The sequence below is a fragment of the Thermus islandicus DSM 21543 genome, assembly GCF_000421625.1.
Classification (GTDB): Bacteria; Deinococcota; Deinococci; order Deinococcales; family Thermaceae; genus Thermus; species Thermus islandicus.
Map to the genome: position 1 here is coordinate 1 of NZ_ATXJ01000006.1, position 106,570 is coordinate 106,570.

At 69.2% G+C, this 106,570-nt stretch carries 101 protein-coding genes, 5 pseudogenes and 1 riboswitch; of the genes and pseudogenes, 39 read left to right on the top strand and 67 right to left on the bottom strand.

Annotation, left to right across the window (positions count from 1 at the left end; all coding sequences use genetic code 11):
* A pseudogene (locus tag H531_RS0107180) lies at window positions 1-397 on the bottom strand (diaminopimelate decarboxylase); the annotation flags it as partial.
* A 126-nt stretch (window positions 398-523) separates the two neighbouring features.
* On the opposite strand from H531_RS0107180, the gene H531_RS0107185 reads away from it, so the two are divergent.
* The 8 genes from H531_RS0107185 to H531_RS0107220 all read left to right on the top strand — a co-directional run bounded on the left by H531_RS0107185 (window position 524) and on the right by H531_RS0107220 (window position 7,227).
* Window positions 524-1,519, top strand: coding sequence for a tyrosine-type recombinase/integrase (locus H531_RS0107185; RefSeq protein ID WP_439332789.1), 996 nt, complete (start codon window positions 524-526; stop codon window positions 1,517-1,519).
* Between the two features lie 64 nt (window positions 1,520-1,583).
* A complete protein-coding gene (locus H531_RS0107190; RefSeq protein ID WP_022798681.1) occupies window positions 1,584-2,168 on the top strand; it encodes a TetR/AcrR family transcriptional regulator in 585 nt (194 codons plus the stop codon).
* Entirely contained in the window at window positions 2,155-3,126 is a 972-nt protein-coding gene (gene paaA, locus H531_RS0107195) for a 1,2-phenylacetyl-CoA epoxidase subunit PaaA (protein ID WP_022798682.1), read from the top strand. The genes H531_RS0107190 and paaA overlap by 14 nt, the downstream gene beginning before the upstream one ends.
* 9 nt (window positions 3,127-3,135) lie before the next feature.
* The gene (locus H531_RS0107200; RefSeq protein WP_022798683.1) at window positions 3,136-3,657 is read left to right on the top strand and encodes a phenylacetic acid degradation protein; all 522 of its coding nucleotides are present in this window, start codon (window positions 3,136-3,138) and stop codon (window positions 3,655-3,657) included.
* The gene (gene paaC / locus H531_RS0107205; protein ID WP_022798684.1) at window positions 3,650-4,429 is read left to right on the top strand and encodes a 1,2-phenylacetyl-CoA epoxidase subunit PaaC; all 780 of its coding nucleotides are present in this window, start codon (window positions 3,650-3,652) and stop codon (window positions 4,427-4,429) included. Before H531_RS0107200 ends, paaC begins: the two co-directional genes overlap by 8 nt.
* Entirely contained in the window at window positions 4,423-4,878 is a 456-nt protein-coding gene (gene paaD, locus H531_RS0107210; RefSeq protein ID WP_022798685.1) for a 1,2-phenylacetyl-CoA epoxidase subunit PaaD, read from the top strand. Before paaC ends, paaD begins: the two co-directional genes overlap by 7 nt.
* 13 nt (window positions 4,879-4,891) lie before the next feature.
* Complete coding sequence (gene paaZ, locus H531_RS0107215; protein ID WP_022798686.1) at window positions 4,892-6,883, top strand: phenylacetic acid degradation bifunctional protein PaaZ; 1,992 nt, start codon at window positions 4,892-4,894, stop codon at window positions 6,881-6,883.
* Between the two features lie 20 nt (window positions 6,884-6,903).
* Window positions 6,904-7,227, top strand: a complete 324-nt coding sequence (locus tag H531_RS0107220) for a winged helix-turn-helix transcriptional regulator (RefSeq protein WP_022798687.1) — start codon at window positions 6,904-6,906, stop codon at window positions 7,225-7,227.
* On the opposite strand, the pseudogene H531_RS13475 reads toward H531_RS0107220, so the two are convergent.
* The 4 genes and pseudogenes from H531_RS13475 to H531_RS13885 all read right to left on the bottom strand — a co-directional run.
* A pseudogene (locus H531_RS13475) lies at window positions 7,224-8,071 on the bottom strand (FAD-binding protein); the annotation flags it as partial. The gene H531_RS0107220 and the pseudogene H531_RS13475 overlap by 4 nt on opposite strands.
* A 23-nt stretch (window positions 8,072-8,094) precedes the next feature.
* On the bottom strand, window positions 8,095-8,511 hold the full coding sequence (locus tag H531_RS0107230) for a type II toxin-antitoxin system VapC family toxin (protein WP_022798688.1): 417 nt from the start codon (window positions 8,509-8,511) through the stop codon (window positions 8,095-8,097).
* Complete coding sequence (locus H531_RS0107235; protein WP_022798689.1) at window positions 8,495-8,746, bottom strand: ribbon-helix-helix domain-containing protein; 252 nt, start codon at window positions 8,744-8,746, stop codon at window positions 8,495-8,497. The genes H531_RS0107230 and H531_RS0107235 overlap by 17 nt, the downstream gene beginning before the upstream one ends.
* 25 nt (window positions 8,747-8,771) lie before the next feature.
* A pseudogene (locus H531_RS13885) lies at window positions 8,772-9,277 on the bottom strand (nicotinate-nucleotide diphosphorylase).
* A 58-nt stretch (window positions 9,278-9,335) separates the two neighbouring features.
* Between H531_RS13885 and H531_RS0107245 the strand changes: the two are divergent.
* The 3 genes from H531_RS0107245 (at window position 9,336) to H531_RS0107255 (ending at window position 13,813) form a co-directional block, all read left to right on the top strand.
* Complete coding sequence (locus tag H531_RS0107245) at window positions 9,336-11,297, top strand: thioredoxin domain-containing protein (RefSeq protein ID WP_022798691.1); 1,962 nt, start codon at window positions 9,336-9,338, stop codon at window positions 11,295-11,297.
* A 144-nt stretch (window positions 11,298-11,441) separates the two neighbouring features.
* Window positions 11,442-13,052 (top strand): long-chain fatty acid--CoA ligase, encoded by a 1,611-nt coding sequence (locus H531_RS0107250; protein ID WP_028490716.1) that lies wholly within the window; start codon window positions 11,442-11,444, stop codon window positions 13,050-13,052.
* The gene (locus H531_RS0107255; protein ID WP_022798693.1) at window positions 13,052-13,813 is read left to right on the top strand and encodes an SDR family oxidoreductase; all 762 of its coding nucleotides are present in this window, start codon (window positions 13,052-13,054) and stop codon (window positions 13,811-13,813) included. Before H531_RS0107250 ends, H531_RS0107255 begins: the two co-directional genes overlap by 1 nt.
* A 13-nt stretch (window positions 13,814-13,826) precedes the next feature.
* Here the strand turns inward: H531_RS0107255 and H531_RS0107260 are convergent, their stop codons facing one another.
* Window positions 13,827-14,285, bottom strand: a complete 459-nt coding sequence (locus tag H531_RS0107260; RefSeq protein ID WP_439332790.1) for an EamA family transporter — start codon at window positions 14,283-14,285, stop codon at window positions 13,827-13,829.
* 12 nt (window positions 14,286-14,297) lie between these two features.
* A complete protein-coding gene (locus H531_RS0107265; RefSeq protein WP_022798695.1) occupies window positions 14,298-15,344 on the bottom strand; it encodes a glycoside hydrolase family 130 protein in 1,047 nt (348 codons plus the stop codon).
* A gap of 102 nt (window positions 15,345-15,446) precedes the next feature.
* On the opposite strand from H531_RS0107265, the gene H531_RS0107270 reads away from it, so the two are divergent.
* The 5 genes from H531_RS0107270 to H531_RS0107290 are packed head-to-tail and all read left to right on the top strand — an operon-like array spanning window position 15,447 to window position 22,025.
* Window positions 15,447-16,439, top strand: coding sequence for a LacI family DNA-binding transcriptional regulator (locus tag H531_RS0107270; protein WP_022798696.1), 993 nt, complete (start codon window positions 15,447-15,449; stop codon window positions 16,437-16,439).
* 46 nt (window positions 16,440-16,485) lie between these two features.
* Window positions 16,486-17,721, top strand: a complete 1,236-nt coding sequence (locus H531_RS0107275) for an ABC transporter substrate-binding protein (RefSeq protein ID WP_022798697.1) — start codon at window positions 16,486-16,488, stop codon at window positions 17,719-17,721.
* Window positions 17,722-17,769: 48 nt separating this feature from the next.
* On the top strand, window positions 17,770-18,876 hold the full coding sequence (locus H531_RS0107280) for a carbohydrate ABC transporter permease (protein ID WP_022798698.1): 1,107 nt from the start codon (window positions 17,770-17,772) through the stop codon (window positions 18,874-18,876).
* A complete protein-coding gene (locus H531_RS0107285) occupies window positions 18,873-20,237 on the top strand; it encodes a carbohydrate ABC transporter permease (RefSeq protein WP_022798699.1) in 1,365 nt (454 codons plus the stop codon). The genes H531_RS0107280 and H531_RS0107285 overlap by 4 nt, the downstream gene beginning before the upstream one ends.
* A gap of 3 nt (window positions 20,238-20,240) precedes the next feature.
* Window positions 20,241-22,025 carry a glycogen debranching N-terminal domain-containing protein gene (locus tag H531_RS0107290; protein ID WP_028490717.1) on the top strand — a complete coding sequence of 595 codons (1,785 nt, stop codon included), beginning with the start codon at window positions 20,241-20,243 and terminating at the stop codon, window positions 22,023-22,025.
* Window positions 22,026-22,029: 4 nt separating this feature from the next.
* On the opposite strand, the gene thiD is transcribed toward H531_RS0107290, so the two are convergent.
* The 7 genes from thiD to thiE are packed head-to-tail and all read right to left on the bottom strand — an operon-like array spanning window position 22,030 to window position 27,987.
* Window positions 22,030-22,806, bottom strand: a complete 777-nt coding sequence (thiD, locus tag H531_RS0107295) for a bifunctional hydroxymethylpyrimidine kinase/phosphomethylpyrimidine kinase (RefSeq protein WP_022798700.1) — start codon at window positions 22,804-22,806, stop codon at window positions 22,030-22,032.
* Window positions 22,807-22,853: 47 nt separating this feature from the next.
* Window positions 22,854-24,155, bottom strand: a complete 1,302-nt coding sequence (locus H531_RS0107300; protein WP_022798701.1) for an MFS transporter — start codon at window positions 24,153-24,155, stop codon at window positions 22,854-22,856.
* Between the two features lie 4 nt (window positions 24,156-24,159).
* Window positions 24,160-25,467: a phosphomethylpyrimidine synthase ThiC gene (gene thiC / locus H531_RS0107305; protein ID WP_022798702.1), complete on the bottom strand. Its 1,308-nt coding sequence runs from the start codon at window positions 25,465-25,467 to the stop codon at window positions 24,160-24,162.
* Window positions 25,454-26,392, bottom strand: a complete 939-nt coding sequence (locus H531_RS0107310) for an FAD-dependent oxidoreductase (protein ID WP_022798703.1) — start codon at window positions 26,390-26,392, stop codon at window positions 25,454-25,456. Before H531_RS0107310 ends, thiC begins: the two co-directional genes overlap by 14 nt.
* A gap of 10 nt (window positions 26,393-26,402) precedes the next feature.
* Window positions 26,403-27,185 carry a thiazole synthase gene (locus H531_RS0107315; protein WP_022798704.1) on the bottom strand — a complete coding sequence of 261 codons (783 nt, stop codon included), beginning with the start codon at window positions 27,183-27,185 and terminating at the stop codon, window positions 26,403-26,405.
* Window positions 27,186-27,380 carry a sulfur carrier protein ThiS gene (thiS, locus tag H531_RS0107320; RefSeq protein ID WP_022798705.1) on the bottom strand — a complete coding sequence of 65 codons (195 nt, stop codon included), beginning with the start codon at window positions 27,378-27,380 and terminating at the stop codon, window positions 27,186-27,188.
* Window positions 27,367-27,987, bottom strand: a complete 621-nt coding sequence (thiE, locus tag H531_RS0107325; RefSeq protein ID WP_028490718.1) for a thiamine phosphate synthase — start codon at window positions 27,985-27,987, stop codon at window positions 27,367-27,369. The genes thiS and thiE overlap by 14 nt, the downstream gene beginning before the upstream one ends.
* A gap of 70 nt (window positions 27,988-28,057) precedes the next feature.
* Window positions 28,058-28,166, bottom strand: a riboswitch (TPP riboswitch).
* Window positions 28,167-28,216: 50 nt separating this feature from the next.
* Here thiE and H531_RS13890 point away from each other — a divergent pair.
* Window positions 28,217-28,501: pseudogene (locus tag H531_RS13890) on the top strand (TSUP family transporter); the annotation flags it as partial.
* An 8-nt stretch (window positions 28,502-28,509) separates the two neighbouring features.
* Window positions 28,510-29,538, top strand: a complete 1,029-nt coding sequence (locus H531_RS14785) for a sulfate adenylyltransferase (RefSeq protein WP_022798708.1) — start codon at window positions 28,510-28,512, stop codon at window positions 29,536-29,538.
* Here H531_RS14785 and H531_RS0107340 read toward each other — a convergent pair.
* From H531_RS0107340 to cobT, 4 genes are read right to left on the bottom strand one after another with little or no spacing between them, the layout of a single operon-like run.
* Window positions 29,519-30,844, bottom strand: a complete 1,326-nt coding sequence (locus H531_RS0107340; RefSeq protein WP_022798709.1) for a cobyrinic acid a,c-diamide synthase CobB — start codon at window positions 30,842-30,844, stop codon at window positions 29,519-29,521. The genes H531_RS14785 and H531_RS0107340 overlap by 20 nt on opposite strands.
* On the bottom strand, window positions 30,844-31,407 hold the full coding sequence (cobO, locus tag H531_RS0107345) for a cob(I)yrinic acid a,c-diamide adenosyltransferase (RefSeq protein ID WP_022798710.1): 564 nt from the start codon (window positions 31,405-31,407) through the stop codon (window positions 30,844-30,846). The genes H531_RS0107340 and cobO overlap by 1 nt, the downstream gene beginning before the upstream one ends.
* Complete coding sequence (locus H531_RS0107350) at window positions 31,386-32,075, bottom strand: adenosylcobinamide-GDP ribazoletransferase (RefSeq protein WP_022798711.1); 690 nt, start codon at window positions 32,073-32,075, stop codon at window positions 31,386-31,388. The genes cobO and H531_RS0107350 overlap by 22 nt, the downstream gene beginning before the upstream one ends.
* Window positions 32,072-33,106, bottom strand: a complete 1,035-nt coding sequence (gene cobT / locus H531_RS0107355; RefSeq protein WP_022798712.1) for a nicotinate-nucleotide--dimethylbenzimidazole phosphoribosyltransferase — start codon at window positions 33,104-33,106, stop codon at window positions 32,072-32,074. Before cobT ends, H531_RS0107350 begins: the two co-directional genes overlap by 4 nt.
* 62 nt (window positions 33,107-33,168) lie before the next feature.
* Between cobT and H531_RS0107360 the strand changes: the two genes are divergently transcribed.
* Both H531_RS0107360 and H531_RS0107365 read left to right on the top strand, forming a co-directional pair.
* A complete protein-coding gene (locus H531_RS0107360; protein ID WP_022798713.1) occupies window positions 33,169-34,077 on the top strand; it encodes an NADPH:quinone oxidoreductase family protein in 909 nt (302 codons plus the stop codon).
* Entirely contained in the window at window positions 34,077-34,613 is a 537-nt protein-coding gene (locus H531_RS0107365) for a histidine phosphatase family protein (RefSeq protein ID WP_022798714.1), read from the top strand. The genes H531_RS0107360 and H531_RS0107365 overlap by 1 nt, the downstream gene beginning before the upstream one ends.
* Here H531_RS0107365 and H531_RS0107370 read toward each other — a convergent pair.
* Window positions 34,585-35,559 carry a YpdA family putative bacillithiol disulfide reductase gene (locus H531_RS0107370; protein WP_022798715.1) on the bottom strand — a complete coding sequence of 325 codons (975 nt, stop codon included), beginning with the start codon at window positions 35,557-35,559 and terminating at the stop codon, window positions 34,585-34,587. The two genes, H531_RS0107365 and H531_RS0107370, sit on opposite strands and share 29 nt — an antisense overlap.
* A gap of 43 nt (window positions 35,560-35,602) precedes the next feature.
* On the opposite strand from H531_RS0107370, the gene H531_RS0107375 reads away from it, so the two are divergent.
* From H531_RS0107375 to H531_RS0107385, 3 genes are all read left to right on the top strand, one after another.
* Window positions 35,603-36,343 carry a TerC family protein gene (locus tag H531_RS0107375; protein ID WP_022798716.1) on the top strand — a complete coding sequence of 247 codons (741 nt, stop codon included), beginning with the start codon at window positions 35,603-35,605 and terminating at the stop codon, window positions 36,341-36,343.
* A 64-nt stretch (window positions 36,344-36,407) separates the two neighbouring features.
* Complete coding sequence (fumC, locus tag H531_RS0107380; protein ID WP_022798717.1) at window positions 36,408-37,802, top strand: class II fumarate hydratase; 1,395 nt, start codon at window positions 36,408-36,410, stop codon at window positions 37,800-37,802.
* A 73-nt stretch (window positions 37,803-37,875) separates the two neighbouring features.
* The gene (locus H531_RS0107385; protein ID WP_022798718.1) at window positions 37,876-38,490 is read left to right on the top strand and encodes a superoxide dismutase; all 615 of its coding nucleotides are present in this window, start codon (window positions 37,876-37,878) and stop codon (window positions 38,488-38,490) included.
* Here H531_RS0107385 and mqnB read toward each other — a convergent pair.
* The 5 genes from mqnB to infC all read right to left on the bottom strand — a co-directional run bounded on the left by mqnB (window position 38,477) and on the right by infC (window position 42,082).
* The gene (gene mqnB, locus H531_RS0107390; RefSeq protein ID WP_022798719.1) at window positions 38,477-39,154 is read right to left on the bottom strand and encodes a futalosine hydrolase; all 678 of its coding nucleotides are present in this window, start codon (window positions 39,152-39,154) and stop codon (window positions 38,477-38,479) included. The genes H531_RS0107385 and mqnB overlap by 14 nt on opposite strands.
* A complete protein-coding gene (locus H531_RS0107395) occupies window positions 39,154-40,815 on the bottom strand; it encodes a glycerol-3-phosphate acyltransferase (RefSeq protein WP_022798720.1) in 1,662 nt (553 codons plus the stop codon). Before H531_RS0107395 ends, mqnB begins: the two co-directional genes overlap by 1 nt.
* A 93-nt stretch (window positions 40,816-40,908) precedes the next feature.
* Window positions 40,909-41,265: a 50S ribosomal protein L20 gene (rplT, locus tag H531_RS0107400; RefSeq protein ID WP_022798721.1), complete on the bottom strand. Its 357-nt coding sequence runs from the start codon at window positions 41,263-41,265 to the stop codon at window positions 40,909-40,911.
* 13 nt (window positions 41,266-41,278) lie between these two features.
* Complete coding sequence (gene rpmI / locus H531_RS0107405; RefSeq protein ID WP_028490720.1) at window positions 41,279-41,476, bottom strand: 50S ribosomal protein L35; 198 nt, start codon at window positions 41,474-41,476, stop codon at window positions 41,279-41,281.
* A gap of 90 nt (window positions 41,477-41,566) precedes the next feature.
* A complete protein-coding gene (gene infC / locus H531_RS0107410; RefSeq protein ID WP_028490721.1) occupies window positions 41,567-42,082 on the bottom strand; it encodes a translation initiation factor IF-3 in 516 nt (171 codons plus the stop codon).
* A 91-nt stretch (window positions 42,083-42,173) separates the two neighbouring features.
* Between infC and H531_RS0107415 the strand changes: the two genes are divergently transcribed.
* Window positions 42,174-42,935, top strand: a complete 762-nt coding sequence (locus H531_RS0107415) for an enoyl-CoA hydratase/isomerase family protein (protein ID WP_022798724.1) — start codon at window positions 42,174-42,176, stop codon at window positions 42,933-42,935.
* 117 nt (window positions 42,936-43,052) lie between these two features.
* Here H531_RS0107415 and H531_RS0107420 read toward each other — a convergent pair whose 3' ends face one another.
* The 13 genes from H531_RS0107420 to hpaI form a co-directional block, all read right to left on the bottom strand.
* Window positions 43,053-43,478, bottom strand: a complete 426-nt coding sequence (locus tag H531_RS0107420; RefSeq protein ID WP_022798725.1) for a thioesterase family protein — start codon at window positions 43,476-43,478, stop codon at window positions 43,053-43,055.
* A gap of 1 nt (window position 43,479) precedes the next feature.
* Window positions 43,480-44,814 carry a phenylacetate--CoA ligase gene (locus H531_RS0107425; RefSeq protein WP_028490722.1) on the bottom strand — a complete coding sequence of 445 codons (1,335 nt, stop codon included), beginning with the start codon at window positions 44,812-44,814 and terminating at the stop codon, window positions 43,480-43,482.
* Window positions 44,777-45,181, bottom strand: coding sequence for a hydroxyphenylacetyl-CoA thioesterase PaaI (gene paaI / locus H531_RS0107430; RefSeq protein WP_022798727.1), 405 nt, complete (start codon window positions 45,179-45,181; stop codon window positions 44,777-44,779). The genes H531_RS0107425 and paaI overlap by 38 nt, the downstream gene beginning before the upstream one ends.
* Window positions 45,178-45,909, bottom strand: coding sequence for an ABC transporter ATP-binding protein (locus H531_RS0107435; RefSeq protein ID WP_022798728.1), 732 nt, complete (start codon window positions 45,907-45,909; stop codon window positions 45,178-45,180). Before H531_RS0107435 ends, paaI begins: the two co-directional genes overlap by 4 nt.
* Window positions 45,906-47,657 (bottom strand): branched-chain amino acid ABC transporter ATP-binding protein/permease, encoded by a 1,752-nt coding sequence (locus H531_RS12935; protein WP_022798729.1) that lies wholly within the window; start codon window positions 47,655-47,657, stop codon window positions 45,906-45,908. The genes H531_RS0107435 and H531_RS12935 overlap by 4 nt, the downstream gene beginning before the upstream one ends.
* Window positions 47,654-48,631: a branched-chain amino acid ABC transporter permease gene (locus H531_RS0107445; RefSeq protein WP_022798730.1), complete on the bottom strand. Its 978-nt coding sequence runs from the start codon at window positions 48,629-48,631 to the stop codon at window positions 47,654-47,656. Before H531_RS0107445 ends, H531_RS12935 begins: the two co-directional genes overlap by 4 nt.
* A 3-nt stretch (window positions 48,632-48,634) precedes the next feature.
* Window positions 48,635-49,807 carry an ABC transporter substrate-binding protein gene (locus tag H531_RS0107450; RefSeq protein WP_022798731.1) on the bottom strand — a complete coding sequence of 391 codons (1,173 nt, stop codon included), beginning with the start codon at window positions 49,805-49,807 and terminating at the stop codon, window positions 48,635-48,637.
* Between the two features lie 119 nt (window positions 49,808-49,926).
* Window positions 49,927-50,886, bottom strand: coding sequence for a 3,4-dihydroxyphenylacetate 2,3-dioxygenase (gene hpaD, locus H531_RS0107455; protein ID WP_022798732.1), 960 nt, complete (start codon window positions 50,884-50,886; stop codon window positions 49,927-49,929).
* Complete coding sequence (gene hpaC, locus H531_RS0107460) at window positions 50,874-51,323, bottom strand: 4-hydroxyphenylacetate 3-monooxygenase reductase subunit (protein WP_028490723.1); 450 nt, start codon at window positions 51,321-51,323, stop codon at window positions 50,874-50,876. The genes hpaD and hpaC overlap by 13 nt, the downstream gene beginning before the upstream one ends.
* An 11-nt stretch (window positions 51,324-51,334) precedes the next feature.
* Window positions 51,335-52,786 (bottom strand): 4-hydroxyphenylacetate 3-monooxygenase, oxygenase component, encoded by a 1,452-nt coding sequence (gene hpaB / locus H531_RS0107465; protein WP_022798734.1) that lies wholly within the window; start codon window positions 52,784-52,786, stop codon window positions 51,335-51,337.
* Window positions 52,787-52,798: 12 nt separating this feature from the next.
* Window positions 52,799-54,346: a 5-carboxymethyl-2-hydroxymuconate semialdehyde dehydrogenase gene (hpaE, locus tag H531_RS0107470; protein WP_022798735.1), complete on the bottom strand. Its 1,548-nt coding sequence runs from the start codon at window positions 54,344-54,346 to the stop codon at window positions 52,799-52,801.
* Complete coding sequence (locus tag H531_RS0107475; protein WP_022798736.1) at window positions 54,343-55,083, bottom strand: fumarylacetoacetate hydrolase family protein; 741 nt, start codon at window positions 55,081-55,083, stop codon at window positions 54,343-54,345. The genes hpaE and H531_RS0107475 overlap by 4 nt, the downstream gene beginning before the upstream one ends.
* A complete protein-coding gene (gene hpaI / locus H531_RS0107480) occupies window positions 55,080-55,970 on the bottom strand; it encodes a 2,4-dihydroxyhept-2-ene-1,7-dioic acid aldolase (protein ID WP_028490724.1) in 891 nt (296 codons plus the stop codon). The genes H531_RS0107475 and hpaI overlap by 4 nt, the downstream gene beginning before the upstream one ends.
* A gap of 147 nt (window positions 55,971-56,117) precedes the next feature.
* On the opposite strand from hpaI, the gene H531_RS0107485 reads away from it, so the two are divergent.
* Together H531_RS0107485 and H531_RS0107490 are read left to right on the top strand one after the other, a co-directional pair.
* On the top strand, window positions 56,118-57,491 hold the full coding sequence (locus H531_RS0107485; protein ID WP_022798738.1) for a PucR family transcriptional regulator: 1,374 nt from the start codon (window positions 56,118-56,120) through the stop codon (window positions 57,489-57,491).
* 10 nt (window positions 57,492-57,501) lie between these two features.
* The gene (locus tag H531_RS0107490) at window positions 57,502-57,936 is read left to right on the top strand and encodes a hypothetical protein (RefSeq protein WP_022798739.1); all 435 of its coding nucleotides are present in this window, start codon (window positions 57,502-57,504) and stop codon (window positions 57,934-57,936) included.
* Between the two features lie 39 nt (window positions 57,937-57,975).
* Here the strand turns inward: H531_RS0107490 and serA are convergent, their stop codons facing one another.
* Window positions 57,976-59,541: a phosphoglycerate dehydrogenase gene (gene serA, locus H531_RS0107495; protein ID WP_022798740.1), complete on the bottom strand. Its 1,566-nt coding sequence runs from the start codon at window positions 59,539-59,541 to the stop codon at window positions 57,976-57,978.
* A 90-nt stretch (window positions 59,542-59,631) separates the two neighbouring features.
* Between serA and H531_RS0107500 the strand changes: the two genes are divergently transcribed.
* The 3 genes from H531_RS0107500 to H531_RS12940 all read left to right on the top strand — a co-directional run bounded on the left by H531_RS0107500 (window position 59,632) and on the right by H531_RS12940 (window position 62,061).
* Window positions 59,632-60,474: a DegV family protein gene (locus H531_RS0107500; RefSeq protein ID WP_022798741.1), complete on the top strand. Its 843-nt coding sequence runs from the start codon at window positions 59,632-59,634 to the stop codon at window positions 60,472-60,474.
* Window positions 60,475-60,486: 12 nt separating this feature from the next.
* Window positions 60,487-60,945 carry a D-aminoacyl-tRNA deacylase gene (dtd, locus tag H531_RS0107505; RefSeq protein WP_022798742.1) on the top strand — a complete coding sequence of 153 codons (459 nt, stop codon included), beginning with the start codon at window positions 60,487-60,489 and terminating at the stop codon, window positions 60,943-60,945.
* Window positions 60,946-61,008: 63 nt separating this feature from the next.
* Window positions 61,009-62,061, top strand: a complete 1,053-nt coding sequence (locus H531_RS12940) for a fatty acid desaturase (RefSeq protein ID WP_033399299.1) — start codon at window positions 61,009-61,011, stop codon at window positions 62,059-62,061.
* On the opposite strand, the gene purH is transcribed toward H531_RS12940, so the two are convergent.
* Window positions 62,033-63,523: a bifunctional phosphoribosylaminoimidazolecarboxamide formyltransferase/IMP cyclohydrolase gene (purH, locus tag H531_RS0107515; protein WP_022798744.1), complete on the bottom strand. Its 1,491-nt coding sequence runs from the start codon at window positions 63,521-63,523 to the stop codon at window positions 62,033-62,035. The two genes, H531_RS12940 and purH, sit on opposite strands and share 29 nt — an antisense overlap.
* Window positions 63,524-63,554: 31 nt before the next feature.
* On the opposite strand from purH, the gene H531_RS0107520 reads away from it, so the two are divergent.
* The 3 genes from H531_RS0107520 (at window position 63,555) to H531_RS0107530 (ending at window position 65,864) form a co-directional block, all read left to right on the top strand.
* Entirely contained in the window at window positions 63,555-63,941 is a 387-nt protein-coding gene (locus tag H531_RS0107520) for a GatB/YqeY domain-containing protein (RefSeq protein WP_022798745.1), read from the top strand.
* Complete coding sequence (locus H531_RS0107525; protein ID WP_022798746.1) at window positions 63,938-64,492, top strand: NUDIX domain-containing protein; 555 nt, start codon at window positions 63,938-63,940, stop codon at window positions 64,490-64,492. The genes H531_RS0107520 and H531_RS0107525 overlap by 4 nt, the downstream gene beginning before the upstream one ends.
* 73 nt (window positions 64,493-64,565) lie before the next feature.
* The gene (locus H531_RS0107530; protein WP_022798747.1) at window positions 64,566-65,864 is read left to right on the top strand and encodes an acetyl ornithine aminotransferase family protein; all 1,299 of its coding nucleotides are present in this window, start codon (window positions 64,566-64,568) and stop codon (window positions 65,862-65,864) included.
* 62 nt (window positions 65,865-65,926) lie between these two features.
* Here the strand turns inward: H531_RS0107530 and H531_RS0107535 are convergent, their stop codons facing one another.
* The 13 genes from H531_RS0107535 to H531_RS0107595 all read right to left on the bottom strand — a co-directional run bounded on the left by H531_RS0107535 (window position 65,927) and on the right by H531_RS0107595 (window position 85,705).
* Window positions 65,927-67,066 (bottom strand): BMP family ABC transporter substrate-binding protein, encoded by a 1,140-nt coding sequence (locus tag H531_RS0107535; RefSeq protein WP_022798748.1) that lies wholly within the window; start codon window positions 67,064-67,066, stop codon window positions 65,927-65,929.
* A gap of 5 nt (window positions 67,067-67,071) precedes the next feature.
* Window positions 67,072-67,905: an ABC transporter permease subunit gene (locus tag H531_RS0107540; protein ID WP_022798749.1), complete on the bottom strand. Its 834-nt coding sequence runs from the start codon at window positions 67,903-67,905 to the stop codon at window positions 67,072-67,074.
* Window positions 67,905-68,954 carry an ABC transporter permease gene (locus H531_RS0107545; RefSeq protein ID WP_022798750.1) on the bottom strand — a complete coding sequence of 350 codons (1,050 nt, stop codon included), beginning with the start codon at window positions 68,952-68,954 and terminating at the stop codon, window positions 67,905-67,907. Before H531_RS0107545 ends, H531_RS0107540 begins: the two co-directional genes overlap by 1 nt.
* Complete coding sequence (locus H531_RS0107550) at window positions 68,951-70,420, bottom strand: ABC transporter ATP-binding protein (RefSeq protein ID WP_022798751.1); 1,470 nt, start codon at window positions 70,418-70,420, stop codon at window positions 68,951-68,953. The genes H531_RS0107545 and H531_RS0107550 overlap by 4 nt, the downstream gene beginning before the upstream one ends.
* A 48-nt stretch (window positions 70,421-70,468) precedes the next feature.
* Window positions 70,469-71,302, bottom strand: a complete 834-nt coding sequence (locus tag H531_RS0107555) for a CoA transferase (RefSeq protein WP_028490725.1) — start codon at window positions 71,300-71,302, stop codon at window positions 70,469-70,471.
* Window positions 71,274-72,005 (bottom strand): SDR family NAD(P)-dependent oxidoreductase, encoded by a 732-nt coding sequence (locus H531_RS0107560; RefSeq protein WP_022798753.1) that lies wholly within the window; start codon window positions 72,003-72,005, stop codon window positions 71,274-71,276. The genes H531_RS0107555 and H531_RS0107560 overlap by 29 nt, the downstream gene beginning before the upstream one ends.
* Window positions 72,002-73,159, bottom strand: a complete 1,158-nt coding sequence (locus H531_RS0107565) for a thiolase family protein (RefSeq protein ID WP_022798754.1) — start codon at window positions 73,157-73,159, stop codon at window positions 72,002-72,004. Before H531_RS0107565 ends, H531_RS0107560 begins: the two co-directional genes overlap by 4 nt.
* 52 nt (window positions 73,160-73,211) lie before the next feature.
* Window positions 73,212-73,826: a ComF family protein gene (locus tag H531_RS0107570; RefSeq protein ID WP_022798755.1), complete on the bottom strand. Its 615-nt coding sequence runs from the start codon at window positions 73,824-73,826 to the stop codon at window positions 73,212-73,214.
* Complete coding sequence (mtnA, locus tag H531_RS0107575; RefSeq protein WP_022798756.1) at window positions 73,807-74,799, bottom strand: S-methyl-5-thioribose-1-phosphate isomerase; 993 nt, start codon at window positions 74,797-74,799, stop codon at window positions 73,807-73,809. Before mtnA ends, H531_RS0107570 begins: the two co-directional genes overlap by 20 nt.
* Window positions 74,800-74,809: 10 nt before the next feature.
* A complete protein-coding gene (locus tag H531_RS0107580; protein ID WP_022798757.1) occupies window positions 74,810-75,871 on the bottom strand; it encodes a PQQ-dependent sugar dehydrogenase in 1,062 nt (353 codons plus the stop codon).
* An 84-nt stretch (window positions 75,872-75,955) separates the two neighbouring features.
* Window positions 75,956-76,528, bottom strand: coding sequence for a hypothetical protein (locus H531_RS0107585; protein ID WP_051130691.1), 573 nt, complete (start codon window positions 76,526-76,528; stop codon window positions 75,956-75,958).
* Between the two features lie 120 nt (window positions 76,529-76,648).
* On the bottom strand, window positions 76,649-77,680 hold the full coding sequence (gene tdh, locus H531_RS0107590) for an L-threonine 3-dehydrogenase (protein ID WP_022798759.1): 1,032 nt from the start codon (window positions 77,678-77,680) through the stop codon (window positions 76,649-76,651).
* A 12-nt stretch (window positions 77,681-77,692) separates the two neighbouring features.
* Window positions 77,693-85,705: a translocation/assembly module TamB domain-containing protein gene (locus tag H531_RS0107595; protein ID WP_022798760.1), complete on the bottom strand. Its 8,013-nt coding sequence runs from the start codon at window positions 85,703-85,705 to the stop codon at window positions 77,693-77,695.
* Window positions 85,706-85,764: 59 nt separating this feature from the next.
* Here H531_RS0107595 and H531_RS0107600 point away from each other — a divergent pair, with 59 nt between their 5' ends.
* Window positions 85,765-86,031, top strand: a complete 267-nt coding sequence (locus H531_RS0107600; RefSeq protein ID WP_022798761.1) for an acylphosphatase — start codon at window positions 85,765-85,767, stop codon at window positions 86,029-86,031.
* On the opposite strand, the gene hflX is transcribed toward H531_RS0107600, so the two are convergent.
* A complete protein-coding gene (hflX, locus tag H531_RS0107605) occupies window positions 86,019-87,665 on the bottom strand; it encodes a GTPase HflX (protein ID WP_022798762.1) in 1,647 nt (548 codons plus the stop codon). The genes H531_RS0107600 and hflX overlap by 13 nt on opposite strands.
* Before the next feature lie 46 nt (window positions 87,666-87,711).
* On the opposite strand from hflX, the gene H531_RS12945 reads away from it, so the two are divergent.
* On the top strand, window positions 87,712-88,251 hold the full coding sequence (locus tag H531_RS12945) for a YdcF family protein (RefSeq protein ID WP_033399296.1): 540 nt from the start codon (window positions 87,712-87,714) through the stop codon (window positions 88,249-88,251).
* Between the two features lie 68 nt (window positions 88,252-88,319).
* On the opposite strand, the gene H531_RS0107615 is transcribed toward H531_RS12945, so the two are convergent.
* Genes H531_RS0107615 through H531_RS0107625 form a run of 3 tightly spaced genes read right to left on the bottom strand, consistent with a single transcriptional unit; the run spans window position 88,320 to window position 90,225 of the window.
* Window positions 88,320-88,763, bottom strand: coding sequence for a DivIVA domain-containing protein (locus H531_RS0107615; protein ID WP_022798763.1), 444 nt, complete (start codon window positions 88,761-88,763; stop codon window positions 88,320-88,322).
* A gap of 7 nt (window positions 88,764-88,770) precedes the next feature.
* Window positions 88,771-89,406 (bottom strand): YggS family pyridoxal phosphate-dependent enzyme, encoded by a 636-nt coding sequence (locus H531_RS0107620; RefSeq protein ID WP_022798764.1) that lies wholly within the window; start codon window positions 89,404-89,406, stop codon window positions 88,771-88,773.
* Window positions 89,407-90,225 carry a purine-nucleoside phosphorylase gene (locus tag H531_RS0107625; protein WP_022798765.1) on the bottom strand — a complete coding sequence of 273 codons (819 nt, stop codon included), beginning with the start codon at window positions 90,223-90,225 and terminating at the stop codon, window positions 89,407-89,409.
* 54 nt (window positions 90,226-90,279) lie between these two features.
* On the opposite strand from H531_RS0107625, the gene H531_RS0107630 reads away from it, so the two are divergent.
* Entirely contained in the window at window positions 90,280-92,748 is a 2,469-nt protein-coding gene (locus H531_RS0107630; RefSeq protein WP_022798766.1) for a BamA/OMP85 family outer membrane protein, read from the top strand.
* Window positions 92,749-92,809: 61 nt separating this feature from the next.
* Here the strand turns inward: H531_RS0107630 and rpsP are convergent, their stop codons facing one another.
* Window positions 92,810-93,064: a 30S ribosomal protein S16 gene (gene rpsP, locus H531_RS0107635; RefSeq protein WP_022798767.1), complete on the bottom strand. Its 255-nt coding sequence runs from the start codon at window positions 93,062-93,064 to the stop codon at window positions 92,810-92,812.
* A 7-nt stretch (window positions 93,065-93,071) separates the two neighbouring features.
* Window positions 93,072-94,376, bottom strand: a complete 1,305-nt coding sequence (ffh, locus tag H531_RS0107640; RefSeq protein WP_022798768.1) for a signal recognition particle protein — start codon at window positions 94,374-94,376, stop codon at window positions 93,072-93,074.
* A gap of 219 nt (window positions 94,377-94,595) precedes the next feature.
* Between ffh and mgtE the strand changes: the two genes are divergently transcribed.
* Window positions 94,596-95,963 (top strand): magnesium transporter, encoded by a 1,368-nt coding sequence (gene mgtE / locus H531_RS0107645; RefSeq protein WP_022798769.1) that lies wholly within the window; start codon window positions 94,596-94,598, stop codon window positions 95,961-95,963.
* 32 nt (window positions 95,964-95,995) lie between these two features.
* Here the strand turns inward: mgtE and queA are convergent, their stop codons facing one another.
* The 6 genes from queA to H531_RS0107675 are packed head-to-tail and all read right to left on the bottom strand — an operon-like array spanning window position 95,996 to window position 101,776.
* Window positions 95,996-97,033: a tRNA preQ1(34) S-adenosylmethionine ribosyltransferase-isomerase QueA gene (gene queA / locus H531_RS0107650; RefSeq protein ID WP_022798770.1), complete on the bottom strand. Its 1,038-nt coding sequence runs from the start codon at window positions 97,031-97,033 to the stop codon at window positions 95,996-95,998.
* Between the two features lie 2 nt (window positions 97,034-97,035).
* Entirely contained in the window at window positions 97,036-97,575 is a 540-nt protein-coding gene (locus H531_RS0107655; RefSeq protein ID WP_022798771.1) for a LabA-like NYN domain-containing protein, read from the bottom strand.
* Between the two features lie 23 nt (window positions 97,576-97,598).
* On the bottom strand, window positions 97,599-100,184 hold the full coding sequence (locus H531_RS0107660; protein ID WP_028490727.1) for a phosphoenolpyruvate carboxylase: 2,586 nt from the start codon (window positions 100,182-100,184) through the stop codon (window positions 97,599-97,601).
* Window positions 100,181-100,939, bottom strand: a complete 759-nt coding sequence (locus H531_RS0107665) for a TIGR00282 family metallophosphoesterase (RefSeq protein WP_022798773.1) — start codon at window positions 100,937-100,939, stop codon at window positions 100,181-100,183. The genes H531_RS0107660 and H531_RS0107665 overlap by 4 nt, the downstream gene beginning before the upstream one ends.
* A 36-nt stretch (window positions 100,940-100,975) precedes the next feature.
* Window positions 100,976-101,479, bottom strand: a complete 504-nt coding sequence (locus H531_RS0107670) for a DsrE family protein (RefSeq protein ID WP_022798774.1) — start codon at window positions 101,477-101,479, stop codon at window positions 100,976-100,978.
* A 57-nt stretch (window positions 101,480-101,536) separates the two neighbouring features.
* The gene (locus H531_RS0107675; RefSeq protein WP_028490728.1) at window positions 101,537-101,776 is read right to left on the bottom strand and encodes a hypothetical protein; all 240 of its coding nucleotides are present in this window, start codon (window positions 101,774-101,776) and stop codon (window positions 101,537-101,539) included.
* A 23-nt stretch (window positions 101,777-101,799) separates the two neighbouring features.
* On the opposite strand from H531_RS0107675, the gene recO reads away from it, so the two are divergent.
* Window positions 101,800-102,465, top strand: coding sequence for a DNA repair protein RecO (recO, locus tag H531_RS0107680; protein WP_028490729.1), 666 nt, complete (start codon window positions 101,800-101,802; stop codon window positions 102,463-102,465).
* Here the strand turns inward: recO and greA are convergent.
* Window positions 102,452-102,922, bottom strand: coding sequence for a transcription elongation factor GreA (gene greA / locus H531_RS0107685; RefSeq protein ID WP_022798775.1), 471 nt, complete (start codon window positions 102,920-102,922; stop codon window positions 102,452-102,454). The two genes, recO and greA, sit on opposite strands and share 14 nt — an antisense overlap.
* A 56-nt stretch (window positions 102,923-102,978) precedes the next feature.
* Window positions 102,979-103,557 (bottom strand): annotated as a pseudogene (locus tag H531_RS12950) (aminotransferase class IV); the annotation flags it as partial.
* A gap of 118 nt (window positions 103,558-103,675) precedes the next feature.
* On the opposite strand from H531_RS12950, the gene H531_RS0107700 reads away from it, so the two are divergent.
* Window positions 103,676-103,888 carry an ABC transporter permease subunit gene (locus H531_RS0107700; protein WP_022798777.1) on the top strand — a complete coding sequence of 71 codons (213 nt, stop codon included), beginning with the start codon at window positions 103,676-103,678 and terminating at the stop codon, window positions 103,886-103,888.
* Between the two features lie 6 nt (window positions 103,889-103,894).
* Here the strand turns inward: H531_RS0107700 and hslO are convergent, their stop codons facing one another.
* Window positions 103,895-104,917 (bottom strand): Hsp33 family molecular chaperone HslO, encoded by a 1,023-nt coding sequence (gene hslO, locus H531_RS0107705; protein ID WP_022798778.1) that lies wholly within the window; start codon window positions 104,915-104,917, stop codon window positions 103,895-103,897.
* A 37-nt stretch (window positions 104,918-104,954) separates the two neighbouring features.
* On the opposite strand from hslO, the gene cysS reads away from it, so the two are divergent.
* Window positions 104,955-106,397: a cysteine--tRNA ligase gene (cysS, locus tag H531_RS0107710; RefSeq protein WP_022798779.1), complete on the top strand. Its 1,443-nt coding sequence runs from the start codon at window positions 104,955-104,957 to the stop codon at window positions 106,395-106,397.
* The last annotated feature ends 173 nt before the right edge of the window (window positions 106,398-106,570 follow it).

A 106,570-nucleotide genomic window follows, 5' to 3' on the forward strand; every position in this document is an offset into this window, starting at 1 on the left:
CCGGGTTCACCCGGAGGAGGACCCGGGCTACCCGCAGGAGGTCGCCCTCGGAATCCAACACCACCCAAGGGGCCTTCTCCCGAAGCGTTCCCAGGGCTTCTTCCGTCTTCACTGGGCCGTTCCAGAGCACCTCCTCGGGGCCAAACCCTGCCCGGTAGGCCCGGAGGATCTCCCCCAGGGAGACGGCCTCGGCTCCCAGGCCCAGGGCGCGCAGGCGGCGTAGGAGGCCCAGACGGGGGTTGGCCTTGAGGGCGTAAAAGAGCCTGGCCTCGGGGAAGGCTTGCCTGAGCCTCTTTACCTGGGCGGCGATGCGGGTCCAGTCGTAAGCGTAGAACGGGGTGGGAAAGCGCCCTAGGGCTTCCCGCACCGCTTGCAGAAAGGTAGGGCTCAGGGGCATGCTCAAGGTCCTCGAGGCGTTCCCCGTAAAGCCACGGGGGCCGCCCTAGGCCTCAGCCTACCGGCACGGGGTTCGCGGGGTGAGGTGCAGCGTGTCTTGTATCTTCGCGAAAGGTACATTTCGCGCATGTATAATGCCCCCATGCCCCCGGAGAAGCGCACGACCAAAACCCCGCCTCCAGAGCCAACCTGGGCCCTCTGGCAGGCCCTTGGGATCGGGAAGGCCTGGGCGAGGGCCTACCTCGGCCACGCGGAAGCGTACCGTGGGGCCCTTGCCCCCTACGCGGAGTACCTGCTTCTGGAGCGGGGCCACTCCCCAAGGGGGGTGCGACGCTACTTTCAGGACCTGGTCCTGTGGTTCCGCTTCCTCGAGGAGCGCGGCCTCCCGCCAGGCCCCGAAGCGGTGCGCGCCCTCCTCCTAGAAAAGCGCTGGGCGGCGAGGCGGGTCCAGGGCTTCCTCGCCGCCCTGAGGGGGTACTACCGCTACTTGGCCCAGGTGCGGGGGGAGGCCGCGGCGGACCCTACGGAGGGCATCGGCCGGCCCAAGGCGGGGAGGCGCCTTCCCCTGCACCCTGGCCCTGAAGAGCTGCGGCGCTTCCTCGAGGCCTTGTCCCAGGAGAAGGAGGCCCGGCTCCTCGTGGCCCTCGCCCGCTTCCTCTACGGCACGGGCCTCCGCATCTCCGAAGCCCTCTCCCTCAAGGGGCGGAACCTCCTCCTGGAGGCGGGCCGCCCCGTGGCGGTGCGGGTGGTGGGCAAGGGGAACAAGGAAAGGCTCGTGCCCCTTTCCAAGACGGCCCAGGAGGTTCTGGAGGCGCTGGGGCCGGCTCCCGGTAATGTGAGTATATTCACATTCTCGCAGGGCAGGCGCCGGGGCCACATTCCCTCTGCCCGCTGGGTGGAGGCCAAGTTTCGCGAAGCCGCCCTTAGGGCGGGCCTGGACCCCCGGCGGTTCACCCCCCACAAGCTCCGGCACGCCTACGCCACCCTCCTGGTGGAGATGGGGGCCGAACTGGACGCGGTAAAGGACCTCTTAGGCCACGAGTCCATCGCCACCACCCAGATCTACCTCCACGCCTCCCGGGAAAGGCTGAAGGAGGCGGCCTCGAGGCTCCCAGACCTCTAAAAGGTGAGCCGGGACACTTGTCCCGCTGCCCTGGGTATGCTAACCTAACAAGCGATTGTTAGCCATGGACCGGCGCAGCCAGATCCTCCAGATGGCCGGCCACCTTTTCAGCCAGCGGGGCTACCACGCCACCAGCATCCGCGACCTGGCCAAGGCCCTGAACCTCCAGGGGGGGAGCCTCTACGCCCACATCGCCTCCAAGGAGGAGCTCCTCCTGGAGGTGGTGCGCCAGGCCGCGGAAAGGTTCCAGAAGGTCTTGGAGGCTCTGCCCCCGGAAGACCCCGTGGCCCGGATGAAGGCCCTCGTCAAGGGGCATCTCCGGGTCATCGCCGAGGAGCTTCCCCGGGCCACGGTCTTCTTCCACGAGTGGAAGCACCTCTCCCCTCCCCTCCTCGAGGAGGCCAAGGCCCTGAGGCGCCGCTACGAGGAGGGGGTCCAGGGGGTGATTGCGGAAGGGGTGGAAAAGGGAGTGTTCCGGGTGGAGGACCTCCGCCTGGCCACCCTCTTCGTCCTCTCGGCCCTCAACTGGACCTACCAGTGGTACCGCAAGGACGGTCCCCTTTCCCTCGAGGCCCTGGCCGAGGCCTACGCCGGGATGCTCCTTAGAGCCCTGGGCGTGGAGGAAGGAGGCGAGGATGGTAAAGCTTAGGATCGGTTACCCCGAGGACCCGGACTACCAGGAGAGGCTTGCGGAGTTTGAGGCGAGGATCGCCCGGGGGGAGAAGATTGAGCCCGGGGACTGGATGCCTGCGGAGTACCGGCGCCAGCTCATCCGCATGATCTCCCAGCACGCCCACAGCGAGTGGGTGGGGATGCTCCCCGAGGGCGCCTGGATCCCCCGGGCCCCCTCCCTAAGGCGGAAGCTCATCCTCCTGGCCAAGGTCCAGGACGAGGCGGGGCACGGCCAGTACCTCTACCACGCCGCCGAAACCCTAGGGGTGAGCCGGGAGGAGATGGTGGCGGCGCTCCTTTCGGGCAAGGCCAAGTACTCCAACATCTTCAACTACCCCACCCTTACCTGGGCGGATGTAAGCATCATCGGCTGGCTGGTGGACGGCATGGCCATCAAGAACCAGACCATGCTGGCCCAGTGCTCCTACGGCCCCTACTCCCGGGCCATGGTGCGCATCTGCGCCGAGGAGACCTTCCACCACAAGCAGGGGAAGGAGGCCGTCCTCCTCTACGCGAAAGGCTCCCGCAAGCAGCGCCAGATGGTCCAAGACGCCCTGAACCGCTGGTGGTGGCCCACCCTGATGATGGCGGGGCCCCACGACACCGACTCCCCCCACACCCCCCTCCTCCTCCGCTGGGGCATCAAGACCAAGACCAACGACCAGATCCGGCAGGAGTTCCTGAACGAGCACGTGCCCGAGCTCTTGGAGGCGGGGCTCACTATCCCCGACCCCCACCTCCGTTACGACGAGAAGACGGGGAACTGGGTCCACGGCCCCATCCCCTGGGACGAGTTCTGGAAGGTGATCAACGGGGAAGGCCCCATGAACCGGCACCGCCTCGAGGCGAGGAGGAAGGCCCACGAGGAGGGGCGCTGGGTCCGGGAGGCCATGGAGGCCTACGCCAAGAGGCGGCTCGCCCAGGCCGCGGACTAGGGAGGCCTTATGTGGGGGACCGAGTGGCCCCGGTTTGAGGTGATCAAGCAGGACACCGAGAGGAGCCTGCCCCAGATGGTGGGCTCGGTGCACGCCGCAGACCCCGAGCACGCCCTCCTCCTGGCCCGGCACGTCTTCGTGAGGCGGCCTTCGGCCTACGCCCTCTTTGTGGCCCCAGCGGAGGCCTTCTTCCACGTGAGCCAGGAGGGCCTCAAGGACCCGAAGGCCCTGGAGGGGCCTCTAGGGGAGGAGGAGGCCTACTGGGTCTTCGCCAAACGGAGCCACCGCCGGAGCATGGTCTACGGGGATCTGGTGGGCCGCTTCCTGGCCCGAAGCCCCCAGGAGGCGGTGAAGGAGGCCCTGCTCCAAGGCGGGGGCGTGGCCTTTTGGGCGGTGCCGGAAAGGCTCCTCGTGGGCACCGAGCCCACGCCGGAGGTGGTGGAGAGCTGGTTCGCCCCGGCCAAGGACAAGACCTACCGCCTCCAGAGCTACTACGGGCTGATCACCGCCAAGGAGGTGGCGGATGCTTGACCCCCGCCTGAAGGAGGCCCTCATCGCCAAGCTCACCGCCTTGGCCGACGACGAGGTGGTCCTGGCCCAGCGCCTCTCCGAGTGGGTGGCCCACGCCCCCATCCTCGAGGAGGACATCGCCATCGCCAACCTGGCCCAGGACGAGCTGGGCCACGCCAAGCTCTACCTGGAGCTGAGGCGCGAGCTGGAGGGGTCCGACCCCGGTCACGCGGAAGCGTATCTTGATGAGCTCGTCTTCCTGCGGGACCCCTTGGAGTACCAAAACGCCGTCCTGGTGGAGCTTCCCAAGGGGGACTGGGCCTTCACCATGGTCCGGCAGTACCTTTTTGACCTCTATGAGAACCTCTGGCTTTCCGAGGCTGGGCGGAGCGCCTATAGGCCCCTCGCGGAGGTGGCGGAGAGGGCCCTCAAGGAGGAGCGCTTCCACCTTAGGCACTCTGCCCTCTGGGTGGAAAGGCTCGGCCAGGGGACGGAGGAAAGCCACGCCCGGGCAGAGAGGGCCCTGGAGGTCCTCTTCCCCTACGCCAAGCAGCTCTTCGTGCCCCTCCCCGGGGAGGAGGAGCTTTGGACGGCGGGGTACGTGCCGGACCTGAGGGCCCTCGAGGCCCGCTACCTGGAGGAGGCCGCCCGCCACCTCACCCGCTCCGGGCTCAGGCTGCCGGAAGGGGGGTACGTGCCCAAGAGCCGCAAGGAGCACACGGAGTACCTGTGGTCCCTCCTCGCGGAGATGCAGTCCGTGGCCCGCTGGGATAAGGAGGCGAAGGCGTGGTAGCGCGGTACTGGGAGGCCCTAAAGGGGGTGAAGGATCCGGAAATCCCCGTCCTCAACATCGTGGAGATGGGGATGGTCCTGGGGGTGGAGGCCGAGGGGGAAAGGGTCAGGGTGCGCTTCCGCCCCACCTTCTCCGGCTGCCCGGCCCTGCAGACCATCCGGGAAGAAATCGTGAGGGCCCTCAAGGAGGCGGGGGCAGGGGAGGTGGAGGTGGAGGAGGCCAGGGCCCCTTGGAGCACCGAGGCCATGACCGAGGAGGCCAAGGCCAAGCTCCGAGGCTACGGCATCGCCCCACCCCTCCCCCTCCCCATGGCGGGGGAAGACCCCGCCTGCCCCCGGTGCGGAAGCCGGGAGGTGGCCCTCAAGAACCCCTTCGGGACCACCCTGTGCAAGAGGCTCTACCAGTGCGCCGCTTGCGGCGAGGTCTTTGAGGCCTTCAAGACGGTCTGAGAAAGGAAAAGCGATGAAGCTCCAAAGCTACCTTATGGGGGAGTGGCGGGAGGGCCAGGGAGAGGGCACTCCCGTGCGGGACGCGAGCACAGGGGAGGTCCTGGCCTACGTCACGGCCCAGGGCCTGCCCCTGAAGGAAGCGGTGGCCTGGGGCCGCGAGGTGGGGGGGAAGGCCCTTTCCGCCCTGGGCTTCCAGGAGCGAGGCCGGAGGCTTAGGGCCCTCGCCCAGTACCTCTCGGAGAGGAAGGAGGCCCTTTACCGCCTCTACGCCACCACGGGGGGTACCAGGCGGGACGCCTGGTACGACGTGGACGGGGGAATCGGGGTCCTCTACACGTATAGCTCCTTGGCCCGCAGCCTCCCCGAGGGAAACCTCCTCCCCGAGGAGGACTTCCTCCCCCTCTCCCGGGACCTCTCCTTCCAGGGGCGGCACGTCCTTGCCCCCAAGGGGGGGATCACCGTCCAGATCAACGCCTTCAACTTCCCTGTCTGGGGGCTTCTGGAGAAGTTCGCCCCCGCCTTCCTTGCTGGGGTTCCCACCCTGGCGAAGCCCGCCACCCCCACGGCCCACGTGGCCGAGGCCCTGGCGCGGATGATGCTGGAGTCGGGCCTCCTCCCCGAAGGGAGCCTCCAGCTCCTTTCGGGAAGCGTGGGGGACCTCCTGGACGCCCTGGACTACCGGGACAGCGTCTTCTTCACCGGGTCCAAGGCCACCGCGGACCGGCTCCGCCGCCACCCGGCCTTCCTGGAGCGGGGGGCTCTCTTCAACGCCGAGGCCGACTCCCTAAACCCCGCCCTCCTGGGGGAGGAGGCTACGGAGGAGGAGCTTAAGCGCCTCGCCCAGGAGATCGCCCAGGAGCTCGCCATCAAGACGGGGCAGCGGTGCACCGCCATCCGCCGGGTCCTGGCGCCCAAGGACCGCCTCGAGGCCCTCCTTCAGGCCACCCGGGAGCGCCTGGAGACCTTAAGGCCCGGCGACCCCCGGGAGGAAGGGGTGGACCTTGGGCCCCTCGCCTCCCTGGAGCAGAAGGCCGAGGTGGAGCGGGCGGTGGAGGCCCTTTTGCAGGCCGGGGCCCGGGTTTACTGGGCCCACCCCGGGAGGCGGGACGGGGCCTTCTTCCCCCCCACCCTCCTCCTCGCCGAGGACCCCTGGCCCGAGGCCCTGCACCAGGTGGAGCCCTTCGGCCCCGTGGCCACCTTCTTTCCCTACCGAACCCGGGAGGAGGCGGCGAGGCTCGCCGCCCTGGGCGGGGGAAGCCTCGTGGCCACCGTGGCCACGAAGGATCCGGAGGAGGCCCGCTTCTACCTGGAGGCCCTCGCCCCCCACGTGGGGCGGCTTCACTTCCTGAACGCCCGCACCGCAGCCTCCTCCACGGGGCACGGCTCCCCCCTCCCCCGCCTCCTCCACGGGGGGCCGGGGCGGGCCGGGGGCGGGGAGGAGCTTGGGGGCCTTCTCTCGGTGAGGCGGCACCTCCAGCGCCTTGCCCTCCAGGCCGACCCTTGGCTCCTCTCCGCCCTCACGGGGGAGCACGCCAAGGGGGCGGAAAGGCCCGCAAGCGTCCACCCCTTCCGCAAGGCCTACGAGGACCTCGAGGTGGGCGAGACCCTCACCACCCACCGCCGCACCGTCACCGAGGCGGACATCACCCTTTTCTCCGCCCTCTCCTGGGACCACTTCTACGCCCACACCGACGAGCTCGCTGCCAAGGAGAGCCTCTTCGGCAAGCGGGTGGCCCACGGCTACTTCGTCCTCTCGGCGGCGGCGGGCCTTTTTGTGGATCCGGCCCCGGGCCCGGTGCTGGCCAACTACGGCCTCGAGGGCCTGCGCTTTCTGGAACCCGTGGCCGCGGGGGACACCCTCCAGGCCCGGCTCACCGTGAAGCGCAAGCGGCCCCGGGACGAGAAGGCGGGCGTGGTGGAGTGGGCCGTGGAGGTGGTGAACCAGGAGGGCAAGACCGTGGCCGCCTACACCGTCCTCACCCTGGTGGCCCGTAAGGGCGCTTAGGCCCGTGCTACCATAGGTGCATGGGCGAGCCCGGCGCCTTCTGCCCCGTCTACGCTGCCTTGAACCTCCTCCAGGAGAAGTGGACGCTCCACATCGTTCGCGCTCTCCTGGAGGGGCCTAAGGGCTTCAACGAGCTGGCCCGGGCCGTGGGCGGGGTAAACCCGGCCACCCTCTCCCAGCGCCTGGAGCACCTGGTGGCGGTGGGGGTGGTGGAGAAGCGGGTGGAGTCCCACATGCCTCCCCGCACCCGCTACCGGCTCACGGAGGCAGGCCGGGAACTGGAGGCGGTGATCGCCGCCATAGAGGGCTGGGCGCGGAGGCACCTCCGCGCCCCCGTGGCCTAGCCCTCGCCCCGGGGGACCCGGCGGAGCTGGAGGCCTTGGGCCTCGAGGGGGTAAGCCTCCTCCCAAGCCCCGGGGAAATCCTCGCGGACGTGGGCCCCGCGGCTTTCCTCCCGGGCCAGGAGTCTCGCCAAGAGGAGGAGGCTTCCCGCCTCCAGCTCGGCTCGGCTGGCCAGGCGGAGGAAGGCCCGGAGCTCCTCCCCCCGCCAAGGCCTCCATGGACCTCCGGAGGAGCGGCCAGGGCGGGAAGGGGTTCGGCCCGAGGGGGGAAGGCCAAGTCCCCTAGGGCCGCCTTCGCCGCCCGTTCCCCCATGACCAAGCCCTCGAGGAGGCTGTTGGAGGCCAGGCGGTTCGCCCCGTGGAAGCCGGTGGAGGCCACCTCCCCGGCGGCGTAGAGCCCGGGGACCCCGATGTAGCCCCGGGGGTCCACCTTCACCCCGCCCACGGCGTAGTGGGCCACGGGGAGGGGCTCCCTCAGGGGGTCAAGGCCGAGCGCCCGGGCCCGGGCCACCACCGTGGGGAAGCGCTCCTCCAGGTGGGGGATGGGCCGGAGGTCCAGGTACACCCCGCCCGTCTCCCTCCCCTCCCGGAAGACCGCCCGGGCCCCCACGTCCCGGGGGGCGAGCTCCCCCAGGGGGTCATAGCGGGGCATGAAGCGTTCCCCGCGGCGGTTCAGGAGCAGGGCCCCCTCCCCCCGGCAGGCCTCGGAGACCAGGGAGCCCTCCGGCAGGGCCGTGGGGTGAAACTGGACGAACTCCAGGTCGCGGAGCACCGCCCCCGCCCGCCAGGCCAGGGCCATCCCGTCCCCGGTGGCCCCTCGAGGGTTCGTGGTCACGGGGAAGAGCTTGCGCCAAGGCTTCCCCACGCATCCTATCCACTATGCAGGGCCTCCCCTACGGAGACGAAGCCCTGTTCCCAGAAGTGCTCGTCGTAGGCGAAGGCCTTTTCCAGCCGCCTTTCCCGCATGAAGAGGAAGCTCGTCCAGTCCACCAGGCTTACCTCCCGCCTGCCTGAGGCCAGGAGCGCGGTGAGGGCGGCGCGGTGCAGGGCCTCGCCCACGGGCGCCACCTCCACCACCCCCAGGAGGTCGTGGGCCAGGGCCTGGACCGCCTCCACGCCGAGCCGCCTTTGGACCAGGGCCACGCTCTCCACCACCACGTAGGCGTGGGTCGTGAGGGGCCAGCGGGCCTCCAGAAGCCCCCTGAAGGTTTGGGCGGCCTCCTGGTGATGGGCGTCGTCCCGGTCCAGAAGGGCGTAGAGGGCCGAGGTGTCAAGGAAGACGGCCAAAGGCCTCCTCCAGATAGCGGTCGTGGGCCTCGCTCACGTCCCTTTGGCCGGAGGCGAAGCGGCCCACGGCGAGGAGGGCCCGCCTGGCCTGGCCCTCATAGCCCTCACCCTCCTCTTCCAAAAACCGCTCCACCGCCCGGCGCACGAGCTCCGCCAAGGAAACCCCCTCCGCGTGGGCCTTGGCCTTGAGCCGCGCCCACTGGGCCTCAGTGAGCTGCACCTGGGTGCGCACCATGCCATCATGGTAGCATACTTTGCCATCATGGACGCACCACCAGGAGGGAGAGGTCCAAGGCCTGAGTGGGTGAGGGCCCCCACGGAGACGTAGTCCACCCCGGCCTCCGTTGCCGCCCGCGCCCGCTCCAAGGTCATGTTCCCGCTCGCCTCGAGGGGCACCCGCCCTCCCGCGCGGCGCACCGCCTCCCTTACCCCGCCCGCGGCCCGGATGTGGTTCTCCTTGAGGCGGGTGTCCAGCACCTGGGTCCCCGTCCCCTCGAGGGCCTCCACGTAGGCCCGGGTCAGGGTGGTGATCCCGGAAAGCCTCTGGAGGAGGTTAAGGGCGAGCCTCGCGGGGGTCGGCGAGGGCGAAGACCCGCTCCGCCACCCAAAGCCCTGCGAGGACGCCCCTTTCCTTGGCGAGGATCACGGCCTCGCCCCAAAGGTCCTCCGGGACCACGAGAAGGCTCGTGAGGTCCCCGTGTCCCAGGTCCTCCAGGAGCCAGGCCTTTAGGGCCTCCTCCAAGCCGCCTTTCCCGAGCGCCTCCACGCCCCCATTGTAAGGAGAGGGCCTTTCCCCTTCGGCTCCCCGCCCTAGCCTGGAGGGGATGGGAAACCGCCTCAAGGGCGCCCGAAGCCCCTACCTCCTCGCCCACGCCGAGGACCCCGTGGACTGGTACCCCTTTGGCGAGGAGGCCTTCCGGAAGGCGAGGGCCGAGGACAAGCCTGTCTTCCTCTCCGTGGGCTACGCTGCCTGCCACTGGTGCCACGTGATGCACCGGGAAAGCTTCCAGGACCCCGAGGTGGCGGCCCTGCTCAACGCCCACTTCGTGCCCGTGAAGGTGGACCGGGAGGAGCGGCCCGACGTGGACGCCGCCTACATGCGGGCCCTTGTGAGCCTCACGGGCCAGGGGGGCTGGCCCATGAGCCTCTTCCTCACCCCCGAGGGCAAGCCCTTCTTCGGGGGCACCTACTTTCCCAAAGAGGACCGGGGGAGCCTCCCCGGGTTCAAACGGGTCCTCCTGGCCGTGGCTCGGGCCTGGCAGGAGGGGCGGCGGGAAGTCCTGGAGGAGGCGGAGCGGCTGGCCAAGGCGCTTTGGCGCAGCCTGACCCCGCCTCCGGGGCCCCTGGCGGCGGACCTGGAGGAAAGGGCGCTGGGAACGCTTTCGCAGGCCTTTGACCCCGAGTGGGGCGGGTTCCTCCCCGCCCCCAAGTTCCCCCAGGGGCCCCTCCTTCTTTACCTCCTCTCCCGGGCCTGGGAGGGAGAGCCTACGGCACGAAGGCTCCTCCCTCCCACCCTCCGGGCCATGGCCCTTGGGGGGCTTTACGACCAGGTGGGGGGTGGGTTTCACCGGTACAGCGTGGACCGCTTCTGGCGGCTACCCCACTTTGAGAAGATGCTCTACGACAACGCCCTCCTGGCCCGGGTTTACCTCGAGGCCTACGCGCTTTGGGGGGAACCCCTCTACCTCCGGGTGGCCCAGGAGACCCTGGACTGGCTCCTTTCCATGCAGGACCGGGAGGGGGGGTTTTACACCGCTGTGGATGCGGAGAGCGAGGGGGAGGAGGGGCGGTACTACACCTGGACCGAGGCCGAGCTGAAGGAGGCCTTAGGGGAAGATTTTCCCCTGGCCCGCCGCTACTTTGCCCTAGGGGAGGACCTGGGGGAGCGCTCGGTCCTCACCGCCTGGGGGGAGGGGGAGGTGAGGGAGGCTTTGGGGGAGGGCTTGGCCGCCTGGCGGGCTGGGGTCAGGGCGAGGCTTCTCGCCGCGCGCGGGCGGCGGACCCCGCCTGCCTTGGACGACAAGGTCCTCGCCGACTGGTCCGCCCTGGCGGTGCGGGCTCTGGCCGAGGGGGGGAGGCTTTTGGGGGAGAGGCGCTACCTGGAGGCTGCCCGCAAGGGGGCCCGCTTCCTCCTCGCGAGGATGCGCCGGGGAGGCCTCCTGCGCCACGCCTGGCGCAGGGGGGACCTGGGCGAGGAGGCCTTCCTCTCGGACCAGAGCTTTGCCGCCCTGGCCCTGCTGGAGCTGTACACCGCCACGGGGGAGGGGCCCTACCTGGAGCAGGCCCGCCTTCTGGCGGAGGAGGCCCTTTTGGCCTTCGGCCCTTCCGAAGCTGAGAGTGGCCTGCCCCTTCCCGCCCAGGAGATGGACGAGACAGCCCTGCCGGCGGGGGCAAGCGCCCTGGCCGAGGCGTTTTGGCGCCTCGAGGCCCTCCTTGGCGAGGGCCAAGGCTACCGGGAGCGGGCGGAGAGGATCCTGGAAAGCCGGGCCCTTCTCCTTGGCCGCTATCCCCACGCCTTCCCCGGGTTCCTTTTGGCCAAGCGGCTCCTGGAGGCGGGCTCCGAGCTGGCCGTTCCCCTTCCCTCCCCCCTGGCGGAGGCCTCGAGGCGGCTCTACCTCCCCCTTACCCAGCTGGTTCTGGCCCCGGCGGGAGCCCTCCCCACCTTGGAGGGCAAAGAGCCGGGAAAGGCCTATCCCTGCCGCCGCGGGGTTTGCCGGAGGCCGGTAGTGGAGGTGGAGGCGCTTTTGGGGGAGGTTCAGGCTCTGTATGGGGGGGATAATGTGTAAAGTTTCACGATTATTACGGCTCGTGAGCAAAATCTCCATAAAACACATTGACACCCTCCCCCAACCGGGGTAAAGTGACCCTACCGACCGGTCGGTGTTCCGAGGCCTGACCCGCCGAGGCCAAGCCGCTGAGGGGAGGAAAAGATGCTTCCCAGCACCATGATGGAGGAGGAGCTCAACCTTTGGGACCTTCTGGAGCGGGCCGCAGCCCTTTTTGGCAGGAAAGAGGTGGTTTCCCGCCTCCACACCGGAGAGCTCCACCGCACCACCTACGCCGAGGTGTACCGCCGGGCCAGGAGGCTCATGGGCGGCCTAAAGTCCCTCGGGGTGGGCGTGGGGGACCGGGTGGCCACCCTCGGCTTCAACCACTTCCGCCACCTGGAGGCCTACTTCGCCGTCCCCGGCATGGGGGCCGTGCTGCACACCGCCAACCCCCGCCTCTCCCCCAAGGAGATCGCCTACATCCTGAACCACGCCGAGGACAAGGTCCTCCTCCTGGATCCCCAGCTCCTGCCCTTGGTAGAGGCCCTACGGGGCGAGCTCAAGACCGTGGCCCACTTCGTGGTCATGGACGCGAAGGCCCCCGAGGGCTACCTGGCCTACGAGGAGCTCCTGGGGGAAGAGGCGGACCCCGTGCGGGTGCCGGAAAGGGCCGCCTGCGGGATGGCCTACACCACCGGCACCACCGGCCTCCCCAAGGGGGTGGTGTACAGCCACCGCGCCCTGGTCCTCCACAGCCTCTCGGCCGGCCTACCCGACGGGACGGGGCTCTCGGAAAAGGACGTGGTCCTGCCCGTGGTCCCCATGTTCCACGTCAACGCCTGGTGCCTCCCCTACGGGGCCACCCTGGTGGGGGCCAAGCAGGTCCTGCCGGGGCCGAGGCTTGACCCCGCCTCCCTGGTGGAGCTCTTTGACGGGGAAGGGGTGACCTTTACCGCCGGCGTGCCTACGGTGTGGCTCGCCCTGGCCGACTACCTGGAGAGCACCGGCCACCGGCTGAAGACCCTAAAGCGCCTCACCGTAGGGGGCTCGGCGGCCCCACGGAGCCTGGTGGAGCGCTTTGAGCGCATGGGCATAGAGGTGCGCCAGGGCTACGGCCTCACCGAGACCTCCCCGGTGGTGGTGATGAACTTCATCAAGGGCTACCTGGAGGAGAGGCTTTCCCCGGAGGAGCGAATCACCTTCAAGGCCAAGACCGGCCTCCCCATCCCCCTGGTGCGCCTCCGGGTGGCCGACGAAGCGGGTAGGCCCGTGCCTCAGGACGGGAAAACCCTGGGGGAGGTCCAGCTCAAGGGACCCTGGATCACCGGGAGCTACTACCAAAACGAGGAGGCCACGCGCAGCGCCCTCACCCCGGACGGCTTCTTCCGCACCGGGGACATCGCCGTTTGGGACGAGGAGGGCTACCTGGAGATCAAGGACCGGCTCAAGGACCTCATCAAGTCGGGGGGGGAGTGGATCTCCAGCGTGGACCTGGAAAACGCCCTCATGGGCCACCCCAAGGTGAAGGAGGCGGCGGTGGTGGCCATCCCGCACCCCAAGTGGCAGGAGCGCCCCCTGGCGGTGGTGGTGCCCCGGGGGGAGAGGCCCAGCCCGGAGGAGCTGAACGAGCACCTCCTCCGGGCGGGCTTCGCCAAGTGGCAGCTTCCCGACGCCTACGTCTACGTGGAAGAGATCCCAAAGACTAGCGCAGGCAAGTTCCTGAAGCGTGCTATAAGGGAGCAGTACAGGGACATGTTCCAAGGGAGCGCATAGTGTTCCTGGAGAAGTTCCGCTTAGATGGCAAGGCGGCCCTGGTCACCGGGGGCTCCCGGGGGCTTGGCCTCGAGGCCGCCCTCGCTCTGAAGGAGGCCGGGGCCAGGGTGGCGGTGGTGGCGCGGCGGGCGAGCTTCTTTGCCGAGGCCCAAAAGGCCCTAGGGGAGGACGCCCTCTACCTGGAGGGGGACGTGCGGGACGAGGCCCGCCTGGAGGCCATCGCGGAGGAGGTGGAGGAGAAGCTTGGACCCCTGACCATCCTGGTGAACGCCGCCGGGATCAGCTGGGGGGCCCCTTCCCTGGAGATGCCGGCGGAGAAGGTGCGGGAGGTCTTGGAGGTGAACCTGGTGGGGGCCTTTCTGGCCAGCCGGGTGGCCGCACGGCGCATGAAGGAACAGGGCTACGGCAAGATCCTTCACATCGCCTCCGTGGCCGGGCTCAAGGGGGAGCCCCCCGAGGTTTTGGACGCCGTGGGCTACACCGCCTCCAAGGGAGGCCTCATCGCCCTCACCCGGGACCTGGCGGTGAAGTGGGGGAGGTGGGGCATCCGGGTGAACGCCCTCGCCCCGGGGTTTTTCCCCACCCGGATGACGGAGAGGGTCCTGCCCCGGGCCGAGCCCTTCCTCAGGGCCACCCTGCCCCTGGGCCGCCCGGGGGCCCCGGGGGAGCTGGGCGGGGCGGTCCTGTTCCTGGCCAGCCCCGCCTCCGACTACGTGACCGGGGCCGTCCTGCCCGTGGACGGCGGGGCCACCGCCCTCTAACCCGCCGGAGGGATCAGCGCCTCTGGGTCCAAAGGACCCCGAGGGCGAGGAGGAGGCTCGCGGCGGTGGCCTCCAGAGGAGAGCGGCGCCGCACGGCCAAGGCCACCCCCACGCTGTAGGCGCCCCAAAGCAGGGCGGCCAGGACCAGGAGAAGGTCCCCGAGGAGCCGGGAACCCTCCCCTCCCCCACCCGCTTGGCCCAAGGCCAGGAGGCCCACCCCCGTTCCCGAAAGGACAAGGCCCCCAAGGAGGCTTGGGCCCAAGGGCTTCCGGAAGTAGAGGCTGTAGGCGAAGGCGGTGGAAAGGGGGTACAGGGCGGCCACGGCGCTGGCGTCCGAGGCGGGAGCCAGGCGCACCCCCGTGAAGAAGACGAGGTTGAAGAGGGCCAGGAAGAGGGTTTCCCCCAGGGGGGCGAGCCTAGGCAGCCGCCCGAGGACCAGGAGGAAGAGGGGCATCGCCAGGGCAAAGCGCAGGAAGGACCCCCCCTAGACCGGGACGATGCGGGCAAGGACCTCCTCCAGGGGGGCGGTGAAGACGCCGAGGGCGTAATCCCCCACCCCGCCCACGAAGACGAGCTCCTCCCCGTAGAGGAAGAGGCCGTTGCCGTAAAGGGTCAGGGGGCGGTCCCCGTAGGACTCCACCAGGCCCTGGGGGGCCAGGAGGTAGTGGGAAAGGCCCACCATCTCCCCGTCCCCCTTAAGGCGGGCAAACCCGTGCCGGTAGGAGAGGTCCCCCCGGAAGATGCCGTGGAAGGCCACCAGGTAGGTGCCGTCCTCGAGGCGGAGGGCGTTGGTGGACCAGCCCACCTTGTACTCAAAGGGCTCCGGGGGAAGGACGGGCCTGAGGTCGGTCACCCTCAGGGTGTCCAAGGCGAGGCGCCCTCGCCAGCAGAGGTCCGGGACGCCGGAAAAGCTCGGCCTTAGGAGGAGGTTCCCCCCCTCCAGCAGGGTGGCGTTTTTCGTGGGGAGGTAGAGCCCCTCCCCCTCCTGGCCCACCTTGAGGAGCCCCTTCCGCCTCACGGAAAGGTCCTCCCCCAGCTCGGCCAGGGCGAGGGCGGCGGTGAAGACGTCCTTGTGGTCGGTGTTCCGGGCGTCCCCCAGCTTGCCCACCGCAGTGTAGAAGAGGAGGAACCCCGCGTCCGCCGCGTGGGCTCGGGCGTCCTCGCACCCCCGGACGGCCTCGTAGAGCTCCGTGGGGTAGAGGACGATCCGCACAGGCAAGGGCCTGGGGACCCGGCCCCGAAGGAGGTCCTCCACGGGCACCGCCGCGTGCCCGATGGCCGAGGCGTAGCTGTAGTAGTCAAAGATGAGGCGGGGAAAGAGGTGGACGACCCCGTCCTTCAGGACCGCCCCGGGGTTGAAGGCGGCCAAGGGGCGTTGCCTGGGGTAGTTCTCCACCCGGACCTCCTCCGGGGAGATGTAGAGGCGGCGGCGGAAAAGGTCCTCCGTGTGCGGGCTCCTGAGCCCCTGGGCGCGCGCCAGGAAGCGGCGGGCCTCCTCCTTTAAGGTCTCCTCCAGCTCGGCGATGGTCATGCCCAACCTCCCCCTCGGTTTTACCAGAAGCCCACCCTTGGGGAAAGGGTGGGGCTTGACAGGGCCGGGGGGAGTGGGCTAGGCTTTGCGTAAACGGTTACGATGGGCAAAAAAGAGCCTTTCACCATACGAGAAATCGCGCGCTTAGCAAACGTTTCCGTAGGTACGGTTAGCCGGGCCCTGAACGGCCGACCCGGCGTCAGCCCTAAGACTCGGGCGCGCATCCTGGAGCTGGTGCGCACCCTCGGGTTCACCCCCTCGGCCGCAGCCCGGGAGCTCGTGGGGCGCTCCGCCAGCGTGGGCCTCCTCCTGGCCCCGGGGGTGCGCCGGTACACCCCCTACTTTCTCCTCCTCCTCGAGGCCCTCTCGGAGGCCCTGGCCCAGGATGGCCTCCGGGTGAAGGAGGTGGCCACGGACCCGTATGGGCTTCCCCTGGAGGAGGCCATGGGCTACATCCTCCTGGGCGCCCACGACCACGACCCCCGCCTGGAGGAGCTTAGGCGCTCCGGGCGGCCCTTCGTCCTCCTGGGCGCCTACCCCGGCGTCTTCGCCGTGGCCCCGGACGACGTGGACGGGGGGTACCAGGCCACCCGCCACCTCCTCCAGCTCGGGCACGAGGCGGTGGCCCACCTCACGGGCCACCTCCACCACCAGGCGGGGCGGGAGCGCCTCCTCGGGTACCGCAAGGCCCTGGAGGAAAGGGGCCTCCCCTTTCGTCCCGAGCTCGTCCTGGACGGAGCCTTTGACCCTCTCGCCGCCTACCGGGCGGTGCGCCGGGCCTGGGAGGGGGGCCTGCGGTTCACCGCCCTCTTTGCCGCCTCGGACGAGATGGCCCTGGGGGCCAAGGCGGCCCTCGAGGACCTGGGCCTAAGGGTTCCCTGGGACGTGAGCCTGGTGGGCTACGACGACCTGCCGGAGATCGGGGAAGGCCTCACCACCGTGCACCAGGATATCCCCACCATCGCCCAAGAGGCGGTGGCCTTGCTCAAGGAGGCCCTTTCGGGCGGAGCGCCCGTAGGCAAGCGGGTGCCCGTGCGCCTGGTGGTGCGGGGCACCTCCATGCCAAGGGAGGTGGGAGCCAGGGAAACACGGTAGGTCCGCGGCACTTAGGCTAAGGTGGAGCGAAGCGAAAGGAGGTCGTATGCGTAAGGTAGTCTGGATTCTTCTCGCCCTTTCGGGCCTAGGGGCCCTGGCCCAGACCCAGGTGCGCATCTCGGGCTGGGGTGGAACCGACATCGCCATCGTCAACGGCCTATTGAAGGAAGTGGTTCAGCCTAAGCTGGACAAGGAAGGCATCCGGGTGGTTTACGAGCCCATTGAGGGCGACTACACCCAGTGGCTCTTCAACGCCCTCTCCGCGGGCACGGCTCCGGACCTCTTCTACGTGGACATCTTCTGGTCGGAAAGCCTCTTCGCCACGGGAAAGGTGGAGCCCCTGGACCGCTACTTCTCCAAGCAGGAGGTGGCCGCGTTCCTGCCCAACCTGGTCCAGGGCTTCACCTATGGGGGCAAGCTCTACGGCATCCCCAAGGACTTCAACACCCTGGCCCTGGAGTACAACAAGGACCTCTTTGACGAGGCGGGGGTGAAGTACCCCAACCAGCAGGACACCTGGGAGACCCTTGAGGCCAAGCTCCGCCAGGTGCAGTCCAAGCTGAAGGACGTGGCCGGGCTTTGCGTGGTGGCCGATTTTGCCCGGTTTGGACCCTTCGCCTTCGCCACCGGCTGGAAGCCCTTTGACGAGAAGGGGCAGACGGTGCTGGACCAGAACTTCCGCCGGGCCTTTGAGTGGTACACGGGCCTGGTCAAGCGGGGCGCGGCCCGCTTCGCCCAGGACCTGGGGGAGGGCTGGACGGGGGGATGCTTCGGCGGGGAGAAGGCGGCGGTAGCCCTGGAGGGGGCCTGGATCGCGGGCTTCCTGCGGGACAAGGCGCCCAACCTCAAGTACGGCACCACCTTCCTCCCCCTGGACCCCGTGACCCGGAAGCGGGGCAACTTCGTCTTCACGGTCTCCTGGAGCATGAACGCCGCCAGCAAGAACAAGGAGGCGGCGGCCAAGGTCCTGAAGGCCCTCACCTCGCCTGAGGCCCAGCAATGGGTTCTGGAGCGGGGCCTGGCCATCCCGAGCCGCAAGGCCCTCGCCAACAACCCCTACTTCCAGCGCCCTGGCAAGGAGCCGGAGCTGAACCGCATCGTCTTCCAGGGCTCCTCCGCCCAGGGAGGGGTGGTCTACCCCTTCAAGTTTAGGGGGTATGGCGGCGACTGGATGCGGCCCATCAACGACGCCCTGCTGGCGGTGATCACCGGGCAGAAGGGCGTGGACCAGGCGCTGAAAGACGCCCAGGCCGCCCTGGACCGGCTCACGGGCAGGAAGTAGGAGAAAAGGGGGGGCGGCCCAAGGCCGCCTCCCCTTTTGGGAGCGCCCATGCGCCTAAAAGCCCGTACCCTCGAGGCCCTCTACGCCCTCTTCCTGCTCCTGCCCTTTCTTTTCACCCTTCTCGTCTTCTTCCTTTACGCCTTCCTGCGGGCGGCCTACTTCAGCTTCACCGACTACGACCTCTTCTCCCCGCCCCGCTTCGTGGGGGTGGAAAACTACTTGAGGCTTTTCCGGGAACCCCTTTTCCTCACCGCTTTAAAGCACACCCTGGCCTACAGCCTCGTGGTCACCGCCCTGCAAACCCTTTTCGCCCTGCTCCTGGCCATCGCCCTGAACCGGCCCCTCAAGGGGATCACCGCCTTCCGCACCGTTTACTACCTTCCCTCGGTGATCTCCACGGCGGCGGCGAGCCTCCTCCTCCTCTGGCTCTTCCAGCGCACCGGGCTCGTGAACCAGGGGCTTTCCTTCCTCCTCGCCCACCTCCCCCACCTTCTGTCCCTAGGCCTCCTCTTCCTGGCCTTCCAGGGGGCCCAGGTGGCCTGGGCGCGGCGGAGGGGAGAAGGGGTGGCCTTCTTTGACCCCGCCCTGGCCCTCCTCTCCCTGCCCCTCGCCCTCCTCGCGACCTACGCCCTGGGGCTTTTCGGCGTGATCGGGGCCCAGGAGGTGCGGGTGGAGATCCCCTGGCTCCCCACCACCGCCACCTTTCTCGGCATCCCCTATCCCCTTTGGGCCATCATCCTGATGAACACCTACACCACCATCCCTACCTTCATGGTCCTCTTCCTCGCCGGGCTCAAGGGCATTCCCCAGAGCCTCTACGAGGCCGCGGCCCTGGACGGGGCGAGCCCTTGGGTCATCTTTAGCCGCATCACCGTGCCCCTCCTAAGGCCCGTGCTCTTCCTGGTGGTCACCATGGGCCTGATCGGCACGCTGCAGCTCTTTGACCAGGTGCTCTTCGTGGGGGGCTCGGGCGGGGCGCCCCTCGAGGCGACCATCACCCTGGCCTACTACGTCTACGGCAACGTCTTCCCCTCCGGGGCCGCTCCCCGGGTGGGGTTGGCCTCCGCGGCGGCCCTCTTCCTGGCGGGGCTCACCCTCCTTGTGGTCCTCCTGCAAAGGCGGTTCGGCGTGAGCGAGAGGGGGTGGGCGGGATGAATCCCAAGGAGGCGGCGCGGAGGCGCTGGGCGAGGCTGGCCTGGATCTACGGCCTGCTCCTCGCCTTCGGCGTCTTCTTCGTTGGCCCCTTCCTCATGGGCTTCCTGGCGAGCCTCAAGGCCAACCCCCTGGAGTGGCCCTTCACCCTGAGCTTTGCCCAGGTCCGCCCCAAGAACTGGGCGGCGGCCTTCCGGCTGGGGGGGATGGGAGCGGGGGACCCGTGGCTTGGCGGCATGCGCCCGGGAAGGGAGGTAACCCTGGAGGTGGCCTACTTCTCCCGCGAGGCGGCCCCGCCGGAGCTTGCCGCCACCATCCCCAGGAGGAAGCCGGGGGCGGGCATGGGCGCGGTGTTTGAAAGCCCCTACGCCGCCGACTACGTCCGTCTTACGGGTCCCACCCTTGTGGCCAGGCAGCCCGCCCGGCTGGGGCAGGAGGAGGGGTACGTCTACCGCTACCGGCTCCGGATCGCCTACCCCGGGAAAGGGCCCTACCTGGAGCGGGTCCCCCTGGACCTCGAGGCCCCCCGCGGGGCCCTTCTCGTGGAGGCCACCCTGGACCCCACCCGGTTTGAGCGGCGGGGCCGGGTGGCGAGCTGGGACAACGTGGCCCCAGGGCTTCTCGGCTACGTGTTCCACAACTACGTCCGGGCCTTCCGGGAAACCCGAAGCCTAGAGACGGGGCAGAGCCTCTTCCTGCGCTGGACCCTGAACTCCCTTTTCCTCTCCCTCGTCAAGGTGCTCACCACCTTGGTCTTTGCCTCCATGGCGGGCTACGCCCTAGCGAGGCTTCGCTTCCCGGGCAGGCAGGCCCTCTTCCTCTTCATGCTCTTCAGCATGATGGTCCCCGGCCAGGTGACCTTCATCTCCAACTACCTGGTGCTCAAAGACGGCATCTTCGGCCTCTCCAGGCTCTTCGGGGTGGAGACCCTCCTCAACACCTACGCCGGGCTCATCCTCTCCGGACTGGTGGGGGCGGGCGCCGTCTTCATCATGAAGCAGTTCTTTGAGTCCATCCCAAGGGAAGTGGAGGAAGCGGCCCTCATTGACGGGGCTACCCCCCTCCAGACCCTCTTCCGCATCATCCTGCCCATGTCCACCCCGGCCCTGGGGGCCCTGAGCATCCTCACCTTCCAGGGAACCTGGAACGAGTTCTTCTGGCCCTTCGTGGTCCTCACGAGCCCTAGGGAGATCTACACCCTTCCCCTCGGCCTCCTCTCCTTCCGCAACGCTTACGGCCAGGTGGGGGACTGGGGACTGATCCTGGCCGGGGGGTTTTTCTCCATGGTGCCCGTGCTCATCCTCTTCGCCGCCTTCCAGCGCTACTTCGTGGAGGGGGTGAGCGTGGGCGCGGTGAAGGAGTGAGCCGTGGTCCTTCCCCTCAAAGAAGACGACACCTACCTGGTGCTGAACGAGCGGGGCTTCGCCGAAGGGGGGGCGGAGGGCTTCTACCGCCACGACACCCGCTTCCTCGCCCGCTACCGCCTCCGCCTCCCCGAGGGCTTCGCCCTGCTGCAAAGCCGATCCCCGAGACCCGACCGCCTGGTCCAGGACTGGGCCCGCTTTCAGGGTCCGGATGGGGAGGTCTTCCTGAGGCGCAGCCTGGTCCTGGCCCGGGGAAGGGTTCGGGAGGAGCTCCGCTTCCAAAACCTCGGCCCCACCCCTCTGGAGGTGGCGGTGGGGCTGGAGGTGGTGCCGAGCTTTCAGGACCTTTTCCAGGCCCGGGGCTGGCACGCCTCTACTGGGGAGGTCCCCGGGTTTTCCTACCGCTCCCCGGACGGGGTGGAGCAGCGGGTGGTCCTCTCCCCTCCCCTACCCCCAGAGGGGTACAGGCTCTTCCTCCCGCCCCGGGGGGAGGGGGTGTTGGGGTGGGAGGTGGCCCTTGTAAGCCCCCTCGAGGCGGAGGGGACCCTGCCCAGCTACGAGGCCTTCCTCGCCGCCTTCCCGGAAGGGGAAGGCCGCTTTCGGGAGGCGCTTTCCCAGGCCCTCCTGGACCTGAGGGCCCTCCTCCTCGCCACCCCCGAAGGCCCCGTGCCCGCCGCGGGCATCCCCTGGTTCGTGGCGCCCTTCGGGCGGGACAGCCTCCTCACCGCCTTCATGCTCCTTCCCTGGGGGAAGGAGGTGGCGAGGAGCGTCCTCCGCTACCTGGCCAAAAGGCAGGGCGCGGTGTGGGATCCCTTCCGCGAAGAGGAGCCCGGGAAGATCCTCCACGAGGTGCGCCTGGGGGAGCTCTCCCGCCTGGGCAGGGTACCCTTTGCCCGCTACTACGGCACCGTGGACGCCACCCCCCTCTTCCTGCTCCTTTTGGGCCGGTACCTGGACCTCACCGGGGACCTTGCCCTGGTGCGGGAGCTTAGGCCCAACTGGGAGGCGGCCCTGGCCTGGATGGAGGCCGCCGACCTGGACGGGGACGGCCTTTTGGAGTTCGCCCCCTCAGGCGGGGGGCTCAGCGTGCAGTCCTGGAAGGACTCCCACGACTCCATGAGCCATAGGGACGGCCGCCTGGCCGAACCTCCCCTGGCGGTGAGCGAGGTGCAGGGGTACGCCTACGCCGCCCACCTGGCGGCCAGCACCTTCTACCGGGCCTTTGGGGAGGAGGAGAAGGCCAGGAGGCACCAGCGCCTGGGGGAGGAGCTCTTCCGCCTCATCCAGGAGCGGTTCTTCCTGGAGGACCTCGGGACCTACGCCCTGGCCTTGGACCGGAGGAAAGAGCCCCTAAGGGTCAAGGCCTCCGATGCCGGGCACCTCCTCTGGGCAGGGGCCGTTCCCGAGGAAAGGGTGGACGAGCTCCTAAAGACCCTCTTCTCCGAGGAGATGTGGACGGGCTGGGGCCTGCGCACCCTGGGCGCGAAGGAGGCCCGGTACAACCCCCTTTCCTACCACAACGGCTCCGTCTGGCCCCACGACACCGCCCTCTTCGCCGGGGGGCTTTTCCGGTACGGCCGGAAGGCCGAGGGGCGCCGGGTGGCCGAGGCCCTTTTAGACCTCGCCCTCTCCCAGCCCGACCTCCGCCTCCCCGAGCTCGTGGGGGGGTTTCCCCGGGAGGAGGGCCTCCCCCCCGTCCCCTACCCCGTGGCCTGCCGGCCCCAGGCCTGGGACGCGGGGGCGGTGGTCTACCTCTACGCCCTCTCCCAAGGAGTCAGGTCCTGGTGAGGGCTCAGGCCAGGTGGTTGAGGGGTCCGTGGCCCCGGCCCAGGGAGGGGGCGGTCCTTAGCGCCCGGGTGAGGTAGGCCTTGGCCCCGGCCACCGCCTCCTCCAAGGGCCTCCCCAAGGCGAGGAGGGCGGCGATGGCGGCGGAAAGGGTACAGCCCGTGCCGTGGGTGTTCCGGGTCCGCACCCTGGGGGCGGAGAACCGCCGAACGCCCTCCTGGGTGGCGAGGAGATCTACCGCCTCTTCCCCCTCCAGGTGCCCCCCCTTAAGGAGGATGGCCTGAGGCCCGAGGGCAAGGAGGTCCCAGGCCGCCTCCTCGGCCTCCTCTAGGGTGCGGATGGGCCTACCCAGAAGGGCCTCGGCCTCGAGGCGGTTCGGGGTGACGAGGGCCGCCAAGGGGAAAAGCCTCTCCTTGAGGGCGGCCACCGCCTCCGGGGTGAGGAGCGGGTCCCCGCTTTTCGCCACCATCACCGGGTCCACCACCAAAGGCTGGAGGCCGAAGCGGACCACCGCCTCCGCCACCCTCTCCACGATGGCCGCCTCCCCCAAGGCCCCGGTCTTGGCGGCGTGGACGGGAAGGTCCTGGGCCACGCTCGCGATCTGGGCATAGACCAGGTCTGGGGGAAGAAGGTGCACCCTTTGCACCCCTAGGGTGTTCTGGGCGGTGACCAGGGTGAGGGCGCTCGCCCCGTAGACCCCAAAGCGGCTAAAGACCTTCAGGTCCGCCTGCACCCCCGCCCCGCCCCCTGAGTCGGAGCCTGCGATCGTCAGGGCTACCCTCATGCTTTTCCCTCATTCCTGCGCTTCATCAGGCTTTTTACCGGGTGGTATCATGCGTCTTCCAAGGGCCGCCCCCGGGTTTCCACCCCGACCCCGTAGGCGAAAAGGCCCGCAAGAAGGAGGAGCCCCCCGTGGAGGGCCAGGACCCCACCGGGACCCATGAGGGGAAGGAAGGCCCCGGTGGCGTAGGGGGCGAGGATCCCCCCCACCCGGCCCACCGCCGCCGCCAACCCTGCCCCGCTGCCCCTCAAGGCCGTGGGGAAGAGCTCCGGGGTGTAGGCGTAGATGGCCCCCCAGGCCCCCAGGTTGAAGAAGGAGAGGAGGCTCCCGTAGAGGAGCACCTCATGGGGGCTTCCCGCCCGGGAGAGCAGGTAGGCGAAGAGGGCGGAAAGGCAAAGAAAGCCCACGAGGACGGGCCTTCGCCCCAGGCGCTCCACCAAGAAGGCCGCCATCAGGTACCCCGGCACCTGGGCTAGGGTAATGAGAAGGACGTACTCCAGGGAGCGTACCAGGCCGTACCCCTGGGCCACGAGGAGGGAGGGGAGCCAGATGAAGGCCCCGTAGTACCCGGCGTTCAGGGCGAACCAGGCGAGGGCGAGGAAGAGGGTGCGCCGTAGGAGGGGGGGGCGGAAGAGGGCGGCGTAGGGGAGGGGACGCGGGGTGGGCTCGGGGAGGGGCTGGGGAAGGGGCCCGCGGAAGGCCCCCTCCCAGGCCTGGACCAGGGCCTCCGCCTCCTCCACCCGTCCCCGGGCCACGAGCCAACGGGGGGACTCGGGGAGGGAAAGCCTCAGGTAGGCGGCGTAGAGGGCGGGAAGCGCCCCGGCCAAAAAGGCCGCCCGCCAGCCCAAGGAGGGCACCAGGAGGTAGCCCATGAGGGCGGCCAGGAGCCACCCCACCGCCCAGAAGGCCTCGAGGAGGACCACCATCCGGCCCCTCTGGGCCTTTGGGCTAAACTCCCCCATGAGGCTTGCCGCCACGGGGAGCTCCGCCCCCAGGCCCAAGCCGGTGAGGAAGCGGAAGAAGAAGACCCAGGGGAGGCTTGGGGCCAGGGCGGTGAGGAGGCTTCCCACCCCTGCGAGGAAGAGGCTGTACCCCACCACCGCCTTCCGGCCCAAGCGGTCCGCAAGCCGCCCTCCAAAGGCCGCTCCCAAGAGCATCCCCAGAAGCCCCGCGCTTCCCAAAAGCCCCGCCTCCTTAGGGCCCAGGCTGAACTCCCGGGAGAGGGCGGGCAGGGTGAAGCCGATGAGGCCCACGTCCATGGCGTCCAGGGCCCAGCCCAGGCCGAGGAGGAAGAGGAGCCTAAGGTGGGGCCTCCCCAGGGGCAGGCGGTCCAAGCGGGCAATGGGGTCCATGGCTCTAGGTTACGGGAAGCTCCATGCGCGCCCTTCCCTTGAGGACTGCCTCTACCAGGTTCATGGGGCAGAAGGGGCCGCACATGCTGCAGGCCTTGGTCTTGGAACCCCGTTCCTCCTTGAGGCGCCTCGCCTCCTCCGGGTAAAGGGCAAGGGCGAACTGCCCCTCCCAGTCCAGAAGGTAGCGGGCCTTGGACATCCTCCGGTTTCTCTCTAGGGCCCCCTTGTTCCCCCGGGCCACGTCGGCGGCGTGGGCGGCGATCTTGAAGGCGATCACCCCTTGCTTCACGTGCTCGGGCGTGGGCAGGCCCAGGTGCTCCGCCGGGGTCAGGTAGCAGAGCATGTCCGCCCCCATCCAGCCCGCCAAGGCCCCTCCGATGGCCCCGGCGATGTGGTCAAACCCGGCGGCGGTGTCCACAGGCAGCATCCCCAGGATGTAGAAGGGCGCATGGCCGGTGAGCTTCTTCTGGATCTGGACGTTGGTGGCCACCTCGTTCAAGGGGATGTGCCCGGGGCCCTCCACCATGGCCTGGACCCCGGCCCGCCGGGCCCGCTCCACCAGTTCCCCGATGGTGAGAAGCTCGGCGATCTGGGCCCGGTCGGTGCTGTCGGCGAGGGAGCCAGGGCGGAGGCCATCCCCCAAGGAGAGGGTCATGTCGTAGGTGCGGGCGATGGAGAGGAGGTCATCAAAGCGGGCGTAGAGAGGGTTCTCCTCCCCCCGGTGCAGCATCCAGGCAGCCATGAGCCCCCCGCCCCGGCTCACGATCCCCGTGGTGCGGGGGGTATGCCGGTAGATCTCCAGGTTTTTGAGGGTCACCCCCGCGTGGACGGTGATGTAGTCCACCCCCTCCTTGCCGTGCTCCTCAATGACCTGGAGGAGCTCGTCGGCGGACATGTCAAAGAAGTTCTTGCGCTTGGCCGCCCTAAACTCCGCCTCATAGATGGGCACGGTACCCAAGGGAACGGTGGCCACCTCGAGGATCCGCCTGCGGATCCCCTTCAGGTCCCCCCCGGTGGAGAGGTCCATAACCGTGTCTGCCCCGTACTGGATAGCCACCCGGGCCTTCTCCACCTCCTCCTCCACGTCCACGTAATCGTAGGAGGTGCCCAGGTTGGCGTTCACCTTGACGGAAAGCCCCTCCCCGATCCCCTTGAAGTCGGTGAGGGTCGTGTGGTTCGGGTTCCGCGGGATCACGATGCGGCCCGCCGCCACCCCTTCTCGGACAAACTCGGGCGAGACCCCCTCCTGCTCCGCCACGTAGGCCATCTCCTCGGTGATCTTCCCTTTCCTTGCCGCCTCAAGCTGCGTCATCGGCCACCCCCAAAAGCTCTAGGAGCCTTTTCGCCGTCCAGGGCGCGAGGAGGACGCCGTTCCTCCCGTGCCCCACCGCCGCGTAGATCCCCTCCTCCACCTCGCCCACGAAGAGCTCGCCCACGGGTCTATACCCCCAGACCGTCCCTAAAACCCCCGCCCCCTCCAGGGAAGGGAAGCGCTCGTGGGCGTAGTCGGCAAGCCAACGAAGGCCGAAAAGGTCCACTCCTTCCTTCCACCCTTCCCTCGCCGTGGCCCCCACGTAGACCCCGCCCTCCCGGGGAAGGACGTACCCCTCCCCGGCGAAGAGGGGGCCCGGGGGGGCCTCCCCCCTAAGGAGAAGCGCCTCCCCCTTGAGGGGCCGCACCTTGAGGCCAAACCTCCCTCCCCAGGCCCCCACCGCGAGGAGGATGCGGCGGGCCTCCACCTCCTCCCCGCCTAGAAGAAGCCTGCCTTGGGCCACCCCCTCCACCTCGGCCCGCCGGTACACCCCTCCTAGCGCCTGGAAGACCTCCAAGAGCGCCTCCCGGAGCCTCCTGGGGTGGACGTACCCCCCGGGAAAGCGCCTCGCGCCTAAGGCCCCCCGGACCGGGTAAGGAACAGGCGCCTCCGCCACCCACCCCTCCTTCTCCCCAGGGCTTAGGGCCGCCACCCAGGCGCCGGAAAACCCCGCCTCCACCTCGTAGCCCCTTTCCTTGAGCTCGGCGAGGAGCTCGGGGTAGCGGGCGAGGCCGTATAGCCCCGCCTCCAGAAGCCCCCCGCTAAGCCCCTCCGGGTGAGGGGCGAGCATCCCCGCGCTCGCCCGGGTGGCCGCCCCGGGCTTCTCCGCGTCCAAAAGAAGGACGGGAACCCCCCGTTTGGCAAGCTCGTAGGCGGCGAGGGCCCCGATGACCCCCCCGCCCACCACGGCCACCTCCACCCGCATGGTTCCTCCCCTATTGGGGCCCAGCCAGGGGCACGCCCTCCACCGGGCTGGAGGGGCTCGCCGCCTCCCTGGGCCGCATGGGCCCCGCGAGGTAAGCCTTCCTCCCCGCCGCCACCGCAAGCCGGAAGGCCTCGGCCATGGCGGGGGGGTCCTGGGCCTCGGCGATGGCGGTGTTCACCAAGACGGCGTCCAGACCGAGCTCCATCACCTCCGCTGCGTGGGAGGGAAGGCCAAGCCCCGCGTCCACCACCACCGGGGGAAGGGCGGCCCGCTCCCGGGCAAAGAGCTCCAAAAGGGCCCTTGTCCTCACCCCCCAGCCCGAACCGATGGGGGCGGCGAGGGGCATGACCGTGGCCGTGCCCAGGGCGGCGAGCCTTTTGGCCAGCACCAGGTCCGGCCCCATGTAGGGGAGGACGAGGAAGCCTTCCTCCAAAAGGTGCTCCGCCGCCCTTAGGGTCTCCACGGGGTCGGGGAGGAGGTAGGTGGGGTCGGGGATGACCTCCAACTTCACCCACCTTTCCCCGGTGAGGAGGCGGCCCAACCGGGCGAGCCTCACCGCCTCTTCTGCCGTTTTTGCCCCCGCCGTATTGGGCAGAAGCCTCACCCCGGCCAAGGCCTCCAGAAGCCCCACGTGCCCCGGGGCCTTAAGCTCCACCCGCCTTATGGAAACCGTCACCACCTCGGCCCCCGCGGCAGCGATGGCCTCCCGCATTGCCCCGAAGTCCTTGAACTTCCCGGACCCCAGGAGGAGGCGGCTTTTAAGCTCTACGTCCCCCACCTTCCAGGCGTCCATCTAGCCTCCTTGCATCAGGGCCACCACCTCCACCACGTCCCCGTCCCTAAGCACCCGGTCCGGGGCCTCGAGGCCCAAAAAGGCCTCCTCGTTGAGGAGGACGGCGACCCGCTCAAGCTCCACGCCCAGCGCCTCCAAGACCTCCCTCAGGTTCTTCCCCTCCAGGGGCTTGGGCTCGCCGTTAAGCCACACCATAGAGCCTTTCCCTGAAGGCCCGGGCCGCCCGCTCGGGGTCAGGGGCGTCCAGGATGGCCCGAACCACCACCACCCGCCGCGCCCCAGCCTTTAGGACCTGGTCCAGGTTGTCCAGGTCAATCCCCCCGATGGCGTACCAGGGCCTCTCCCCCAGGTGTTCCGCCGCCCAGCGCACGTAGGCAAGGCCCGCCGCCTTCCGGCCGGGCTTGGTGGGGGTCTCCCACACCGGCCCCACGGAAAGGTAGTCCGCCCCCTCCTCCCGGGCCCTTAGGGCCTGTTCAGGGGCATGGGTGGAGCGCCCCACCAGGCCCTGGAAGAAGCGGCGGGCCTCGAGGGGGGTGAGGTCCCCCTGCCCCAGGTGCACCCCATCTGCCCCCAAAAGGGCCGCCAGGTCCGGCCGGTCATTCAAGACAAAGGGGACCCCATAGCGCCGGGCCAGGGCCAGCATCCGCTCGCCCAGCTCCAGGGTGGGCCGCGCCTCCCAGTCCTTGGCCCTTAGCTGCAGGACCTCCACGCCCCCCGCCAGAGCCCTTTCCGCGCGGTCCAAAAGCTCTTTCCAGGACCAACCGGGCCTCGGGGTCACCACCAGGTAAAGCCTTCCGAGCAAGCTTCCACCCCCTTCAGGCGGGTGGGAAAGGCCCACGCGGCCCAAAGGAGGTTGGGTTTTGGGGGATCAGGGTCTTCCGCATAGGCTTCCCTCCGCCGGCATTACCCGGATCAGGTTCCAAGGGTTGCTGGGACCACCCAGCTCTCAGCCCCTCCATTGGGGCACCCCCAGCCTGCCCCCTCACTGTAGCACATCCGGGGGCCAAGAGGGGAGGCTACCTTACCCACCCGGGCTTGGGCTTTGGCGGGGCCTGAAGGGGTCCGCCCAGGGGAGGGAGCGGCCCTGCCTCCTCCCCCCGGCCGCCTTCGGGATCGGCCTCGAGGTGGGCTTCGCCTCGGCAGGGGCTGGGGCCCTGGGCACGCTCCTCCTCCTTTACGCCACCAGGCTTTCCCCCCAGAAGGTGGTGGGCACCGACCTCCTCTTCGGCCTCGTCCTCGCCCTGGTGGGGGGCGGGGTCCACCTCTACTTCGGCCAGCTGGACCCAGGCCTCCTCCTGGCCCTGGCCTCGGAAGGCAGGCCCCCGTGGTCCTCCACGACCGGCTGGTGGACGCGAGGGTGCTGGACCTGGTCCAGGGGGAGAGGGTCTACGTGGGCAAGGAGGAGGGGGAAAGCCAACCCACCGCGGTGGCCGAGGGCTTCGCCGTGGTCTTGGGGGTCCTGGAGGGCGGGGGATGGCCTGACCTCGCCCCCTACGCCAGGGGGCCCACCCTGGTGGTCCTCATGGGGGTGAAGCGGCGGGCCTGGATCGCAAAGGAGCTTCTTCGGCTGGGCCGAAGCCCCTCGGAGCCCACCCTCTTCGCCGAGCGGGCCACCACCCCGGAGGAGAGGCGGGTCCTGGCCCCCTTGGGGGAGGTGGCCCAGGACAAGGTGGCCGTGGCCTCCCCCGCGGTCTGGATCATCGGGGAGGTGGTCCGGGTCCTCGAGGGGGGCCGGCAGCCTGGCCCTCGCGGAGGTCTAGGATGGCGGAGGCGCTTCCCGTTCCAGACCCGCAACGCCCCCCACCGGGCCCACGAGTACCTGATACGGCTCGGCCTGGAGCTCGCGGACGGGGTCCTGGTCCACCCCATCCTCGGGGCCAAGAAGCAGGACGACTTCCCCACGGGGGTCATCCTCGAGGCCTACCAGGCGTTGATCGGCCACTTCCTCCCCGAGGAGCGGGTGGCTCTCTTCGGCCTCGCCACCCCCATGCGCTACTCCGGGCCCAAGGAGGCGGTCTTCCACGCCCTGGTGCGGAAGAACTTCGGGGCTACCCACTTCCTGGTGGGCCGGGACCACGCCGGGGTGGGGAACTTCTACGACCCCTACGCCGCCCACCGCATCTTTGACCGGCTTCCCCCCTTGGGGATTGAGATCCTCAAGGTGGGATCGGTCTTCCACTGCTCCTTGTGCGGCGGCATCGCCTCGGAGAGGACCTGCCCCGAGGGGCACCGGGACAAGCGCCTTTCCATCAGCATGACCCAGGTGCGGACCCTCCTTAGGGAGGGGAAGGCCCCGCCTTTGGAGCTCGTCCGGCCAGAGCTGGTCCCCATTCTCAGGAAGGGGGTCCGCTAAGCGCTCCCCCTTCCGCCGAGCGCAAGAGGCGCTCCGCCGCCCCTGGGGAGGCGGGCAGGTAGAGGTGGACGAAGCTCGCGAGAACCCGCCCGTCGGTATACCCCTCCACCTCCTCCCCGCCCAGGCGGCGCCAGGCGGGGCTTGGGGAGGGGGGAAGGCGGGCGTAGTGGAACTCATGCCCCTTGAGGCGGTCCCCCTTTCGGGCCACGGGGTTATCCCGCAAGGCCTCCACCTCCCGGTAGCCCAAGACGGGCCTCTCCGCCATGCGGGCCTCCCCTGGGACGAGCCCCACCATGGGGAAAAAGCGCTCCCCCACCCAAAGTCCCCGGGAGAGGTACATATACCCCCCGCACTCGGCTACGATGGGCCCGGGAAAGCGGCGGATGGCCTCCCTCAGGGCGCGGTTTTCCGAAAGCCTCTCGGCATAGAGCTCTGGGTACCCGCCTCCTAGGAGGAGGGCGTGGGCCTCGGGAAGGGCTTCGTCCTCGAGGGGGCTCACGGGCACAAGTTCTGCGCCTAGGGCCTCGAGGAGCTCCAGGGCCTCTGGGTAGTAGAAGGCGAAGGCCCGGTCCCAGGCGTAGGCGAGCCGGACCCTCGGGGGGCGCCTTTCGGGCAGAAAGGGCGGGGCCTCGGGGAGGGGTGGGGCCGAGGCGGCAAGCTCAAGGACCCTCGGGAGGTCCACCCGGAAGGCCCGGCGGAGGGCCTCTAGGGGGGGCTTAGCCTCCCCGGCGAGGACCAGGCCCAGGTGGCGCTCGGGGAGGGCGAGGGCCGGGTCTTCCGGGAGCCAGCCGAGGAGGGGCAGGCCCACAGCCTCGAGGGCCTCCTTCAGGATCCCCGCGTGGCGCTCCGAGCCCACCCGGTTGGCCAAGACCCCCACCACCCGCACCCCGGGGTGGAAGTCGCGGAAGCCCAGGGCGAGGGGGGCGATGGAGCCCGCCATCCCCTTGGCGTCCACCACCAGGGCGACCGGGGCCTTTAGGAGCCTCGCCACCTGGGCGGTAGACCCCACCTCCCCCAGCGGGTCCTTCCCGTCAAAAAGGCCCATCACCCCCTCAATAAGGGCGAACTCCGCCCCCCTTGCCCCATGGCGGAAGAGGGAAAGAAGGCCCTTTTCGTCCAGGAAGAAGCCATCCAGGTGGTAAGGCCTCCTCCCCGAGGCGGCCTCGAGGTGGGTGGGGTCAATGTAGTCGGGCCCCACCTTGAAGGGCTGAACCTTTAGGCCGCGCTCCCTTAAGGCGAGCAGGAGGGCAAGGGCAAGGGTGGTCTTTCCCGAGCCGGAGTGGGGGGCGGCGAGGAGGAGGCGCATCAGTGCTCTATCCCCCTTTGGGCCGGGACCCCCTGGTCAAAGGCGTGCTTCACCTTGCGCATCTCCGTCACCGTGTCGGCAAGGGCCAAAAGCGCCTCCGGGGCGCCCCGGCCCGTCACCGCCACGTGCACGTGGCGGGGCCTCGCTTTTAGGGCCTCCAGGAACTCCTCCAGGGGGATCCAGCCGTAGCGCAGGGGATAGGTGGCCTCGTCCAGGACCACGAGGTCGTAGGCTCCCGAAAGGATGGCCTCCTTCGCCCGCGCCCACCCCTCCCGGGCGAGGTCGGCCGAGTACGCGAGGTCCCGGCTCTTCCAGGTGAACCCGTCCCCTAGCCCCTCTATGGGGACGCCGAGCAAGGCAAAGGCCCGGTGCTCTCCGAAGCGCGCGGTCGCGTGCTTAATGAACTGGAAAATCCGCACCTTCAACCCTCGCCCGTGGGCCCTTAGGGCTAGGCCAAAGGCGGCGGTGCTTTTCCCCTTCCCGTCCCCGGTGTACACCAGGAGGAGTCCCCGCCTTTCCTCCCTGGGCTTCTCGTAGGGCTTCAGCCGCCTAGGCTCCTCCACAGGGCATAGCCTAGCAGGCTGCAAAGCTCCGCGAGGGCGATCATGGCCCCGAGGACATCCCCGTTCAAGCCCCCAAGGCGCGCCACGGAAAGCCCTGCTACCCCCCAGGCGGCCAGGAGGGCAAGGAGGGCGGGGAGGGGATAGAGGAGGAGGAAGGGCAGGGCGAGGAGGAAGGGTGGCAGGAGAGGCCCCCCGCGCACCAGCCCCGCCATCCCCGGGTGGAGGAGGGGGTAGCGGTTCAGGAAGGGCAGGAGGGCAAACCGGGCCCACCCGGGGAAGAGGAGGAGGAAAAGGGGGTCAGGGACCAGGGCCAGCGCCTGCCAAAGGAGGAGGAGGTAGACCCCACCTACCCCAAAGGCGAAGCCCCCCAGGTGGGGGTCCTTGAGGATGCGGAGGCGCTCCTCCCGGGGCCTCGCCCCTAAGAGGGCGTCTGCCAGGTCCAGAAGGCCGTCCAGGTGCAAGAACCCCGTGAGGCCAAGGAGAAAGGCCACCTTTAGGGCGGCAAGGAGGCCTGCAGGAAGCGGGAGAAGGGCGAGAAGGGCCAGGGGAAGCCCGAGAAGGTAGCCCACCAAAGGGAAGAAGGGGACGCTCTTCCGGTAGTCCCCCTCCTCCTTGGGGGCAAGGGGCAAAAGGGTGAGGAGGGCAAGGGCGAGGCGGAAGGCCCTCACGTTCCCCCGGAAACGCCCGCCTCCTCAAAGGTGGCCATGTGGAGGATGCGGGCCGCGGCCCTGAGGAGGGGCATGGCGAGGACCGCCCCCGTCCCCTCCCCCAGGGCGAGGTCCAGGTCAAGGAGGGGCCTGAGGTCCAAAGCCTCCAGCTGGCGGCGGTGCCCGGGCTCCCGGGAGAGGTGGCCGGCGAAGAAGTGTTCCCGGATTCCCGGGGCGAGCTTCCAGGCGAGCAAGGCCCCGCTCGTTACGGGAAAGCCGTCCAGCACCAGGGGAAGCCCGGCCTCATAGCCCTCCAGGTAGACCCCGGCAATGGCGATTAGCTCAAGCCCCCCCACCAGGGCGGCCACCTCGAGGGGCCCCATGCCGGGGCGGAGGCGGGCGAGGGCCCGGGCCACCGCCTGGCGCTTCCGCCTCAGGCCCTCCTCCCCCACCCCCGTTCCCCGGCCCACCACGGCCTCGGGGGGAAGCCCGAGGAGGGCAGCGGTAAGGGCGGCCGCCGCCGTGGTGTTGCCGATGCCCATGTCCCCGGCGGCGAGGAGGGTGGCGCCCGCGGCGATGGCCCGCCTCGCTGCCTCGCGGCCTGCCTGGAGGGCCCTTTCCACCTCCTCCAGGCTCATGGCAGGGCCTTGGGCGAGGTTACCCGTCCCCTCCCGCACCTTGCGCTTGAGAAGCCGCGGGTGGTCGGGGAGTTCTCCCTTCACCCCCACGTCCAGGACGTACACCTCGCAGTCGGCCACCCGGGCAAACTGGTTGATGGCGGCACCTCCCCGGAGAAAGTTGAGCACCATCTGCCGGGTGACCTCCTGGGGGTAGGCCGAGACCCCCTCGGCCACCACCCCGTGGTCCGCGGCGGCCACCACCACCGCCCCCCGCCCAAGCTCCGGCTTCACCCGCCCCTGGAGGGCGGCGAGGCGCAGGGCCACCTCCTCCAGGAAGCCCAGGGAACGGGGCGGTTTGGTGAGTTGGTCCACCCTTCGCCTCGCGGCCTCCAAAACCTTCGCCTGGGAAGCCTCGGACCCTTCGCCTGCCATGGGCGCATTGTACCGGGAAGGAGCCCCTTGGAGAAAACCGCCTCCTCGGGTAGGCTTGGGCCATGAAGGCCTGGGTGCAAAGGGCCCTGGGTGGGCCTTTGGTCCTAGAGGAAATCCCCGAACCCACCCCCGGCGAAGGGGAGGTCCTCCTGGAGGTGGAGGCGGTGGGCCTCAACTTCGCCGACCACCTGGTGCGCCTCGGGGCCTACCTTACCCGCCCCCGGCCCCCCTTCGTCCCGGGGATGGAGGTGGTGGGGGTCTGGGAAGGGCGGCGCTACGCCGCCTTGGTGGGCCTAGGAGGGCTTGCGGAAAAGGTGGCCGTGCCCCGGGAGGCCCTCCTTCCCGTCCCCGAGGGCCTGGGCCCGGAGGAGGCCGCCGCCTACCCCGTCTCCTTCCTCACCGCCTACCTGGCCCTGAAGAGGGCCCAGGCCAGGCCCGGGGAAAGGGTCCTGGTCCAGGCGGCGGCCGGGGCCTTGGGGACGGCGGCGGTCCAGGTGGCCCGCGCCTTGGGCCTCCGGGTCCTGGCGGCGGCCTCGAGGGCGGAAAAGCTGGCCCTTCCCCTGGCCCTGGGGGCGGAGGAGGCCGCTACCTATCCCGAGGTACCGGAGAAGGCCAAGGCCTGGGGTGGGCTGGACCTTGTGCTGGAGGTGCGGGGCAAGGAGGTGGAGGAAAGCCTCGGCCTCCTCGCCCACGGGGGAAGGCTCGTTTACATCGGCGCAGCCGAGGGGGAGGTAGCCCCCATCCCCCCCTTGCGCCTGATGCGGCGGAACCTTGCGGTGCTGGGCTTCTGGCTCACCCCCCTCCTCCAGGACCGGGCCCTGGTGGAGGAGGCCCTACGCTTCCTCCTCCCGCGGCTAGGTCAGGAGCTTAAGCCGGTGGTGGGCCGGGTCTTCCCCTTCCGCGAGGCCGAAGCGGCCTTCGGGGCCCTCCTGGACCGGGGGCACACGGGTAAGGTGGTGGTGCGGCGCTGATGGAGCTCTGGCTCGTCCGCCACGGGGAGACCCTATGGAACCGGGAAGGGAGGCTCCTCGGCTGGACCGATCTCCCCTTGAGCGCCACCGGGGAGGCCCAGGCCCGGGCCCTGAAGGGCCTCCTCCCTGCCCTCCCCGCCCACAGCTCCGACCTCAGGCGGGCCCTGAGGACGGCGGCCCTCGCCGGCTTTTGCCCCCGGGCCACCCCGGCCCTGAGGGAGATCCACTTTGGGGCCCTGGAGGGCGCCCTCTGGGAAGGGCTAGACCCTGCCCAGAAGGAGGCCCTCCTGCGCTTTGAGGGATTCCACGCTCCGGATGGGGAAAGCTTGGATGCTTTTCAGGAGAGAGTCCTCCGCTTCCTCGAGGGGCTCAAGGCCCCCTCCCTCCTCTTCACCCACGGAGGGGTGATCCGGGCGGTCCTCCGCGCCCTGGGGGAGGATGGCCTCGTCCCTCCGGGAAGCGTGGTGGTGGTGGACTGGCCCCGCCGGGTGGTGGAGCGGATCCACCCTAGCCCACCCGAACCCCCAGCCTCCTAGCGATGGCCTTGAGGGCCGCCTCCGCATGGGCCCGGCCGTTCTCAATGAAGACCGAGCGGGTGTCGGGGCCGAAGGCGCAGGAGCCGATGGCGAAAAGGCCGGGGATGGAGGTCTCCCACTCGGGCGAGAGGCGGGGCCTCTCCCCCTCGTAGGCCACGCCCGCCTCCCTGAGGAGACCGTCTTCCGCACGGTAGCCGATCTGGACCAGGACGAAGTCGGCAGGCAAAAACTCCCTTCCCCAGGGGCGCTTGAGCCAAAGTCCCTCCTCGGTGATGGCCTCCACCACCGCCTCCATCACCGCCTGGATGGCCCCTTCCTTCACCCGGTTTTCAAAGTCGGGCAAAAGCCAGTACTTCACCGAAGGGCGCACCCGCGCTCCCCGGTGGACCAGGCTGACCTGGGCCCCGGCGCGGAAGAGGTCTAGCGCCGCCTCCACGGCGGAGTTGCTCCCCCCCACCACCGCCACCTTCCGCCCGAAGAAGGCCGCGGCCTCCTCGTAGCGGTGAAGCACGTGGGGCAATTCCTCCCCGGGCACCCCCAGGCGGTTCGGCCGGCCGAAGTAGCCCGTGGCCACCACCAAGTACCGGGCCTGGAAGACCTCCTCTCCCCTAAGGCCCCTGGCCAGGACGCGGAAGCCCCCCTCCTGGCCCTCCAGGCGCACCGCCTCCGTATAGGTCCGCACCCTTAGCCCCTCCCTCTCCGCCACCCGCTGGTAGTAGAGGAGGGCCTCCTTCCGGGTGGGCTTGGGCCCCTGGGAGACCAAGGGGTGGCCGCCGATCTCCAGGTTCCTCCCCTCGGAGAAGAAGACGAGGTCGCGGGGGAAGCGGTAGAGGGTCTCGGCCACCGTGCCCCTTTCCAGCACCAGGTGGGAAAGGCCGAGCCGCTTGGCGAAGAGGGCGGCCGCCAGGCCCACCGGGCCCGCCCCCACCACGAGCACGTCCACCATGCCTTCAAGTCTACGGGAAACGGGAAGCTGTAGACTCCTACCCGTGGAGTGGCTCACCAATCCCGAGATCTGGCTGGCCTTCCTCACCCTGACGGTCCTCGAGGTGGTCCTGGGCGTGGACAACGTGATCTTCATCAGCATCCTGGCCTCCAAGCTCCCCAAGGAGGAGCAGGAGCGGGCCCGGGTGATGGGGCTGACCTTGGCGGCGGTGACCCGGATCCTCTTCCTCCTCTCCATCGCCTGGATCCTGGCCCTTAAAAAGCCCCTCTTCGCCCTCTTAGGCCACGAGGTCACGGGGAAGGACCTGGTGCTGGTGGCGGGGGGGCTTTTCCTCCTCTACAAGTCGGTGAAGGAGATCCACGAGAGGCTCGAGGGGGAGCCAGGCCATGCGGCCAAGCGGGTGGCCCCGAGCTTCTTTAGCGTCATCGCCCAGGTGCTCCTTCTGGACGTGGTCTTTTCCATAGACTCGGTGATCACCGCCGTGGGCCTCACCCCCCACGTGCCGGTCATGGTGGCGGCCATCCTCACCTCCGTAGGGGTGATGCTCCTCGCCTCGCGGGGCATCTACGCCTTCGTGAACCGCCACCCCACGGTGAAGATGCTGGCCCTTTCCTTCCTCCTCCTCATCGGCTTCACCCTGGTGGCGGAGGGCACGGGGGTGCACATCCCCAAGGGCTACGTCTACTTCGCCATGGGCTTTGCCGTCTTCGTGGAGTGGCTGAACCTCCGGGCCGGGCTCCGGGGCAAGCCGGTGAGGCTCCACGACCCCTACGAGGAGGAGTAGCCCCGGCTTAAGAGCCCTCCGGGCCTCAAGAAGGCTCGGGTAGAATCGGGCTCGGAGGTGGACGATGGACTACCGGATAGAGCGGGACACCATGGGGGAGGTCAAGGTTCCGGCGGACCGGTACTGGGGGGCCCAGACCCAGCGCTCTCTAGAGCACTTCCGGATAGGGGCCTGGCGCTTCCGCATGCCCCTCGAGGTCATCCGCGCTTACGGGATGCTGAAGAAGGCGGCGGCCAGAGCCAACCTCGAGCTGGGGGAGCTTCCCGAGGAGATCGCAAGGGCCATCCTCCAGGCGGCGGAGGAGGTGGTCCAGGGCAAGCTGGACGACCACTTCCCCCTGGTGGTCTTCCAGACCGGAAGCGGGACCCAGACGAACATGAACGTGAACGAGGTCATCGCCAACCGGGCCTCGGAGATCCTCGGAAAGCCCCTGGGGAGCAAGTACGTCCACCCCAACGACCACGTCAACCGGGGGCAGAGCTCCAACGACACCTTCCCCACCGCCATGTACGTGGCCGTGGCCCTGGCCCTCCACCAGAGGCTCTACCCCGCGGCGGAGGCCCTGATCCGGACCTTTGAGGAGAAGGCCCGGGCCTTTGACGACATCGTCAAGATCGGTCGCACCCACCTCATGGACGCCGTGCCCATCACCTTGGGCCAGGAGGTGGGAAGCTGGGCCGCCCAGCTCAGGAACACCCTGGCCATGGTGAAGGAGGCGGAAAAGGGCCTCTACCACCTCGCCATCGGGGGCACGGCGGTGGGCACGGGCTTAAACGCCCACCCCCGCTTCGGGGAGCTGGTGGCCAAGTACCTCGCGGAGGAAACGGGCCTTCCCTTCCGGGTGGCGGAGAACCGCTTCGCCGCCTTGGCCGCCCATGACGAGCTGGTCTTTGTCATGGGGGCCCTCCGGACCCTGGCCGGCGCCCTCATGAAGATCGGCAACGACGTCCGCTGGCTGGCCTCAGGGCCCTATGGGGGGATCGGGGAGATCTTCATCCCCGCCAACGAGCCCGGCTCCTCCATCATGCCCGGGAAGGTGAACCCCACCCAGGTGGAGGCCCTCACCATGGTGGTGGTGCGGGTCTTCGGCAACGACCACGCCGTGGCCTTCGCCGGGAGCCAGGGCAACTTCCAGCTCAACGTCTTTAAGCCGGTGATGGCCGACGCCGCCCTGGAGTCCATCCGGCTCCTCGCCGAGGCCATGGAGTCCTTCAACGAGCACCTGGCCAAGGGGATTGAGCCCAACCTGGAGCGCATAGAGGAGCATCTCCAGAAAAACCCCATGCTGGCCACGGCCCTCAACCAGGCCATCGGCTACGACAAGGCAGCGGAAATCGTGAAAAAGGCGTTGAAGGAGAGGAAGACCTTGAAGCAGGCGGCTTTGGAGCTGGGTTACCTCACCGAGGAGGAGTTTGACCGCATCGTGGTGCCCATGAAGCTGGCCAAGCCCCACGGCTAAGGGAAGAAGCTTTTGTGAGAAAGGCCACCCCGCAAGAGGTGGCCTCCTTTATAGTGGGGAATGGAGGTGAGGTATGCCGTACCCGTTTAAGCTTCCTGATCTGGGTTACCCTTACGAGGCCCTCGAGCCCCACATTGACGCCAAGACCATGGAGATCCACCACCAGAAGCACCACGGGGCCTACGTGACCAACCTCAACGCCGCCCTAGAGAAGCATCCTTACCTGCACGGGGTGGAGGTGGAGGTCCTCCTGAGGCACCTCGCCGCCCTGCCCGCGGACATCCAGACCGCCGTGCGCAACAACGGGGGTGGCCACCTGAACCACAGCCTCCTCTGGAGGCTCCTCACCCCGGGCGGGGCCAAGGAGCCCGTGGGGGAGCTGAAGAAGGCCATTGACGAGCAGTTTGGGGGCTTCCCCGCCCTCAAGGAGAAGCTCACCCAAGCGGCCATGGGCCGGTTCGGCTCGGGCTGGGCCTGGCTCGTGAAGGACCCCTTCGGCAGGCTCCACGTCCTCTCCACCCCCAACCAGGACAACCCCGTGATGGAGGGCTTTACCCCCATCGTGGGCATTGACGTCTGGGAGCACGCCTACTACCTCAAGTACCAGAACCGCCGGGCCGACTACCTCCAGGCCATCTGGAACGTCCTCAACTGGGACGTGGCCGAGGAGGTCTTCAAGCAGGCCTGAAACCCCCTTTTTCTTCGGCGAGGAGGCGCCCCACCGCCTGGGCGAGGGCGGCGACCGCCTCCCGGGTCCGCCACGCTGCCTTGTCCCGCACCCCGGCCACGTTGGAAAGGGCCCGGAGCTCCGCCCCCGGGATCCCCAAGGCCAGGCAGGCCCGGGCGAAGGCCGCCCCCTCCATGTTCTCCAGGGCCGCACCCCACCTCCCCGCCAGGGCCTGGGCCTCCTCCGGAGTTTCCGAGACCAGGTCCCGGGTGAGGCCCACCACGACCCCCAGGCCGAGCCTTTGGGCCAGGCCTTCCGTGAGGGGAGCGTCCAGGGGAAAGCGGTGGTAGAAACGCCTCCCCCCGAGCTCCAAAGCGGGAAAGCCCAGGGGCTCCAGGCCCTCCCTCAGGCCGAGGTCGGCCTCCACCTCCTCTCCCACCAGGACCGCTTTACCCAGGGAAAGCCCCGAGCCCGGGTAGGCCCCGGCGATCCCGAAGAGGAGGGCCTTCTCCACGGGGTTCCTGGCGGCGTAGGCCGCGAGGGCTAGGGCGGCGTTCACCTTGCCGAGCCCGGTCTCCAGGTAGACGAACCCTTCCCCCCTGAGGCCCCGCCAGGCGAAGAGGGTAAAGGGCTCGCCCTGGAGGAAGGAGGCCTCGAGGCGGGTAGGGGAAAGGAGGAGCCACACTACTCCACCACCCGAAAGCCCAGGGCCTCGGCCCGCTCCACGAAGAACTGGATGTTCTCCGCCTTCACCTCTCCCCCGAGGCTTTTCCGGTCAAAGGCCTCCTCCGCCGCCAGGACCATAGTCTCGGCGAGGCAGGCGGGGACCTGGTTGGGGGCCCCAAAGTGGAGGTCCAGGGTGGCCCTCGCCTCCCCGGGAAGCCGCACCACCCCCCCCGGGATCACCCGCACCCCCGGTACCTCCTTGACCGAGGGGTGGACATCCGGAGGCACCCCCTCATCGTAGACCCAGGCCCCCGGCTTCACGTGCTCCGGATAGATCACGGGGTTAGGATCGCTGGTGGCGGTGAAGACGAGGTCCGCTTCCCGGATGGCGGCGATCTCCGTGGTGGCCACGATCTCGGGGGCTTCCCCTTTCCTTTCCAGGTTCCTCCGGAGGCTTTCCGCCGCCTTTTCCAGGCGCTTTAGGTCCCGTCCCACGAGGAGGAGCCTGCCCACGTAGGGCGCGATCTGGCGGGCGATGCCGAAGGCCACCACCCCGTTCGCCCCCACCACGGCCGCGGTCACGCCCTTTAGGTCCCGGCCGGTTCGGGCGAAGTGGGCGAGGATCCGGGGGATGGCCGCCCTCACGGTGCCCGCAGTGTAGGCCCCGCCGTTCGTGACCTCTATCCCGGGAACCGCCTCCTGCACCGCCTTCCCCTTCTCCCCCACCACGCTCCAGAAGGCCCCCAGGCCCACCACCGTGGCCCCGAGCTCCCGGGCCAGCCTTGCCCCCTGGATGGCCCGGCGCACGGCGAGCTCGGGCTTGCCCTTGATCTGGTGGGGGAGGAGGGGGGCGGAGATGAGGTGGCAGCGCACCTCCCTCCCATCCGCCGTCCTCACCCCCCGCACCTCCCCCACCTTCATGGGACGGAAGCGTTCGGCGAGGCGCTCCATCCACTCCTGCCTCAGGAGGCCAAGCCGCACGAGAGGCCTTAGCCAGCGAAAGCGGGGGCTCTGCCAGAAGTCCTCCAGGGTCAGGGGGTGGATGAGGAAGGCGCAGACCACCTGCTTCTCGGAAGGAAGGGGCATGGGCTCCCCAAGCCTGGGCTCCGTGCCCTCGAGGATCCGCCCCAGGTTCTCCTTGTACCGCCACAGGGCGAGGAGGAGGAGGAGGAGGCTGAGGAACCTTTCTGTCGGCCCGAACCCCCCGAAGAGGAAGACCCCGAAAAGGCCCAGGGGCAGGGAGAGGGCGGCCAAGGAGGCGTAGCCCGTGAGGGCATAGACCGCAAGGGCCAGGGCCACGGGCACGAGGCCGAGGGCGGGCGGCAGGGGAAGGCCGGAAAGCACCCCCAAAAGGACCCCCGCCCCCTTGGCCCGGAGGGGCCAGGGGTCCCGGAGAAAAAGGGGATAGAGGTGGCCCAGATAGACCGCCACCCCGAGGGCGAGGAGCCCTGCGCCGTCCAGGCCAAGGACCCGCCCCAGCAAGAGGGGCAAATAGCCCTTGAGAACGTCTAGGAGGAAGGATAGGAGGACAAGCCCCAAGCCCATGCGTTTCAGGGCGCTCTCCAGGCCCAGGGCGTAGGGGCTCGCCGTGCGCGGGTCCACCCCGCGCCTTTGGGCCAGGCCGTAGCCCAAGGGCAGGCCCCCCACCAGGTAGGCCAGGGGAAGGAGAAGCCAGGTCATCCCCGGTAGTTTAGCCCTGCCCCCCTGTTCCGGGCGAGGGGGGCCTAGGAAACAAGGCCCCGGGCCCCGCGCGGGGCCCGGGGTGCGGCAGGCTCAGGCCCGGGCCGCCTTGGCCTTCTCCACCAGCTCCGCGAAGACCCGCGGCTCCCGCACCGCCAGGTCGGCCAGCACCTTCCGGTCAAGGGCAATCCCCGCCTTCTTAAGGCCGTTCATGAAGCTGGAGTAGTTGAGGCCGTGCTGGCGGCAAGCGGCGTTGATGCGCACGATCCAAAGCCTCCGGAAATCCCGCTTCTTCCGCTTGCGGTCGCGGTAGGCGTAGTTCCCAGCGGCAAAGAGGGTTTCCCGGGCCTTGCGGAAGCTCTTGGAGCGCAGGCCCCAGTAGCCCTTGGCCAGCTTCAGGATCTTCTTGTGCTTCCGGCGGCGGACGACTCCCGTCTTGGCGCGCGGCATCCTCTACCCCCTCCTAGGCGTAGGGGAGGAGGAGCTTGAGGCGCTCCGCCTCCGGCTTGGCCAGGGTGAACTTCCGTCCCTTCTGCCGGATCGCCTTCCCCGACTTGTGCCAGTTCAGGTGCCGTTTGCCGGTCTTCATGGCCACCACCTTGCCCGAAGCGGTAACCTTCACCCGCTTCTTGGCGCCCTTATGGGTCTTCATCTTCGGCATAGCCTTCCTCCGGCCCGGGGAGCGCCCCCAAAAGGGGGTCTTGGAGGCTCCCCAAAGCCCTCCCACTATACCAGAGGGGGCGCCTTCGGTCTAGGCGGAAACCTTGGCCGGGGCCAGGAGCATGTTCATGTCCCGGCCTAGGAGTTCGGGCTTCATCTCCACCACGGCCACGCCCTTGAGGTCCTCGGCCACCCGCTCCAGGAGCCGCTGCCCGAGCTCAGGATGGCTCATCTCCCGCCCCCGGAACATGATGGTCACCTTAACCTTGTGGCCTTCCTCCAGGAAGCGCTTGATATGGCCCAGCTTGGTCTGATAGTCGTGGGTGTCTATTTTGACCCGGAACTTGATGGACTTGACCTCGGTGCGCTTGGCCTTTTTCCGGGCCTCCTTCTCCGCCACCTGCTGCTGGTAGCGCCACTTGGAGTAGTCCATGATGCGGGCCACGGGGGGATCGGCCGTGGGACCCACCAGAACCAGGTCCAGCCCCTGCTCCTCGGCCAGGCGCAAGGCCTCCCGGGTGTCCATGATGCCGAGCTGCTGCCCCTCGGGCCCGATGACCCGGACCTGCTTGGCGCGGATCCGCTCGTTGGTCAGGTATTCCTTTATCTACACCACCTCCCTGCCCGCAAACGCCTGGGACCGTGCTTGCGGGCTAAGGGGAGTGTAGCAGGAAACGCCCTCCGGCTACAATGGGGGCATGGTCCAGACGGAAAGAGGCCGGGTGGCCACGGTCTTCCTCAACGACCCCGAGCGGCGTAACCCCCTTTCCCCGGAGATGGTAGGGGGGCTCTTGGAGGCGCTGGAGGCCCTCGAGGCCGACCCCGGGGTGAGGGTGGTGGTCCTCACGGGCAAGGGCCGAGCCTTCAGCGCCGGGGCGGACCTGGCCTTTTTGGAAAAGGTCACGGAGCTTGGGGCCGAGGAGAACTACCGCCACTCCCTCTCCCTCATGCGGCTCTTCCACCGCCTTTACACCTTTCCCAAGCCCACCGTGGCGGCAGTGAACGGTCCGGCGGTGGCGGGGGGGGCCGGCCTCGCCTTGGCCTCGGACCTGGTGGTGATGGACGAGGAGGCCCAGATGGGCTTCACCGAGGTGAGGATCGGGTTTGTGGCCGCCTTGGTCTCTGTTCTCCTCACCCGGGCCGTGGGGGAGAAGGTGGCCAAGGACCTCCTCCTCACGGGGAGGCTCTTAGGGGCAGAGGAGGCCAAGGCCCTGGGCCTCGTAAACCGCCTGGCCGCGCCGGGAAAGGCCTTGGAAGAGGCCCGGGCCCTGGCGGAGGAGGTAGCGGCCAATGCCCCCACCTCCCTCCGCCTTACCAAAGAACTCCTCCTCGCCCTCCCGGGCATGGGCCTCGAGGAGGGCTTCCGCCTGGCGGCCCTGGCCAACGCTTGGGTGCGGGAGACCGGGGATCTGAAGGAGGGCATCCGCGCCTTCTTTGAACGGCGCAAACCCCGGTTCTAATACCACCCCATGCGGACTTGCCCCCGCCTGAGGGCCCCGGTGGAAAGTCCCGGCGGGGTTTTCGGGACATCCCGTTGGTTTCGCAACCTGGGGTATGCTCCCGGGAAAGCCCCAGGTTTAGGCCCTGCCCTTTTTCTGCGCCCACCTCTCCTTGAGGCGAGCGAAGAGGGCCTCCACCTTGGCCTTGGGCAGGATCACCTGCTCCGTCCGCCCCTTGCCCATCAGGTCGCCAAGCTCGTTGTAGGCCTCCATGACGGCGTAGACGCGATTTCCCTCGGTGCGCTCGTGGCGGGCCACGATGCGCACCCGCATCCCCGGTAGCGCCGAGGCCAGGTGCCGCACCTCCACATAGCTCCCGATCCCTTCCTCGCCTTCTTCCAGGAAGGGCAGGATGATCTTCCGGCCCGCCAGCTCCATGTGCTTGGCCATCCAGTAGGTGGCGTAGACAGGATGGACGGGGCCGAGCTCCTCAAAGTTCACCGTCATCTCCTCGGTGACCACGGTCTCAAAGACCGCCTCGTAGCCTTGGGGAATGGGGCGCATGCTACTTCCTCAGGTCCAGAACCCGCCTCAGCTTCCCCCCTTCGCTCCTTGGGGCCTGGCCCGGGGCCAACAGGGTCACCCTCATGCTCACCCCGATGGTGTCCTTGATCTTGTGGGCCACCTTTTCCCGGAGGGCATGGAGGCGATGGTCCGCCTCCACCACCTCGTCGGAGAGGACCTCCTGGCCGATTTGCCGGAAGAAGTCCTCGGAGACCTCCACCTTGAGCTCGGCCTCGTCCAGGGTACCCTCGCGGCGCACCACGATCTGGTAAAGGGGCACCACCTCGGGGATGCCCAGGAGAACGGCCTCCACCTGGGTGGGGTAGACGTTGACCCCCCGAACGATGAGCATATCGTCGGTACGCCCCAACACGGGCCCCATGCGCACATGGGTGCGGCCGCAGGCGCACGGCTCATGGGTGAGGAAGGTGAGGTCCCCGGTCCAGTAGCGGAGGAGGGGCATGGCCTCCTTGGTGAGGGTGGTGAGGACTAAGACCCCCACCTTGCCCTCGGGAAGGGGTTCCCCGGTATCGGGGTCCACCACCTCGGGGAGGAAGTGGTCCTCCCAGATGTGGCTCCCCCGCCTTTCCTCCACGCACTCGTTGGCCACCCCGGGCCCGATGATCTCGGAGAGGCCGTAGATGTTGGTGCTCCTCACCCCAAGGCCCTCGTCCACCTGCTTCCTTATGGCCTCAGTCCAGGGCTCGGCGCCCAAGACGGCGTACTTTAGGGAGATCTCCTCTGGGGAAACCCCCCGCTTCCGGAACTCCTCCGCCAGGGTCTGGGCATAGGAAGGGGTACAGGAGATGACCTCGGGGCGAAGGTCTTGGATGAGCATGAGTTGGCGCTCGGTCATGCCCCCGGACACGGGGACCACGGTCATCCCCAAGGCCTCACCCCCCCCGTGGAGGCCCAACCCCCCCGTGAAAAGGCCGTAGCCGTAGGCGTTGTGGAGCATCATTCCGGGCCTCGCCCCGGCCGCCGCCAGGGAACGGGCCACCACCTCGGCGAAGACCTGAAGGTCGCCCTTGGTGTAGCCCACCACCATGGGCTTCCCGGTGGTGCCGCTAGAGGCGTGGATCCTGGCCAGGTTCTCCCGGGGCACGGCGAAGAGGCCAAAGGGGTAGTGGTCGCGAAGGTCCGCCTTTCGGGTGAAGGGGAGCCTGGGGAGGTCCTCGAGGCCCTTAAGCCCCTTGGGGTCCACCCCGGCCTCGTCCAGGAGCTTTCGGTAAAAGGGCACCCGCTCGTGGACGTAGGCCACCACCCGCTTAAGCCTTTCCTCCTGAAGCGCCCTAAGCCTAGGCCTCGGAAGGGCCTCCAGTTCCGGCTGGTACATCATCCCCGTCACCTCCTAAGCGAAAAACCGTTCCCGTGAAGAGGGCCACGAGCCTCCCCCCGGAGACCACCTCCACCCGGTAGGTGGCCGTACGCCGGGAGAGGTGAACCTCCTGGGCCCGCGCCTCCACCTCCGCCCCCAGGGCAAGGGGCCGGAAGTAGTCCATGCGGCAGGAGAGGGCCACGGCGGGCCCCCGGGAGTTGCTGGCGAGGGCGAAGGCGCTGTCGGCCAGGGCGTAGAGGAAGCCCCCGTGGGCGGTGCCGTGGAGGTTGAGGTGGTGCGCCTCCACCCGCCCCCCCACCGCCGCCTCCCCAGGACCCAGGGAGAGCACCCGGAGCCCCAAGGCCTCCCGGAAGGGGTCCCTCATCCCTCCCCCACCTCCCGCGCCGCCCCCAGGTAGGCCTCCACCACCCGGGGGTTCTGCCTGAGCTCTTCCGCCCGCCCCGAAAGGGCCACCTCCCCCGCCTCCAACACCACCGCCCGGTCCGCGAGGGCGAGGGCCATCCTGGCGTTTTGCTCCACCACAAGGAGGGTCGCTCCCTCCCCCTTGAGGGCGGCGAGGATGCGGAAGATCTCCTGCACGATGAGGGGAGCGAGGCCCAAGGAGGGCTCGTCCAGAAGGAGGAGGCGGGGCCTGGCCATCAGGGCCCGGCCCAGGGCCAGCATCTGCTGCTCCCCTCCAGAAAGCGTCCCCGCAGGCTGGCGCCGCCTTTCCTCCAGGCGGGGAAAGAGGGCGTAGACCCGCTTGAGGTCCGCCCTCAGGTCCTCTCCCCTCTTAAAGCGGGAAAACCCCCCAAGGAGGAGGTTGTCCTCCACGGAAAGCCCTGGGAAAAGGGCCCGCCCCTCGGGGACGAGGACCACCCCCCGGGCGAGGAGGGCCTCGGGGGTCCTCTGGGGGAGGGCCTCCCCTAGGAGGCGCACCTCCCCCTCGGCCCGGGCGAGGCCGAGAAGCCCCCGAAGCACACTCGTCTTCCCCGCCCCGTTGGGGCCGATGAGGGCCAGGGCCTCCCCCTCCTCCAGGGCGAAGCCCACCCCTCGCACCGCCTCCAGGGCCCCGTAGCGCACCGTGAGGTCCCGCACCTCTAAGAGGCTCATGCCGCCTCCCCCAGATAGGCCGCCCGCACCAGGGGGTTCTTCCGCACCTCTTCGGGCGTCCCCTCGGCGATCTTCTCCCCGTAGTTCATCACCACCACCCGGTCGGCAAGCCCCATGATGAGGTCCATGTCATGGTCCACCAGGAGGAGGCTGTACCCCTCCCGGGCGAGGGCCAAAAGAAGCCTCGCGAGCTCCCGCTTCTCCCCCGCCCTAAGCCCCGCCCCCGGCTCGTCCAGAAGGAGGACCTCCGCCCCCGAGGCGAGGAGCCTCGCGAGCTCCAAAAGGCGCTGCTGCCCCGCGGTGAGCCGGTCGGCCCGCTCCAGGGCCAGATCCCCCAGGCCCACCCGCCTCAGGGCCTCCCAGGCCGTGGCCAAGGCCCGCGCTTCCTCCTCCCGGTGAAGGCCGAGGAGCACCTGGAAGAACCCTGCCCGGGTCCTGGCGTAGGTGGCCAGGGCCACGTTCTCCAGCACCGTCATCTCCGGAAACACGTGGGGGTGCTGGAAAGTGCGGCCGAGGCCCAGGGGATGGACCCGGTAAGGGGGGAGGCCGGTGATCTCCCTTCCCAAGAAAAAGACCCGGCCGGAGTCGGGCCGGAGGGCCCCAGAAACGAGGTTAAAGGTGGTGCTCTTCCCCGCCCCATTGGGGCCGATCAGGGCCAGGATCTCCCCCCGCCTTAGGGCGAAGGAGACTCCGTTCACCGCCAAAAGCCCCCCGAAGGCCTTCCGCAGATCCCTGGCCTCCAGGACCACCTCCCCGCGCGCACCCGAGGGGGGCCTTAGGGGGAGGGGGGCCTTCTGGGGGAGGCTCGCCTTCCCCCGGGGAAGCCTCCTTGCGAGGAGGGGCCAGAGGCCCTGGGGGGCGAAGAGGAGGATCCCCGCCAAAACCAGGCCGTAGGCCACCGTCTCGTAGTTCCCCTGCTGGCCCAAAAGGAGAGGGAGGAGGTCCTTGAGCCAGTCCTCGAGGCCCGTGAAGAGGGCAGCCCCCAAAAGCACCCCGGGAATCGTCCCCACCCCGCCCGCCACCGCCATCACCAGGTACTTGATGGAGGCCTCGAGGGAAAAGGGCGTGGGGTTCACGAAGCGCAGGAAGTGGGCGTAGAGGAACCCCGCAAGCCCCGCGATGGCCCCTGCGAGGAGGAAGGCCTGAAGGCGGAGGGCGGCCGGGTCCACCCCGAAGCTCGCCGCGGTGAGGGCATCCCCCCTTAGGGCGAGGAGGGCCCGGCCTAGGCGGCTTTCCCGGAGGTTTTGTAGGGCGAGGACAAGGAGGGCGAGGAAGAAGAGGCTCAAGAAGGCGTAGCGGAAGGGGGTGTCCAGGGGAAGGCCAAAGAGGACGAGGGCCGGGAGGTCCGTGAGCCCCGTGTGCCCCCCGGTGAGCCCCACCAGGTTCCCCGCCAGGATGTAGAGGGCCACCTGCCAGGCGATGGTGGAAAGGGGGAGGAAGTGCCCTTTAAGCCGCACCGTGAGCAGGCCCAGGACCAGGGCGAAGGCCAGGGTGAGGAGAAGCCCTAGGAGGAGGCCCGCCCAGGGGGAAAGGCCCGTCCCCTTGGCGAGGAGGGCGGTGGCGTAGGCCGCCACCCCCATGAAGGCCGCCTGCGCGAAGCTCGTCATCCCCCCAAGCCCGGTGAGAACGTAAAGGGAAAGGGCCACCAGGCCCGAGAGGGCGAAGAAGTTAAGCAGGGTGAGGGAGAAGGGGAAGGGGGAGAGGAGGAAGGGAAGGAGGAGAAGGGCAAAACCGAGGTACCGCCTCATTCCTCCACCCCCTTCGCCCGCAGGCTCTGGTAGAAGAGGGCCGGCACCAGGAGAAGAAAGGCCAAGGCGTCCTTGTAGGCGCTGGCGTAGAAGCTGGTGAAACTCTCAAAAAAGGCCACGAGCAGCGCCCCCAAAAAGGCCACCGGGTAGCTCAAAAGCCCCCCCAGGATCGCCGCCACGAAGCCCTTCAGACCCAGCATGAACCCCATGAAGTAAGCGGCGTTGATGAGGGGCGCGAGGAGGAGCCCCGAGAGGGCCGCCATGAGGCTCGCGATGGCGAAGGCCACCATCCCCGCCTCCTCCGGACGGATCCCGCAAAGCCTGGCCCCAAGCCGGTTCTCCGCCGCCGCCAGAAGGGCCTTGCCGAAGAGGGCGCGGCGAAAGAAGAGGTAAAGGGCAAGCACCGAGGCCAGGGCAAAGGCGAGGACCAGGACCCCCTGCCAGCTGAGGCCCACGGTGGCCTCTCCCGGTAGGAGAGGCTCGGGGCGGAACTGCTCGGGGCCGAAGAAGACGAGCCCGAGCCCCTGGTAGGCCACGTGGAGCCCCACCGCCATGATGAGGAGGGCCAGGACCGTGGCCTCCCGCATGGGCTGGAAGAAGACCCGGTAGGTGGAAACCCCCAGGTAGACCACGAGGAGGAGGGCCGCCAGATAGGCCAGGGGCGCCACCCCCCGGGCGAGGAGGAAGAGGAGGAAAAGCCCCGCCCCCCCGAGGAGGGGAAGGGCCCGGCCCCGGCCCCGCTCCAGGAGCGCCCAAAGAACCCCCAGGACCAGGGCGAGCCCCAGCGTCCCGGGGAGTTTTCCCGACTGGAGCCAGACCAGGGAGAGGGGAGCAAACATCATGAGCTCCCCAATGGGGACCAGGATCACCCGGGTTACGGTGAAGACCAGGACCAGGGCCAGGGCCAAAAGGCCGTAGACCACCCCGTTCTGCAGGCCGTCCAGAAGGAGGAAACCGAGGATGGTGGCGTCCATGGCCTAACGGAAGGTGCGGATGAGCTTCCAGCGGCCCCCTTCCACCTGGACCATCACCGCCGCGTCCTCAAAGCGGAGGCCCAAGTGGTCCTCCTTGCTGAAGGTGAAGATCCCGTGGGTGGCCACCAGGCCCCTCGTGGCCTCAATCTCGTCCCGGAGGGCGGCACGGAAGGCGGCGAGGTCCTTTTCGGGGTCGGCCTTCCTGAGGGCGCGCTCCAGGGCCGGCCTCAGGATGAGCCAGGCGTCCCAGGCGTGGGCCCCAAAGGTGGAGTAGGAGCCGATGCCGTACTTGGCCTCGTAGCGCTGGATGTAGTCCAGGGCCACCCGCTTGGAGGGGAAGCTACCCGGGAGCTGCTCGGCCACCAGGATGGGCCCGGCGGGGAGGAGGGTGCCCTCCACGTCCTTGCCGCCCACCCGGAGGAAGTCGGGGTTGGCCACGCCATGGGTTTGGTAGATGAGGCCGGCGTAGCCCCGCTCCTTGAGGGTTCGCTGGGGCAGGACGGCAGGGGTGCCGCTTGCGCCGATGAGGACGGCCTCAGGCCTGCGGGCCAGGATCCTCAGCACCTGGCCGGTGACGCTGGTGTCCGTACGGTTGTAGCGCTCGCTGGCCACCACCTGGATCCCCTTGGCCTTCGCCTCGGCCTCAAAGAAGCGGGCCCAGCCCTCACCGTAGGCGTCGTTGAAGCCGATGTAGCCCACGGTCCTTACCCCACGGGCCGCCATATCGGCCACGATGGCCCGGGCCATGAGCTCCTCCGTCTGAGGGGTCTTGAAGACCCAGTAGCGCTGGGCGTCCACGGGGTAGATGATGTCCTTGCTGGCGGCCAGGGAGATCATGGGCACCTTGGCCTCAGCCACCACCGGGATCATTCCCAGGGAGGCCGGGGTGGTGGTGGTGCCGATGACGGCCACTACCCCTTCCTCCACCAGCTTCCTGGTGTTGCGCACCGCCTGGGTGGTATCGGAGGCATCGTCCAGAAGGACGAACTCCACCTTCCTCCCCCCCACACCCCCCTGGCGGCTGAGGAGCTCTTGCAAAAGGAGGAAGGTGTTCCGCTCCGGGATGCCCAAGGAGGCCGCCGGGCCGGTAGCCGAGACCACCACGCCCACCTTGAGGGGAGCCTGGGCCAAGGCGCCCAGGGCCAGAACCAGAACCGCTGCTAACCCACGCTTCATCCTTCACCTCCTCTGCCAGCCTTGCGGCTAGCTAACAAACGTTTGTACCTTCGCCCCTAGTCTAGGGAGGGACCTTTGTCCCGTCAAGGGGCGGGCCTCCGGGACCCGCCCTTGGGGCCTTAGATCACGTGCTGGGGAAGGCCCTCAAGCCTCGAGGCCCTCGTGGGCACGGGCCTGCCCTCGAGGTCCAGAAGGGGGCTTCCCTCCAGGAACCAGCTCTTGGGGGTGCGGTGCCCCCAGAGGGTCTGCCGCCTGGGGTCGTTCAGGCTCCAGCGCACCGGGGGCAGGTCGGGGTCCACGGTGAGGTAGTCGGAGGTGTAGAGCTCCATGCGGTGCCCGTCGGGGTCCTTAAGGTAGAGGAACATGGCGTTGGAGATCCCGTGCCGCCCGGGGCCCCGCTCAATCTGGTCGGTGCGCATGGCCCCGGCCAGGATGTCCGCTGCCCTTAGGACGGCAAGGGGATCGGGGAGCCAGTAGGCGAAGTGGTGGAGCCTGGGGCCTTCCCCGTTGGTGAAGGCCACATCGTGGACGTTCCCCTTGCGGTGAAGCCAGCTCGCCCAAAGCCTCCCCTCGTCATCCTCCGTGTACTCGGTGAGGCGGAAGCCGAGGGCTTCTTGGTAAAGCCGCGTGGCCTCCCCCACCTCGGGGGAGAAGAGGTTCAGGTGGTCAATGCGGAGGATGCCGGGGCCCCGGTGCTCGTGGTAGCGCTGCAGCACCCGGGGAAGCTTCTCCGCCTGGAAGTAGAAGGCCAAGGGATAGCCGAAGGGGTCCTGGACCCGGAGGACCCTAGGCCGGCCCCAGTCCCCCTCGAGGCGGTGGGGCAGGCCCTCCCTCCTGGCCCAGGCCTCCAGGGCCTCAAGCCCTTCCTCCGAGTCCACCTTAAAGCCCAGGCTCCGCACCGCCGCCAGGGGGGCCTGGGTGAGCTTGAGGCTCCACTCCAGCTCCTCATAGCCCCGGAGGTAGGCGCTTTTCCCCTCCCGGTGCTCCACCCTTAGGCCCAGAAGCCCGTGGTAAAAGTCCAGGCTCCTTTCCAAGTCCTGGACCCAAAGCTCAATAAAGCCCACCCTCACGATGGCCATACCAACCTCCTGTAGCCCCGCCGGAAGTAGACCAGAGGAGGGGCCTCCTCGCCAAGCTCCACCGCCTCCACCCGGCCCACCACGAGCCGGTGATCCCCCCCGGGATAGAGGGCTTCCAGGCGGCAACGGAGGACGGCCAAGGCCCCCGGGACCGCCCCCCCTACCAGACCGATCCCCTCCTTGGGCCTTCCGGCGAAGTGCTCGGAAACCGCCTCCTGCCCCTCCCGCAAGAAGCTCACGCTGAAGGCCCGGCTCGCCTCCACCACGGGAAGGAGCCTCGCCCCCTCGGCGATGCCCAAGGCGACCAAAGGGGGCTCGAGGCTCAGGGACATGAAGGCGGTAGCGGTCATGCCCCGCTCCTCCTCCCCATGCCGGGCGGAGACCACGGTAACCCCCGCGGCCAGGCGGGAAAGGGCCTCCTTAAAGGCCCCCTTCAGGGCCTCCTGGGTCACGCCCGCACCTCCTCAAAAACCTTTAGGCTTTCCTGCAGGAATTCCCGGATGCGGGCCTTGTAGGGCTCCTTGTCGTAGACGTTGAAGAGGGTCTGGTACATGCGCACAGGGTCGCCGAAGAAGAAGCGCTCGTAAAGCTCCTGCCTTGCCCCAAACCCCGAGAGGGTCATGTCCCAGGCCAGGCGGAAAAGGGCGACCCGCTCCCTGGCCTCGAGGGTAGCCCCCTGGAGGAACTTCTCCAGGAAAGGGGCCAAAGGACCCTTGAAGTCCCGCTCCGAGGGGAGGGTGATGAGGCCGCTGGCCCCGATCTGCTCCACGATCTCCCGGATCCTGGGATAAAGCCTGGGGTACAGGTTCCGAGCCCCGTCCAAAGCGGCGCGGTCGGGCACAAGGAGGCCGTAGGCGTTCTCCTTAGCCTCCTCCTCGGCCCGGGTCCAGAAGGCCCGCATGGCCTCCAGGTAGACGATGATCTCGGCGATCTTTTCCTGGACGTGGCCGTAGGCATCGGCCCCGATCCCCTCGGCCATCAAGGCGGCCACCCCGAGGAAGGCCTCCGTCTTGGCCGTTTTGAGGGCCACCACCTGGTGGGCCATGTGGTTCAGGGCCCCGGTGGCCGCATAGGCGTTGTTGCAAAGCTCCACACTCCCTAGGATGAAGACCCGCTCCCAGGGGACCAGCACATCGTCAAAGACCACCAGGCAGTCCATCTCCTCGAGGCGGCTGGAGAGGGGGTAGTCAAAGGGGCTTTCCCCGCCCACCAGGGCCTCGCGGCAGACGAAGTGGAGGCCCGGGGTAGAGGTGGGCAGGGCGAAGGCCACGGCGTAGCGCTGGCTCTCAGGCCCCTCCTTGAGAAGGGTGGAGGGGAAGATGAGGACCTCATCCGCCAAGGGGAAGGTGGCGGTCATCCTGGCCCCCCGAACCACGATGCCCTTCTCCGTCTGCCGCACCACCCCCACGGGGATGTAGGGGTCGGGCTGGCCCGCGGGGGGCCTGGCCCGGTTCACCTGGGGATTGGTGAGGGCGTGGGTGGTGGCCAGGTCCCGGTCCCGAAGGTAGCGGTAGTAGGCCCGCACATTCTCGGCAAACTCCCCGAAGAAGTCGGCGCTGGCCGCATAGGCCATGACCACGGCGTTGAGGTAATCGGGGCTTCGGCCCATCATCCCCAGGTTTTGGTCGGCCCAACGCTTGTAGGCCTGTCCCCGCCGCTTCAGGTCCTCCTTGGTCTTAGGGATGAGGAAGCTCATCCCGTGCCGCTTCCCCTCCTCCTCGTAGGTGAGGACCTCCCGGTGGCGGGGGTCGTGCTGCAGATCGTAAAGGGCCGCCATGGTGCGCACGATGCCCCGGAAGACCGGGTGGGTGGTGGGGTCCGCCACCTTCTCCCCCTTGTACCAAAGGTTAGGGGGGTTCTCCCGAAGGGCTTCCAGGTACTCCGCTCCTGTCCTTGCCATACGCTTCCCTCCTCAGCGCCCGAACTTGGGCACATGGGGCGGCCTCAGGGGTAGCCCCACGCTTTTGAGATCGGTATAGAACTCCAGGGCGTAAACGCCCCCTTCCCGGCGATCGCCGCTCTGCTTTACCCCGCCAAAAGGGGTGGGCAGGTGGCGCACATTGTGGCTGTTCAGGTAGACGAGCCCAGCCTCCAGCTCCAGGGCCAGGCGGTGGGCCCGCTCCAGGTCTCGGGTGAACACGTAGGCGGCGAGGCCATACTTGGTGTCGTTGGCCTTCCTCAGGGCGTCCTCCTCGTCCTTAAAGGGAATGGCCAGCAAGACCGGCCCAAAGATCTCCTCCTGGGCAATGCGCATGGAGTTCTCCCCCAGGAAGAGGGTGGGCTCCAGGTAGTTGCCCCGGGAAAGGTCCTCCCCCCGGAAGGAGGTCTCCGCCTTCCTTCCCCCCACCAGGAGCCTGGCCCCCTCCTCGAGGCCGATCCGGATATAGTTCAGGACGCGCTCCAGGTGCTCGGGATGGATGAGGGGGCCTACCTCGGTCTCAGGGTCTAGGGGATGCCCCACCCGGATCCGCCGGGCCCGCTCGGCCACCCGGCCCACGAACTCCTCAAAAATCGTCTCCTCCACCAGGAGCCGGGAGTTGGCTGTGCAGCGCTCCCCGTTGAAGGAGTAGATCTGGAAGACCACCGCGTCCAAGGCCCGCTCAAGGTCCGCATCGGCGAAGACCAAGGCCGGGCTCTTCCCCCCGAGCTCCAAGGAGAGCCGCTTCAAGTGGAGGGCGGCGTTGCGCATCACCACCTTTCCCGTTTCCGTTTCGCCGGTAAGGGTGATCAGGGGAACCAGGGGATGGGCCACCAAGGCGGCCCCGGCCTCCTCCCCGTAGCCCTGGACCAGGTTGAACACCCCAGGGGGCAGGTCAGCCTCCTGCAGGATCTCCGCCAAGAGGCTGGCGGTCAGGGGGCTCCACTCGGCGGGCTTCAAGACCACGGTGTTGCCGAAGGCCAAGGCCGGGGCGATGCGCCAGGTGGCGAGCATCAAAGGGGCGTTCCAAGGGGTGATGATGCCCACCGGACCCACCGGCACCCGCACGGCGTAGTAGAGCCAGTCGCGGTCCACAGGGTAGGTGCGGTCCTCCATGGCGTGCTCGGCGTACTCGGCGTAGAAGGCGAAGTTCTCCGCCGCACGGGCCACCTGGGCACGCACGATCCTAAGGACCTGGCCCGCATCCAGGCACTCCAAGACCGCGAGGTCATCGGCCCGCTTTTCCAGAAGCTCCGCGATGCGCAGGAGGTACCGCTTCCGCTCCCGGGCCGGCGTGCGGCTCCAGCGGGCGAAGGCCCGGTGGGCCGCCTGGGCTGCCCGGTCCACCTCGGCCGCCCCACCCCGGGCCGCGAAGCCCAGGACTTGGTTGTTGGAGGGGTCTAGGGTGGGAAAGGTGGCCCCGTCCTCAGAGGGAACAAAGGCCCCGTCAATAAAGTGCAGCGCCGGCCTCGAGGCCGCCTCCTTGCGGAGCGCCTCAATCCTTTCCCAAGGGATACCCGCCACCTGGTCTGCGTACCTCATGCCTCCTCCTCTATGGGGTTCTCCAAAGCCCCAAGCCCCTGGATCTCCAGCCGCATCACGTCCCCCGGCCGCACCCGGCTGATCCCCTTAGGGGTGCCGGTGAGGAGGACATCGTAGGGCTCCAGGGTCATGAACTCGGAGATGAACTCCAAGAGCTCCGCCACGCTGTAGAGCATCCTCGAGGTATGCCCCTCCTGGCGAAGCTCGCCGTTGACGTAGGCCCGCATCCAAAGGTCCTGGGGGTCTTGCACCTCCTCCACCACCAAAAAGGGCCCCAGGGGAAGGAAGGTGTCCCGGCCCTTGGCCCGGATGGGGGGGCGGAAGGTGTTCCGCACGTAGTCCCGGGCCACCAGGTCATTGGCAATGGTGTAGCCCAGGACGTAGTCCAGAGCGTCCTTAGCCCGGACCCGCTTCATGGGGCGGCCCACCACCACGGCCAGCTCCACCTCGTAGTGGACGAACTCCACCCCCTTGGGGTAAAGCACCACCCCCTTGTGGGGGAGGAGGCTGGTGTTGGGCTTCCAGAAAAGGGCGGGCTCCTCTGGCCGGGAAAGGCCGAGCTCTTCGGCGTGGTCGGGGTAGTTGAGGGCTACGCCCAAGACCTTCCCCGGCTCAAAGGGCAGAAGCCAGGTGACGGCCTCGGGGTCGTGGGCCTCCCCCGCCTCGTCCAGGAGGAGACCCTCCCGAAAGACCCCTCGGTGGAGGCGGCCGCGATGGAGGAAGCGGCAGAGCTTCACCCCTCACCTCCCAAAAGCCCGTAGCGGAGGGCCATGGCCCGGAGGCGCTCCTCCACCTCGGGGCGGGTGGGCCCAAGGGGAGGCCGCCACTCCTTCTCACAAAGCCCCATCCAGGAAAGGACGGTCTTCAGGGGGATGGGGTTCGTATCCCAGAAGATGGCCTCGTTGGCCTCCAAAAGGTGGAAGTGGAGCTCCCTTGCCCCCGGGAAATCCCCGTCCAAGGCCCTCTGGCAAAGCTCTGCTACCTCCTTGGGCAGCCAGTTGGCCGTGGCGGCGATGGTCCCCACCGCCCCCAGGCTCATCATGGGGAGGGTGAGGCTTTCCAGCCCGCAGAAGACAAGGAAGTCCCGCCCCGCCTCCTGTAAGAGGTGGGAAACGTACTCCAGGTCCTTGGAGGAGTGCTTGAGCCCGACGATATGGGGAAAGTCCCGCCGGAGGCGGGCCACGGTCTTGGGGGCGATCTCCACCCCGGAGCGGCCCGGGATGTTGTAGATGAGGAGGGGGAAGTCGGGGACCGCCCTGGCCACCTCGGCAAAGTAGTGGTAAAGCCCCTCCTGGTTGGGCTTCACGTAGTAGGGGACGATCACCATAGCCCCTTGGGCCCCGGCCTCCCTGGCGAAGCGCGTGAGCTCCAGGGTCTCCTCGAGGCGAAGCGCCCCCGTGCCCGGGATCACGGGCACCCTTCCCGCCACCTGGTCTAGGACCACCTCTATGGCGCGCTTTCTCTCCTCCAGGGTCTGGGTGCCGGGCTCGCCGGTGGTGCCCCCCACGCTTACGCCGTGGGAGCCCCCCTGCACGACCCGCTCCACAAGCCGCCTCAGGGCCGCCTCGTCCAGCCTGCCCTGGCGGAAGGGGGTGGGTAAAGGTGGTATGGACCCGCGGAACATGCTTCTCCTTTCCTCCCCCAGGATGGAGGGGGGTGCGGGGAGGGACAATTGGTGTCTAGTTGCAAATTTCTAGCTTCCATTATCTTTTTCTACAAGATTTTCCCCCCTTTCCTCGGCCACAGCGGCAGGGTATAGTGGAAATACCCTATGTGGTCCCATGAATTTGGGGAAAACACCATAGGCTTCTCCGCTCTCTGCCAGGGCCTCGGCCTCCAGGTCCTGGTCCCCTCGGAACGCCCCGCCCTTTACCTCCTCCCCGAGCCTAGGCCTCTCTTACCCCCGGAGGGGGCCCTTCTCCTCTTCCGCCCCGAGGGGAGCCTCTACCGCTACCGGACCGCCGCAGGCTTCCTCCTCCCCGAACCCGACCCCGAGGTGCGGGCCTTCGCCGAAGCGGAAGGCCTGGGCCTCGCCCTTTACCCTCCGTGGCTGAGGGCCGAGGAGTTGGAAAGGGCCCTTACCCTCCGCCTCTTCGCCTTGGGTCCAGGGATGGCCCTAGCGGGGCTTCTGGACCTTCTCCTGAAGCTTCCGGAGAGGCCCCTCCTTGAGGTCCTCCATCAGGCCACGGGCCTCGCCCTGGCCCGGGTAGCCCCTTGGGGAGAGGTGTTGGGCTTTGCCGGAGTGGTGCCTCCGGAGCACCCCAGGGAGCCAGGGGAGGGAAAGGGGTACCTGGCCCTCGAGGCGGGGGAAGGCGTCCTCGTGGCCTACGGGGAGGAGGGCCGCTTTAAAAGGGCCCGGGGAATCTTGGAGGTGGCCACCCGCCTCCTCCGGGTGCGGGCTTTGGAGCGGAGTCTGGAAAGAATGCAGGAGGAGTCCCTGGGCGGGGCCCTCCTGGAGGCCCTGGTCCTGGGGGAGGCCGAACCGGAGCGGCTTTTTGCCTTTGGGTTCACCGAGGGAGTGGAGTGGGTCCTCGCCCTTTTGGAGCCGCCCTCTGTCCTGGGCCGCCACCGCCTGGCGGAGGAAAGGCGGCGGGAGGCCACCCTGGAGCTTCGGCGCCGCTCGGGAGCCTTCCTGGACCGCCTGGGGGTGCCCTACCTCCTTGCGGTCCGGGGCAACCGGGTCGTCGCCATGTGGCAGGTCCATAGCCCCAAGAGGGAGGCAGACGCCCTCCTCCAGGCCCTGCCCCCGGGAAGCCGCCTGGGCTACTCGGCGGTGCACACGGGGGGGGAGGTGCAACAGGCCTACCGGGAGGCCCTCATCGCCCTCAAGGCGGCCAGGCCCGGGGAGGCCCTCTCCTTCACGGGACTGGACCCCGTGGCCTTCGTGCTCCTGCAGCAGTCCCCCGAGGACCTGAAGGCCCTGGTGGAGCGCTACCTGCCCCTCGCCCCCAAGCTTCTGAAGACCCTCGAGGCCTACCTGGAGGCCCGCACCCTGGAGGAGGCTGCGGAGAAGCTCCACATCCACCCGAATACCCTTCGCTACCGCCTAAAGCGCATTGAGGAGGGGATAGGCCCCCTCTCCCGCCCCGAGACCCTGGCCCGGGTCCACCTGGCCCTTAGGGCGCGGGACCTCCTCCTGGGCTAAAATGGAAGCCATGGGAAAACTCCGCGCGCTCACCCTGGCGCTCCTCTTCTTGTTGGGCGGCGGGGGAGGAGCCCAGACCCTCCTGGAAGCCACCGCCGTGGCCGCCTTGGCCTCGAGCCTGGACCCTGGGGTGCGCCTGCCCGCGGGGAGCTACAAGGCGAAAAGCCCCGAGCCCCTCCTGGCCCGCTTCCCCGAGGCCCGGGGGTACGCCCTGGAGGCCTTCGTGGCCAAGGGCCTGGCGAGCCGGCTCCACGCCGCCTTCGTCCAGCAGGTTCTCACCGCCTTCGCCGCCGCGGGGTACTTCCTGGAAGGCCAGGAGGAAAAGGTGGTGGCGGGGGAGGTGCGGGTGAAATACGTGCTCAAGGACTCCCTAGGAAGGCCCGCCCTCCTTTTGGTGGTGCGGAAGGGGGACGAGTTGGTGTACGCCTTCGGGAAGCTTAAGTGACTAAATTCACGATTTTCCAGGCTCGTGCCAAAACTCTCCTCAAAGCTCCACCAGGTCCACCCGCTCCAGCACGGGAAGGGCCCTCAAGGCCTCTAAGACCTCGGGCGCAGGCTTCTGGTCCACGGTGAGGACAAAAAGGGCCCTCCCCCCGGGCACGTCCCGGCCGAGCTGCATCCCGGCGATGTTCACCCCCGCCTCCCCCAAAAGGGTCCCCACCTGCCCCACCACCCCGGGGCGGTCGTAGTTCACGCAGACCAGCATGTACCCCTCCGGGATGGCCTCGAGGGCATAGTCGTCCACGCCCACGAGCCTGGGCCTCCCCCCCATGACCACCCCTCGGGCCCTGCGGGACTCCTGGTCGGTGGTCAGGCGCACCTCCACCAGCCTGGTGTACTCCCCGGCCTCCTCCTGCCGCCAGGTGACAAGCCGGATCCCCCGGTCCTTGAGCAGGGGTTTGGCGGCCACCAGGTTCACCCCCTCCTGGCCCAAGACCCGGGAAAGGAGGCCCTTGGCCACGGCGCTGGCCACGGGCTCTGGGTCCTTCTCGTACCGGCCCAGGAACCCTACCTCCAAGACCTCCGGCCGCCCCCGGGTGATCTGGGCCAGGAGCTTGCCCAGGACCTCCCCGAGGGGCAGGAAGCCCTTCAGGGCCTCGAGGGCCTCGGGGTCAAACCCGGTGTTCAGGGCGTAGGCCAGGTCTCCCTCCAGGGTGCGCACCACCCGCTCCAGGATGGCCTCCCCCACCCTTTCCTGGGCCTCCACGGTGTTCGCCCCCAGGTGGGCGGTGAGGACGACCCGAGGGTGCTTTAGGAGGGGATGGTCCTTGGGCGGGGGCTCCACGCTGTAGACGTCCAAGCCGGCGGCGAAAAGGTGGCCCTCCTCCAGGACTTCCAGCAGGGCCTTCTCGTCCACGATCCCCCCCCTTGCCGCGTTCACCACCACCGCCCCCCGGGGCAGGAGGTAAAGCTCCCGCCGGCCGATCATCCCCCGGGTCTCCTCGGTGAGGGGGGTGTGCACGGTGAGGAAATGGCTTTGGCGGAGGAGGTCCTCCAGGTGCTCCAAAAGCTCCACCCCCAGGCTTTCCGCCCGGGTCCTGGGGATGTAGGGATCGTAGGCCAGAACCCGCATCTCAAAGCCCTTGGCAAACCGGGCCACCTGGCTACCGATCCGGCCCAGGCCCACGATGCCCAGGGTCTTCCCCTTGAGCTCCAGCCCCAAGAACCTGCGGTCCCACTCCCCCTGCCGAACCTTGCGGTCGGAGAGGGCAATGCCCCGGGCGGCGGCAAGGAGGAGGCCGAAGGCGAGCTCCGCAGCCGAGCGGGTGTTGGCCTCGGGGACGTTCACCACCAGGATGCCCAGGCGGCTTGCCGCCTCCAGGTCCACGTTGTCCACCCCTACCCCCCCCCGGCCCACCACCTTAAGCCGCTTTCCCCGACGGAGGAGCTCCTCGTCCACCTGGGTGCGGCTCCGGGTGATGAGGGCATCGTAGGCCGGGATGACCTCCAGAAGCTCCTCCCGGCCGATCCCCGGCCGGTAGTCCAGGAGCACCCCAGGGTATTTCAGGTCCCCAAGCCGCATGTCGTCCGCAACCAGCACCCGCCACATATACCCTTGACCCTAGCACGGGGAAACCCTTGGGGGCAAGCGCACCCCCCCGGCCCCGCGTGGTATCCTGGGCCGGGCCGAAGGAGGGTTATGAGGGTAGCCTTGGTCACCGATTCCACCGCCGACCTGCCGAAGCCCTTGAGGGAAGGGCTCGGAATCCGGGTCGTGCCCCTCTACGTGCACCTCGGGGGGAGGGTGTACCGGGACTGGGAGGAGATCACCCCCGGGGAGATCGTCCAGAAGGTACGGGCGGGAGAGACCTTCCCCACCACCAGTCAGCCCTCGCCCGAGGACTTCGCCAGGACGTACGCCCAGGCCCTCGAGGCGGCAGACCACGTCCTCTCGCTCCACCTCTCGGGCAGGCTCTCGGGCACGGTGCGCTCCGCGGAGCTGGCCGCGGGCCAGTTCCCCGGCAAGGTCACGGTCCTGGACACCCAGGCCACCTCTTTGGGCCTGGGCATGATGGTCCTAAGGGCCCACGAGCTCCTCTCGGAAGGGTACGGCCTGGAGGCCATGCTCAAGGAGATCCACCGCATCCGGGCCGACCACTTCGTGCGCTTCACCACGGCCACCCTGGAGTTCCTCAAGCGGGGTGGGCGCATCGGTGGGGCCCAGGCCTTGCTCGGCACCCTCCTCAACCTCAAGCCCATCCTCACCCTCAAGGAGGGCCGGGTGGAGACCGCAGGCCGGGCCCGGGGGGAAAGGAAGGCCCGAGAGGAGATCGTGAGGGACTTCCAGGCCTGGGCGGCGGGACGCCCACGCATCCGCGCCTTTTTCCTCTATAGCGGCGAGGAGGAGGCCGTGCGCGAGCTAAGGGAGAGGGTCCTCGCGCTTGGCCTCCCCGTGGAGGAGGCCCTGGTGAGCGAGATCGGGGCGGTGATCGCCAGCCACACCGGACCCGGGGCCTACGGGGTCTACGCCTACAGCCTCTAGCGGGGGGAAGGCGTGCGGGCTGTGGTGCAACGGGTTTCCGAGGCCTTCGTGGAGGTGGAGGGGGAGGTGGTGGGAAGGATCGGGCTGGGCCTCCTCGTCCTCCTGGGCGTGGGGCAGAAGGACAGCACCGAGGATGCCCTCTACCTGGCGCGGAAGATCGTCCACCTCCGGGTCTTCCCCGACCTCGAGGGCCGGATGAACCTCTCCCTCCGGGAGGTGGGGGGGGAGGTGCTTGTGGTGAGCCAGTTCACCCTCTACGCCGACACCCGTAAGGGCCACCGCCCCTCCTTTCTTAAGGCGGCTCCGCCCGATCAGGGCAAAAGGCTCTATGAGGCGGCCATAGAGGCCTTCCTCCAGCAGGGGGTCCATGTGGAAACCGGCATCTACGGGGCCCACATGCGGGTCCACCTGGTGAACGACGGCCCCGTCACCCTCCTCCTGGACTCGGAGGAGCGCCTTAGGCCGAGGTAGCCTCTCACACCTCTCACCCTCGCCCCGGGGAGAATGGGGCGTGCTCCCGGGCACGTGGTGAAGATGAAAAAGATAGAACCCAAGGACTGGATCCCCCTTATCAAGCCCTATACCAAGCCCAACATGGCCAGAAGCCTCCGCCAGGTGGCGAACACCCTCCTCCCCCTCCTCCTCCTCTTCTACCTGGCCCACCGGGCCCTTTCGGTCTCCCTCTTCCTTACCCTGGCCTTAGACGCCCTGGCCGCCCTCTTCCTGGTGCGCCTCTTCATCCTCCAGCACGACGCCGGCCACGGTTCCTTCTTTCCCAAGAAGTGGATGAACAACCTCCTGGGCTTCCTCGCTGGGGTTTTGACCCTCGTCCCCTACCACCACTGGCAGCTCTCCCACGCACGGCACCACGCCACGAGCGGCAACCTGGACAAGCGGGGGGTGGGGGACATTTACACCATGACCCTGGAGGAGTACCTGCGGGCCACCCCGAGCGAGCGCCTGCGGTACCGGCTCTACCGCAACCCCTTTGTGATGTTCCTCCTTGGGCCCCTCTACGTCTTCCTCCTCTCCTACCGCCTTCCCTTGGGCTACGGCTCGGAAAAGCCCTCGGTGCGGAACTCCGTGGCCCTCACCAACCTCTTCCTCGTCCTCCTCTGGGCGGGGATCTACCTGGGCTTCGGCCTCAAGACCCTCCTCCTCGTCTACCTCCCCATCCAGTACCTCGCCGGGATGGTGGGGATCTTCCTCTTCTACGTCCAGCACCAGTTTGAGGACGCCTACTGGGAGCACGACCCTCGCTGGGAGCACTTGAAGGCCGCCATGGAGGGGAGCACCTACCTAAAGCTTCCCAGGGTCCTCCAGTGGCTCACGGGGAACATCGGCTTCCACCACATCCACCACCTGGCCCCCAAGATCCCCAACTACCTCCTCCCCGAGGTGCAGGAGAAGGTGGACCTGGTGAAGGTGGCCCCCACCGTGACCCTCAGGGACGCCCTGGGCATCGCCTTCGCCGACCTGCACCTCCACGACGAGGAAAGCCGGAAGCTCATCGGCTTCAAGGAAGCCCACCGCAGGCTAAGGGAGAAGGCGAGGCTTGCTAGTGGCGGAAGTGGCGCACGCCCGTGAAGACCATGGCCATCCCCGCCTCCTCCGCCGCCCGGATGGAGTCCCCGTCCCGGAGGCTTCCCCCGGGCTGGATGACGGCGGCTACCCCGAAGGAGGCGGCGAGGCGAAGGACGTCGTCAAAGGGGAAGAAGGCGTCGGAGGCCAAGACGGCTCCCCTCGCCCCCTCCCCTGCGGCCTCGAGGGCGTGCCGGGCGGCGGCGAGGCGGTTTGTCTGTCCTACCCCGATCCCCAGGGTCCTTCCCCCCTTGGCCACCACGATGGCGTTGGAGCGCACGTGCTTCACCACCTTCCAGGCGAAGAGGAGGTCCTGCCACTCCGCCTCGGTGGGCGCCTTCTTAGTGACCACCCGGAGGTCCACCGGGTCCATGGCATCGGCGTCCTGCAGGAGCACCCCACCCCTTAGCCGCCTCAGGTCCAGGTAGAGGCCCTGGGCGGGGAAGGGCACCCGGAGGAGGCGGAGGTTTCTCTTCTTGGCCAAGACCGCCAGGGCCTCCTGGCTGAAGGCGGGGGCGAGGACCACCTCGAGGAAGACCTCCCCCAAGGCTTGGGCGGTGGGGCCGTCCACCTCCCGGTTGAAGGCCACGATCCCCCCGAAGATGGAGACGAGATCCGCGGCGTAGGCCTTCCTGTAGGCCTCCAAGGGCCCCTCCCCCAGGGCCACCCCGCAGGGGTTCTGGTGCTTCACCGCCACGCAGGCGGGTTCCGCGAACTCCGAGACCAGGTTCCAGGCGGCCTCCGCGTCCAGGTAGTTGTTGAAGCTCATGGCCTTGCCCTGGAGGACTTCGGCCAGAAGCAAGGGGCCTTCCTCCCCCACCACCCGGTAGAGGGCCGCCTCCTGGTGGGGGTTCTCCCCGTAGCGCAGGGGCGCCGCCCTCTTCAGGACCAGGAACTTCTCCTCGGGGAACTTCTCCCCGGCCAGCCACTCGGCGATGGCGGCGTCGTAGGCGGCGGTGTGGGCGAAGGCCTTGCGGGCAAGCTCCCGGCGGAACTCCGGCGTGGGCCCCTCCCTAAGGGCCTCGAGGACCTTCCCGTAGTCCCCGGGGTCGCAGACGGGGAGGACCGCCAGGTGGTTCTTGGCCGCCGCCCGGAGCATGGCGGGCCCCCCGATGTCCACCTGCTCCAGCGCCTCCTCAAAGGAAGCCCCCCGGGCCACCGCCTCCCGGAAGGGGTAGAGGTTCACCGCCAGGACGCCGATGCGCTCCAGGCCCAAGGACCTAAGCTCCTCCTCCTGGTCGGGCCGGGCGAGGAGGGCGGCGTGCACCCTGGGGTGGAGGGTCTTGACCCGGCCCGAGAGGACCTCGGGAAAGCCGGTGAACTCGGAGATGTAGGTCACGGGAAGCCCGGCCTCCTTCAGGACCCGGTACGTCCCCCCGGTGGCGAGGAGGCGGAAGCCCAGGTCCACAAGGCCCCGGGCGAAGGCCTCGAGGCCCCGCTTGTCAGAAACGGAGAGGAGCGCCCACATGAAAGGGATTGTACCCGCTAAACTGAGGGGGATGACCATCTACGAGGGCATCCAAAAGGCCATCCGGGAGGCCATGAAGGCCAAGGACCAGAAGACCCTGGACTTCGCCCGGGTAGTCAAGGCGGAGTTGGACCGCAAGGGGGACGGCAAACCCCTCCCCGACGCCGAGGCGGTCAAGGTCCTGAAGGCCCTCAAGGAGATCGCCCTGGAGCAGGGAAACGCCTTTGAGGCAGAGTTCTTGGACCGCTTTTTGCCCAAGGAGATGACTGAGGAGGAAATAGAGGCCTGGATCCGGGAAAACCTTGACCTCTCCCGGTTCAAAAACCCCCTGGCCGCCATCGGGGCCGTGACCCAGGCCCTGGGACCGAAGGCGCCTGGGGAGAAGGTGCGCCGGGTCATTGAGCGCATGGCCCGATGAGCCCCTGGAAGCGCCTGGACCTGGAGGAGATCCTCTCCGAGCCCGTGCGCCTGGTGCGGGAGCGCCTCCGGACCCACACGGGCAAGGAGATCACCTATGTCTACCGCCCCGGGCCGGTGGCGGCGAGCTTCGTCCTGCCCGTGACCGAGGAGGGCACCGCCCTCCTCATCCGGCAGTACCGCCACCCCACCGGGAAGTTCCTCCTGGAGGTGCCTGCGGGGAAGGTGGACGCAGGGGAAAGCCCTGAGGAAGCCGCAAGGCGCGAGCTTTTGGAGGAGATCGGCGCGGAGGCCGAGGCTTTCCTCCCCCTACCTCCCTTCCACCCCCAGCCCTCCTTCACCGCCGTGGTCTTCCACCCCTTCCTGGCCCTCAAGGCCCGCATCGTCCGTCCCCCCGCCCTCGAGGAGGGGGAGCTTTTGGAGCCCGTGCTCCTTCCCCTTAAGGAGGTGTACGCCCTCTTGGAGCGGGGGGAGATCCAGGACGCCTCCACCGCCCTCACCCTCTTTTACGCCAGGCCCCGCCTCGAGGCCCTGGGCCTCCTAAAGCCCTAGCGCAAAACCTGGGCAAAGGAGCGCATAAACTTGGCCTGGGAAAGCCTTCCCGGCCCTGGTAGACTGGCCCCGTATGAAACCCCTGGTGAGAACGCCCCTACCGGGGCCCAAGGCCAAGGCCCTCTTGGAACGGGGGGAAGGGGTCCTCTCCCCTTCCTACGTCCGGCCCTACCCCTTCGTCCCGGCTCGAGGGCAGGGCGTCTTCCTGGAGGATGTGGACGGGAACGTCTTCCTGGACTTCATGGCGGGGATTGCGGTGAACACCACGGGCTACGCCCATCCCAGGGTGTTGGAGGCCGTCCGGGCCCAGGCGGAGCGCTTCGCCCACGTCTGCTTCTCCGACTTCACCCACGAGCCCACCCTTTCCCTGGCGGAGCGCCTGGTGGCCAGGCTCGGGGGAGGGTACAGGGTCTTCTTCGGAAACTCGGGGACCGAGGCCATAGAGGCCGCCATCAAGCTCGTCCGCCACCACACGGGCAGGCCTTACCTCCTCGCCTTCACCGGGGCCTTCCACGGAAGAAGCCTCGGCGCCCTCTCCCTCACCGCCAGCAAGAGCGCCTACCGCAAAGGGTTCGGGCCCCTTCTCCCCGGGGTGATCCATGTGCCCTTTCCCAACCCCTTCCGCCCCCCCCTCGGGGCCTCCTCGGAAAACGTGGGAGAGGTGGTCTTGGAACACCTGGAGCACCTCTTCCGCACCGCGGTCCCTCCGGAGGAGGTGGCCGCCTTCTTTGTGGAACCCATCCAGGGCGAAGGGGGGTACGTGGTCCCCCCGGCAGGCTTCCTCCCCAGGCTCAAGGCCCTTTTGGAGCGCCACGGCATCCTCCTGGTGGCGGACGAGGTGCAGACGGGAGCAGGCCGCACGGGGCGCTTCCTGGCCCTGGAACACGAGGGGGTAGAGGCGGACGTCTACGTCCTGGCCAAGGGGCTGGCCTCGGGGTATCCCCTAAGCGCCCTCCTCTTCCGGGAAGAGCTCGGCAGCTGGCGGCCCGCCTCCCACGGCACCACCTTCGGCGGGCAAGCGGTGGCGGCGGCAGCGGCCCACGCCACCCTGGACCTTCTGGAGGAAGGGCTCATGGAAAACGCCGCCCGGGTGGGCGGCTACCTCCTCGAGGAGCTCAAGGCCATGCAAACCCGCTTCCCCTTCCTCGGGGACGTGCGGGGCAGGGGGCTCATGATCGGGCTGGACTTCGGGACCCCAAGAGAGGAGCGTCCGGACCTAAGGGACAAGGCCCAAAGGCTGGCCTTTGAGAAGGGCCTCCTGACCCTGGCTGCGGGGCCCTCCGCCCTGCGCTTGGCCCCGCCCCTCCTCCTCTCCCGGGAGGAGGCGGCCATGGGGCTGGAGATCCTGGAGGAAGTCTTCCGGAGCCTGTAACCTTGCCCCCTCCCGGGGGCGGCCGGGGCCCCCACGCTGGCCCAAGCCAGCGTGGGGTGGGATTACCTGGGCTCCCCCGGCCAGTCCCCCACCACGCCAGGAGCGGCCCATTCCAGGGTGAGGAGTTCCTGCAGCGTGGCCTTCCTGCCCGCGGGGATGCGTACCACGCCCTTGCGGTCCCGGATAGGGCCGGTGAAGGGATCAAAGCTGGGGTTCGGGCCGGACATGTCCTTCAGGAGGGCCAGGATCCGGTCGTAGACCGCCACCTGCCTGCCGCCCACGCTCATCCGGGCTTTCTGCAAGAGGGGCACGTGCTTGGGGTTGATGGGGACCCCGTAGTCCGCCCCCATCTCCACCGCCCCCTGTTTTAGGAGCCAGAAGTAGTCCACGTTCTCCAGGTTCTTGGCGGTGTAAACCCCTTCCTTCACCTTCTTCAGGAAGTCCGTGTAGATGACCTCCCAGTGGACGATCTGCCCGGAGACCACGTGGTCGGGGGCAAACTTAAGCATGGGGGTGTAGTGGCCAAAGGCATAGGCCCCCTTCCTGGCCGCGGTCTGGATCACTGTGGGGCTGTCCTCGGTGAAGGCGAAGACGTCCGCCCCTTGGGCGAGGAGGGCCTCCGTGGCCTCCCGGGCCTTGGCCGGGTCGTACCAGGCGTTGATCCAGCGCACCAGAACCTGGGCCTTAGGGTTCACCGCCCGCACCCCCAGGGCAAAGGCGTTGATGTGCCGCTTCACCTCGGGGATCGGGTAGGCGGCCACGTACCCCACCTTGCCCGTCCGGGAAAGCGCCCCAGCGGCGAGGCCGTTCAGGTAGTAGACCTGGTAGAAGTCGGCCATGTAGGTGGCCACGTTGGGAGCCCGCCTCACCCCGGTGGCGTGGGCAAAGAGGACATCGGGGTACTTCTTGGCGGCCTCGAGGACCGCCTCCCCATACCCGAAGCTGGTGGCAAAGATCACCTTGCACCCTTCCCGCACGAAGCGCTCTATGACGGGCAGGGCCTGGGCCTCGGGCACGCTCTCCACGTACCGGGTCTCCAGCCAAGGCAATGCCGCCTCCGCCTTCTTCCGCCCCAGGTCGTGGGCGTAGGTCCAGCCCGCATCCCCCACCGGGCCCACGTAGATGAAGCAGGCCTTGAGCTTCTCCCCCTGGGCCAGGGCCAGGCCCAGGGCCGCCAACAAGAAGGGTACCCACCTCCGCATACGGCTCACCTCCCCCGCTCAAAGGGCTGGCCCAGGGCCTTAGGGGCCCGGGCGCGGCCCGAGAGGGCCAGGACCAGGATAACCAAAAGGTAGGGCATGGCGGCGAAGGCCTCGGAGGGAATGGGCAGGCTGCCCTGGAGGCGGAACTGCAGGAAAAAGAGGAGGCCGAAGAGGTAGGCGCCCAGAACCGCCCTCAGGGGCTCCCACGCGGCCAGGATCACCAAGGCCACAGCCACCCAGCCGAGGCCCGCCGTCATGCCATCCGTCCAGGACGGGCGGTAGGCCAGGGAGAGGTAGGCCCCGGCGAGGCCGATTAGCCCGCCCCCTAGGGCCAGCGCCCCGTACCGCACCCCGTCCACGCTCACGCCGAAGAGGTCGGCCGCCCTGGGGTTTTCCCCCACGCTCCGGAGGTGGAGCCCGAACCGGGTGCGGTAAAGGAGGTGGTGAAGGCCCAGGGCCAGGAGGAGGGCCAGCAGGGCAAGCCCCCCCTCGGGAAGGGGGTGCTCCAGGGGCACCCCTTCGTAGCGCTTGCCGAGAAGCCCCGAAGCCCCAAGCCCCAGGGCCGCCACGGCAAGCCCGGCCACGAACTGGTTGGCCCTCAGAGTTACGGCGAAGAAGCCCAGGAAGACGCCGCCTAAGACCCCCACCCCCACCCCCGCCAGGAGGCCCAAGGGGGGGGAGGCCCAGAGGGCCACCGCGAAGGCGGCCAGGGCCGCCAGGGCCATGATCCCCTCCACCCCGAGGTTCACCACCCCGCTCCGCTCCCCGAGGAGGGCCCCCAGGGAGGCGAGGAGGAGGGGGGTTCCGAAAAGCACCGCTCGCAACAGCGCCTCTTCCATCAGCGCCTCCAGAGGATCCGATGCCGGCTTACCGCCTCGGCCCCGATGAGAGCGAGGAGCAAAAGCCCGCTGGCCACGTCCACCACCCTGAAGGGCATGGAGAGGGCGAGCTTCAGAGCGTCCGCCCCCGCCAGGATTAGGCCCAAAAGGGGGGCGGTGAGGAGGACCCCGAGGGGCCTTCCCCGGGCGAGCCAGGCCGCCAGGATGGCGGTGAAGCCGTAGCCCAAGGAGATCTGGGCCGGCTCCAGAAGCCTCAGGTGGATCCCCGCCACCTCCCCTACCCCGGCGAGGCCGGAAAGCAGGCCCGAGGTCAGGGCGGCGAGGAGGAGGAGCCTACCCTCTTTGAGCCCTAGGTATCGGGCCGCCTGTGGGTTCTCCCCCAGGACCCGCCAGGCGAAGCCCAGGGGGGTACGGGAGAGGAGAAGCTGGAGGAGGAAGGCCGCCGCCACCCCGAAAAGCAGGGTAGGCCAGGGGACCAGGGTCTCCCCCAGGTGGGGAAGCTGGGCCTCCGGGGGAAACCGGTCGGTGTAGAGGAAACCCAGGGCCATCTGCCCCTTCCATGGGCCCGCCACCAGGTAGACCACCAGGGAGGAGGCCAGGTAGTTCTGCATGAGGGTGGTGAGGATCTCGCTGGCCCCGAAGCGCACCTTGAGCCAGGCGGCAAGGCCCGCCCACAAGGCCCCAAGCCCCCCCCCGAAGAGAAACATGAGGACCGGCGTCCAGGGGCCCGGCGGCAGGAAGAGGGCCGCATAGGTGGCCCCCACCGCCCCCAGGAGGAGCTGCCCCTCGGCCCCGATGTTGAAGAAGCCCACCCGAAAGCCCAGGGCGAGCCCTGCCCCGATGAGGAGGAGAGGGACGGCGCGCCGGGCCACCTCCGCCAGCCCCAAGGGGTCGGTGAGGGGGGAAAGGAGGAGGCCGTAGGCGCGAAGGGGAGCAACCCCATAGGCCAGAAAGAGGACCCCTAGGGCGAGGAGGGCCAGGAGGAGGAAGAGGGCGTAGGCCAGAAGGACCTTCCTGGGGGTGGGGTTCGGGTCCAGCTCCAACCTCACGCCCGCCCCTCCGCCATCATCCGGCCCAGGCGCTCCCGGTTCGCCGCTTCCCGGGAAATGGGCCCCACCAGCCGGCCGCGGTGGAGGGCCGCCACCCGGTGAGCGAGGGCCAGGATCTCGTCCAGATCCTCGCTTATGAGGAGAATGGCGGCCCCCTCCCGCGCCAGGTCCAGAAGCCGGGCATGAACCTCCTCCGCCGCCCCCGCGTCCACCCCGTAGGTGGGGTGCATGGCCAGGACGAGCTTGGGACCCTCCTTGAGCTCCCGGGCCAGGATCACCTTCTGCACGTTACCGCCGGAGAGGGCCCGCACCGGGGTGCGGGGCGTGGGGGCTTGGATGCGGTAGCGGGCGATGAGGGCCTCCGCGTCCCGCTCCATGGCTCTATAGTCCAGAAGTCCGCGCCGGGCGTAGCGGGGGTAGGTGCGCAGGGCGAGGTTCTCCGCCACGCTCATCCCCCCCACCACCCCCATGGCCCGCTCCTCGGGCACGTGGGCCACCCCCAGGGCATAGAGGCGGGCGGGGTCTTCGGGCAAGGGCCTACCCAGGAAGCGGACCCGCCCGCGGTACGGCCTGAGGCCGGCCAGGGCCTCCAGAAGCTCCCGCTGGCCGCTTCCCGCCACCCCGGCGATGCCCAGGACCTCCCCGGCCCTCAGGGCGAAGGAGACCCCCTGGACGGGAAAGCCGTGCCGAGGGACCATGAGGTCCTCCACCTCCAGGACCACCGCCTCCCCGGGCGGGGCGGCCCTGGGGAGGGGGGCCGGGCTCCGCCCCACCATGAGGCGGATCAAGGCGTCCTTGTCCGCCTCCTCGCGCCGCAGCTCCCCCACCTTTTCCCCCGCCCTGAGGACGACCACGCGGTCGGCGATGGCCAGGACCTCGTCCAGCTTGTGGCTGATAAAGAGGACCGCCAGGCCCGAGGACCTCAACCTCCGGATCTCTTGGAAAAGGCCTTCCACCTCCTTGGGGGTGAGGACGCTGGTAGGCTCGTCCAGGACGAGCACTTTGGGGCGGGCAAGGAGGGCCCTGAGGAGCTCTACCCGCTGCTTCTCCCCTGCGGAGAGACGGTGCACGGGCGCCTCGAGGTCCACCCCCAGGGGGTGCCCCGCCAGAAGCCCTTTTAGCCTCGCCACCAGGGCCCTGCGGGAGAAGACGGGGGGCAGGTCCAGGCCCAGGGCCAGGTTCTCCGCCACGGTGTGGGCCTCAATGAGCTCGGGGTGCTGGGGCACGAGGGCGATGCCGAGCCTCTGGGCGGCCCTGGGGGAGGGGATGCGCACCTCCTTGCCCTCGAGGAAAATCCGCCCCTCGTCCGGGGCGTAGAGGCCGTAGAGGAGGCTCACCAGGGTGGTCTTCCCCGCGCCGTTCTCCCCTAGAAGGGCCACCACTTCGCCCCCCCGCACCTCGAGGCTGATCCCCCGGTTGGCCACCACGGGGCCGAAGCGCTTGGTGACGTTCTCCAGCCGCAACATGGAAAGGCCCGTGCGGGCCCGGAGTGAGGATACCATAGCCAAGCCGGGCTACCCGCGCACCGCCCGCAAGGGAACCCCCTCCTCTCGGGCCCAGGCCTCCCAAAGGAGGGCGGGGCGCTCCAGGAAGCGGGCACAGAGCCTGGCGTAGGCGGGGTTGTCCGGGGAGGCCGGGCTGAAGGCCGCCTCTAGGAGCTCGGGAAGCCCCGCCTTCTGGCAGAAGCGGGCCCAAAGGTGCGGCTCGAGGGCCGCGAGGGCCACCTCCCCCTCCTTCGCCCGGTAGACCCCGTAGCAGAGGACGGAACCGTCCAGGAAAGGAAGAGGGGGGTAGGCGATCCCCCTCACCGCCTCGGAGAGGGCCACCTCGTAGACCCCACCCCCTAGAAGAAGCCCCTTCAGGGCCAAGAGGGCCGCCTGGAATGCCCCGGCGAGATCGGCGAACTGAAAAGCTTTCCAGGGAAATCGGCCTAGAAGCCCCGCTTCGGCGAGATAGGTAAGGTCATGCCCAGGATCCGGAACCTCGGGGTAGCCTCGGAGGCGCACATAGACCAGGCGAGGGTTGACCTTCAGGAGCGCTTCTGGCCCTACCCCCAACCGTTCCATCACCCCAGGGCGGTTGGCCTCCAGAAGAAGGGCGCTTTCCTCTACCAGGGCCAGCAAAGCCTCCCGGCCCTCCGCCCTCTTGAGGTCCAGCACCCGCACCTCTTTGCCCCCGTTGAGGAAACGGTAGGCCCCGGGGGCCAGGGTCGCCAGGGGATCCCCCCCGGGGGGCTCCACCTTGAGCACCGGGAAACCCAAGTCCAAAAGGAACTTCCCCGCCAGGGGCCCGGGAAGGAGGCGGGTCAGGTCCAGCACCCTACCGGGGGGCCATGCGGAGGGCGCCATCTAGCCTTATGACCTCCCCGTTCAGCATGGGGTTCTCCACGATGTGGAGGACGAGGGCAGCGTACTCCTCAGGGTGGCCAAGCCGCCGAGGAAAGGGAACCTGCTCCGCCAGGGAAGCCTTCGCCTTCTCGGGCAGGCCTTGTAGGAGAGGGGTATCAAAGAGCCCGGGAGCGAGGGTGACCACCCGGATCCCCCACTCCGCCAGCTCCCGGGCCGCAGGCAGGGTCAGCCCCACCACGCCCCCCTTGCTGGCCGAGTAGGCCGCCTGTCCCACCTGGCCCTCAAAGGCGGCCACGCTGGCGGTATTCACGATAACCCCCCGCTGGCCCTCGGCATCGGGCGGGCTCTCCCGCATAGCCCAGGCCGCCAAGCGGAGGGCGTTAAAGGTGCCCACCAGGTTGACCTCCACCACCCTCCGGAACGAGTCCAGGTCGTGGGGGCCCTCCCGGCCCAGGATTTTGCGGGCAAGGCCCACTCCGGCAGCGTTCACCAGGACGAACAGGGGGGCCTGGGCCACCGCTTCCCGCACCGCCCGCTCCACATCCTCCGGCCGGGTCACATCCCCCTCCACATACCCTAGGCCAGGGTCCTCCCCCCGCCTTAGGTCCAGGACCGTCACCCGGTACCCCCTGGCCGCCAACGCCAGGGCCGTAGCCCGCCCTAATCCCGAAGCCCCACCCGTTACCAAGGCGCTCCGCGTCATGCCAGCCTCTGGAGGATCGTGGCCGTAGCCTGGCCGTGGCCGATGCACATCACCTGCAAACCGAACTCCCCCCCGGTGCGCTCCAGCTCGTAGAGGAGCTTGGTCATGAGGATAGCCCCCGTGGCCCCCAGGGGGTGGCCGTGGGCGATGGCCCCACCATTGGGGTTCACCCGCTCAGGATCGGGGCCAAGCTCCCGCAAGAAGGCGAGGACAACGCTGGCAAAAGCCTCGTTGACCTCTATCACATCCAGGTCCCGCACGGAAAGGCGGGCCCTTTCCAGGGCCTTTCTGGCAGCGGGGACCACCTCCAAAAGCTGGAGCGTGGGGTCTCCCGCCACCACCACCCGGGCCAGGAAGCGGGCCCTGGGGCGAAGGCCCAAGGCCAAGGCCTTCTCCCTCTCCCCTAGGAGCAAGGCAGAGGCCCCATCGGAGATCTGGCTGGAGTTCCCTGCGGTCACCACCCCGTCTTCCCGAAAGACGGGCTTGAGGGCCAGCATCTTCTCGTAGTCGGCATCCGGGCGGACCCCCTCGTCCCGGTCCAGGAGGAAGGGCCTGCCCTCCCCGTCCAAACCCTCCAGAAAGACCATCTGGCTGCGGAACCGGCCTTCAGCCGTGGCCCTCGCCGCCCGCTTGTGGGAAAGGTAGCCCCACTCGTCCAGCTCCTCCCGGCAAAACCCGTATCGCTCGGCGATGCGTTCGGCGCTTTCCCCCTGGTGGACGAGCTCGTATTTTTGGAAAAGCTCAGGGTTCAAGGTGTGGAAGCTTCCGCCGATGTCTGAGAACATGGGCACCCGGGTCATGCTCTCCACCCCGCCGGCGATGGCGAAGTCCAGGTCGCCCGCGGCGATGGCCTGGGCGGCGAAGTGGACCGCCTGCTGGCTGGAGCCGCACATGCGGTTCAGGGTGACCGCGGGCACCTCCCGGGGAAGCCGGGAAAGGAGCACGGCAAGCCGCCCCAGGTTGGCCCCCTGCTCCCCCACCTGGGTCACGCACCCCGTGACCACGTCCCCGATCGCCTTAGGGTCTATCCCCGATCGGTCCAGGAGGGCATCCAGCACCCGGGCATAAAGGGCATCCGGACGCCAGGCTCGCAAGGCCCCGTTCCGCTTACCGATGGGCGTGCGCACCGCCTCGAGGATCACCGGCTCTCCCATCTCTGTGCCCTCCCCTCCAGGCTACCGGGGGTGGCCGAGGTCCGCAAGGACCCTAAGGGTAGGGGCCCAAGGCCCCGGGGTTCCTCACCGCCACAAAGGCCCCGTAGACCCGGCTTGCCCCCGCCCGGAGAAGAGCCTCCTTGGCCCTAAGGAAGGTGGCTCCGCTGGTAAGTACGTCGTCCAAAAGAAGCCAGGGGCCCTCCACCCTAAGGGCGGGGGCGAAGAGGTCCCCGGGGAGCTTGTGGCGGGCCCGTCCCCTGGAGGGCTGGCTTGGGGCGTAGCGCACCCGGCGAAGGGCTCTCCGGTAGGGAAGGCCCAGGAGGCGGGCCACCTCCTGGGCAAGAAGCTCGGGCGGGTTGTACCCCCGGAGGAGAAGCCGGGAAAGAAGGGTGGGCACCGCCGTAACCCCATGGAGGGCCCAACCCGCCTCCCGCACCCCTTCCGCCAGCGGACCGGCCAAAAGGGGAGCCAGGCCGAAGCGCCTGCCGTACTTGAGGGCCCGCACCAGGCCCCCCACCCGGCCATAAAGCCCTAGGTAGACCATCTCCCCATGCCTCTCCGCCCGAAGCCCCTGGCGGCAGGAGGCGCAAAGGAGGGGCTGGTCCAGCCTCCCCCCGCACCCGGGGCAGGCATGGCCCAGAAGCCCCTCAAGCCAGCCCCAAGGCATCCCTTAAGGCCTCGTCAAAGGGAGGGTAGAGAACCCCCTTCTCCGTGACGATGCCGGTGAGGTAGCGGTGGGGGGTCAGGTCAAAGGCCGGATGGTAGGCGGGAAAGCCTTGAGGGGCGAGGCGCACGCCCCTTAGCTCCAGGACCTCCTCGGGAGGCCTCTCCTCTATAGGGATGCCCTCCCCGCTTGGGAGCTTGGGATCCACAGAGGAAAGGGGAAGGGCGGCGTAGAAGGGGATGCCGTGGTGGTGGGCCAGGACCGCCAGGGCGTAGGTGCCGATCTTGTTGGCGAAGTCGCCGTTTAAGGCCATGCGGTCCGCTCCCACGATGACCGCGTCCACCTTTCCCCGGGCCATGAGGAAGCCCGCCATGTTGTCGGCGATGAGGGTGGCGGGAACCCCCGCCTTCATCAGCTCAAAGGCGGTGAGGCGGGCCCCTTGGAGGTAGGGCCGGGTCTCGTCCACCCAAACGTGGGTCACCCGCCCCTGGCGGAACCCCTCCACGATGGCCCCCAAAGCGGTCCCGTAGCCCCCGGTGGCCAGAGGCCCGGTGTTGCAGTGGGTGAGGACCTGGCCCCTCACCACCTTGGCTCCGTAGTGGCTTATCGCCTTCTCCGTCTCCTCCACCTCCCGCCACAGGGCAAAGGCCTCCCTTAGGCTGGCCACGGGATCACCCCAGTGGGGGCGCATCCTGTCTAAGGCGTGAAAGAGGTTGACCGCGGTGGGGCGGCTTTGGCGCAAGAGGTGGTCCGCCGCCTTTAGGTCCTCCCCGGCCAGGTGGGCGAGGACCAGGCCAAAGGCCGCCGCTACCCCGATGGCCGGAGCCCCCCTGACCACCATGGTGCGAATGGCCTCCGCCATCTCCTGAGCGGTGCGCACCGGAACCCAGACCTCCTCTAGGGGAAGCCGCCTTTGGTCCAGAAGCCAAAAAACTCCCTTCTCCTCGTCAAACCGGAAGGGCAGGACCCGCTCCACGGACCCAAGTCTACGCCAGGCGGAGCACCCTATCGTCCCCTGGGCGCACCTGGCCCCGACCGTCCCGGTTGGAGGTGGTGACATAAAGGGCCCCATCCGGCCCCACCTGGACCTCCCGCAGGCGGCCAAAGCCCGAAAGCATAGGCTCCGCCCTGACCACGCGCCACCGGCCCCTTTCCCCCTGAAGCCTAAGGCGTAGGAGGGCCTGTCCCCTGAGCCCGGCCACATAAAGCTCTCCCTTCCAGAAGGCCAGGTTACCGGGAGGAAAGCCTTCGGGCCAAACATAAAGCGGATCCACATAGCCCGGCTCCTCCCCCCGGCCCACCACCTGAGGCCAACCGTAGTTCCCTCCGGGGCGGATCAGGTTGATCTCATCGTAGCCGTAGCCTTGCTCTCCGCTAGGGCCGTGTTCGCTGGCAAAGAGCTCGCCCGTCTCGGGATGCCAGGCCAGCCCCTGGGGATTGCGATGGCCATAGCTCCAGATCTCGGGCCTGGTTCCGGGACGGCCCAAGAAGGGGTTGCCAGGCGCGGGCTCCCCCTCGGGGGTTAGGCGCAGGATCTTGCCCCCTAAGGAGGAAAGGTCCTGGGCCATGGCCCGCTCGTACCCCTCTCCCGTGGTCACATAGAGCATCCCATCGGGACCGAAGGCGATCCGGCCTCCCGAGTGCAGGCCGTGGGGCCGGGCGGGAATCCCGTCCAGGATAACGCGCTCCCACACCCCCCGCTCCCCCAGATGCCGGAGGCGCACCACCTGGTTCCTCAGGCCTCCCTCCTCCACGGTGCGGTAGGCGTAGACGTAGGGCGCCTCGGGAAAGCGGGGGTGGAGGGCAAGGCCCAAAAGCCCAGACTCCCCCCGGCGGTAGACGGGAAGCTCGGCGTAGGTGGAAAGCCTTCCCTCCCTAAAAAGCCGGATCCTCCCAGGCCTTTCCGAGATGAGCATCCCCCCACCGGGCAGAAAGGCCAGGGCCCAGGGGACCTCGAGGCCCCCCACCACCTCCTCGGCCCTTAGCCCCTGGCCCCGGGAAAGCCCTAGGCCCAAAAGCCCCACAAGAAGCCGCCTGCGGCTAAGCATGACCCCTCCTTGGCAAAAGCCTACCAAAGCCGGGCCCCACCCCATGGGGGCGGGGCCCGGTTCCTAAACCCTAAAGGGAAAAGGCTAGGGCCTCACCGTCCCCGAAAGCCTCAAGAGGAACCGTTCCGTCCTATAGCGCACCGTGGCCTCCTGGGCGCTGGTGGCGTTTCCGGAAATTCTGGCCCCCACGTAGAAGGTGCCGCTTTGGATGGCCTGTACCTGGGCGGCCGTGGCCTGGGCCTGCCCCTCCACGCACATCGCCCCCGAGGAGAGGGCCGAGACATCCTTGGTGCCCTCGGCCAGCTTGTTGGCCTCCTGGAAGAGCGTCCCCGCATCCCCGCCCAGATAAGCGGTATAAGCCACACTCCCCTGGAAGCTCGCCCCCGGAGTCTCCGAGGCGAAGCACACCTTATAGTCCAAGGTGACCCCGGTGAGGTTCACCCGGGAGTCGGGGGTGTAGCGGATCTCCACGGGGCCCACCGTCTTGGGGTTGGGGCTGATGCCCCCCTGTCCCACCGTGAAGGTGCCCGAGAGGTCCACAAAGTTCAAGACGTTGAGCTCATAGTTGAAAGGAGCGCTACAGGCGGCAACCCCCAAAAGGAGCCCTACCCAGAACCAGCCCCTAGCCAAAAGCCTGTACCCCTCGCCCTTACGCATCCTTGCCTCCCTTCCGAGACCCCTAGGGTCCTTACCTCCATCCTCCTCAGGGGGGCTTACAAAAACCTTAAACGGGGGAGGAGGCCTACACCCCCTCTCCCCTGACCCAGAAGGGTGGCCTCAGGCCTTGGGGTCCAGGATCACCTTCACCGCCTGGCCTTGGCGCAACAGGGCAAAGGCCTCCCGGTAACGGCTTAGGGGCAAGCGGTGGGTGATGAGGGGGCTTAGGTCCACCCGGCCCGAATAGACCAAGGCCGTGCCCTGCATCCAGGTTTGCCAAAGCCGCCTCCCGGCGATGCCGTAGGCGGTGATGCCCCGCATCACCAGCTCCCCGGCCAGGTCAAAGCGGATGGGATCGGAGGGAATGCCCAGAATCCTCGCCTCCCCCCCAGGGAGCAGGGCCCGGAGGCCCTGGTGGATGGCGCTTTCGTTGCCAGAAAACTCCAAAAGCACCTCCACCCCACTTCCGGTAACCCTCCGCACCACTTCCAGGAGGTCCTCCTCCAAGGGGTTCACCACCCGGTCGGCGTAGGGCCGAGCAAAGGCCAACCGGTAGGGGTTAGGGTCGGAAACCAGAATGGGCCCCGCCCCGCTCGCCCGGGCCACCATGGCCGCCATCAGACCGATGGGCCCCGCCCCCGTGATGAGCACGCTCTTGCCCGAGACGCCGCTTCCGGCGTAGACCGTGTGCACGGCATTGCCAAAGGGCTCGAGGATAGCCCCGATCTCAAAGGGAAACCCCTCGGGGTGCACCCAGGCGTTCTCAGCCGGAACCACCGCGTACTGGGCAAACCCCCCATCCCGGTCCACCCCCAGGATTTCCGTGCGTAGGCACACATGGTAATGGCCCGCACGGCAGGCGGGGCAGGTGTGGCAAACGAGGTGGCTTTCCACACTGACCCGGTCCCCCACCTGCGGGCGCTTCACCCCAGGCCCCACCTTCTCCACCACCCCACTAAACTCGTGGCCGAGGACCAAAGGGGGCCGGATCCGCCCCTCAGCCCACGCATCCCAGTTCCAGATGTGCAGGTCGGTGCCGCAGATGCTGGCCGCTTCCACCCGCACCCGGATCTCCCCGGGGCCCGGCTCGGGCACGGGTCGCTCCACCAGGGTCAGGCCCTCCTCCGGGGCCAGCTTGGCCAAGGCGCGCATACCGGGGTCATGCTACCACCGGTAGGCCGCACCCACACCAAAGCGCACCGCGTCGTTGGCCTCGAGGGTGAGGCGTAAGCCCAAGGCCTCGGTGACGTCGTAGCCCAAGGCGAGGGCGAAGCGGGAAAACCGGCCGTCCCCGGGCAGGAAGGTGGAGGAGAGGGCGAAGGTGAGGCCGTCCCTGCGGTACTGGGCGGAGAAGGTCTGGACCCCCCGCAGGTCCACCTGGTAGCCCAGGAAGAGCTCGGGGCTCAGGTACTTGCCGATGGAGAACTGGGTGTCCTCCAGGGCCCCGCCCTGGAAGGCGGGCACCTGGACCTGGAAACGGTCCAGGCCCAGGGCCCGGCCCACCTCCCGCTCCAGCTGGCCCAGGACCAGGTTCTCCAGGGCCGCTCCCAGGGCGGTCTGGGGCAGGGTCTCGGCCAGGCGGGCGGGGTCGGGGGTGCCCAGGGCCAGTAGGGCGTAGATCTCGGGCTCAGAGAGAGGGGGAGAGGCGGTGAGGTGGGGCGTTAGGCGCACCCTCACCCGCCCCCCCTCGCGCACGAAGGCCCCGCTGGCCTCCAGAAAGACCCGGTACCCCCGGGTCTCCCCCCGGGCCTTGAGGACGAACTCCGGCAGGAGGCCCCGGTCGGGGGCAAAGCGGAGAAGGCTCCCCTCCGGGTCCAGGGCAAAGAGGGTGTCCCAGAGGCGGAAATTCCCCCAGAGGGCCTGGACCGTCCCGGTGAGGAAGGGATCCTGGTAGCTCCCGCCCAGGTAGACCTCCCCCTTGAGCTCCCCCTGGGCCAGGCTTTCCTGGACCAAGACGCCCCTTTCGGCGTAGAGGCGGACCCCGTCAAAGACGAGGGGAAGGGGAGCCGGCTTCTCCGCCACCTTCAGGCCTTCCCCGGAAAGCGTCCGCGCCCCCGCCTCCGGGATGGCGAGGCGGGCCCTGAGGATTTCGGCGTTTCCCGTGAGGTGGTAGGTGCCCCGCTCCTCGTAGAGGAAGAAGCCCTTCACGTCCAAAAGCCCCTCCTCCAGGTAGTACTGGGGATAGGCAAGGGGAAGCCTGCCGTAGCCCGCAAGCCGGAGGGGAAAGAGGGTGCCCTGGGCCTCCAACCCCCCGAGGCGGAGCTCCAGGGTGGCGGCGGGGTAGCGGAAGGCGGCCTCGAGGGGTGTGTCCTCCTTGAGGCCGGGGAGGGAGAGGGTTCCCTTGGCGGTCACGCGGAAGGACTCGAGGCCACCCTCCAGGCCGAGCCTCGCCCGACCGGGGAAGGGGGCGGTGAGGGCCAGCTCCCCCTCGGCCCTGGCCCCGCCGTCCAGGGAAAGGAGGCCCCGGGGCAGGTACCCCGCCACCGGCCCCAGGCGGAAGCGGAAGTCCCCGAAGGCGATCTGGAACCCCCCTTTTTGAAGCCGCACCTCCAGGGTCCCCGAGCCCTCGGGCCGGTAGGCCTTGAGGGCGGGGATGACCCGGAGGACCGGGGTGAAGACCGTGTCCTTGAGGCTCAGGTAGAGGTCGCTCCCCTCGGGGCTCCAGTACCCCCGCCCCTCCCACAGGCCCCGGCCGGAAAGCCGGAGGTAGTCCACGTCCAGCCGCCCCCGCCGGTAGCGGAGGACGGCCTTCCCCTTCAGCTCGTCCCCGCCCCCCCGGAAGACGAGGTTCTCCCCCAAGAGAGCCCCCTCCCCCCGCCCCGGGTCGGCCAGGGGCAGGCGCAGGTGGACCTGGCCCGTCCAGTACGCCTCCCCCTCGAGGGGCCCCGCCACCGCCTGCAGGAGGAGGTGGAGGGGAAAGCCCCGGGGCGAGGCGGCAAGCTCCAGCCTCTCCCCCTCTAGGTCCACCCTAAAGCCGCTCTCCCCAAGCCGCCCCTCCCCCCGCACACGCCCGGGAGCGGCCTCCCCAAAGAAGGCGAGAGGGAGGACCGTCCCCGCCACCTCCACCCTTCCAAAGAGGCTCCCCTCGGCCCTGGGCCCCTTGAAGGCGAGCCTCCCCGAAACCCGCCCCTTCAGGTAGGGGGCGTACCGGGCGAGGAAGTCCTCCAATGCGGCCTCCTGCAGCGAAAGCTCGCCCTCCAAGGGGAAAAGCCGCCCCGCCACCTGGATCCGGCCCACCCCCCCTTCCAGGAGGCCCTCCACCCGGTAGGCGCCGAAGATCCGCCCCCGGAAGCGGCTGTCCAGGGGAGGAAGGGGCAGGTCCACCGCCAGGTCCCCCCCTCCGGGGTAGGCCAACCGCCCCGAAAGGTAGGGGCCCTCCGCCGCCAAAAACGCCTCCCCAAGCCGCCCCGTGAGGGTGAGGGCCTGGGGACCCGCCCGGTAGCCTAAGCGGTAGCCCCCCTGGAGGTCCACCTCCCCCTCCAGCCGGCCTTCTCCCGCCGCCCACCAGGGGGAGGCGGGGTGCGTCCCCCAAAAGGCCACCCGGCTCCCCTCCCCCTCCAGGACCAGGGGGAGGCCGAAGGGGCGGAGGGCGAGCCTCCCCTCCACCCTTCCCCCGGCGTAGCGGAGCGCCCCCTCCCCCTCCGGGCTGGTAAGGGAGAGGCTCCAGGCCCAAAGGTCCACCCTTCCCTCCAGGGGAAGCCCGAGGCCTGGGACCCGGTAGGCGAGGAAGAGCGCCCCCCCCTCCCCCTGGGCCTCCACCCCTCCCGGGACCAGGGGGGCAAGGAGGCGCGCCTCGCCCTCGGCCTTCCGCGCCGCCAGGTCCACCCGTAGCCCCCCCACCTCCAGCCGGGGCCAGCGGAGGCGCACCCCCTCCCCCAGGACCTCCCCCTGAAGCTCCGGCACCCCCCGCCCCGAGAGGGCCACCCACCCCTCCCGGAAGGCCACCCGTCCCGACCAGGCCTCCTTCCAGGCCACCTGTCCCTCCAGGTCCCCCGAAAACGCCAGGGAAAGCCCCGCCTCCCCCAAGCCCCCCACCGCCCTGGCCTCCCGCCCGAAGGCGGCCAGGACGAGGTCCAGGCCCACCCGGGAAAAGGGCCCCTCCGCCCGTCCGGAAAGCCGCAGGGGCCCGTAGCGGAACCCCTCGAGGGCCAGGGAAACCCCCTCCGGCCCCACCCCCCCCCTCACCCCCCCCCCACGGAGGCCCACCCGGAACCCCGGAAGCCCCTCTAGGGCCAAGGCCACCTCCCCGTAGCGGTACGTCCCCAAAAGCCAGGCCCCCGGGTAGACCCCCTCGGCCCGAAGCTCCCCCAGGCCCAAAGGGAGGGCCCCCGCGTACCGGTAGGCCAGGCGGAAGGGCTGGAGGTCCAGCCGCCCCCTAAGGGGCAGGCCCTCCCCCTCGAGGTCCAGGCCTAAGCCCCGCCCCAGGAGCCTCAGGGCCCCATAGGGGGTGGCAAGCCTCCCCTCGCCCCTCACCTCCGCCCCGTCGTAGCGGTAGCGCCCCTCCAGGGCCACCCCCCGGTAGGCGAGGCGCCCCGAGGCCTCCAGGGCAAGCCCCGAACAGGCCCCAAGGGGCTCGGGCAGGCAGAACCCCCCGGTCCACGCCCCCTCCCAGGGCCCTTCCCCGAAGAGCCGGAACCGCCCCGCCCCCAGGTCCACCTCGCCCCCCAGGGCCCCCTCGAGGAGAGGGTAGCGGAGGGCAAGGCGCCCCGAAAGCCCCTTCCCGTACCGGGCCTCCCCGAACAGGTGCGGACCCAAGAAGCGGACAAGGAGCCCCTCCCCGTACCCGGCCACGTTCACCGCCACCCGCTCCCCCAAGACCTCCCCCTCAAGCGCCGCCCGCAGGGATAGGGGCCAGGCCCGCCCCTTAAGCGCCCCCTCCTTCCCCTCCAGGGCCAGGGCGATGGGGGCCTCCAGGGGACCTTCTCCCTGGGCTTTTAGGCGCAGGGGCACCCCGAAGGGCGCGAGGTCCCGGTCCACCTTCAGGGAAAGCCCTCCCGCCTCCAAGGCCAGGTTCACCCCATCCGCCTCCGCCCGAAGGGAAAGCCCCTCCCAAGCCGACGCCCCGCCCCGAAAGCGGTAGGCGAAGCGGAAGGGAATCCCCTCTCCCGCGCCGGCAACCCTGCCCTCTCCCTCGGCCTCCAGGTGGGGAAGGAGGCCCTGGAAGCGGAAGGCGGCCTCGAGGCGGGCCTGGCCGAGGGCGCGGGCGAAGGAGCCCTCGCCCTCCAGGGCGAGGCCCCGGAGCCTAGCCTCCGCCCGAAGCCCCTCCCCCGACAGCCTAAGGAAGAGCGCCCCTGCCCCCTCCCCCTCCAGAAGGAGGCCCCGGCCCGAGGCCCAAAGCCTCCCCCGGTACCCCCCGGGGCCGTAGGCCAGGTCCGCCCGCACCCTCACGCCCCTAACCTCCCCCTCGCCCTGGAGGGCCAGGGCGAGGCCTTCCCCGTAGGCCGCCCGGAGGGCCAGGGGGGCCTCCCAGGAAAGCGCCGCCTTCAGCCCCTCCCCCGCAAGGCGGAAAGGCCCCTCCTGCTCCAGGTAGGCGAGGCTCCGCAGGTGCCCCTCAAGCTGGTAGCGGCTTCCCGCAAAGCGGAAGCGCCCCTCTCCCAAAGCGTAGGCCGAGGCGTGGCGCACCTCCCCCTCGCCCCGCAGGGCCTTTAGGTCCAGGAGGGCCTGGACCGAGGTGGTCCCCAAGCCCTCCTGCGCGTAGCGGCCCTCCAGGGCCACGGCCTCCCAGGGCCCTGCGAAGGCCAGGGCCGCCCCCCGGTAGGCGAACCGCCCCGAGGCCTCCCGCCCCCAGAGGAGCCGCCCCTCCCCGGAAAGCCCGAGGAGGCCCTTGAGCCCGCCTTCGCGCCAGTCCCAGGCAAGGCCTGCCTCCCTGCGGGGGAGGCGCACCTCCAGGGTGGTGCCGCGGTAGCGGGCCTCCAGGGGCTCCCCCGAGAGGAGGAGCCTAGCCTCCCCTTCCCCCTCCCCTGCGAGGTCCACCTGGCCCCGCGCAGCCCCGGAAAGGCCGAGGCCCAAGACCCGGGCCAGGGGGGCCACCTCCTCCAGGGCGAGGTGCAGCCTGGACTTCGCGAACTCCGCCTCCCCCCCGGCGTAGCGGACCTCCAGGAAGGGCCCCTCCCCATAGCCTCCCCGGAAGGCGAAGGGAAGCCCCCCGTAGACCCCCTCCCCCGCGCCCTCCAGGCGGAGCCCCTCCCCTCGGAACTGGCCCCAGACCTCCCCTTCCTTGCCCAGGAGGGCAAAGGGGAGGCGGAACTCCCCCTGGTACCGGGCCCCTTCCCCAAAGAGGGCCACCGGGCCTTCCAGGCGGTAGCGGACCCCTCTCTCCACCTCCACCGCCCCCCGGAAGGGGACGGGGTTGAGGAGGGGCGCCCGGGCCTCCCCCGCCACAAGGAAGCGTAGGGCGCCCCAGGGGCCACCCCCTTCCCCCTCCGCCTCCAGGGCCACCCCGCCCGCCCGGTAGTGCGCCAAAAGGCGGAGGGAAAGCCCCTTTAGGGAGGCCTCCCCCTTCCCCTCCAGGTAGGGGCCCGCCAGGAGAAGGCGCGCCCGGAGGAGCTCCTTGCCTTCCAGGACCGCCTGGCCGTAAGGGGTCTCCACCCAGAGCCTCCCCCCCTCGAGGCCCCAGCCGCCCCAAAGCCTTGCGGGAAGCCCGAAGGGGGCAAGGTCGTACCCCCGGGCGGAAAGGCGCAGGGCGAGCCCCTCCCCGTACCCCCCAAAGAGGAGGAGGCCCGGCGCCTGCCCCGTAAAGCGCAAGGCCTTTCCCTTCCCAGATAGCTCCATGAGGAGGCCCGCCCGGGGCAAGGCGGCCTCGCCCCGGTAGGCGAGGGCAAGGAGGTCCGCCCTCCCCCTCAGGGTCCAGGGGCCCAGGGCCGCGAGGCTCCCCTTCCCCTTGAGGGCCAGGGCCCGCCAGGCCCCCTCCCCCCGGAGCTCCCCCAGGGGGGTGGAAAGCCGCACCCGCCCTCCTTCCAGGTCCCCCTGGGCGGAAAGCCTCCCCTCCACCCCCCGGTAGCGGAAGGGGAGGTCCAGGAGGAAGGGGTAGCCCCCAAAGAGGCGCACCCGCCCCACCCCGGGAAGCTCTAGGGCCTCCCGGGTGAGCCGGAAGGCCAGGGGCGGGGCCGAGAACCCCTCGGGCCAGGGGGGAAGCAGCCTGCCCGAGAGGCCAAGTTCGGGGTAGACCTCCCCCTCCCCTTCTACGGGGCCTGTAAGCCGGAGGAAAAGCCGCCTTCCCTTCCCCCAAAGCCTCCCCTCGAGGCCCCAGGGACCTTTGAGGAGGGCAGTGCCGGAAAACCCCTCCCCGTAGGCCAGGTCCGCCGCCACCCGCAAGGGCCCGAGGGCGGCCTCCCCCTTAAGGCTTACCCCCTCCCGGTAGACCAAAGCGAGCCCCCCCGCCCGCAGGCGAAGCCCGGCCTCGGGGTCATAGGCCCCCGAGAGGGGGAGGGCGCCCAGGGGGGTGGAAAGCCGCCCCTCCAGGTCCGCCCCCAGGCCCCGAAGCCCGGCCCTTATCTCCAGGTACCGCCCGGAGAGGCGCAGGGCGCCCGAGAGCGCCCCTTCCCGGTAGACCGCCTCCCCAAAGAGGTGCATTTCTTCCAGGAGGCGCACGGGAAGCCCCTGGAGGCGGAGGGCGAAGACCCCCTTCCGGTAGCTCCCCCGTCCGTAGGGGCTTTCCAGGAGGAAGCCCCCCTCCCCCTGCCGCACCCGCAGGGGGAAGGCGGTGTAGGGGGAGGCGTAGCGGAGGTCCAGAAGGAGCCTCCCCCCCCGCACCCGCCCCTCCCCCTCCAGTTGGCCCACCCTCAGGGGGGTGGGCTCCAGCCGGAGGGCGAGGTCGGCCCAGGTGCCCGCCAGGCGGACCGGCCCCACCCTTCCTTCCACCCTTCCCCCCTCGCCCGTCACCTCCCCGGAGAGCTCCAGGGGGGGAAAGAGGGGAAGGCGGGCTCCTGGGCCTTCCACCGCCACGCGGTAGCGGCTCCCCTCCCCGAAGAAGCGCACCTCGGCCATGCCCTCCAAGGGCCTGGGCCAGGCGGCCCGCCCCGCGCCCTGGTAGCGGGACCCCTGCCCCAAGAGGGCGAGGGCGCTTCCCCGGTCGTCCCGGTAGCGGACCTGGTACCGCCCCCCCTCGAGGGCCACCCCCAGGGCGTAGGTACGGTCAAAGAGGGCTCCCTTTGCCTCCGCCTCCAGGCGGAAGACCCGGTCAAAGGAAAGCCTGCCCCGGTGGCGGAAGGGCTCGCCCAGGAGGCGCCCCTCCCCCTGGAAGGCCCCCGAAAGCCGCAAGGCCTCCCATCCCTCGCCCCAAAGAACCAGGCGCCCGTCCCCCTGCACGGGCAGGGTGAGGCCGAAGTGGCGGGCCAAGGCGGGAAGCCCGGGGCGGCCCTCCACCTGGAAGCGGTAGCGGGGGGCCTTCAGGTCCACCTGAACCCGGGCCTCCAGAGGCCCCTCGAGGCCCCGTCCCCGGAGGCGGGCCTCCACCCGCCCCCCCCCAAGGGCGATTTCCCCCTGGACCCCCGTGAGGGGGAAGCCCACCACCTCCACCGCCCCCCCTTCCAGCCGGGCCTGGCCCTCTAGGCCCGAAGGCCCCACGTGCAAGGCGCCCCGGAGGTGCCCGCCCTCAAGGCCCGGGTAGAAGAAGGCGAGCCCCCGCACCTCCCCCCTGAAGGCTACCTCCCAGGAGGCGAGGTCCCGGGAAAGGGCCCGGGCCTCCCCCAGGAAGCTTCCCCCGGGAAGGCGGGCAACAAAGCGGTAGGGGTTCTCCCCAAGGAGGGTGAGGCGGAGCGGGGGGAGGAAGAGGCGCTGCCCCCGGGGAAGGACCACCTCCACCTCCTCAAGCCGCAAGGAGCGGAAAACCACCCGCAGGGCGGGGGGAGGAGCCGGCTTCTCGGGGAGGAGGGCCTCCCAGGTGGGGCGGAGGGTGGCCTTCCGCAGGGTGAGGGAGAGGGGAAGCTCCCTCCTAAGGAGGCCCAGGAAGTCGTAGGTGAGGGCCACCTCCTCCGCATGGAGCGTTAGGCCTTCCCCCTTAAGGGCCACCCCCCGCAGGCGAAGGCCCAACAGAAGGTGGCCGGAAACCGCCCCCACCCGCCCCTCTAGGCCCAGGAGGGGCAGGGCCCGGTCCACCGCCTCCCGGAGGAGGGGGGGCCAGGCCAAAAGACCCAGGAGGAGGAGAAGCCCAAGGAGAACACCGCCTCCCCACCGCATCCCCCTAAGCATAGGCAAGGGAGATGAAAACCGCGTGGCAAGGGGGCTAAAATGGCCCCATGCCGCGCCTTGTGGCCTTAGTTCGGGGAAGGGTGCAAGGGGTAGGGTACCGGGCCTTCGCCCAGAAGAAGGCCCTGGAGCTCGGGCTTTCCGGCTACGCCGAGAACCTCCCCGACGGCCGGGTGGAGGTGGTGGCCGAGGGCCCCCGGGAGGCCCTCGAGGCCTTCCTCCACCACCTGAGGCAGGGACCCCGCCTCGCCCGGGTGGAGGAGGTGGAGACGGTGTGGGCGGAGGAGGCGGGGCTAAAAGGCTTCTACGTGTACTGAGCCCAGGCCTGGGGCCGGACGCCCTCTTTTAGGAGGGCCTCCGCCAGGGTCTCCTTGAGCTCCTTAAGCCCCGTTCCCTTGAGGGCCGACACCGGCACCCCGCCGAGCCTCTCCCGCAGAAAGAGGAGATCGTAGGGGGCCGCCCGGTCGGCCTTGGAGAGGGCCAGGACCCTTGGAGCCTCCACCCCAAGCCCCTTGAGGAGCTCCTCCACCACCCGGTACCGCCCCAGGGCCCCCTCCTCCGAGGCGTCCAGGACGTGGACCAGAAGGTCCGCCTCCCGCACCTCCTCGAGGGTGGCCCGGAAGGCGGTGAGGAGCTCCTCGGGCATGCGGCGGATAAAGCCCACGGTGTCGGTAAAGAGCACCTCCCCCACCCCGGGGAGGAACCCCCTGCGGGTGAGGGGCCGCAGGGTGGCGAAGAGCTTGTCCTCCCCCGGCTCCCCACCCCGGGCCAGGGCCTGGAGAAGGGTGGTCTTGCCGGCGTTGGTGTAGCCCACCACGGCGATGAGGGGCACCCCCCGGCGTTTCCTCTGCCGCCTCGCCTCCTCGCGCCTTTTGGCGTAGTCCTCCAGCCTGCGGGCGAGGTAGACAATACGCTCCTGGAGGCGCCTCCGGTCCACCTCCAGCTTGGTCTCCCCCGGCCCCCGGGTGCCGATTCCGCCCCCCAGGCGGCTCATCTCCTTCCCCTTCCCCACCAGACGGGGGAGGAGGTACCTGAGCTGGGCCAGCTCCACCTGGGCCTGGGCCTCCGGGGTCTTGGCGTGGAGGGCGAAGATGTCCAGGATGAGCTGGGTCCGGTCCAGGACCTTAAGCCCCGTGGCCCGCTCAATCTCCCGGGCCTGGGCGGGGGAGAGCTCCAGGCCGAAGATGAGGGTGGAGGCGTTCTCGTGGTAGGCGAGGCTCTTCAGCTCCTCCAGCTTCCCCAGGCCCACCAGGTACTTGGGGTCCAGGTGGGGGCGGAAGACCAGGACCCGCCTCACGGGCACGCCCCCTGCGGTCCGGGTGAGCTCGGCCAATTCCTCTAGGGCCGCCTCCGCCTCGGGGCCCTCTCCCCGGTCCACCCCCACCAGGAGGGCCCTTTCCCCGCTCCCGTCCACAAGCTCCCGGACCCGGGCCTGGCGGGCCAGCTCCTCCTCCAGGGCCTCCACCTCCGCCCGGAGGTCCAGCTCCAGGTAGTGGAAGTAGGGCCGGGGCGGGAGGACCCGCCAGTCCCCCTCCCCCCTCGGGGGGGAGAGGAAGGCGAGGTGCAGGGTGGCGGGCCGCCCCCCTTCCACCTCGAGGGCCGCCAGGTTGTCCAGGCGGTTCAGGAAGAGGACGGAGAGGTCGGGGCGGGAAAACCCTCCGGGGGAAAGGTGGGTGTGAAGGAGGCGGAAGCCGGAAAGCCGCCTCTCCCCCCTGGCCCCCTCGGGGATGGGGAGGTCCTTGGCGTCCCCCACCCCCACGCGCACCACCCTCCCCTCCCGGTCCAGGAGGAGGGCGATGGGCCGGCCCACCTCCTGGCTTAGGGAGGCCAGGGTCTGGGCCAGCTCAGGGGTCAGGACCCGCTCCTTGGGGACCCGCCTCCGGTACAGGTTGGAAAGCCTCTTCAGCTCGCTCTTCTTGAGCCCCTCCGTCTTGCCGAAGATCTTCTCCAATGCGCCCTCAGTATACCAAAAAACTCCCTACCGATAGAGTGGAGGGGTGCGCGGCCTTCTCCTGCTCCTTCTCCTCTTTTCCTGGGGCCTTGCCAAGGAGGGCTACGCCTGGATCGTGGTCTTGGGAGCGGCCCAGTACGGGGGAAGGCCCTCCCCGGCCCTGGAGCGGCGCCTGGAAACGGCCCTTTCCCTCTACCGAAAGGGCATGGCCCCCCGGATCGCCGTGGCCGGGGGGAAGGCCCCAAAGGACCGGTGGAGCGAGGGAGAGGTGGGCTGCCGCTACCTCCTCGCGCAGGGCGTCCCGGAAAGGGCCCTCCTCTGCGAAACCCGAAGTCAGAGCACCTACGAAAACCTCCTCTTCCTGAGGCCCCACCTTAGGGGCAGGGTCCTTCTGGTGACGGATGCACCCCACCTCCCCCGGGCCCTCTTCCTGGCCCGCACCCTGGGGCTAGAGGCCGAGGGGTACCCCATCCCGGGGCGCTACCCCTGGGGGTACCGGCTCCGGGAGCTTCTGTACCGCCTCTGGCTCTACCTAGGCCTAAAGCCCTTCCCCAAAGGGCACGCCCCGCACCTCGAGCCCTCCTAGGCCTCATCCCCTTTGCTTTGGGTTCCTGGCGAGGACTTCGGGGCCCCCATGCGGGCTTGGGGGCGGTATTACTCCAAGCGCCCAAGCGCCTCCAGATACCCTTGGAGAAGGGCCTTGAGCTGGCCGAGGAAGAGGGCCTTCTCCTGCTTGGCCCGCTCTATGTCCTCCTTGAGGCGCCTAAGCTCCTCGGCGGCCTCGCGGAGGATCTGGTCCTTGGCGGCCAGGGCCTCCCTGCGGAGGAGCTCCGCCTCCTTTTCCGCCTGGGCCTTGAGCTCGCGGGCGATCTTCTCTGCGGCCACCACCGCCCGCTTGAGCTCCCCCTCCGCCTCCTTGAGGCGGGCGTTCTCCTCCTCCAGGGCCCTTAGCCGCTCCTTCAGGGCCTCGCTCTCCCGGACGAGGCCCTCCATCACCTCGGCCACCTGGGCCAGGTAGGCCCGCACCGCCCCCTTCTGGTAGCCGCGAAGGGCCGTGGGGAACTCCTGGTAGCGCACGTCCAAAGGGGTCAGGTCCATGCGCCTCCTAGTCTACAAAAAGGGCCCGCCCAATCCGGACCAGGGTGGCCCCCTCCTCCACCGCCCAGGGGTAGTCCTCGGACATGCCCATGGAGCGCTCGGGAAGGCCATAGCGGTCAGCGAGCTCACTGAGCCTTCGGAAGATGGGCCGCACCAGGCCCTCCGGGCCCACAGGGGGCACGGTCATGAGGCCCAGGACCTCGAGGTGGGGCATCTCCCGCACGCGGGCCAGGGCCTCGGGAAGCGCCTCCTCCAAAAAACCGTGCTTCTGGGGCTCCCGGCCGAGGTTCACCTCCAAGAGCACCCTAAGCCGCACCCCCTCCCGGGCGCCCACCCGCTCCAGGGCCTCCGCCAGGCGCAGGGAGTCCAGGGAGTGGACGAGGGCAAACCTCGGGGCGAACTTGGCCTTGTTGCGCTGGAGAGGCCCCACCAGGTGCCACTCGGCCTCCAGCGCCGCCATCTTCTTGAGGGCCTCCTGGACCCGGCTTTCCCCCAAGGGGAAGGCCCCGTAGCGTAGGACCTTTTCTTGGATCTCCTCCACCGAACGCCCCTTGGTCACCGCCACCAGGCGGACCTCCTCCGGGCGCCGCCCCGCGCGGCGGCAGGCCCGTTCTATGCCCTCCAGGACCTCGGGAAGCCCCATCTAGAGCGCAGCGAGAATCCCCCGCACCAGGCGGCGGAAGACAGGACCCGTTTCGGCCGCCACCCGGAGCACCTCCTCCTCCGTGGCGTGGTGCTCCCGCTCGGGCACGGCCATGTCCGTGATGGTGGAAAGCCCCAGGACCCGGGCCCCCAGGTGGCGGAGGGCGATGACCTCGGGCACCGTGGACATGCCGATGGCGTCCGCCCCGAGCTCCCTGAGCATCTTGAGCTCGGCGCGGCTGGCAAAGGAGGGCCCCAAAAACCAGGCGTACACTCCTTCAAAGAGGTGGAGGTCCTGCGCCCGGGCCACCTTACGGGCGAGCTCCACGAGCCCGGGGTCGTAGGCCCCGAACATCACCGGGAAGCGGGGGCCCAGGCGCTCGTCGTTGGGGCCCCGCAGGGGGTTCACCCCCGAGGGGTTCAGGTAGTCCAGGTGGAGCATGATCCCCCCGGCCCGGAAGCGGGGGTTGAGCCCCCCGGCCGCTGAGGTGAGGAGGAAGGTCCTTGCCCCCAGGAAGAAGCCCACCCGCACGGGGAAGACCACCTCCTCCGCGGAGTAGCCCTCGTAGTAGTGGACCCGGCCCTGGTAGACCAAGACCCGCTTCCCCTCTAGCCTCCCCAGGACCAGCCTCCCCGCGTGCCCGGGAGCGGTGGAAAGGGGAAAGTGGGGGATCTCGCCGTAAGGGATCGCCGCCACCCTTTCCACCTCCTCGGCCAAGGGCCCGAGCCCCGAGCCCAGGACGAGCCCCACCTCGGGGGTGAAGTCCGTCTGAGCGCGGATATAGGCCACCGCCTCCTGGATCCTCTCGTAGACGCCCATGTCCTAGATTCTACTCTCACCGCCCCTTCACCCCTTCCCGGTATGCTTTTCGCCATGAGGCGCCTATTGGCCCTTTTCCTGTTCGGCGCGCTGGCCCTCGCCGCCCCCATCCGCCAGGTGGTGGTGGAGGGCGGGGACCCGGTCCTCCAGGCCCTGGCCCGGGCCGCCCTCCCCTTTGGGGAGGGGGACGAGCCTGGCGACCTCGAGGCCGCGAGGAAGGCCATCCTGGAAACCGGCTACTTTCGCGAGGTCCGGCTTTTCCTGGAGGGGGACGTCCTCAAGGTGGTCCTCACCCCCTATCCTCCCATCGCCGAGGTGAGGGTGGAAACCAAGGCCTTCCCCGAGGAGAACCTCCTGCGTTTTCTGGAGGAGAACTACGCCATTGGCAAGGAGGCCACCTACAACCCCCTAAGGGCCCAGGAGGCCGCCCAGGGCCTCTCCCGGGCCTACCGCCAAAACGGCTTCCCCTTTGCCCCCAAGGTGGAGGTGGAGGCCAAGGAGGTGGGGGGGCGGATGGCCCTGACCTTCCGGGTGGCGGAGGCCCCCGAGGTCAAGGAGGTGCGCCTCCAGGGAGCCACCCTCCTCCCCGAGGAGGACCTCCTCAAGCTCCTTAAGCCCCTCACCGGCCCCTTTGACTTCGCCAAGTACCAGGAGGCCCTGAAGGCCATAGCGGGCCGCTACGAGGAGGCGGGCTACCGCTTTAGCGGCCCCGACCCCGAGGCCTCCACCTTGGAGGACGGGGTCCTCACCGTGCGGGTGCGGGAGGTCAAGGTGGTGCGGGTGGAGGGAGAAGGGCTCCCCCTCGCGGGCTTTCCCCTGAAGGCGGGGGACTTCCTCCACTACCCCCGGCTCCTCGAGGGGGTGCAGGCCCTCTCCAAGGCGCTCTCCCGGGTGGTGAACTTTACCCTCGTGCCGGAGGGGGAGGGGGTGGTGGTCCGCCTCGAGGCCGGCCCCGAGGGGGGAAGGATCGCGCGGGTAGAGCTTTCCGGGAACACCGCCTTCCCCCAAGAAACCCTCCTCGCCCTCCTCCGGCTGAAGCCGGGGGAGTTCTACACCCCGGCCCTTGCCCAGGAAGACGCCCGCCGCATCGCCCTCTTCTACCAGGAGAAGGGCCTTCAGCTTTCCGACGTGCGCTATGGGTTCCAAGACGGGGTCTATCGGCTGGAGTTGGTGGAGCTCAAGATCGGGGGTTACCGCCTGGAGTGGCAGGGGGACCACCGCACCCGGGAGGAGGTGATCCTCAGGGAGCTTCCCCGGCCGGGAAGCCTCTTCAGCGTCCCAGAGCTCCGCAAGGCCATCGCCCGTCTCCTCGCCACCGGGCTCCTGGCCGAGCCCCCCCGGGTCTCCTTGGCCCCCGGAGGGTCCCCCGACCAGGCCATTGTGGTCCTGGGCCTGAAGGAGGCGAGGACGGGGCTTTTCCAGCCCGCCATCGGCTGGAGCTCCCTGGAGGGCTGGTCGGGAACCCTCTCCTTCAAGGAAGGCAACCTCTTCGGCCTGGCCCACCAGGCGAGCCTGGACCTGTCCTTCGTGCAGAACGAGGCCCGGGACAACCTCTCCTTCTCCGCTAGCTACACCATCCCCTGGCTCTACCTGGACTACCTGGACCTCAAGGAGGTGCGCACCAGCCTCTCCTTCGGGGTCTTTTCCACGCCCATCGGCAACAACAAGCTCCTGCAGGGCGCCACCGACACGGGCTGGGAGTACACCGAGAGGCGCACGGGGGGAAGCTTGAGCCTCTCCCGTCCCTTTTCCAAGGACCTGGACAACCTGAGGCTCAGCCTCGGCCTTTCCGCCCGGAGGTCAACCTTTGCCCTAGAGATCTACGACCCCAAAGCCCCCTGCGACGCCACGGGCCAAGACGCCACCCGCCCCTGCGACCCCCCAGGTTCCCAAACCTACAAGGACCCCGCCTACGTGAAGAGCCTGCTTCCCGCTCCGGGCTGGACCCTCCGCCTGGACACCGGGGCCACCTACCTGGACGTGGACGACCCCCGCTTCCGCACCCAGGGCTACGAGGCAAGCCTCACCACCGGCCTTGGCCTCTCCCTCCCCGACGCGGGAGGGCGGAGCTTCTTCGTCCCCCTGGTGGCCACGGGCAAGACCTACCTCGGCCTGGACCCGGAGAGGCGCCAGGCCCTGGCCTTCCGCCTCTCCGCCGGAACCCTCCTGGGCTTCCCCCCCGAGAGCGAGCGCTTCTTCCTCTCCGGGGGCGGGTCCGAGGCCCTGCTCCTAAGGGGGTACGAGGACCGCAAGTACGGGGGCCTTTCCTTCGCCACGGGGAGCGTGGAGTACCGCTACGACTTCCGCCTCTCCCCCCAAGGGGGGACCAACCTCTACGGCATCGCCTTCCTGGACCTGGGCCTCGCCGACAACACCGCGGGGGTGAAGTGGGGGGCGGGGATCGGCTTCCAGCTGGACCTGGACGTCTTCGGGGCCCTCCTTCCCTCCCTCCGTCTGGACTACGCCTTCAGCCCCGAAAGCCCCACGGGAAGGCTGCACTTCCGCATCGGGCCCATGTTCTAGGGACCAAGGGCAGGGCGCCCGGGGGGCTCCCCGGGCGCCGCCTTGCTTGGGCTCCGGGTGCCTAGCCCTCCTGCCGGAACACCCCCGCCTGCCGGAGAAGCCTCCTGGCCGTGTCCGTGGGCTGGGCCCCCAGGGCGAGCCAGTGCTTGGCCCGCTCCACGTCCACCTTCAGCCAGTCTGGGGTGGTCTTGCGGGGGTCGTAGTAGCCGATCTTCTCAATGTAGGCCCCGTCCCGCTTCCTGCGGCTGTCGGTCACCACGATGCGGTAGTGGGGGTTGTGCTTGGAGCCGAACCGAGAGAGCCTGATCTTCACCATGCTTCCTTTACCTCCGGAACATTCCCATGAGCCCCCGGGGCTTCCTCCTCTCCAGGGACTTCATCAGGGCCTTGGTTTCCTCAAAGGCCTTGACCAACCGGTTCACCTCCTGGACCGTGGTCCCGCTCCCCCGGGCGATGCGCCGCCTGCGGGAGGCGTTCAGGACCCTGGGATCCTTCCGCTCCTCCGGGGTCATGGAGAGGACGATGGCCTCGAGGCGCCTCAAGGCCTTCTCGTCCACCCCCGCGCCCGGGGGGAGGACCCGCGCCGCCCCCGGCATCAGGGACAGGACCTCGGTCAAAGGGCCCATCCGCTTGAGGCCCTGGAGCTGGCGGAGGAAGTCCTCCAGGGTGATCTCCTTGGCGGGCTTGGGGGCTTCGGCCTCGAGGCCCGCCTCCCGCACCCGCTCGGCCAGGGAGGCCAGGTCCCCCATGCCCAGGATGCGGCCCGCCAGGCGGTCGGGGTAGAAGGGCTCGAGGCCCTCGGGCTTCTCGGAAACGCCCGCGAAGTAGATGGGCCTGCCCGTAACCCGCCGGGCGGAGAGGGCCGCCCCGCCCCGAGCGTCGCCGTCCAGCTTGGTGAGGATGAGGCCGGTGACCCCCACCCGGGCGTCAAAGGCCTGGGCCACGGCAAGGGCCTCCTGCCCGGTCATGGCGTCCAGGACCAGGAGGACCTCCTCGGGGTTCAGGGCCTCCTTGAGGCGGGCGAGCTCCTCCATGAGGGGCTCGTCCACCTGCAGGCGGCCTGCGGTGTCCACCAGGATCAGGTCCCGTACCTCCTGCCTGGCCCTCTCCTCCACCCGGCGGCGGATGGACTCCGGAGCCTCCCCATCCCCCACCTCCAGGACCGGCACGCCCACCTTCGCCCCCAAAAGGGCGAGCTGCTCCCGGGCGGCCGGGCGCTGGGTATCGGCGGCCACCAGCAGGGGGCGCCTCCCCTTGGCCTTGTAGTAGAGGGCGAGCTTGGCGGCGGTGGTGGTCTTCCCCGAGCCTTGGAGGCCTACCAGGAACCACAGGTTCCGGTCCTTGAGCACGGGAAGCCGGGGCTCCCCGCCCAAGGCCTCCTTGAGGGCCTCGTAGACCGTGGCCAGGACGATTTCCGCCGGGGTGAGGCTCTCCAGCACCTTTTGCCCCAGGGCCCTTTGCCGCACCTCCTCCACGAAGGCCCGGGCCACCTCCAGGTGGACGTCGGCCGCCAAGAGGGCCCGGCGGATCTCCCGCAGGGTCGCCTCGAGGTCCTCCTCGGTGATCCGCCCCCGCCCGCGCAGGCGCTCCACCGCTTCCCGTAATCTGGCCGACAAGCGCTCAAACATCTTCCCCGGCCCCCAAGGCCGCGCCCCAGGATAGACGAGGGGCCTTGCGCATGTCAAGCGCAATTTTTCCGATACGTTTAGCCAGCCCTATTCCGGGTTGACAGGGGCCCCGGGCCCTCCTAGCCTGGAGAAGGTATGCGCGAGGCCTTGCCCTCGAGTTCCGGTTCCAGGCCTTGAAGGCCGCCCGCGGGCGGCCTTCGGGGAGAAAGGAGGCCGCCCGTGGACACCAAACGTTCCCCCATCCTAGAGGCCCTGGAAGAGGGCGATACCCTGGCCCTGAGGCGCCTTCTGGAGGAGGCCCACCCCCAGGACCTCCTCCTGCTTTGGGACGACCTCGAGGGGGAGCACCGCTACGTCCTCCTCACCCTTCTCCCCAAGGAGAAGGCGGCGGAGGTCTTCGCCAACCTCCCCCCGGAAGCCCAGGCGGAGTACCTGAAGACCCTCCCCCCCTGGCGGGTGCAGGAGCTCTTGGAGGAGCTCTCCCTAGACGACCTGGCGGACGCCCTGCAGGCGGTAGAGGAGGAAGACCCCGCCCTGGCGCGAAGGCTCAAGGAGGCCTTGGACCCCAAGACCCGGGCCGAGGTGGAGGAGCTCACCCGGTACGAGGAGGACGAGGCTGGGGGGCTCATGACCCCGGAGTATGTGGCGGTGCGGGCCTCCATGACCGTGGACGAGGTCCTCCGCTTCCTGCGCCGGGCCGCTCCCGATGCCGAGACCATCTACTACCTCTACGTGGTGGACGAGGCGGGCCACCTCAAGGGGGTGCTCTCCCTAAGAGACCTCATCGTGGCCGACCCTAAGACCAAGGTGGCCGAGATCATGAACCCCAGGGTGGTCCACGTGCGCACCGATACGGACCAAGAGGAGGTAGCCCGCCTCATGGCCGACTACGACTTTACCGTCTTGCCGGTGGTGGACGAGGAGGGGCGGCTTGTGGGCATCGTCACCATTGACGATGTGGTGGACGTCCTGGAGGAGGAGGCCACGGAGGACATCCACAAGCTGGCCGCCGCCCCTGCGGACGTGGACTACGCCCGGGCCCGGCCATGGGAGCTCTTCCGGAAGAGGATCGGGTGGCTTTCCCTTCTCTTCGTCTCGGAAAGCCTGACCTCCAACGTGATCGCCGCCTACGAGGACCTCATCGCCAAGGTGGCCATCCTGGCCGCCTACTTTCCCCTCATCATCGGCACGGGAGGGAATGTGGGGAGCCAGGTCACCACCCTCGTGGTCCGCGCCCTGGGCATGCGGGAGCTAGACCTTAGGGACTTCGGGCGGGTCCTCCTTAAGGAGCTTTTGGTGGGACTCCTGCTGGGGCTGGCCATGGGAGGGTTCATGTGGCTCAGGGTGGCCACCCTGCGCCACGACCCCGTCCTGGCGGTGGCCGTGGGGCTCGCCATGGTCCTCGTGGCCTTCACCGCCAACCTCATCGGGGCGAGCCTCCCCTTCCTCTTCCGCCGTCTGGGCGTGGACCCGGCCCTCACCAGCTCCCCCTTCATCGCGGTCATCATGGACGTGACCGGGCTCCTCATCTACTTCCAGGTGGTCCTCCACTTCCTCCCTCCCCTGCTCCGGGAGCACGGGGGCTGAAGCCAGCCCATCCAGGGGCTGGGGGGAGGCCCCTACAGGATCAGCATGGCGTCCCCCAGGGAATAAAAGCGGTAGCCCTCGGCCACGGCGATGCGGTAGGCCTTTAGGGTACGTTCGCGCCCCAGGAAGGCCGCCACCAGCATGAGGAGGGTGGAGCGGGGCAGGTGGAAGTTGGTGAAGAGGCCGTCTATAACCTTGAAGGCGTAGGGGGGACGGATGAAGAGCCGGGTCTCCCCTTCCCCCGCCACTATCCCTTCCCCCTCCCGGTAGGCGCTCTCCAGGGCCCGGACCACTGTGGTCCCCACGGCCAGGACCCGCCTCCCCTCGGCCTTGGCCCGGCGGATGGCCTCGGCGGTCTCCTCGGGAATCTCGTAGGGCTCGGGGTGCATCTCGTGCCGCTCGGGGTCTTCCTTCACCGGGCGGAAGGTGCCCGGGCCCACGTGGAGGGTGAGGAAGCGGAGCTCCACCCCCATCCCCCGGAGCCTCTCCAAAAGCTCCGGGGTGAAGTGGAGCCCGGCGGTGGGGGCGGCCACGGAGCCCGGGCGCCGGGCGTAAACCGTCTGGTAGCGCTCCAGAGGGACCCTGGCCCGGATGTAGGGGGGAAGGGGCACCTCCCCCACCGCCTCGAGGTGGGCCAGGAGGTCCCCCTGGAAGCGGAGGAGCCGCACCCCGTCCCTTTCCACCCCCACCACCTCCGCCTCCAAACCCGCCACCGGGCTTAGGTCCTCAGGGGAGAGGAGAAGCAGCCTCGTGCCGGGCGGGGCCTTCCGGGCAGGGCCCAAAAGGGCCTCCCATAGCCCGGGGGCACGCTCCCGCACCAGGAGGATCTCCACCCGGCCCCCCGTGGGCTTCCTCGCCAGGAGCCTCGCCGGGATCACCTTGCTCTCGTTGAACACCAGGACGTCCCCGGGGCGCAAAAACTCGGGCAGGTCCCGCACCCTTTGGTGCTCCACCCGGAAGGGGCCCTCCCTATAGACCACCAGCATCCGGGCCGCATCCCTAGGCTCGGCGCCCTCCTGGGCGATCTGCTCGGGAGGGAGGAAGTAGTCGTAGGCCTCGAGGCCCTCCATGGCTAGCGCTCGGCCGCCTTAGGCTCCATAAAGGGGTTTGGGATGTCGGGCAGGTGGGTGAAGCGGTCCACGGCGTCAATAAGCTTCTGGGCGGTGGTCTCGCGGAAGGCGATGACCTCCACCCTTATGCCCCGCTCCATCAGGACCTCGAGGATCTCCACGAAGTCCCCGTCCCCGCTGCCCAGGACCACCACGTCCAGGTAGGGCATGAGGCGGACCATGTCGGCGGCGATGCCCATGTCCCAGTTGCCCTCGTAGATGGGCCTGCCCCCCTCGCCCACCTCCTTCAGGGTAAGGTACATGCGCCGCACCCGGTAGCCGATGGTGGAGAGCTTGTAGATGAAGGGCCAGGCGGAGGTGTCCCCCTCCTTCTCCACCACGTAGGCGGTGGCCCGAACCAGGCGCCGCCCCCCCACGGCGTAGCGCAGGAGGCTTTCAAAGTTCACGTTCCGCTCGTAGTAGTCCCGGGCGGAGTGGTAGAGGTTCTGGGTGTCCACGAAGACCCCAACCCGCTGGTCCTGGTGGTGGCCAAGGGGTTCCATCGGCCCCATCTTACCCCCTGGCCTCAGCCGGCATTCCTAAGCCCCGCCGCCACCCCCAGGAGGGAAAGGAGGAGGGCCCGCTTCAGCCCTTCGTCCTCCCTTCCCCCGGGGGCGCGGTAGCGGCGAAGAAGCTCCACCTGCACGATGTTGATGGGGTCCACGTAGGGGTTCCTGAGGGCGATCTGCCGGTCCAGGGTCTTCTGGTTGTGGAGGAGGGGGGCCTGGAACACCGCCTCCAGGAGCTCCCGGGTGCGGAGGTACTCCTCCGCGATCCGGTGGAAGAGGGGGTGGAGGGGCTCGGGGACCAGGCGCAGGTAGAGGCGGGCCACCCCGAGGTCGGCCTTGGCCAGGGCCATGGCCGCGCTCTCCAGGGTGGTGGCGAAGAAGGGCCACTCCCGGTACATCTCCCTGAGGAGGGAAAGGGGGATGGCCTCGAGGGCGGAAAGCCCGTACCAGCCAGGCAGGAGCAGCCGCACCTGGGTCCAGGCCATGACCCAGGGGATGGCCCTCAGGTCCCTTATGTCCCGCACCCGGCCGCGGCGGTAGACGGGGCGGCTGGCGATGGGGAGTTCGGCGATCTCGCGGATGGGGGTGAGGGCCTCAAAGAAGGGGAAGAAGCCCTCGGCGGCGAGGAGGGCCCGGTAGCGGGCCATGCTCTCCTCCCCCGCCCGCGAGAGGGCCTCCCGCCAGTGGGGCTTGGGCTCCACCCCGTCCCCGAGGGCGGCCTGGGCGAAGTGGAAGAGGAGCTGCTCCAGGTGGCGCACCGCCAGGTCGGGGTGGCTGTACCGGTCCGCCAGGGCCTCGCCCTGCTCGGTGAGGCGGAGCCTTCGGCCCACGGTCCTCGGGGGCAGGCTGGCGATGGCCCGGCCCGCAGGACCCCCGCCCCTTGCGGTGGAGGTGCCCCGCCCGTGGAAGAAGGTGACGGGAAGCCCCTTCTCCTCCCCCACCCGGCTTAAGGCCTCCTGGGCCTCGTACAGGGCAAGGTTGGCCATGAGGAAGCCCGCGTCCTTGTTGGAGTCGGAGTAGCCGATCATCACCTCCACCCCGCCCCTGCCCCGGGCGTGGGCCAGGAAGACGGGGTTGTGAAGGAGGCGGCTTAGGACCTCCGGGGCCCTTTGCAGGTCCTCGAGGGTCTCAAAGAGGGGCACCACGTCAAAGGGAAGGGGCCTCCCGGGGCGGTAGAGGCCCACCTCCCGGGCCAGGAGGAAGACACTGAGGAGGTCCGCGGGGTGATGGGTCATGGAGACCACGTGGCCCCCCTTGTCCCCCCAGGCCCGCAGGGCCCCGAGGGCCACCTTGAGGGCCTCCCCCTGGGGGGCCTCCCCCACGGGCAGAAGGGGCCTTGCCGTCCTCAGCTCCTCGGTGAGGAGGGCCTCCTTCTCCTCTTTGGAAAGGGCGAGGAAGTCCGGGTGGACCCCGCCCACCCGGAGGAGCTCGGCCGCCGCCTCCAAAAGCCTCCCCGACTCCTCCCGCAGGTCCAGGGGGGCCAGCTCCAGGCCGAAGGCGGTGAGGCGGGCCTCCAGGGGCCTGAGAAAGCCTTCCACCACCCCCAAAAGGCCCACGGCCCGGAGGCCCCCCTCCGCCACCCGCAGGGCGTTAAGGAGCTCCTCCGTGGAAACCTCGCCCTGGGAAAGCCTCCGGTAAAGCCGGGCGAAGAAGCGGCGGTAGGGCTCCCCGGGGAAGCGCTCCACCCCCTCTCCCCCCTCCCGCACCTCGCGGGGCACGGGGACCTTGGCCTCGGAGAGGGAAAGGTCCCGCACCAAAGCCTCCAGTGCCTCCCCCACCCTCTCCCGGGCCACCTCCCGGGCGTAGCGGGCGGCGAAGGCGGTGACCTCGGGGGTGACGAAGGGGTTCCCGTCCCGGTCCCCGCCGATCCAGCTCCGGAAGCGCACGGGACTTCTCAAGTGGGGCCTCTTCCCGTAGACCCTCTCCAAAGCGGCCTCGAGGCCCTCCACCACCCGGGGGACGGCCTCCCACAGGGTGGTGGGCAGGTAGTAAAGCCCCCCCTTGATCTCGTCCTCCACGCTGGGCCGGGCCTTGCGCACCTCCTCCGTGGCGTAGAGGAGGGCCACCCGGGCCGCCACCCGCGCCCTCTCCCCCGCCTCCAGCTCCGCCTGCAGCCGCTCCAGGTGGTAGCGGAGGGTGCGGCGGCGGGTCTCCGTGGGGTGGGCGGTGAAGGTAAGGAGGAGCTCCAGCCGGTTTAGGTGGGCCGCGGCCTCCTCCAGGGAGAGCCCCCGGGCCTTCAGCGCCTGGGCCAGGGCCAGGAAGCCCTCGGGCCTAGGGTTTTCCAGGGTCTCCGCCTGGGCCCGAAGCCGGTTGACCCGCACCCGGTGGCGCTCCTCCGCCAGGTTGACCAGGTGAAAGTAGTGGGTGAAGGCCCGCACCAGGGCCTCGGCCTCCTCCGTGGAGAGGGTCCCCACCCGCTTCCAAAGGGCCTCCCCCGCCCCCTCGTCCCCCTGGCGGCGGGCCTTGGAGAGGGCGCGCACCTCCTCCACAAGGCCATAAAAGCGCTCCCCAGAGACCGTCCGGATGGCCGCCCCCAGAAGGCGGCCCAGGAGGTCCACCTCGGCCCTCAGGAGGTCAAAGGAGTCGGCTTGGGCTTCCCTCACGGCTCTTCCCACACGTAGGGGCTGATGGAGACCGGCCTGCCCCCCTCCAGGACGAGCTCCGTGGCGTGGAGGCGGGCCTTTCCCTCGGCGGCGCGGAAGGGCTGGGGGCGCCCGGTGAGGAAGCGGGCCAGAAAGGTCTCCACCTCCCCCCCGATGATGGACTGGTAGGTGCCGGTCATTCCCACGTCCGTCTGGTAGAGGGTGCCCTTGGGCAGGCGGGTGGCGTCCAGGGTGGGCACGTGGGTGTGGGTGCCGAGGACGGCGGCCACCCGCCCGTCCAGGTAGTGGGCCAGGGCCATCTTCTCGCTGCTGGCCTCCGCGTGGACCTCCACCAGGACGTAGTCCGCCTGCTCCTTGGTCAAAAGGGCGTCCAAGGCCCGGAAGGGGTCGTCCAAGGGGTCCATGAAGATCCGGCCCATGACCTGGACGAAAAGCAGGCTCTCCCCCGAGGCCTCGAGGCGCCAAAAGCCCTTTCCCGGGGTGCCCGGGGGGTAGTTGAGGGCGCGCACCACGGGCTCCTTGCCCAAAAGCTCGTACACCTCCTTGTGGTCCCAGGCGTGGTTGCCCAAGGAGACGAGGTCCACCCCCGCCTCGCGCAAAAGCCGGTAACTGCGGCGGTCCAGGCCCTTGCCCCGGGCGGCGTTCTCCCCGTTGGCGATGACCAGGTCGTAGCGGTCGCGGATGTCGGGGAGGTGAAGGCCCACCGCCCGGAGGCCTGGCTCCGCCATCACGTCCCCGATGAAGAGGAGCCGCATGGGGGCATTATATGCCCCAAGAACAGAGGCCCTGGTTCAGCCCACCTTGATGTAAGCGTACCCCTTCGCCTGGAGCTCTCCCAAGGCCCCGACCCCCGAGGGCACCCACTTCAAGAAGGCTTCGGAACGGAGCTTCTCCTTCGGGATGCGGTTGCGGGTGAAGGTAATCTCGCAGAGGTAATACTCCACCCCCAGCTGCGCCAGCTGATGCACGCGGGAAAACAGCGCCTCTCGGTCGTACTGCGCCTGGGCCCATGGGGTACCCTCCAGGTCCTTCAAGAAGAACTGGACCCCAGCCCCATGGGCCACCACCACGATCTTGATCTTGAAAGGATCGTTATCATACACGGAAAGGTGGTTGGCAATGTTGGTGAGCGCCTGGCCAAAGCGGTTGGGATCCCCAAAGTCCACATGGTAAACCACCGCAATGGGGGTCTCCTTTTTGAACTCCTTGTACTCCACCCGCTCGTTCGCTTGGGCCCGAAGCAACGCCCCCGCCCCCAGCCAGGTGCCAAGCCGCAACAAAACCCTTCTATCCATAAAAGCCCCCTTTGGGTTAAGGGGAGCATAAAGGCCAACGGCTCAGCCTGTCAAGGGCTAGGAGCGCTCCGACGTGCGCCGCTGCAGGAGGTAGATCACCCCGTAGCCGATGGCAGCCACGATGAGGACAGGGATGGTGTAGACGAGGAGGGTCCAGATAAGGCCGGAGAGGGCCAGGAGGACCTTGCCCAAAAAGGTGAAGACCCAGCCTCCCACCCACAGGGCCAGGAGCACCCCCACCACCACGAGAAGGCCCAGGACCACCCACTCCAGGATGTCGCGCAAGGTCCGCTCCATGTCCCCAGCATACACTGAAAGGGGTGGAGCGCTACCGCCTCGAGGAGGGCATCGTGGTGGGCCGGAAGGCCAAGCCCCAGGGGGACCTCCTCCTGCGCTTCCTCACCCCCAGGGGCAGCCTCGAGGCCGTGGCCAGAAAGGGCCAGCGGCCCACGGGCCGCGCGGGAAGGCTTTCCCTCTTCCACCACGTGCGCTTCCAGGTCTACGCCAAGGAGGAGGGCCTCCCCACCCTGACCCAGGCGGAACTCCTGGGGCGGCTCCACGGCCTGGAGGAGCCCAGGCGCTTCCTCCTCGCCTCCTTTTTGGCCGAGCTGGCCTACCGCCTGGCCTCGCCCGAGGCCGCCCCCCGGATCTACCCCGTCTTCGTCTCGGGCCTGCGGGGCATCGCCAAGCACGAAAACCCCCTCCTCCCCCTGGTCTGGGCGGGGTGGCGGGTGGTGAAGGCGGGGGGCCTGGCCCCGAGCCTCCTGGGCCCCGGCCTCCGCCTCGCGGGGGGAAGGCTCGGGGAAGAAGGGGTCTACCTGGGGGAAAAAGGGGTGGAGGCCCTCAGGGCCGCCCTCCACCTCCCCGGCGGGGAGGCCCTCCCCTACCTGGAGGAGGCCCCCCTGGACCGCCTCTTCCTCGCCCTGAAGGCCCACGCGGAGGAGCACCTGGGTCCCTTGCGCTCGGCCAAGGCTATAGGGGCTTGATCTCCAAGATGGTGTAGACCTGAACGCCCTTCCTGCCCCGGATCTCCACCACGTCCCCCACCCTCTTGCCCAGGAGGGCCTGCCCCAGGGGCGACTCGTCGGAGATCCTTCCGGTGAAGATGTCCGCCTCGTGACTCCCCACGATGGCCAAGGAAAGCCTCTCCCCGGTCTCCGTCTCCAGCTCCACCTGGCAGCCCAAGGCCACCTCCTCGTAGGAGCCGTTCCCCTCCACCACCACCGCCCGGGAAAGGAGGTCCTCCAGCTTGGCGATGCGGGCCTCGTTCTGCCACATGGCCCTCCGGGCCTCGTCGTAGCCGGCGTTTTCCCGGAGGTCCCCCTCCTCCAGGGCCTGCTCAAAGTCGGCGGAGATCTCCTGCCGCTTGACGGTCTTAAGGTGGTTCAGCTCCTCCTGAAGGCGCTTTAGACCCTCGGGGGTTAGGTAGACGGGCTTCTTCATGCTTCCTCCCGTGGAAAAAGGGCCACCAGCCCAACGCCCTTGGGCTGGCCGTACCGCTACTCAGTATAGCAGGCGGGGAGGAAGCGCTCCAAGAGGGGAAGGAGCTCGGGAGGAGGCGGCCCCACCGGGAGGAGGCCCACGCCGCTTCCCGCAAGGAGAAGGACCCCCTTCAGCCCCTCGGGAGGCAAGTAGACCCATTCCACCTTAAGGCCGAGCCTCCGGGCCTCCTCCGCCACCTTCTCCCGGGTGATCCCCTCGAGGCCCCCCAGAAGGACGAAAAGCCTTCCCTCCCGGTAAAGGAGGGGGCTCGTGCGGCTGCCGTCCACCACGTGGCCCAAGGCGTCCAAAAGAAGCCCCTCAAAGGCCCCCCTCGCCTCCGCCTCCTTCCGGGCCAGCCGGTAGGGCAGGTAGTTCCCCGTCTTGAAGGGGGCGAGGTCTGGGTGGACCCGGTAGGGGGTGAGGTGGACCCGGACCCCCTCCCGGTACAGGCGGAGGGGAGGGAGGGTGTAGGGCCCCGCCTCGGAAAGCCATCCCCCTTCGGCCACGGTGAGGCGGACCCGGAGGCAGGGGGCGTGGGGGAAGGCCTTGAGGAGGGCCTCGAGGTGGAGCTGGTCTACGCCCGGGGGGGAAGCCAGGCCCTGCCGTTTCTGGTGGGCCGGGCGGTGGACTACGCCGCCACCAGCCTGGACGCCGCCCTCCAGGCCTACCAGCAGGGAGCCCCCATCCTTCGCTTCTGCTCCACGGGCCGCCTCCTTGAAGGTGGCGGTGGCGGGGGAGTTCGTGGCCGCAAGCCGGGGGCTCGGCTACCTCCTCTCCTTCGCCCAAAGCACCTACAACGCCAAGCTCTCCCTGGCCCTGATCGCCCTCATCGTGCTCTTCGTCCTCCTCCTCTTCTTCCTCTTTGACCGCTTGGAGCGCCACCTCCTCCGCTGGCGGCCCGAGGGCAGGGCAGGAGGCGGAGCGTGAGGCTCTTCACGCCTCCGCCCGCCTTCCGGGAAGCTCCACCCGCCGCCCGCAGCGGCAGGTCTCCCCCTCAATGCGGATCAGGGTGCCGTCCCCCTTGGGGTAGAGCCAGAGCGCCCCGCAGTCCGGGCAGCGCACCTCGGCCACCAGGGTGCGGATCTCCTCTGGGGAGAAGCGGTAAACCTCCCCGCACCAGTGGCAGACCACCTCCGCCCCCCCGTCCTTCACGATCATCTCCTCCCGCTCCTCGGGGGTGAAGAAAACCAAGGCCTCCAGGGCCTTCTCCCGGGTGCAGCGGCACTGGAAGCGGGCCGGGATTTCGTTTTGGGGGTAACCCAGGGCGCGGAGGTCGGTGCGCTGGAAGCCGAGGCCCTCTAGCAGGGCCTCTAAAGCCCCCTCCAGGCCCCTTTCCCGGAGGAGGGGTGTGATCCCGGGGAGGGCCTCGAGGTTGGCCTCGAGGCGGCCGAGGACCTCCTCCTTAGCCCCCGGCATCACCTGGACCGCCACCCCCCCCGCCACCTCCACTTCGCCCTCCCCCTTTACCCTTACCCCTAGGAGGACCGCCGAGGGGATCTGCTCCGACTGGAAGAGGTAGTGGGCCAGGTCCTCGGCGATCTCCCCCGAGACCAAGGGGACAGCGCTGGTGTAGACCTCGCCGCTTGGCAGGCTGCGGTCCACCCGAAGGACCCCAGCTCCCACAAGCTCCCCCACGTTAAGCTTTCCGTCCTCCCGAAGGGGCACCTCGGCCTGGGGGTTCTTCACGTAGCCCCGCACGTTCCCAAAGGCATCCGCCTCCACCACCATCCCCCGGAGGGGCCCCGTCCCCTCCACCCGGAGGGTGAGGCGCTCCTTGGGGGTCTTAAGAAGAAGCTGGGCGAGGAGGAGGGCCCCGGTCATGGCCCGGCCCAGGGCGGCCGTGGCCGTGGGGGAAAGGCCGTGGCGGCGCCGTGCTTCCTCCACCACATCCCTGGTCTCCGCGGCCACCACCCTAAGGCTTCCCTCCCCGGCCAGGCCCCTCAGGATCCTTCCCATACCCCGCCATTATGCCATGGGCCCTATAATCCCCCATATGGGCCTGGTCCTTTACGACACGATGCAAAGGCGCAAGGTACCCTTCGTTCCCGCCGTTCCCGGACACGTGGGGATCTACGTCTGCGGCCCCACCGTCTACGCCGACCCCCACCTGGGCCACGCCCGGGGACCTATCGTCTACGACGTCCTAAGGCGCTACCTCCTTCACCTTGGCTACAAGGTGCGCTTCGTCTCCAACATCACCGACGTGGGCCACCTCACCGAGGACGACGAGGGGGAGGACAAGGTGGAACGGCGGGCCAAGCTGGAACGGCTTGAGCCCATGGAGGTGGCGGAGAAGTACACCTGGAGCTACTTTGACGCCCTGGGGGCCCTGAACGTCCTCAGGCCCTCCATCGCCCCCCGGGCTTCGGGCCACATCCCGGAGATGTGGGAGCTCATAGACAGGCTTCTGGAGCGGGGCCTGGCCTACGTGCGGGAAGGCAGCGTCTACTTCCGGGTCCGGGCCTTCCCCGAGTACGGGAAGCTTTCCGGGAAAAGGCCCGAGGAGCTAAGGGCGGGGGCCCGGGTGGAGGTGCGGGAGGAGAAGGAAGACCCCCTGGATTTCGCCCTCTGGAAGGCGGCCGAGCCCGGGCACCTCATGCGCTGGAAAAGCCCCTGGGGGGAGGGGTACCCCGGCTGGCACATTGAGTGCACCGCCATGAGCCTCAAGTACCTGGGGGAGGGGTTTGACCTGCACGCCGGAGGGATAGACCTCCAGTTCCCCCACCACGAGTGCGAGATCGCCCAGGCGGAGGGGGCGGGCTTCCGCTTCGCCCGGCACTGGATGCACCACAACCACGTCCTCCTGGAGGGGGAGAAGATGGCCAAGAGCACCGGGAACCTCGTCCCCCTTCACGATCTCCTCAAGGCCCACGAGCCCATGGCCGTGCGCTTCTACCTCCTCCAGACCCATTACCGGAGCCCCATGGACTTCACCTTTGAGGGGCTGGAAAGCGCCAAGAGGGGCTATACTCGCCTCCTCCAGGCCTACCGGGAGGTGCGCGGGCAAAGGCGCCAGGCCCCCCCCGGCGCCACCCCGGAGCTGGAACGGGCCCTGGACGCCCTGGAGAAGGCCTTCATGGAGGCCATGGAGGACGACCTCTCCACCCCTGAAGCCATCGCCGCGCTTTTCACCTTCCTCCCCGAGCTCAACCGGCTCCTCCCCGAGGCGAAAGCGGACTCCCTCGCCCGGGCCGAGGCCCTCCTCCACACCCTGGGGGAAGGGATCCTGGGGATCTTCCCGGAGCGGGTCCTGGAGGAAAAGGTCTCGGGGCCCCTCCTCGAGGGCCTCATCGCCCTTCTCCTGGAGCTCCGCGAGGAGGCCAGGCGGGCCAAGGACTTCGCCAAGAGCGACCGTATCCGCGACCGCCTGAAGGCCCTAGGGGTGGTGGTGGAGGACACCAAAGAGGGCCCCAGGTGGCGCCTCGAGGGGGCCTAGCCTCCCTCCTCCCTGAGCGCAGCGGAGAAAAACACCCAGAGCAGCCCTAGGAGGAGCACCGCCAGGGCGGCCAACGTTCCGTAGGCCAGGGGCCTTGGGGAAAGCGGGCTTTCGGGAAGCGTGGGGGGCACGAGCTCGCTTATGGCCAGGAAGCGCTCCAGGGCCCCATCCTC

Excerpts from the sequence above, each read along its gene's own strand:
- H531_RS0107530 (WP_022798747.1), top strand. The coding sequence starts at position 64,566 with ATGAAACCCCTGGTGAGAACGCCCCTACCGGGGCCCAAGGCCAAGGCC.
- H531_RS0107525 (WP_022798746.1), top strand. The coding sequence starts at position 63,938 with ATGAGCCCCTGGAAGCGCCTGGACCTGGAGGAGATCCTCTCCGAGCCC.
- paaI (WP_022798727.1), bottom strand. The coding sequence starts at position 45,181 with ATGAGGGACCCCTTCCGGGAGGCCTTGGGGCTCCGGGTGCTCTCCCTG.
- H531_RS0107500 (WP_022798741.1), top strand. The coding sequence starts at position 59,632 with ATGAGGGTAGCCTTGGTCACCGATTCCACCGCCGACCTGCCGAAGCCC.
- tdh (WP_022798759.1), bottom strand. The coding sequence starts at position 77,680 with ATGCGCGCCTTGGCCAAGCTGGCCCCGGAGGAGGGCCTGACCCTGGTG.
- hpaI (WP_028490724.1), bottom strand. The coding sequence starts at position 55,970 with ATGTTCCGCGGGTCCATACCACCTTTACCCACCCCCTTCCGCCAGGGC.
- H531_RS0107540 (WP_022798749.1), bottom strand. The coding sequence starts at position 67,905 with ATGGAAGAGGCGCTGTTGCGAGCGGTGCTTTTCGGAACCCCCCTCCTC.
- H531_RS0107625 (WP_022798765.1), bottom strand. The coding sequence starts at position 90,225 with ATGGGCGTCTACGAGAGGATCCAGGAGGCGGTGGCCTATATCCGCGCT.
- H531_RS0107270 (WP_022798696.1), top strand. The coding sequence starts at position 15,447 with ATGGGCAAAAAAGAGCCTTTCACCATACGAGAAATCGCGCGCTTAGCA.
- hpaB (WP_022798734.1), bottom strand. The coding sequence starts at position 52,786 with ATGGCAAGGACAGGAGCGGAGTACCTGGAAGCCCTTCGGGAGAACCCC.
- H531_RS0107395 (WP_022798720.1), bottom strand. The coding sequence starts at position 40,815 with ATGACCTGGCTTCTCCTTCCCCTGGCCTACCTGGTGGGGGGCCTGCCC.
- H531_RS0107315 (WP_022798704.1), bottom strand. The coding sequence starts at position 27,185 with ATGGACGCCTGGAAGGTGGGGGACGTAGAGCTTAAAAGCCGCCTCCTC.
- H531_RS0107655 (WP_022798771.1), bottom strand. The coding sequence starts at position 97,575 with ATGGAACCCCTTGGCCACCACCAGGACCAGCGGGTTGGGGTCTTCGTG.
- H531_RS0107285 (WP_022798699.1), top strand. The coding sequence starts at position 18,873 with ATGAATCCCAAGGAGGCGGCGCGGAGGCGCTGGGCGAGGCTGGCCTGG.
- H531_RS0107310 (WP_022798703.1), bottom strand. The coding sequence starts at position 26,392 with ATGCGGGTGGAGGTGGCCGTGGTGGGCGGGGGGGTCATCGGGGCCCTC.
- cobT (WP_022798712.1), bottom strand. The coding sequence starts at position 33,106 with ATGGCAGGCGAAGGGTCCGAGGCTTCCCAGGCGAAGGTTTTGGAGGCC.
- H531_RS0107415 (WP_022798724.1), top strand. The coding sequence starts at position 42,174 with ATGGTCCAGACGGAAAGAGGCCGGGTGGCCACGGTCTTCCTCAACGAC.
- H531_RS0107620 (WP_022798764.1), bottom strand. The coding sequence starts at position 89,406 with ATGGGGCTTCCCGAGGTCCTGGAGGGCATAGAACGGGCCTGCCGCCGC.
- H531_RS12935 (WP_022798729.1), bottom strand. The coding sequence starts at position 47,657 with ATGAGGCGGTACCTCGGTTTTGCCCTTCTCCTCCTTCCCTTCCTCCTC.
- serA (WP_022798740.1), bottom strand. The coding sequence starts at position 59,541 with ATGTGGCGGGTGCTGGTTGCGGACGACATGCGGCTTGGGGACCTGAAA.
- H531_RS0107565 (WP_022798754.1), bottom strand. The coding sequence starts at position 73,159 with ATGGGAGAGCCGGTGATCCTCGAGGCGGTGCGCACGCCCATCGGTAAG.
- H531_RS0107490 (WP_022798739.1), top strand. The coding sequence starts at position 57,502 with ATGGGAAAACTCCGCGCGCTCACCCTGGCGCTCCTCTTCTTGTTGGGC.
- H531_RS0107485 (WP_022798738.1), top strand. The coding sequence starts at position 56,118 with ATGTGGTCCCATGAATTTGGGGAAAACACCATAGGCTTCTCCGCTCTC.
- thiD (WP_022798700.1), bottom strand. The coding sequence starts at position 22,806 with ATGAGGGTAGCCCTGACGATCGCAGGCTCCGACTCAGGGGGCGGGGCG.
- cysS (WP_022798779.1), top strand. The coding sequence starts at position 104,955 with ATGGGCCTGGTCCTTTACGACACGATGCAAAGGCGCAAGGTACCCTTC.
- H531_RS0107615 (WP_022798763.1), bottom strand. The coding sequence starts at position 88,763 with ATGGACCTGACCCCTTTGGACGTGCGCTACCAGGAGTTCCCCACGGCC.
- H531_RS0107220 (WP_022798687.1), top strand. The coding sequence starts at position 6,904 with ATGGGCGAGCCCGGCGCCTTCTGCCCCGTCTACGCTGCCTTGAACCTC.
- H531_RS0107280 (WP_022798698.1), top strand. The coding sequence starts at position 17,770 with ATGCGCCTAAAAGCCCGTACCCTCGAGGCCCTCTACGCCCTCTTCCTG.
- rplT (WP_022798721.1), bottom strand. The coding sequence starts at position 41,265 with ATGCCGCGCGCCAAGACGGGAGTCGTCCGCCGCCGGAAGCACAAGAAG.
- ffh (WP_022798768.1), bottom strand. The coding sequence starts at position 94,376 with ATGTTTGAGCGCTTGTCGGCCAGATTACGGGAAGCGGTGGAGCGCCTG.
- H531_RS0107580 (WP_022798757.1), bottom strand. The coding sequence starts at position 75,871 with ATGCTTAGCCGCAGGCGGCTTCTTGTGGGGCTTTTGGGCCTAGGGCTT.
- H531_RS0107570 (WP_022798755.1), bottom strand. The coding sequence starts at position 73,826 with ATGCCTTGGGGCTGGCTTGAGGGGCTTCTGGGCCATGCCTGCCCCGGG.
- H531_RS0107190 (WP_022798681.1), top strand. The coding sequence starts at position 1,584 with ATGGACCGGCGCAGCCAGATCCTCCAGATGGCCGGCCACCTTTTCAGC.
- H531_RS0107600 (WP_022798761.1), top strand. The coding sequence starts at position 85,765 with ATGCCGCGCCTTGTGGCCTTAGTTCGGGGAAGGGTGCAAGGGGTAGGG.
- hpaD (WP_022798732.1), bottom strand. The coding sequence starts at position 50,886 with ATGGCCATCGTGAGGGTGGGCTTTATTGAGCTTTGGGTCCAGGACTTG.
- H531_RS0107340 (WP_022798709.1), bottom strand. The coding sequence starts at position 30,844 with ATGCGCCTCCTCCTCGCCGCCCCCCACTCCGGCTCGGGAAAGACCACC.
- H531_RS0107675 (WP_028490728.1), bottom strand. The coding sequence starts at position 101,776 with ATGGAGCGGACCTTGCGCGACATCCTGGAGTGGGTGGTCCTGGGCCTT.
- H531_RS0107370 (WP_022798715.1), bottom strand. The coding sequence starts at position 35,559 with ATGGTGGACGTGCTCGTGGTGGGGGCGGGCCCGGTGGGCCTGGCGGCC.
- fumC (WP_022798717.1), top strand. The coding sequence starts at position 36,408 with ATGGACTACCGGATAGAGCGGGACACCATGGGGGAGGTCAAGGTTCCG.
- H531_RS12940 (WP_033399299.1), top strand. The coding sequence starts at position 61,009 with ATGAAAAAGATAGAACCCAAGGACTGGATCCCCCTTATCAAGCCCTAT.
- thiS (WP_022798705.1), bottom strand. The coding sequence starts at position 27,380 with ATGGTGTGGCTTAACGGCGAGCCCAAGCCCCTGGAGGGGAAGAACCTG.
- H531_RS0107300 (WP_022798701.1), bottom strand. The coding sequence starts at position 24,155 with ATGGACCCCATTGCCCGCTTGGACCGCCTGCCCCTGGGGAGGCCCCAC.
- thiC (WP_022798702.1), bottom strand. The coding sequence starts at position 25,467 with ATGACGCAGCTTGAGGCGGCAAGGAAAGGGAAGATCACCGAGGAGATG.
- H531_RS0107560 (WP_022798753.1), bottom strand. The coding sequence starts at position 72,005 with ATGACGCGGAGCGCCTTGGTAACGGGTGGGGCTTCGGGATTAGGGCGG.
- rpsP (WP_022798767.1), bottom strand. The coding sequence starts at position 93,064 with ATGGTGAAGATCAGGCTCTCTCGGTTCGGCTCCAAGCACAACCCCCAC.
- H531_RS0107450 (WP_022798731.1), bottom strand. The coding sequence starts at position 49,807 with ATGAAGCGTGGGTTAGCAGCGGTTCTGGTTCTGGCCCTGGGCGCCTTG.
- H531_RS0107435 (WP_022798728.1), bottom strand. The coding sequence starts at position 45,909 with ATGAGCCTCTTAGAGGTGCGGGACCTCACGGTGCGCTACGGGGCCCTG.
- H531_RS0107365 (WP_022798714.1), top strand. The coding sequence starts at position 34,077 with ATGGAGCTCTGGCTCGTCCGCCACGGGGAGACCCTATGGAACCGGGAA.
- H531_RS0107250 (WP_028490716.1), top strand. The coding sequence starts at position 11,442 with ATGCTTCCCAGCACCATGATGGAGGAGGAGCTCAACCTTTGGGACCTT.
- paaZ (WP_022798686.1), top strand. The coding sequence starts at position 4,892 with ATGAAGCTCCAAAGCTACCTTATGGGGGAGTGGCGGGAGGGCCAGGGA.
- H531_RS0107520 (WP_022798745.1), top strand. The coding sequence starts at position 63,555 with ATGACCATCTACGAGGGCATCCAAAAGGCCATCCGGGAGGCCATGAAG.
- H531_RS0107595 (WP_022798760.1), bottom strand. The coding sequence starts at position 85,705 with ATGCGGTGGGGAGGCGGTGTTCTCCTTGGGCTTCTCCTCCTCCTGGGT.
- H531_RS0107245 (WP_022798691.1), top strand. The coding sequence starts at position 9,336 with ATGGGAAACCGCCTCAAGGGCGCCCGAAGCCCCTACCTCCTCGCCCAC.
- purH (WP_022798744.1), bottom strand. The coding sequence starts at position 63,523 with ATGTGGGCGCTCCTCTCCGTTTCTGACAAGCGGGGCCTCGAGGCCTTC.
- H531_RS0107185 (WP_439332789.1), top strand. The coding sequence starts at position 524 with ATGTATAATGCCCCCATGCCCCCGGAGAAGCGCACGACCAAAACCCCG.
- H531_RS0107420 (WP_022798725.1), bottom strand. The coding sequence starts at position 43,478 with ATGCGCCCCATTCCCCAAGGCTACGAGGCGGTCTTTGAGACCGTGGTC.
- hpaE (WP_022798735.1), bottom strand. The coding sequence starts at position 54,346 with ATGAGGTACGCAGACCAGGTGGCGGGTATCCCTTGGGAAAGGATTGAG.
- H531_RS0107425 (WP_028490722.1), bottom strand. The coding sequence starts at position 44,814 with ATGTACCAGCCGGAACTGGAGGCCCTTCCGAGGCCTAGGCTTAGGGCG.
- H531_RS0107275 (WP_022798697.1), top strand. The coding sequence starts at position 16,486 with ATGCGTAAGGTAGTCTGGATTCTTCTCGCCCTTTCGGGCCTAGGGGCC.
- H531_RS0107385 (WP_022798718.1), top strand. The coding sequence starts at position 37,876 with ATGCCGTACCCGTTTAAGCTTCCTGATCTGGGTTACCCTTACGAGGCC.
- H531_RS0107360 (WP_022798713.1), top strand. The coding sequence starts at position 33,169 with ATGAAGGCCTGGGTGCAAAGGGCCCTGGGTGGGCCTTTGGTCCTAGAG.
- H531_RS0107630 (WP_022798766.1), top strand. The coding sequence starts at position 90,280 with ATGAGGCGCCTATTGGCCCTTTTCCTGTTCGGCGCGCTGGCCCTCGCC.
- H531_RS0107670 (WP_022798774.1), bottom strand. The coding sequence starts at position 101,479 with ATGGATAGAAGGGTTTTGTTGCGGCTTGGCACCTGGCTGGGGGCGGGG.
- rpmI (WP_028490720.1), bottom strand. The coding sequence starts at position 41,476 with ATGCCGAAGATGAAGACCCATAAGGGCGCCAAGAAGCGGGTGAAGGTT.
- H531_RS0107550 (WP_022798751.1), bottom strand. The coding sequence starts at position 70,420 with ATGTTGCGGCTGGAGAACGTCACCAAGCGCTTCGGCCCCGTGGTGGCC.
- H531_RS0107555 (WP_028490725.1), bottom strand. The coding sequence starts at position 71,302 with ATGGCGCCCTCCGCATGGCCCCCCGGTAGGGTGCTGGACCTGACCCGC.
- H531_RS0107585 (WP_051130691.1), bottom strand. The coding sequence starts at position 76,528 with ATGCGTAAGGGCGAGGGGTACAGGCTTTTGGCTAGGGGCTGGTTCTGG.
- H531_RS0107665 (WP_022798773.1), bottom strand. The coding sequence starts at position 100,939 with ATGCGGCTCCTCTTCATCGGGGACGTGATGGCGGAGCCAGGCCTCCGG.
- paaC (WP_022798684.1), top strand. The coding sequence starts at position 3,650 with ATGCTTGACCCCCGCCTGAAGGAGGCCCTCATCGCCAAGCTCACCGCC.
- greA (WP_022798775.1), bottom strand. The coding sequence starts at position 102,922 with ATGAAGAAGCCCGTCTACCTAACCCCCGAGGGTCTAAAGCGCCTTCAG.
- paaA (WP_022798682.1), top strand. The coding sequence starts at position 2,155 with ATGGTAAAGCTTAGGATCGGTTACCCCGAGGACCCGGACTACCAGGAG.
- H531_RS0107535 (WP_022798748.1), bottom strand. The coding sequence starts at position 67,066 with ATGCGGAGGTGGGTACCCTTCTTGTTGGCGGCCCTGGGCCTGGCCCTG.
- H531_RS0107200 (WP_022798683.1), top strand. The coding sequence starts at position 3,136 with ATGTGGGGGACCGAGTGGCCCCGGTTTGAGGTGATCAAGCAGGACACC.
- H531_RS0107265 (WP_022798695.1), bottom strand. The coding sequence starts at position 15,344 with ATGACCATCGCCGAGCTGGAGGAGACCTTAAAGGAGGAGGCCCGCCGC.
- queA (WP_022798770.1), bottom strand. The coding sequence starts at position 97,033 with ATGGAGGGCCTCGAGGCCTACGACTACTTCCTCCCTCCCGAGCAGATC.
- hslO (WP_022798778.1), bottom strand. The coding sequence starts at position 104,917 with ATGGGAAGGATCCTGAGGGGCCTGGCCGGGGAGGGAAGCCTTAGGGTG.
- H531_RS0107445 (WP_022798730.1), bottom strand. The coding sequence starts at position 48,631 with ATGGACGCCACCATCCTCGGTTTCCTCCTTCTGGACGGCCTGCAGAAC.
- H531_RS0107235 (WP_022798689.1), bottom strand. The coding sequence starts at position 8,746 with ATGGTGCGCACCCAGGTGCAGCTCACTGAGGCCCAGTGGGCGCGGCTC.